This is a genomic window from Chryseobacterium limigenitum (assembly GCF_900114875.1).
Lineage (GTDB): Bacteria > Bacteroidota > Bacteroidia > Flavobacteriales > Weeksellaceae > Chryseobacterium > Chryseobacterium limigenitum.
The window spans coordinates 1-98,131 of record NZ_FPKW01000017.1 but is presented as its reverse complement, the minus strand read 5'-3'; the positions used below and the strand labels follow the sequence as shown (position 1 = coordinate 98,131).

At 34.7% G+C, this 98,131-nt stretch carries 87 protein-coding genes and 1 pseudogene; 43 read left to right on the top strand and 45 right to left on the bottom strand.

Annotation, left to right across the window (positions count from 1 at the left end; translation table 11 throughout):
- Nucleotides 1-980: 980 nt before the first annotated feature.
- Complete coding sequence (locus tag BT156_RS17240; RefSeq protein ID WP_072411963.1) at nucleotides 981-1,760, bottom strand: zinc ribbon domain-containing protein; 780 nt, start codon at nucleotides 1,758-1,760, stop codon at nucleotides 981-983.
- Between the two features lie 2 nt (nucleotides 1,761-1,762).
- Nucleotides 1,763-2,860 carry a Nif3-like dinuclear metal center hexameric protein gene (locus BT156_RS17235; protein ID WP_072411961.1) on the bottom strand — a complete coding sequence of 366 codons (1,098 nt, stop codon included), beginning with the start codon at nucleotides 2,858-2,860 and terminating at the stop codon, nucleotides 1,763-1,765.
- A 63-nt stretch (nucleotides 2,861-2,923) separates the two neighbouring features.
- On the opposite strand from BT156_RS17235, the gene BT156_RS17230 reads away from it, so the two are divergent.
- Complete coding sequence (locus tag BT156_RS17230) at nucleotides 2,924-3,751, top strand: ion transporter (RefSeq protein WP_072411959.1); 828 nt, start codon at nucleotides 2,924-2,926, stop codon at nucleotides 3,749-3,751.
- Between the two features lie 44 nt (nucleotides 3,752-3,795).
- Nucleotides 3,796-3,954, top strand: coding sequence for a hypothetical protein (locus BT156_RS22210; RefSeq protein WP_157885932.1), 159 nt, complete (start codon nucleotides 3,796-3,798; stop codon nucleotides 3,952-3,954).
- Between the two features lie 59 nt (nucleotides 3,955-4,013).
- On the opposite strand, the gene BT156_RS17225 is transcribed toward BT156_RS22210, so the two are convergent.
- The 4 genes from BT156_RS17225 to dnaE all read right to left on the bottom strand — a co-directional run bounded on the left by BT156_RS17225 (nucleotide 4,014) and on the right by dnaE (nucleotide 14,915).
- Entirely contained in the window at nucleotides 4,014-4,787 is a 774-nt protein-coding gene (locus tag BT156_RS17225) for a T9SS-dependent choice-of-anchor J family protein (protein ID WP_072411957.1), read from the bottom strand.
- A gap of 274 nt (nucleotides 4,788-5,061) precedes the next feature.
- Nucleotides 5,062-7,026: a T9SS type A sorting domain-containing protein gene (locus tag BT156_RS17220; RefSeq protein WP_083582383.1), complete on the bottom strand. Its 1,965-nt coding sequence runs from the start codon at nucleotides 7,024-7,026 to the stop codon at nucleotides 5,062-5,064.
- 139 nt (nucleotides 7,027-7,165) lie between these two features.
- Nucleotides 7,166-9,904, bottom strand: a complete 2,739-nt coding sequence (locus BT156_RS17215; protein ID WP_072411955.1) for a fibronectin type III domain-containing protein — start codon at nucleotides 9,902-9,904, stop codon at nucleotides 7,166-7,168.
- 343 nt (nucleotides 9,905-10,247) lie between these two features.
- Nucleotides 10,248-14,915, bottom strand: coding sequence for a DNA polymerase III subunit alpha (gene dnaE / locus BT156_RS17210; RefSeq protein WP_072411954.1), 4,668 nt, complete (start codon nucleotides 14,913-14,915; stop codon nucleotides 10,248-10,250).
- A gap of 292 nt (nucleotides 14,916-15,207) precedes the next feature.
- Here dnaE and BT156_RS17205 point away from each other — a divergent pair, with 292 nt between their 5' ends.
- The 3 genes from BT156_RS17205 to BT156_RS17195 all read left to right on the top strand — a co-directional run bounded on the left by BT156_RS17205 (nucleotide 15,208) and on the right by BT156_RS17195 (nucleotide 20,821).
- Nucleotides 15,208-17,322: a S8 family peptidase gene (locus BT156_RS17205; protein WP_072411953.1), complete on the top strand. Its 2,115-nt coding sequence runs from the start codon at nucleotides 15,208-15,210 to the stop codon at nucleotides 17,320-17,322.
- Between the two features lie 75 nt (nucleotides 17,323-17,397).
- Nucleotides 17,398-19,470 (top strand): alpha-ketoacid dehydrogenase subunit alpha/beta, encoded by a 2,073-nt coding sequence (locus BT156_RS17200; protein WP_072411952.1) that lies wholly within the window; start codon nucleotides 17,398-17,400, stop codon nucleotides 19,468-19,470.
- A gap of 319 nt (nucleotides 19,471-19,789) precedes the next feature.
- Entirely contained in the window at nucleotides 19,790-20,821 is a 1,032-nt protein-coding gene (locus tag BT156_RS17195; RefSeq protein ID WP_072411951.1) for a bestrophin family protein, read from the top strand.
- A 3-nt stretch (nucleotides 20,822-20,824) separates the two neighbouring features.
- On the opposite strand, the gene BT156_RS17190 is transcribed toward BT156_RS17195, so the two are convergent.
- Nucleotides 20,825-21,283, bottom strand: coding sequence for an Lrp/AsnC family transcriptional regulator (locus BT156_RS17190; RefSeq protein ID WP_072411950.1), 459 nt, complete (start codon nucleotides 21,281-21,283; stop codon nucleotides 20,825-20,827).
- Between the two features lie 155 nt (nucleotides 21,284-21,438).
- Between BT156_RS17190 and BT156_RS17185 the strand changes: the two genes are divergently transcribed.
- Nucleotides 21,439-22,665: an aminotransferase class I/II-fold pyridoxal phosphate-dependent enzyme gene (locus BT156_RS17185; protein ID WP_072411949.1), complete on the top strand. Its 1,227-nt coding sequence runs from the start codon at nucleotides 21,439-21,441 to the stop codon at nucleotides 22,663-22,665.
- A 61-nt stretch (nucleotides 22,666-22,726) separates the two neighbouring features.
- On the opposite strand, the gene BT156_RS17180 is transcribed toward BT156_RS17185, so the two are convergent.
- The 6 genes from BT156_RS17180 to BT156_RS17155 all read right to left on the bottom strand — a co-directional run bounded on the left by BT156_RS17180 (nucleotide 22,727) and on the right by BT156_RS17155 (nucleotide 27,665).
- Nucleotides 22,727-23,731 carry a glycosyltransferase family 2 protein gene (locus BT156_RS17180; protein ID WP_072411948.1) on the bottom strand — a complete coding sequence of 335 codons (1,005 nt, stop codon included), beginning with the start codon at nucleotides 23,729-23,731 and terminating at the stop codon, nucleotides 22,727-22,729.
- 235 nt (nucleotides 23,732-23,966) lie between these two features.
- A complete protein-coding gene (locus BT156_RS17175) occupies nucleotides 23,967-24,416 on the bottom strand; it encodes a hypothetical protein (RefSeq protein ID WP_072411947.1) in 450 nt (149 codons plus the stop codon).
- 67 nt (nucleotides 24,417-24,483) lie between these two features.
- Nucleotides 24,484-25,083 (bottom strand): DUF6705 family protein, encoded by a 600-nt coding sequence (locus BT156_RS17170; RefSeq protein ID WP_072411982.1) that lies wholly within the window; start codon nucleotides 25,081-25,083, stop codon nucleotides 24,484-24,486.
- A gap of 40 nt (nucleotides 25,084-25,123) precedes the next feature.
- Nucleotides 25,124-25,714: a DUF6705 family protein gene (locus BT156_RS17165; protein WP_072411945.1), complete on the bottom strand. Its 591-nt coding sequence runs from the start codon at nucleotides 25,712-25,714 to the stop codon at nucleotides 25,124-25,126.
- 39 nt (nucleotides 25,715-25,753) lie between these two features.
- Nucleotides 25,754-26,353 carry a DUF6705 family protein gene (locus tag BT156_RS17160; RefSeq protein ID WP_072411980.1) on the bottom strand — a complete coding sequence of 200 codons (600 nt, stop codon included), beginning with the start codon at nucleotides 26,351-26,353 and terminating at the stop codon, nucleotides 25,754-25,756.
- Nucleotides 26,354-26,369: 16 nt separating this feature from the next.
- Nucleotides 26,370-27,665 carry a hypothetical protein gene (locus tag BT156_RS17155; RefSeq protein WP_139255510.1) on the bottom strand — a complete coding sequence of 432 codons (1,296 nt, stop codon included), beginning with the start codon at nucleotides 27,663-27,665 and terminating at the stop codon, nucleotides 26,370-26,372.
- 150 nt (nucleotides 27,666-27,815) lie between these two features.
- Between BT156_RS17155 and BT156_RS17150 the strand changes: the two genes are divergently transcribed.
- Nucleotides 27,816-28,196, top strand: coding sequence for a helix-turn-helix transcriptional regulator (locus tag BT156_RS17150; protein ID WP_083582379.1), 381 nt, complete (start codon nucleotides 27,816-27,818; stop codon nucleotides 28,194-28,196).
- A 158-nt stretch (nucleotides 28,197-28,354) separates the two neighbouring features.
- Complete coding sequence (locus BT156_RS17145) at nucleotides 28,355-28,597, top strand: hypothetical protein (protein ID WP_072411941.1); 243 nt, start codon at nucleotides 28,355-28,357, stop codon at nucleotides 28,595-28,597.
- Nucleotides 28,598-28,771: 174 nt separating this feature from the next.
- Here BT156_RS17145 and BT156_RS17140 read toward each other — a convergent pair whose 3' ends face one another.
- Both BT156_RS17140 and BT156_RS17135 read right to left on the bottom strand, forming a co-directional pair.
- Nucleotides 28,772-29,170 carry a hypothetical protein gene (locus BT156_RS17140; protein ID WP_072411939.1) on the bottom strand — a complete coding sequence of 133 codons (399 nt, stop codon included), beginning with the start codon at nucleotides 29,168-29,170 and terminating at the stop codon, nucleotides 28,772-28,774.
- A gap of 83 nt (nucleotides 29,171-29,253) precedes the next feature.
- The gene (locus BT156_RS17135) at nucleotides 29,254-30,417 is read right to left on the bottom strand and encodes a THUMP domain-containing class I SAM-dependent RNA methyltransferase (RefSeq protein WP_072411937.1); all 1,164 of its coding nucleotides are present in this window, start codon (nucleotides 30,415-30,417) and stop codon (nucleotides 29,254-29,256) included.
- Between the two features lie 136 nt (nucleotides 30,418-30,553).
- Between BT156_RS17135 and BT156_RS17130 the strand changes: the two genes are divergently transcribed.
- Together BT156_RS17130 and BT156_RS17125 are read left to right on the top strand one after the other, a co-directional pair.
- Nucleotides 30,554-31,282, top strand: a complete 729-nt coding sequence (locus BT156_RS17130) for an SAM-dependent methyltransferase (RefSeq protein ID WP_072411935.1) — start codon at nucleotides 30,554-30,556, stop codon at nucleotides 31,280-31,282.
- Nucleotides 31,282-32,007 carry a ZIP family metal transporter gene (locus BT156_RS17125; protein WP_072411976.1) on the top strand — a complete coding sequence of 242 codons (726 nt, stop codon included), beginning with the start codon at nucleotides 31,282-31,284 and terminating at the stop codon, nucleotides 32,005-32,007. Before BT156_RS17130 ends, BT156_RS17125 begins: the two co-directional genes overlap by 1 nt.
- Nucleotides 32,008-32,262: 255 nt before the next feature.
- On the opposite strand, the gene BT156_RS17120 is transcribed toward BT156_RS17125, so the two are convergent.
- Nucleotides 32,263-33,666: an OmpP1/FadL family transporter gene (locus BT156_RS17120; RefSeq protein WP_072411933.1), complete on the bottom strand. Its 1,404-nt coding sequence runs from the start codon at nucleotides 33,664-33,666 to the stop codon at nucleotides 32,263-32,265.
- Nucleotides 33,667-33,698: 32 nt separating this feature from the next.
- Entirely contained in the window at nucleotides 33,699-34,793 is a 1,095-nt protein-coding gene (locus BT156_RS17115; RefSeq protein WP_072411931.1) for a prolyl-tRNA synthetase, read from the bottom strand.
- A 143-nt stretch (nucleotides 34,794-34,936) separates the two neighbouring features.
- Between BT156_RS17115 and proS the strand changes: the two genes are divergently transcribed.
- From proS to dnaJ, 6 genes are all read left to right on the top strand, one after another.
- On the top strand, nucleotides 34,937-36,412 hold the full coding sequence (gene proS, locus BT156_RS17110; RefSeq protein ID WP_072411974.1) for a proline--tRNA ligase: 1,476 nt from the start codon (nucleotides 34,937-34,939) through the stop codon (nucleotides 36,410-36,412).
- 129 nt (nucleotides 36,413-36,541) lie between these two features.
- Entirely contained in the window at nucleotides 36,542-37,840 is a 1,299-nt protein-coding gene (locus BT156_RS17105) for an OmpA family protein (RefSeq protein ID WP_072411929.1), read from the top strand.
- A 109-nt stretch (nucleotides 37,841-37,949) separates the two neighbouring features.
- The gene (locus BT156_RS17100) at nucleotides 37,950-39,284 is read left to right on the top strand and encodes an Nramp family divalent metal transporter (protein WP_072411927.1); all 1,335 of its coding nucleotides are present in this window, start codon (nucleotides 37,950-37,952) and stop codon (nucleotides 39,282-39,284) included.
- A 228-nt stretch (nucleotides 39,285-39,512) separates the two neighbouring features.
- Nucleotides 39,513-39,806: a Bor/Iss family lipoprotein gene (locus BT156_RS17095; RefSeq protein WP_072411925.1), complete on the top strand. Its 294-nt coding sequence runs from the start codon at nucleotides 39,513-39,515 to the stop codon at nucleotides 39,804-39,806.
- Nucleotides 39,807-40,161: 355 nt separating this feature from the next.
- Nucleotides 40,162-40,698, top strand: a complete 537-nt coding sequence (locus tag BT156_RS17090; RefSeq protein WP_072411923.1) for a nucleotide exchange factor GrpE — start codon at nucleotides 40,162-40,164, stop codon at nucleotides 40,696-40,698.
- Nucleotides 40,699-40,795: 97 nt separating this feature from the next.
- Nucleotides 40,796-41,917, top strand: coding sequence for a molecular chaperone DnaJ (dnaJ, locus tag BT156_RS17085; protein WP_072411921.1), 1,122 nt, complete (start codon nucleotides 40,796-40,798; stop codon nucleotides 41,915-41,917).
- Between the two features lie 159 nt (nucleotides 41,918-42,076).
- Here dnaJ and BT156_RS17080 read toward each other — a convergent pair whose 3' ends face one another.
- Together BT156_RS17080 and BT156_RS17075 are read right to left on the bottom strand one after the other, a co-directional pair.
- A complete protein-coding gene (locus BT156_RS17080) occupies nucleotides 42,077-42,994 on the bottom strand; it encodes an acyltransferase family protein (RefSeq protein WP_072411919.1) in 918 nt (305 codons plus the stop codon).
- 3 nt (nucleotides 42,995-42,997) lie between these two features.
- Entirely contained in the window at nucleotides 42,998-43,879 is an 882-nt protein-coding gene (locus tag BT156_RS17075) for a DUF808 family protein (RefSeq protein ID WP_072411917.1), read from the bottom strand.
- Between the two features lie 371 nt (nucleotides 43,880-44,250).
- Between BT156_RS17075 and BT156_RS17070 the strand changes: the two genes are divergently transcribed.
- Nucleotides 44,251-45,120: an alpha/beta hydrolase gene (locus tag BT156_RS17070; RefSeq protein ID WP_072411915.1), complete on the top strand. Its 870-nt coding sequence runs from the start codon at nucleotides 44,251-44,253 to the stop codon at nucleotides 45,118-45,120.
- Nucleotides 45,121-45,164: 44 nt separating this feature from the next.
- Here BT156_RS17070 and BT156_RS17065 read toward each other — a convergent pair whose 3' ends face one another.
- Together BT156_RS17065 and prfB are read right to left on the bottom strand one after the other, a co-directional pair.
- On the bottom strand, nucleotides 45,165-45,866 hold the full coding sequence (locus BT156_RS17065; protein ID WP_072411913.1) for a DedA family protein: 702 nt from the start codon (nucleotides 45,864-45,866) through the stop codon (nucleotides 45,165-45,167).
- A gap of 85 nt (nucleotides 45,867-45,951) precedes the next feature.
- Complete coding sequence (gene prfB / locus BT156_RS17060) at nucleotides 45,952-47,064, bottom strand: peptide chain release factor 2 (RefSeq protein WP_072411911.1); 1,113 nt, start codon at nucleotides 47,062-47,064, stop codon at nucleotides 45,952-45,954.
- A gap of 105 nt (nucleotides 47,065-47,169) precedes the next feature.
- Between prfB and BT156_RS17055 the strand changes: the two genes are divergently transcribed.
- Nucleotides 47,170-47,451: a hypothetical protein gene (locus tag BT156_RS17055; RefSeq protein ID WP_072411908.1), complete on the top strand. Its 282-nt coding sequence runs from the start codon at nucleotides 47,170-47,172 to the stop codon at nucleotides 47,449-47,451.
- A gap of 13 nt (nucleotides 47,452-47,464) precedes the next feature.
- Here the strand turns inward: BT156_RS17055 and BT156_RS17050 are convergent, their stop codons facing one another.
- Together BT156_RS17050 and BT156_RS17045 are read right to left on the bottom strand one after the other, a co-directional pair.
- On the bottom strand, nucleotides 47,465-48,571 hold the full coding sequence (locus BT156_RS17050; protein WP_072411905.1) for an NAD(P)/FAD-dependent oxidoreductase: 1,107 nt from the start codon (nucleotides 48,569-48,571) through the stop codon (nucleotides 47,465-47,467).
- A 133-nt stretch (nucleotides 48,572-48,704) separates the two neighbouring features.
- Nucleotides 48,705-50,060 (bottom strand): AAA family ATPase, encoded by a 1,356-nt coding sequence (locus BT156_RS17045; protein WP_072411903.1) that lies wholly within the window; start codon nucleotides 50,058-50,060, stop codon nucleotides 48,705-48,707.
- A gap of 213 nt (nucleotides 50,061-50,273) precedes the next feature.
- Here BT156_RS17045 and BT156_RS17040 point away from each other — a divergent pair, with 213 nt between their 5' ends.
- From BT156_RS17040 to BT156_RS17025, 4 genes are all read left to right on the top strand, one after another.
- Nucleotides 50,274-51,182 carry an ABC transporter ATP-binding protein gene (locus BT156_RS17040; protein WP_072411901.1) on the top strand — a complete coding sequence of 303 codons (909 nt, stop codon included), beginning with the start codon at nucleotides 50,274-50,276 and terminating at the stop codon, nucleotides 51,180-51,182.
- The gene (locus tag BT156_RS17035) at nucleotides 51,175-52,020 is read left to right on the top strand and encodes an ABC transporter permease (protein ID WP_072411899.1); all 846 of its coding nucleotides are present in this window, start codon (nucleotides 51,175-51,177) and stop codon (nucleotides 52,018-52,020) included. Before BT156_RS17040 ends, BT156_RS17035 begins: the two co-directional genes overlap by 8 nt.
- 91 nt (nucleotides 52,021-52,111) lie before the next feature.
- Nucleotides 52,112-52,783 (top strand): murein L,D-transpeptidase catalytic domain-containing protein, encoded by a 672-nt coding sequence (locus BT156_RS17030; RefSeq protein WP_072411897.1) that lies wholly within the window; start codon nucleotides 52,112-52,114, stop codon nucleotides 52,781-52,783.
- Nucleotides 52,784-52,787: 4 nt separating this feature from the next.
- Nucleotides 52,788-53,426: a hypothetical protein gene (locus BT156_RS17025; protein ID WP_072411895.1), complete on the top strand. Its 639-nt coding sequence runs from the start codon at nucleotides 52,788-52,790 to the stop codon at nucleotides 53,424-53,426.
- 34 nt (nucleotides 53,427-53,460) lie between these two features.
- Here the strand turns inward: BT156_RS17025 and msrB are convergent, their stop codons facing one another.
- The 4 genes from msrB to BT156_RS17005 form a co-directional block, all read right to left on the bottom strand.
- Nucleotides 53,461-54,564 (bottom strand): peptide-methionine (R)-S-oxide reductase MsrB, encoded by a 1,104-nt coding sequence (gene msrB / locus BT156_RS17020; protein ID WP_072411972.1) that lies wholly within the window; start codon nucleotides 54,562-54,564, stop codon nucleotides 53,461-53,463.
- Between the two features lie 20 nt (nucleotides 54,565-54,584).
- Entirely contained in the window at nucleotides 54,585-55,034 is a 450-nt protein-coding gene (locus BT156_RS17015; protein WP_072411893.1) for a DUF417 family protein, read from the bottom strand.
- Between the two features lie 80 nt (nucleotides 55,035-55,114).
- Nucleotides 55,115-55,387, bottom strand: coding sequence for a hypothetical protein (locus tag BT156_RS17010; protein WP_072411891.1), 273 nt, complete (start codon nucleotides 55,385-55,387; stop codon nucleotides 55,115-55,117).
- A gap of 11 nt (nucleotides 55,388-55,398) precedes the next feature.
- Nucleotides 55,399-55,953, bottom strand: coding sequence for a sigma-70 family RNA polymerase sigma factor (locus tag BT156_RS17005; RefSeq protein ID WP_072411889.1), 555 nt, complete (start codon nucleotides 55,951-55,953; stop codon nucleotides 55,399-55,401).
- 377 nt (nucleotides 55,954-56,330) lie between these two features.
- Between BT156_RS17005 and alaS the strand changes: the two genes are divergently transcribed.
- The 4 genes from alaS (at nucleotide 56,331) to BT156_RS16985 (ending at nucleotide 63,267) form a co-directional block, all read left to right on the top strand.
- Nucleotides 56,331-58,934: an alanine--tRNA ligase gene (gene alaS, locus BT156_RS17000; RefSeq protein WP_072411887.1), complete on the top strand. Its 2,604-nt coding sequence runs from the start codon at nucleotides 56,331-56,333 to the stop codon at nucleotides 58,932-58,934.
- 157 nt (nucleotides 58,935-59,091) lie between these two features.
- Nucleotides 59,092-61,506, top strand: a complete 2,415-nt coding sequence (locus BT156_RS16995; RefSeq protein ID WP_072411885.1) for a peptidase associated and DUF5686 domain-containing protein — start codon at nucleotides 59,092-59,094, stop codon at nucleotides 61,504-61,506.
- 39 nt (nucleotides 61,507-61,545) lie between these two features.
- Nucleotides 61,546-61,782, top strand: coding sequence for a hypothetical protein (locus tag BT156_RS16990; protein WP_072411883.1), 237 nt, complete (start codon nucleotides 61,546-61,548; stop codon nucleotides 61,780-61,782).
- Nucleotides 61,783-61,797: 15 nt separating this feature from the next.
- Complete coding sequence (locus BT156_RS16985) at nucleotides 61,798-63,267, top strand: M20/M25/M40 family metallo-hydrolase (protein ID WP_072411881.1); 1,470 nt, start codon at nucleotides 61,798-61,800, stop codon at nucleotides 63,265-63,267.
- A gap of 86 nt (nucleotides 63,268-63,353) precedes the next feature.
- Here BT156_RS16985 and BT156_RS16980 read toward each other — a convergent pair whose 3' ends face one another.
- Together BT156_RS16980 and folP are read right to left on the bottom strand one after the other, a co-directional pair.
- Nucleotides 63,354-63,755, bottom strand: coding sequence for an ACT domain-containing protein (locus BT156_RS16980; protein ID WP_072411879.1), 402 nt, complete (start codon nucleotides 63,753-63,755; stop codon nucleotides 63,354-63,356).
- Nucleotides 63,756-63,767: 12 nt separating this feature from the next.
- A complete protein-coding gene (folP, locus tag BT156_RS16975) occupies nucleotides 63,768-64,622 on the bottom strand; it encodes a dihydropteroate synthase (RefSeq protein ID WP_072411876.1) in 855 nt (284 codons plus the stop codon).
- Nucleotides 64,623-64,864: 242 nt separating this feature from the next.
- Here folP and BT156_RS16970 point away from each other — a divergent pair, with 242 nt between their 5' ends.
- The 4 genes from BT156_RS16970 to tpiA all read left to right on the top strand — a co-directional run bounded on the left by BT156_RS16970 (nucleotide 64,865) and on the right by tpiA (nucleotide 67,857).
- Nucleotides 64,865-65,431: a DUF1599 domain-containing protein gene (locus BT156_RS16970; protein ID WP_072411873.1), complete on the top strand. Its 567-nt coding sequence runs from the start codon at nucleotides 64,865-64,867 to the stop codon at nucleotides 65,429-65,431.
- Nucleotides 65,432-65,433: 2 nt separating this feature from the next.
- Nucleotides 65,434-66,546, top strand: a complete 1,113-nt coding sequence (locus BT156_RS16965; protein WP_072411871.1) for a BT_3928 family protein — start codon at nucleotides 65,434-65,436, stop codon at nucleotides 66,544-66,546.
- Between the two features lie 95 nt (nucleotides 66,547-66,641).
- Nucleotides 66,642-66,989: a TerB family tellurite resistance protein gene (locus BT156_RS16960; protein ID WP_072411869.1), complete on the top strand. Its 348-nt coding sequence runs from the start codon at nucleotides 66,642-66,644 to the stop codon at nucleotides 66,987-66,989.
- A gap of 106 nt (nucleotides 66,990-67,095) precedes the next feature.
- Nucleotides 67,096-67,857, top strand: coding sequence for a triose-phosphate isomerase (tpiA, locus tag BT156_RS16955; RefSeq protein ID WP_072411867.1), 762 nt, complete (start codon nucleotides 67,096-67,098; stop codon nucleotides 67,855-67,857).
- Nucleotides 67,858-68,315: 458 nt separating this feature from the next.
- Here tpiA and BT156_RS16945 read toward each other — a convergent pair whose 3' ends face one another.
- The 3 genes from BT156_RS16945 to dnaG all read right to left on the bottom strand — a co-directional run bounded on the left by BT156_RS16945 (nucleotide 68,316) and on the right by dnaG (nucleotide 72,643).
- On the bottom strand, nucleotides 68,316-69,578 hold the full coding sequence (locus BT156_RS16945) for an esterase-like activity of phytase family protein (protein WP_072411863.1): 1,263 nt from the start codon (nucleotides 69,576-69,578) through the stop codon (nucleotides 68,316-68,318).
- Between the two features lie 343 nt (nucleotides 69,579-69,921).
- Nucleotides 69,922-70,611, bottom strand: a complete 690-nt coding sequence (gene clpP / locus BT156_RS16940) for an ATP-dependent Clp endopeptidase proteolytic subunit ClpP (RefSeq protein WP_072411861.1) — start codon at nucleotides 70,609-70,611, stop codon at nucleotides 69,922-69,924.
- Nucleotides 70,612-70,666: 55 nt separating this feature from the next.
- Nucleotides 70,667-72,643 (bottom strand): DNA primase, encoded by a 1,977-nt coding sequence (gene dnaG, locus BT156_RS16935; protein WP_072411859.1) that lies wholly within the window; start codon nucleotides 72,641-72,643, stop codon nucleotides 70,667-70,669.
- Nucleotides 72,644-72,867: 224 nt separating this feature from the next.
- On the opposite strand from dnaG, the gene tsaE reads away from it, so the two are divergent.
- From tsaE to BT156_RS16895, 8 genes are all read left to right on the top strand, one after another.
- Nucleotides 72,868-73,275 carry a tRNA (adenosine(37)-N6)-threonylcarbamoyltransferase complex ATPase subunit type 1 TsaE gene (gene tsaE, locus BT156_RS16930; RefSeq protein ID WP_066750897.1) on the top strand — a complete coding sequence of 136 codons (408 nt, stop codon included), beginning with the start codon at nucleotides 72,868-72,870 and terminating at the stop codon, nucleotides 73,273-73,275.
- A 70-nt stretch (nucleotides 73,276-73,345) separates the two neighbouring features.
- Complete coding sequence (locus BT156_RS16925; RefSeq protein WP_072411857.1) at nucleotides 73,346-74,539, top strand: alanine dehydrogenase; 1,194 nt, start codon at nucleotides 73,346-73,348, stop codon at nucleotides 74,537-74,539.
- On the top strand, nucleotides 74,539-74,910 hold the full coding sequence (locus BT156_RS16920; RefSeq protein WP_072411855.1) for a hypothetical protein: 372 nt from the start codon (nucleotides 74,539-74,541) through the stop codon (nucleotides 74,908-74,910). The genes BT156_RS16925 and BT156_RS16920 overlap by 1 nt, the downstream gene beginning before the upstream one ends.
- 81 nt (nucleotides 74,911-74,991) lie before the next feature.
- Complete coding sequence (locus tag BT156_RS16915; RefSeq protein ID WP_083582377.1) at nucleotides 74,992-75,762, top strand: histidine kinase; 771 nt, start codon at nucleotides 74,992-74,994, stop codon at nucleotides 75,760-75,762.
- On the top strand, nucleotides 75,740-76,450 hold the full coding sequence (locus BT156_RS16910) for a LytR/AlgR family response regulator transcription factor (protein WP_170857337.1): 711 nt from the start codon (nucleotides 75,740-75,742) through the stop codon (nucleotides 76,448-76,450). Before BT156_RS16915 ends, BT156_RS16910 begins: the two co-directional genes overlap by 23 nt.
- Nucleotides 76,451-76,595: 145 nt before the next feature.
- Nucleotides 76,596-76,853 (top strand): hypothetical protein, encoded by a 258-nt coding sequence (locus tag BT156_RS16905; protein WP_072411852.1) that lies wholly within the window; start codon nucleotides 76,596-76,598, stop codon nucleotides 76,851-76,853.
- A gap of 108 nt (nucleotides 76,854-76,961) precedes the next feature.
- Entirely contained in the window at nucleotides 76,962-79,235 is a 2,274-nt protein-coding gene (locus BT156_RS16900; RefSeq protein ID WP_083582384.1) for a cation:proton antiporter, read from the top strand.
- A gap of 411 nt (nucleotides 79,236-79,646) precedes the next feature.
- Nucleotides 79,647-80,492 carry a prephenate dehydrogenase gene (locus BT156_RS16895; protein WP_072411848.1) on the top strand — a complete coding sequence of 282 codons (846 nt, stop codon included), beginning with the start codon at nucleotides 79,647-79,649 and terminating at the stop codon, nucleotides 80,490-80,492.
- 195 nt (nucleotides 80,493-80,687) lie between these two features.
- Here the strand turns inward: BT156_RS16895 and BT156_RS16890 are convergent, their stop codons facing one another.
- Nucleotides 80,688-82,109: an L-serine ammonia-lyase gene (locus BT156_RS16890; RefSeq protein ID WP_072411846.1), complete on the bottom strand. Its 1,422-nt coding sequence runs from the start codon at nucleotides 82,107-82,109 to the stop codon at nucleotides 80,688-80,690.
- A gap of 313 nt (nucleotides 82,110-82,422) precedes the next feature.
- On the opposite strand from BT156_RS16890, the gene BT156_RS16885 reads away from it, so the two are divergent.
- Nucleotides 82,423-83,976, top strand: coding sequence for a fibrinogen-like YCDxxxxGGGW domain-containing protein (locus BT156_RS16885; protein ID WP_072411844.1), 1,554 nt, complete (start codon nucleotides 82,423-82,425; stop codon nucleotides 83,974-83,976).
- An 82-nt stretch (nucleotides 83,977-84,058) separates the two neighbouring features.
- Here the strand turns inward: BT156_RS16885 and BT156_RS16880 are convergent, their stop codons facing one another.
- The 7 genes from BT156_RS16880 to BT156_RS16850 all read right to left on the bottom strand — a co-directional run bounded on the left by BT156_RS16880 (nucleotide 84,059) and on the right by BT156_RS16850 (nucleotide 90,364).
- Complete coding sequence (locus BT156_RS16880; RefSeq protein WP_072411842.1) at nucleotides 84,059-85,405, bottom strand: ammonium transporter; 1,347 nt, start codon at nucleotides 85,403-85,405, stop codon at nucleotides 84,059-84,061.
- A 107-nt stretch (nucleotides 85,406-85,512) separates the two neighbouring features.
- Nucleotides 85,513-86,157: an alpha/beta hydrolase gene (locus BT156_RS16875; protein ID WP_072411969.1), complete on the bottom strand. Its 645-nt coding sequence runs from the start codon at nucleotides 86,155-86,157 to the stop codon at nucleotides 85,513-85,515.
- A gap of 62 nt (nucleotides 86,158-86,219) precedes the next feature.
- On the bottom strand, nucleotides 86,220-86,993 hold the full coding sequence (locus BT156_RS16870) for a hypothetical protein (RefSeq protein ID WP_072411840.1): 774 nt from the start codon (nucleotides 86,991-86,993) through the stop codon (nucleotides 86,220-86,222).
- A 222-nt stretch (nucleotides 86,994-87,215) separates the two neighbouring features.
- On the bottom strand, nucleotides 87,216-87,842 hold the full coding sequence (locus tag BT156_RS16865; protein WP_072411838.1) for a YceI family protein: 627 nt from the start codon (nucleotides 87,840-87,842) through the stop codon (nucleotides 87,216-87,218).
- A 78-nt stretch (nucleotides 87,843-87,920) separates the two neighbouring features.
- Nucleotides 87,921-88,487, bottom strand: coding sequence for a YceI family protein (locus tag BT156_RS16860; protein WP_072411836.1), 567 nt, complete (start codon nucleotides 88,485-88,487; stop codon nucleotides 87,921-87,923).
- A 147-nt stretch (nucleotides 88,488-88,634) separates the two neighbouring features.
- Nucleotides 88,635-89,684, bottom strand: coding sequence for a glucokinase (locus BT156_RS16855; protein WP_072411834.1), 1,050 nt, complete (start codon nucleotides 89,682-89,684; stop codon nucleotides 88,635-88,637).
- Between the two features lie 116 nt (nucleotides 89,685-89,800).
- Nucleotides 89,801-90,364 (bottom strand): hypothetical protein, encoded by a 564-nt coding sequence (locus tag BT156_RS16850; RefSeq protein ID WP_072411832.1) that lies wholly within the window; start codon nucleotides 90,362-90,364, stop codon nucleotides 89,801-89,803.
- 235 nt (nucleotides 90,365-90,599) lie between these two features.
- On the opposite strand from BT156_RS16850, the gene BT156_RS16845 reads away from it, so the two are divergent.
- Both BT156_RS16845 and BT156_RS16840 read left to right on the top strand, forming a co-directional pair.
- Nucleotides 90,600-91,979, top strand: coding sequence for a DUF1800 domain-containing protein (locus tag BT156_RS16845; RefSeq protein WP_083582376.1), 1,380 nt, complete (start codon nucleotides 90,600-90,602; stop codon nucleotides 91,977-91,979).
- A gap of 96 nt (nucleotides 91,980-92,075) precedes the next feature.
- A complete protein-coding gene (locus BT156_RS16840) occupies nucleotides 92,076-93,260 on the top strand; it encodes a DUF1501 domain-containing protein (protein WP_072411830.1) in 1,185 nt (394 codons plus the stop codon).
- A gap of 48 nt (nucleotides 93,261-93,308) precedes the next feature.
- Here the strand turns inward: BT156_RS16840 and BT156_RS22205 are convergent, their stop codons facing one another.
- The 4 genes from BT156_RS22205 to BT156_RS16825 all read right to left on the bottom strand — a co-directional run bounded on the left by BT156_RS22205 (nucleotide 93,309) and on the right by BT156_RS16825 (nucleotide 95,174).
- Nucleotides 93,309-93,446 (bottom strand): hypothetical protein, encoded by a 138-nt coding sequence (locus BT156_RS22205; protein WP_170857336.1) that lies wholly within the window; start codon nucleotides 93,444-93,446, stop codon nucleotides 93,309-93,311.
- Between the two features lie 67 nt (nucleotides 93,447-93,513).
- Nucleotides 93,514-94,527 carry a helix-turn-helix transcriptional regulator gene (locus BT156_RS16835; protein WP_072411828.1) on the bottom strand — a complete coding sequence of 338 codons (1,014 nt, stop codon included), beginning with the start codon at nucleotides 94,525-94,527 and terminating at the stop codon, nucleotides 93,514-93,516.
- 9 nt (nucleotides 94,528-94,536) lie between these two features.
- Complete coding sequence (locus tag BT156_RS16830) at nucleotides 94,537-94,842, bottom strand: hypothetical protein (RefSeq protein ID WP_139255509.1); 306 nt, start codon at nucleotides 94,840-94,842, stop codon at nucleotides 94,537-94,539.
- Between the two features lie 2 nt (nucleotides 94,843-94,844).
- A complete protein-coding gene (locus BT156_RS16825) occupies nucleotides 94,845-95,174 on the bottom strand; it encodes a HopJ type III effector protein (protein WP_072411824.1) in 330 nt (109 codons plus the stop codon).
- Between the two features lie 237 nt (nucleotides 95,175-95,411).
- On the opposite strand from BT156_RS16825, the gene BT156_RS16820 reads away from it, so the two are divergent.
- Both BT156_RS16820 and BT156_RS16815 read left to right on the top strand, forming a co-directional pair.
- Nucleotides 95,412-96,794, top strand: a complete 1,383-nt coding sequence (locus BT156_RS16820) for an RtcB family protein (protein ID WP_072411822.1) — start codon at nucleotides 95,412-95,414, stop codon at nucleotides 96,792-96,794.
- A 208-nt stretch (nucleotides 96,795-97,002) separates the two neighbouring features.
- Nucleotides 97,003-97,749: pseudogene (locus tag BT156_RS16815) on the top strand (nucleotidyltransferase domain-containing protein).
- A 77-nt stretch (nucleotides 97,750-97,826) separates the two neighbouring features.
- Here the strand turns inward: BT156_RS16815 and BT156_RS16810 are convergent.
- A partial coding sequence (locus tag BT156_RS16810) for an ISAs1 family transposase (RefSeq protein WP_139255508.1) occupies nucleotides 97,827-98,131 on the bottom strand: 305 nt, incomplete at its 5' end.

Sequence of the window (98,131 nt, the reverse complement as noted above, 5' to 3'; positions counted from 1 at the left end):
TACCTAATTTTCTGTCGTTTTCAGTATAGATTTGCGTGTGCAAAAGTAAAAAATTATTTCTAATTGACCAAGACTTTTTTGACTTAATTTAAAGTTTTTTAACTAACCCTAAATCCCATCTTCCATATCTCAATCTTCTACTCCTATGCTCCCGTTTTACCGGACTGCAAAGATACAAATTATTTTAACTTTAACAACTTTTATTTACTAAAAATTTTAAAGTTTATTTTAATCTGTTTCGTAGTATCTATAGTATCATTACCTCCTTCTGCGCTACTGTCAACCTCGCGTTTTCAGTGGGGCAAAAGTACATCAACTTTACCACTACTTCCAAATCAATTTAACATAATGTTCATATAAAACTCATATTGTGGAAAAGTTTTAATTCTAATTTATTGATATAATTTATGTTATGGGGTTATCCACAGTTATCCACAGTATTCGATTATCTTTTTGAGAAGTGTCAGAATAGGTGTTTTCAACGGTGGAAAGGGATTAGAAGACTGATTTTTTATATAATCTGCTATACTATATATAAGGTATAAGAAAGTAAACCTCATAGGTTTTGAAAACCTATGAGGTTTCAATGTGAAGGATGAAGGCTATGCTTGAGGGATACTTTTTTTATTTACCACTGATTGACACTGATTGGCACAGATCTTAGAATATAGAACTTGAGCGTGGGAGGGTTTGAGAGTTGGAGTCTATATCTTTATAGATCAGTTAGGGGTTGGGGAAATGTCTGGAAGGAAAATCGATTGAAATTATGCCCGGGAAATATCTACTACGAGAAGAAGCAATAAGAATACCTGCTACCCTAGCCCGGATTGAAGCGGCATCCTTTTTCGAGGCGGCCGAAGCGAAGCGCAGGACGGCCGGGAAAATAAAAAAAGCCAGAGCAAAATATCTTTGCTCCGGCTTGGTAGTTTAATTTTGTACTTTATCTGAATCGAACTTTCAGAAGTGATTAAAATCTATAATTAGAATTTAATTACAGTTTTCATTCTTTCAGTTTCTTCTATTACCAATTCGTCATCTACAAGAATTTTTCCTGAATGCTCATCAATAATAATTTTCTTTCTCTGAGCGATTTCCATCTGCTTTTGAGGAGGAATAGTGAAGAATGATCCTTTCGGAGCTCCTCTTTCTAATCCTACAACCGCTAAACCGGTAGGAGAACTTGTTCTGATTCTAGTATAAGAAGCCAGTAATCTCTCGTCGATCTTACCTGCATATTCTTTTGACTGCTCGATCAAATAGTCTTCTTCTTTCTGAGTTTCAGAGATAAGACCATCTAATTCTTCTTTTTTGAATTTTAAGTGGTTTTTAAGATTACTGATTTTTGTATTCAGTTCACTTAAAGTTTCGTTTTTGTGAGCAATTTTAGCTCCGAATTCTTTGATTCTTTTTTCAGCAAGCTGAATTTCAAGATCCTGGAATTCCATTTCTTTTCCTAATGCTTCAAACTCTTTATTGTTTCTTACATTGTCCTGCTGAGACTTGTATTTTTCAATTAAAGCTTTTGCATGGTTTATCACTTCATGCTTGGTTTTGATCTGATCGTCCTGATCTTTGATATCAGCGTGAAATTTTTCAGCTCTTTTTTCAAGTCCTTCAATCTCGATTTCAAGATCTTCAACCTCAATTGGCAATTCTCCTCTTGTATTTCGGATTTCATCCAATCTTGAATCTATGATCTGTAAATCGTATAAAGCTCTTAACTTCTCTTCAACTGAAATATCGTTGGTCTTTGTTGCCATATCTAAAGGAAATAATTTACTGGGTTTGTTTTTTCGTTAGATTTCGAAATTGCAAATGTAGTAAATTTTTGTGACAAAATTTCAAATAATTGTTGAGTAACGAATTGTTCTGATTCATAGTGCCCTATATCGCAAATAAGCATTTTGGATTCTGCCAGGAAATAGTCGTGGTATTTGATATCTCCCGTAAGATAGGCGTCGCATTTCTTAGATAGTGCAGATTTTATTCCACTGGCACCGGAACCGCCTAACACTCCTACTCTTTTTATTTTTTTGTTATTAAAATCTGAATGTTTAATGATTTCAAGGTTAAATTTCTCTTTTACAAACTTCAAAAAATCTTTTTCATTCATTTCTTCATCCAATTCTCCGTACATCCCCAAGCCTGAATATTGGTTTTCATTATCTAAATTGTAGATCTGATGCGCCACTTCTTCATATGGATGCGCAGATTTCATTGCTGAAATAATCTGACCTTGCTTGTAACCTTCAAAAATAACCGAAACCATGTTTTCATCTGCATTTTCACGGATATTCTGTTGACCGGAGAATGGATTTGAGCCTTCAATTGGTCTGAAAGTTCCGCCTCCATTCAACGTAAAACTGCATTCATCATAAAAACCAATATTTCCCGCTCCTGCTGAAAAAAGAGCTTCTTTTACCTGTTCAGCATGATCTTTAGGGACAAAAACCGTTAATTGTTTTAAGTTATTTTTCTTTGGCTGAAGAATCTTCAGGTTTTTTAAGCCTAAATGATTGCAAATTCCGGCATTTACTCCAAAAAAGTCGTTATCCCAAGCGGTATGAATGGCATAAATGGCAATTTTATTTTCGATCGCTTTTAAAACTGCTCTTTCAACATAATTTTTTCCTGTTAAAGATTTTAACCCAGAAAAGATAATCGGATGAAAACATACAATTAAGTTACAATTTTTCTTAATGGCTTCATCTACAACGTTTTCCAGAGCGTCGTGGCAAACCAGAATTCCGCTTACGCTGCGGGTAGGAACTCCACACAGCAACCCTACGTTATCAAAATCTTCTGCCTGCTGTAGCGGAATGCGCGTTTCTATTTTAGAAATTACTTCACTTATTGTCATTTTATTCTGTATGTTTGCTACGAAAATAACGATAATTTGTTAATTTAAAAAAAGCATTAAAAAATGGAAAGAGAGCACAACCTTATTCCCGGAGACGCGCTCTGGAAAAGGCATCTTTACCGAATTATTTACCGTTCCGATACCAAACTCGGCAAATTATTCGACATTATTTTATTATTCTTAATTCTTGTAAGTACATTCATCATTATGATGGAAAGTGTACCTCAGCTTGATAAAAAATTCCATTATACCTTTATTATTCTTGAATGGGTTATCTCTATATTTTTTTCGGCGGAATATTTTAGCAGAATTGCTGTTGTAAAAAATAAAAAACAATATGTTTTCAGTTTTTTCGGAATTATTGATTTTTTGGCTCTGGTTCCGTTTTATCTGAGTTTTTTCTTTCCTGTAACTAAATATTTCCTGATTTTCAGAATGCTGAGAATGTTGAGGGTTTTCAGGGTTTTCAATCTTCTTGATTTTATGAATGATGGAACTGTAATCGTGAGAGCATTAAAAAACAGTTCAAGAAAAATATATATTTTCCTTTTATTTTTAATTATTTTTTCAGTAATCGTTGGTTCTCTGATGTTTATGGTGGAAGGCGGAAGACCTGGATTTGAAACTATTCCGCAATCTATTTATTGGGCTGTGGTTACGGTGACAACGGTTGGTTATGGTGATGTTTCTCCGATCACGCCGATGGGTAAATTTTTTGCGGTTATCCTGATGCTGGCAGGTTATTCCATTATTGCAGTTCCTACAGGGATCGTAACTGCGGAAATGAGAAACAAGAGACAGAATCTTGAAAAGACATGCGAGAGATGTGGAAATGAAGATATTGATGATGATGCAAGGTATTGTAAGCAGTGTGGCAAGAAATTAGCTTAATACTTTCTATAAGTTTATTCTATTAACCAAAATACCACAAAATCATGGAACCACAAAAGAAAAACAAGCCAAGCAGTTTAGTAATTATTCTTTTTGCTTTAATTGTATTAATGATCATCATTTATTTTATACTCGTGATGTTTTTCCCAACAGTTTTTGAACATATGAACACAGGTGACATACAACCTGTTCCAGACAAATAATCTAAATATAAAATGAGACGACTTAATTGCCGTCTCGTTTTTGTTTAAAAATTATTTATTTACTTTTTAATTGCTTTGACTGTTTGTTTAGAACCATCTTTCATATCTAATGTAACTACATATAATCCTGACTTTAATTCTCCTAAATGAATCTCTGATGAAGGTTTATCGATTGTTTTAATCAATCTTCCTGAAATATCGGAAACAGAAACAGATTTTACATTGTTTACATCTGAAATATTCAACACATCTGCGAAAGGATTGGGATATACTTTAGTAATTTCCTTAGTTCCTGCAATTTCTGAAGTTCCTAAAGTTGGTATTCCATCTACAACAAATGTATCTGCATATAGTTGAAACTGATCTGTATCTGTTGCATGAATAGAGATGTAAACGGTCTGCCCTACATATGATGACAAATTAAATGTTTTCTTAGTCCATGTAGATGGCGCCTTCTGTGTTGCCTGAAGTACTGTTGTAAAAGCAGCAGCCGTTTGATTGGTGGTAGAAAGCAAAACTTCATAATCTTCCGGAAAAGAATTGAGTCCGGATTTTATATAAAATGAAATTCTATTACTTAATCCAGCTTGTACGTTAATTGCTTTTGTAATTAAATGATCATCATGTGCTACATCGTCATAAGTAATAGTAGCTACATTTGCTCCAGATTGTGCCACTCCTGAATCTGGCAGACCAAATTCCCAGCCATTTGCACCTCCATTATTTATTACAGCCCAGCCAGCAGGTAAAGTAGTTCCTGCATCAAAATTTTCCGTCCATTGTCCAAAGGTTGCAACAGGCAAACCTAAAAGAAGAAATAAAAGTTTTTTCATGTATAAAAATTATATTAAAATTATAGGGCAATGTTAAAAAGATCCTAATTCTTTTCAAAAAATAAACAGGAAAATAATACACTCCAACATGAATAAACTTCAAGTCAACAATTCAAATATTCAAACAAAAAAAATAATTACGTATTAAAATTTAATCTAAATTATCAGCAAACAAACAATAAGTCTCAATTTCACTCAGAATTTATATAAAATATTTTTTCAATAAAAAAAGGTAACCGATTTGGTTACCTTTAAATTATACTATTAAATCTTATTATTTCTTAATAGTTTTTATCGTTTGTTTTGAGCCGTCTTTCATATTTAATGTTACCAAATACAATCCTGACTTTAATTCTCCCAAATGAATCTCTGATGACGGTTTGTCGATTGTTTTAACCAATCTTCCGGAGATATCAGAAACAGAAACAGATTTTACATTGTTTACGTCTGAGATATTCACTACATCTGTGAAAGGATTCGGATACACTTTAATACCGTTTTTAGTTCCGGCAACTTCAGAGGTTCCTAATGTTCCGTTTGTAATGTTAATAGTAAATGTACCTTCAGGATCATCCGTGAAGCCACTGTAATTTCCTACATTCACCAAATAAGTAGTTCCGGCAACTGTTGGTATCGAAATAGTTTCAGTACCTCCCTGTCCGTTATCATCAACGCGGTCTACACAAACCAAACTTCCGCAAGTACCTGTATAAACACCAATTTCAGGATCAAAATCGCTTGCAGCAGGCATTGTTACGGTTATAACATACGCATTACCATTACCTGTAAATGAGAACCATGTGCCGTCGTTCATACTATTAGAACAAGCCGTAATAAATCCTCCGTTATTGGTAGCACCTCCTCCATCAGATTGTGTATAATTATAAGGGAATGTAGTTGCCTGTAATGCTCCAGAGCAATCATCATTTGCTGGTGGCGGTGGAAATGTTCCGATACAGATATCAAAACTTTGGTTACTTCCAGAACCATAATAGCTGTATACTCTTACATAATAAGTTCCTCCTACTGTAAGTCCGGCAACTGTAGATGTAGTATTATCCGAGCATAAAATACTGTTTAATGAGCCACAAGATCCGTCAAATACCTGGAAATAGGTATCTGTATCATTATCAGAGCCTACAGAAACAATATTAGTAAGCGAAACTCTATGAGAGGTAGCCGTAGCGACAAATTTAAACCAAACATCATCATCAGGATTACCATAACAAGGGTCAGGAATTAAACCTGAGTCTGTAGCCCCCAGTGTATATCCCGAAGTTACAACACCACAATTGAGATTAGGATTTACAGTTAATGCAACCGCTGCAGAACATTCATCATTTGCCGGTGCTGGCGGCACTGTTGTAAACATCGTATCAGAACAGCCTGAAGACTCCCCTGCCGCGCCTACTGCAACAACTTTCACATAATAATTAGTCCCTGGGTTAAGAGCCGTTGAAACCGTAAAACTGTTGGTAGCTACTAATTGCTGATTAACAACATTTGTTCCTCCAGGAGTTGTTCCAATAGAAACTTTATATCCTGTAGCACCTGAAGAGTTATTCCAAGTAATGGTAGGTAATATTGGAATAAACATAGAACTATTTGCAGGATATGTTATCAATGGACAAGCGGGAATAGGATTTGGGATTAATCCATTAAACGTAATCACAGATTTATAAGGTTCCAAATTTCCGTCTGATGGAGAAAAAGGATCCGGATTTACGTTATCATCTCTAAAATATAAGGTAGAATTTGGAGCTGAAGGATAAACATACATTGCTTCATCAAAATCATTGGAATCGTACCCTGCAGAGTTTTCCTCGGCTGCAACTACTAAATTGCTTGTATTGTTGTACGGAAAAGGCGTCGCAAAAGTAATTTCCACCACTCCATTTGTATTGGTTACCGTTCCTGAGAATACCTGGGTTAACTGACCGGCAGGAATCCAGTCTGAATCCGAAGCAAATGAAGTTTTTGCAGTCTGACCCAAATAAACTACCCAATCTGAAGAGTTGGCTATAGACATTGCAGGATCAAGATAAAACTTAAGACCCGTAATATTTCCTGCCGCATTCGCATTAATTTCCTGTTTTGTGAAAATTTGCTGAACGTAAGAATAGCCATAATAGGTGCTTATTGGAGCAACTCCAACATCTGTACTTCCTGTACCCAAGTTGATCTGGGCATTAAGCGTCATGCTTATCATTAATAAACATGAAAGTAAAAATTTTGTCATAAAAGAATGTTTTTTGCTGATTTGCCTACTAAATTAATAATAATACATTCATATAACACTCTAAAATCTAATATTTAACTAAAAAAAATAACGGCTAAAAAATTTAGCCGTTATACAATTTAATTATAGGTTATAAAATTTACTTTTTAATTGTTTTAATTGTTTGTTTTGTACCGTCTTTCATTTCTAAAGTCACCAGATACATTCCTGATTTTAATTCTCCTAAATGAAGAGTAGAACCTGGATTGCTGATAGTTTTCACCAATCTTCCTGAAATATCATTTACTAAAACAGACTTCACTTTAGAGATATCTGAAATATTAAGATCATCAGCGAAAGGATTTGGATATACTTTAATACCGTTTTTAGCACCGGAAACTTCTGAAGTTCCTAAGACTGAAGCATCATAAGCTGAAATCTGGAACTGTCCGTTTGTACTTGTACCTCCTGCAGTTCCTGTATATCTCCATACACTAAAGTATAAAGTAGATCCTGGAGTTTGTCCTGTTAATGACAACAATGAATAAACACCTCCCGCAGCGCTATCATCATTACAACCTACTGAAGTTAATGATCCACATGTTCCGCTATGAGCAGAAAGAACTGTATCTAATAATCCTGATCCTGTAACCCCTTTTGTTTCTACTGTAATGCTTCCACTTGCAGGCACAACTACTGAGAACCAAACATTATCTCCTCTACTAGTCTGACATGATGTTGTACCATCTGTTGTAGCTCCTGCATTTGAAGTTGTTAAAAGGCTCGCTGCAAAGTTATTACCTACTGTTAAAGCAATTGCACCTGAACAAGTATCATTTACAGGCGGAGTAGCTGGAGTAGTGAAAGAACCAGTTAACCAAACACTTTGCGTACCTGTACAAATTGATCTTACCCAATAATAATAAGTTGTAGATTGAGCAAGAGGAGAAAGGTTTACTGTAGTTGCTGTAGTTGCCGTTCCTGAAGTTGGAGCAGTATTAGTTGTTGAATAATAATATTCATAACCATTAGCCGGAGCAACAGCTGGAGCCGTCCAAGAAATAGTAGCTGAATTACTAGTAACTAATGAACTACTTAAACCTGTAGGACTGTCACATGCAGGAATCGTCTCTACAACAAAATTATCTACAAAGAAATCATAATCTTGAGTATCATCCACGGTACCATCATTTCCGTATATTGCAAACATAGTATTTGCTCCTATGTAATTACTTAAATCAAAAGTATAAGTATTTAACGTGTTAGTTGGTGTATTACTTGTATTCCAAGTATTCAGAACTGTCCATGTAGTTCCACCGTCAGTAGAAACCACGAACTGTATTACATCATCTGAACCCATTGCACTTGCGGTAGTAACCCCATAACCAGTCAATCCATAATCAAATTTAACTCTGTAACCACCAGCAGATAAATTAAAACTTGGAGATTTTAACCATCCTTGTCTTGCTGTAGAATAAAGATTAATTCTTGCAGCTCCTGTACTTCCTACATTTAAGAAGCCATCTGCAATCCAATAATTGGTAGTACCGGTACCTGGACCTGTTGCCGGTGTCCCTCCACTAGCCTGAGACCAGCAGTTACCAGGGAATGTAGCAAAATCATTAGTATAACTAGGCGTTAAAACACCACAAACTGTAGTAAAATTTCTTACTGTGCATGATGCAGAAGTTGCTCCGCCGTTATAAGAATTTACAGTATAATAATAAGTTGTACTGTTGTTTAATACTGTACCTAATGTATAAGTAGTAACATTTCCTACATCTACATTGTTTAAAATATCAGTTCCTCCAGAAGTTGTACCCATGGATATTCTATATCCCGTTGCTCCAGAAGTTGCAGTCCAAGTAATAGTAGGTGTTGTTGAAACTCCTATAGCTGCAGATGTAGGAGCAGTTACAGAAGGACATGTAATGTTACCTGTTGTAAATGTACGTTCAGTACAACCTGTAGCATTCCCTATAGCATTTTTAGGGATTACAGTAATATAGTATTGCTGATTGAAATTAAGAGGCGTACCTGCAGGCACAGTATATGTTGTAACGTTACCTACGTCAACACCATTCATAACGTCTGTTCCACCTGGAGTTGTTCCCAGATTAATTAAGTAACTTGTTGCTCCGTTTTGTCCAAAAACCCCAGCCCATGTAAACGTTGGTGTTACAGAAACAGCTGTCGCATTGTTAGCTGGTGCCGACATTGTGGTACAAGCAGGCGCAGATACAGCAGGAGGAAATGTTACATCAAATGCAATTACAGGTCTTCTGTAATTTGTACTCGTTAAAGTTGCAGGAAAAGCTGAAGTTGTAGTTATATACTTTGTAGTATTACTATTTGTACTACTAATACAAGTTGTCCCATATTCATAATCCCAAGTAATTGCTGTTGTAGGTGCTGTTGTCTGTACATACTCTACATAAATAGCAAGATTGCTTCCGCCTGTGTATGGAAAATTGGTAGAATGTACATACTGCTTGTAACCAGGAGTACTTCCTGTTGCTGTTGCCGGATCTGAATCATACACCAAAGTTGCTGTAGATACTTCCGTTGCCCAATCTGGAGATCCAGAACCAAAATCCGCAGCAGCAGTATTCTTCAAATAGATTTTGAAAGTAGTTCCTGCAGGAAGAGTTCCTGATGATGCCAGTCTTTTAAAATAAGTCCCTGTAATTATACCTCCACTTATTGCAGTAAGCTGTGAGGAAGGAATAATAAATGCAGTCCTATTTTTACTGTTAGCAGTCGTAACACTGTTCATTGGCCCATAGGTATTGGTACTAAGGCCGGTTGAACAGGTTGTGAGCGTAAAATTCTGTCCCGAATACGATTGATAAGTAAACAAACTTATCAAAAGTAAAAACAGTAGATTTAGTTTTTTCATACGTAGTAAAATAAAAATTAGAGGGTAAATGTAGAAAATTATTTCAATCAATATCAAAAAATATCATAATTTTTTAAAGTAAAAAAAGTAATTTAACTAAATCATTATCAATAATTAAACAAACATTTAACCTAATTAAAATTATCATCACAAAATGAATTAATTATTAACTATTAATTACCAAATAGTTAACTTAAAAAGTGACAATGTTTATAAATCAAACAAAATCAGATAAAATGAAAATTATTAATTATTAAAATTTTACTATTTAATAAAATAAGTTAATATTATAAACCAAAAAAAGTGACTTTCGCCACTTTTTTTAACTCTAATTCGATTCAAATTAATTGAGATAAAACTCGTATTTGTTGAGTAACTGTATTTCTTTTATCAAATCTCCATTAAGGTCTACCGAATGTTTCATAGACTGCAGCTCTAAATGAGAATCATCCTCAATATTTTTAATGAAGAATTTCAGCTTTTGATCCCCTTTGTTTCTGTCGAGTACTGTTCTGAAAAAATCAAGATCTTCTGACCTGAAATCCATCACATCCATCACCAGCGATATACTTTTTGCAAATCTCTCGAAAGCTTCCTGAAGTTCGATCACATCGTTAACATTTACAAAAACACGTCCGTCTTTTACCTGGGCAAATTTTATTTTAAATATAACAAAACGCTGTACCTCAAGTTTTTCTTTCAAACGCATATAATCTCTGTCCCCCAGCCTGAAAGAATATGATCCGGAGTAGTCTTCCAATGTAACAAAAGCTACTTTTTCACCACTTTTGAAGCCATCCTTTACCACATACTCGGTGATCAGACCGGCAACGGTGTATTCTTTTCCGGCACCGCCATTTTCTCTTTCTTTTTGTAGCGTTTTCCAGTCTTTTTTCTTTTCCTCAAACAATTCTTCTCCTTTATTGGCAAAAGCCTGCTCTTTGTAAGCATCAACCTCATCAAGATTTAAGAATGAAAAATTACCTTTTGGTTCGGCCTTCTTCGCTACTTCTTCTATGATTTCCTCTTCGCCGACAGACAACTCATCAGAAACAATTTCTATAAGATCTGCTGCCTCATCAATAGTATCTTTTTCAAGGATCGGAACAACTTCTGTTACGACTTTTTCCTCCTCATCCTTTTCCAAAACCGCTTTTTTAGAAAGCTGCCCCTGCATGAATTGATAGTGATACTTAAATTCATCCAACGGGTGAGCAGAAAGATAGAAACCGATGATTTCTTTTTCTTTATTAAGCTTGTGCATGTTCGGCCATTCCGGGCAAGGTGCTAATTTTGGCTGTTCGATCTGAACTTCATCAGCAAAATCCGCAAAAAGAGAATGTTCCATCTCATTTTTGCCTTCCTGGAAGCTTTGTCCGTATCTTATTAATCTTTCCAAATTAGTTCTTCCGGCCATATCAATATCAAAATACTGACCACGGTGGAAAGAATCCAATTCATCGAAAGCTCCCGCCAATACTAAACTTTCCGCTACTCTTTTATTCATTTGAGAAGGCAAAATTCTTTCAAAGAAATCGTATATGTTTTTAAATCTTCCGTTGGCTTTTTCTCTTGTAATCGCCTCACTCGGACCTTCCCCGATACCTTTTATCGCTCCCAATCCGAAACGGATCTGACCTTTTTCGTTTACAGAGAATTTATATTGAGACTCATTAACATCAGGACCTAAAACATCTACACCAATACTTTTACAATCCTCCATGAACATGGTAATTGATTCCGTATTGTTGATGTTGTTACTCATTACACTCGCCATGTATTCTGCGGGATAATTTGCTTTCAGATAGGCTGTATGATACGCAATTAATGCATAACAGGTAGAGTGAGATTTGTTAAAAGCGTATTCTGCAAAGGCTTTCCAGTCATTCCAGATTTTATTTAACGGATCTTCGGCAAGGTTGTTTTTCTTACCACCTTCGATGAATTTCGGGTACATTTTATTCAGTACGTCGATCTGCTTTTTACCCATCGCTTTTCTCAACGTATCGGCTTCACCTTTTGTAAAGTTGGCCAGCTTTTGAGACAGAAGCATTACCTGCTCCTGATAAACGGTAATTCCGTAGGTTTCTTTTAAATATTCTTCGGTTTCGGGTAAATCGTACACAATTTCTTCAATCCCGTGTTTTCTGTTGATAAAGTTCGGGATATATTTAATAGGACCCGGACGGTAAAGGGCGTTCATGGCAATAAGATCGGCAAAAACCGTTGGCTTAAGCTCCCTCATATACTTTTGCATCCCGGGACTTTCATATTGGAAAATCCCGACTGTTCTTCCTTCCTTAAATAATTGATAAGTTTTTGTATCATCAAGCGGAATTGTATCCGGATCGATATCAACATTATGCCTTTCTTTAATCAACCTTAAAGCATCTCTGATGATCGTCAAAGTACGAAGACCCAGGAAGTCCATTTTCAGAAGTCCGGCACTTTCCGCCACCGAGTTGTCGAACTGAGATACCAAAATATCAGCATCTTTAGCCGCGATCGTCACCGGAACCAGATTACTCACATCTTCAGGTGTAATAATCACCCCACAAGCGTGAATACCTGTATTTCTGATACATCCTTCCATTTTTTTAGCACTCGCAAGTACATCAAAACGTGGGTCTTCAGGACTATCCAGAACATATCTCATCTCATCGACAAGCATCTGATCCTCAGGTTTTAATTTATCATATTTTGATAACGCTTTCGCAATATTCATCCCCGGTGTGGAAGGGATAAGTTTAGCAATATTAATCGTATCAGGAATTGAAAGGTCTAAAACCCTTCCGGCATCTTTAATCGCAGATTTTCCACCTAAAACTGAATAAGTAATAATCTGTGCTACCTGATTTTTACCGTATTTTTCAACAACCCATTTAATGATCTTGTCTCGACCTTCATCATCAAAATCGATATCAATATCGGGCATTGAAATCCTTTCCGGGTTCAAAAATCTCTCAAAAAGGAGATCGTATTTAATCGGGTCAACATTGGTAATTCCTGTACAATATGCAACGGCAGATCCTGCTGCCGAACCACGTCCCGGACCAACCCAAACTCCCATTTTGCGGGCTTCGTTACAGAAATCCTGTACAATTAAAAAGTAACCGGGATAACCTGTATTGGCAACAACTTCAAGCTCAAAATCAAGACGTTCCTTAATTTCGTCTGTGATTCCCGTATCGGCATACCTTTTTCTTGCTCCTTCGTAAGTTAGATGCGTTAAATAGGCCATTTCACCCCGTTTTCCACCATCAACTTCATCTTCAGCATGAATAAATTCTTCAGGAATATCAAATTTTGGAAGTAAAACGTCTCTTTTTAAAGTATAAGGTTTAAATTTTGCCGTAAATTCTTCATAGGCATCAAAAGCATCAGGATAATTTAAGAAGGCTTCTTTTATTTCATGAGAATTTTTAATAAAATACTCTCCGGAAGCAAGACCTCTTCTTTTACCAAAACCTTTACCAACAGGCGTTGTAAGCTTTTCTCCATCTTTGATACAGCTTACAATATCCTGAATATTAGAATCGTCTTTATTGGTGTAATATGTTTCGTTTTGTGCTAAAATTTTAACATTATACTTATCTGCAAAATGCAGTAAAACATCATTTAAATGCTCTTCTTCGGGAAGATTATGGTTTTGAATCTGAACATAAAAATCATCCTCAAAAGTCTCCTTCCACCATTTGAAAAGTTCCTCCCCTTTTTGTTCCCCTGTATTTAAAATAGCATCGGGAATGTCTCCGTTGATTCCTGAAGTTAGGGCAATAAGTCCTTCTTTATACTCAGCAATGAGTTCTCGGCTGATCCTTGGAACTCCAAAATAAAATCCTTTTAAGAATCCTATACTTGAAAGTTTTGCTAAATTTTTATATCCATCAAAGTCCTTTGCCAAAAGAACAACCTGTGTTCTTCTGTCCGGATCATCTTTGGTAAATTGCTTCTGCTCGTAACGGTCTGATATAAAAAATTCACATCCAACAACAGGAATTAGTGGCTCAGAAAGAGGTTCTTCTTCATTAAATTCTGTTCCGTTTTCTTCCGCTTCCTGTTTTTTTGCTAAATATTCTTTATGTTTTTTCGCCCGGTCACTATTCGCTCCTTCAACCGCAGAGACAAATTTGAAAGCACCCATCATATTTCCGATATCTACCATTCCAACCGCAGGAAAATTATCATCAGAAGCTTTTTTAATTAAATCTGAAATACTGGAAGTCGCCATCAGCGTTGAGAAAACACTGTGATTATCAAAATTGAAATATCTTCCAAGATCGATATCATCAATACTTCCAACGTCGCTTTGCTTTTTCTTGTTATTGAAATCTGCAACCTGTCTTCTGATAACAATTCCGAAAGGTTTTATTGGATCAGGATATAACGTTTTAAAATACGCCAATTGATCCTCAGAAGTTTTCAGAACCTCAGCAGGAATGATCCCGATTCTCATCATCTCGAAGAAAACCTGAGCCGTTGCATTTACGTCGGCTGCTGCATTGTGGGCTTCATCGAATTTGTTACCGTAAAGTTTTTCGTAAAGTTCCTCTAATTTCGGAGGTTTGAACCTTCCTCCACGACCTCCACCAAGCTGACAGTAATTTGTCCCCAAAATCATGGTATCCGCTTTTGGTTTTTCCTGAAGATTGTCTTTTATATTTTTTCTGAATAATTCTGCCCCGACAATATTGTAATCAAATTCAACATTGTGTCCGGAAACTACTCTTACCCTATCTAAAACTTTAGAAAATTCTTCTAAGATCTCCTGTAGATCACGACCTTCCTCATTGGCAATTTTGGTTGTAATACCGTGAATTCTCGCGGCATTAAATGGAATATCGTAACCTTCCGGTTTTATTATATAATCCTGGTTTTCAATTAAAACTCCATTATCGTCATGTAATTGCCATGCGATCTGAACCATTCTTGGCCAGTTGTCTGAATCTGAGAGTGGTGCGTTGAAATTCTTTGGTAAACCTGTGGTTTCTGTGTCAAAAACTAAATACATGTAATTTTTCTAGCTTTTATTAAAAAAAGAGAATGTAAAGTTACTTCATTTTTTTGAAAATTTAAATCATTTGGGTTATGACATTTCATTATCAAATTACTATTAAACAAATAAAATTTCAACATTTCCCATTTTGATTATAATTATAAAAGTGACACAATATCACCCTATTTTAAGTATTTTCAAAAATTATTCATATTATTTTCAAATTAATTCATACATAATGAATCCAAACAAATAATTTTCTATACATTTGTTGGATATACCGTTTTTAAAAATTTACTAAAAAGTTATGAAGAAACATTTACTTTTGGTCGGCACTTTGGCAATTACATTATTAAGTGCGCAAAACAATGAAGGATTAAAAAGAGAGTTTGAAAAACAAAACAAAGAGAATACTGCAAAGTTTGATTCTTATGTTGCAAAGCATTACGGAGCAGACAGATCTCCGGAAACTTTAAAGGAAATTGAAGAGCAAAGAAGTAACTTAGCTGGATTTACGCCAAATGGTAAACCTTATTTTTATCAAAATGAAGATCTTAGACAAGTTGCCAATGCCAATGCTGACAATCTTAATACTGCAGGTGGAGTAAGCGGATTAACTAATGCTTATAATGGTGAAGGTATTAACTATACTATTTTTGACGGTGGTAGAGTTTATGCAGCACACACAGCTTTCAATAATATTCCAGGAAGAATTACGAATAAAGAAGCTGCTACTAACATATACAGTGCGCACTCAACTGGTGTGGCTAGTTTTATTGGTGGTAAAAGCATTCCTATAAGTGGAGGCGGTCTTAGTGGTGATATTAAAGGAATTGCTATAAATTCTACAATGGATTCTTATAGATTTGCAACGACGACATTGCCTGGCAATACTGCAACAAGTACTGTATTTCAAAAAATACTTGTAGCTCAGCCTAATCTGTCTAACCACTCTTATGGAAGTAATGTCGGTTGGGATCTAAAAACAGTTAGTGGTGCCAATGCATGGGTATGGAACGGTGCTTTTGACACTCCTTCTACTGCTATGGATTTACAGGGAACCTATTTTACCAACGATCAGAGTTATGATCAGATTGTATATAACAATCCTTCATACATTATTGTAAAATCTTCCGGAAATTATTTTGGTTACGGACCAGATTACCCAGGAACTGCAGCTTTCCCTAAATATTACACAGACGACACTAATACCTTAGTTCAATTTGCAGCAACAGATACCCTTCCTACAACAAACTGTAGCAATGGAGCTGACTGTATAGGACCTGGATCTTTAGCTAAAAACATTATCGTTGTTGGAGCTACAGATGTAATTTCTACGAATAACTTTAAATATACTACAGCTTCTGACGTTGTACATTCTGACTACAGTAGTGCGGGACCAAGAGATGACGGAGGAATTAAACCGGATATTTCTACAACAGGAACTAATGTATTCTCTGCAGCTACAGCAGAAAACACTACAGGAAGTGTAACATATAGCTACGGAAGCGGAACTTCTTATTCTGCACCGGTAGTAACAGGAGTTATCGGGTTGTGGACGCAAATCAACAAAGATCTTTTTACTAACCAAATATTGAATGCTGCAAGTGCAAAAACATTAATGGTTCACTCAGCTTCTGAAGCTGGAAACATTGGTCCGGATGCATTGTTTGGATGGGGTTATATTAATGCTAAAAAAGGTGCTGAAATATTAGTTGGAAAATCTAACAACACTGTTATTTTTAACAATGAAACATTAACAAGCGGTACGCCTAACATGAAAAAAGTTACTGCTTCTGGTACTGAACCATTAAAAGTTACAATTTCATGGATTGATCCTGAATATGTTGTTCCTGCCAACCTAACATGGGCGCAAGCTTACAACAACAGATCTTCAAGATTAGTAAATGACTTAGATCTAAGAATTGTTGATACCGTAACAGGTACAATTTATCAACCTTGGAAATTAAACGCCTTAAACCCAACAGCTCCGGCTACAAAAGGTGATAACACAGTTGATAACGTAGAACAGGTTGTAATTGATGCTCCGGTTCTAGGTAGAGACTACAGAATTGAAATCGGTAATAAAGGAACTTTAGTAAATAATCTAGGCGCAGCTGCTCCTCAAAACTATTCTATCATCGTTACAGGATATTCACAACAAGTTTTGGCAACTAGTGAGACGATCAAAGACAGCGGTATTGCAGTCGCTCCAACCATTACCAAGGATATTGTTAACGTATTGAAAGCTCCTAAAAAATCTACTTTCACTATTTATGACCTATCTGGTAAAAGATTACAGAATGGGGTAATTAACAGCGACAAAGAAGCAATCGATATTTCTTCTTACACTAAAGGAATTTACATCATTGAAGTGAAGACTGATAAAGACGTAATTTCTAAAAAAGTTATCAAAGAATAATCAATACAATAAATAGATTACTACAAAACACTAACACTTGTTAGTGTTTTGTTTTTTTATGTATATTTGCTTCCTATGGAAAATACACTTCACGAAAAAGTTTCTCAGGATATTTTGCTAAAGGCTTACAACCATATGATGCTTGCAAAAGCAATGGCCGACATTTACGAAGAAAACCGAAACATCTGTAAATATGTTCACAGTACGTCGAGAGGTCATGAGGCTATTCAGCTGGCAACGGCTTATCAGTTAAAAAAAGAAGACTGGGTTTCTCCTTATTACAGAGACGAAAGTATCCTTCTTGGGATTGGTTTTGAGCCATATCAATTGATGTTGCAGTTATTGGCAAAAGCTGACGACCCATTTTCTGGAGGTAGATCATATTATTCTCACCCTTCAAGCAGGGATGAAAATATGCCGAAGATCATTCATCAAAGTTCTGCAACGGGAATGCAGACCATTCCGACAACCGGAGTTGCTCAGGGAATCAAATATATTCAGGACTTTGAATTACAGCAATTTGAAAACAATCCTGTTGTAGTTTGTAGCCTTGGAGATAATTCTGTAACCGAAGGTGAAGTAAGTGAAGCTTTACAGTTTGCAGCTTTACATCAGCTTCCTATTATTTTCCTGGTTCAGGATAATGAATGGGGAATTTCTGTAACTAAAGAAGAAGCAAGAACCTGTGATGCATATGATTTCGTAGCAGGATTTACTGGCTTAAGCAGAATGAGAGTTGACGGAACAGATTTCACTGAAAGTTTCGAAGTGATGAAAAAAGCCGTTGATTTTGTAAGAACAGAAAGAAAACCATTAGTTGTTTGTGCAAAAACAGTTTTGATTGGTCATCACACTTCAGGAGTAAGAAGAGAATTCTATAGAGACGAAGAAGATTTAACAAAGCACAGAGCAAAAGATCCGGGAGAGATTCTTAGAAATCAATTGCTAGAATCTGGTGCTGACGAAGAATTATTAAAACAAATTACAAAAAAGGCAAGATTAGAAGCAGAAGAGGCTTTCCAAAGAGCTCAAAATGCTGAAGATCCAAAGCCTGAAACGGTAATGCAACATATTTTCGCACCTACTCCAATTACGGAAGAAGTTGGGACTCGTGAACCTGCAGGTGGTGAAAAAATTGTAATGGTTGATGCTGCCATTCACGCGATCCAAGAGATTATGTGGAAGCATCCAGAAGCTTTATTGTACGGGCAGGATGTTGGTGAAAGAATCGGTGGAGTTTTCCGTGAAACGGTGACTTTAGGTAAGAAATTCGGAAGCAAAAGAGTTTTCAACACAGCAATTCAGGAAGCTTATATTATTGGCTCTACAACAGGAATGAGTGCGGTTGGTTTAAAGCCGATTGTTGAGGTTCAGTTTGCAGATTATATTTATCCGGGAATCAATCAGTTAATTACTGAAATTTCAAAATCAAACTATTTAAGCAACGGAAAATTTCCGGTAAGCAATATTATCAGAGTTCCGATTGGAGCTTACGGCGGTGGCGGACCATACCACAGTGGAAGCGTTGAGAGTATTCTAGCTAATATTAAAGGAATAAAAATCGCTTATCCAAGTAACGCTGCAGATTTTAAAGGATTATTAAAAGCAGCTTATTACGACCCTAATCCGGTTGTAATGCTAGAACATAAAGGATTATATTGGAGCAAAGTTCCGGGAACGGAAGATGCCAAAACAATCGAACCGGCAGAAGATTACATTCTACCTTTCGGAAAAGGAAAAATCATCATCGAAGCTGATAAAAATGAAGTTGAAAAAGGCAGATCTTTATTGGTTGTAACCTACGGAATGGGAGTTTATTGGGCAAAAGAAGCTGCTAAAAACTTCAATGGAAAAGTTGAAGTGATCGACTTAAGAACGTTAATTCCATTAGATGAAGAATTGGTTTTCGAAAGAGTAAAAGCTCACGGAAAATGTATCGTTTTAACGGAAGAACAGTTAAACAATTCGTTTGCAGAAGCCTTTGCACACCGTATTTCTAAGAACTGTTTCAAATATCTGGATGCTCCGGTAGAAACAATGGGATCTCTGGATACGCCAGCCGTTCCGATCAATTTAATATTGGAAAAAGAAATGCTTCCAAATGCGGAAAAATTAACCGCAAAAATCGAAGAAATGTTAAAAAACTAAGCATAACACCAGAACCTCTAAATTTTTAGAGGTTTTTTTATGCCTTATTTTAAAATCTGTAAAATTTAACCACAAAAGATACAAAAGCTATTCTTGAACTATTTAAAGATGAGCCATTTTGAAATAAAAGACCACAAAAGAATTAAAATCAAAGATTTTTTTAAACTTATGTGTTCTTGCTTAAGTTTAAATAATTACTCCCTTAATCTTTTGTAATTTTTGTGGTTAAAATAATAAGTTTAATTAAAAAACTTGTCTTAGATTTAAATTGGTATTTATTTTGTTACCCTTATTTCTTTCACATTAAAAATCAGCACAGATGATTACTACCAAATATGTCAATTACAAACAGGTTTTAAATTTATCCGGTCATCATTTGATCTGGATCTCGGTCTGGTGTACATTGATCGCCGTTCTTTTCTATTTTTTCAACTGGCAATGGATGACTATCCCTTGGGTTCCGGTTGCGTTGATCGGTACTGCAGAGGCATTTTTGGTTGGTTTTAAAAATAATCAGGCCTACGACAGACTTTGGGAAGCCCGAAAAATCTGGGGCGGAATTGTCAACTCGAGCCGATCATTTGCCTCAATGATCTATGCATTTGACACCAAAAATGAAGAAATAGGCAGTTTTGATATGGAAGAAAGAAGAAAAAAAATTGTATATCGCCATATTGCGTGGCTTTACGCTTTCCGTGAGCAACTTTTGGTTCCTACGGAATGGGAACATATTAGCCATGAGGACGAAAGATTCAAAAATATTGATCATAAGCGTAACAGACTCATCAAAGCAGGCTTCCCCGATTATGGAAGAACTCCGATTTTCCTGCATAAATATCTTTCAGAAGAAGAATTTGAACTTCAGTCTGATTATAAGAATTTCGCGACTTTCTTGGTTTCAAAACAGGCAAAAGAGATTAATGATTTAAAAAATGATAAAGTTATTTCTGAATTTAACCAAGTTCAATTACAGAATTCTTTAAACGAGTTTTACAACTTTCAGGGACAGGCTGAAAGAATTAAAAAATTTCCGTCACCAAGACAGTTTGCAAGTACGGCATTCGTTTTTAATATTCTTTTTATCCTTTTGCTGCCGTTGGGTTTGGTGAATGAATTTGCCAAATTGGGGGATTGGGGAATCTGGACATCCATTCCTTTCTGCATCACCATCGGTTGGATCTATATTATCATGGAATTGGTAGGAGATTATTCCGAAAATCCGTTTGCAGGATTGATGTTTGATGTTCCGATGCTTTCTATTTGCAGAACCATTGAAATTGATCTTTTGCAAATGACCGGAGAAACAGATCTTCCTGAACCAATTTCATCTAAAAATGGAGTTTTGGTTTAAAATTTAAAGAACAATTGCCGTCGTATTTTTCACCTCAGAGATCATAAAAGAACTGTGAGTACTCGCAATATGCTGTAAAGTGGTTAATTTAGTCAACATAAAATTACGGTAATCTTCCATGTCCTTAACACCAATTTTAAGGATATAATCATAATCTCCGCTCACATGGAAACATTCCGTGACTTCCTGTAAATTCATCACCTCACGTTCAAACTGAAGGACGTATTCTTTCTTGTGCTGACTTAATTTTACATGACATAAAATAATAAAATTCCTATTGATTTTATGTCGGTCAAGAATCGCAACATATTTTGAAATTACGCCCGCATTTTCAAGCTTTTTGATTCGCTCATAAACGGCTGTTACCGACAAACCAAGCTTGTAGGAAAGCTCTTTGGTGGTTTGCTTAGCATCTTCCTGTAAGAAAAAAAGCAGTTTTTTATCAATTTCATCAAACGTCATAGATATATTTTTGGTAAAAGTTTATACTAATCAAATATAATAAACATTTTTTCGGTTTAAATTAAATTTAACAGTTTTATATTCTAATATTTCAAAATTCAGTTGTAATAATTCTGGAATTAATTCATTTTTAGTCCAACAAAATCGAAAACATCATGAAAGACTTTAACGCAGCAAATGAAATACAGGATTTACAATATTTTGGCGAATTTGGTGGAGTAAATCCATCAATTTCAGATAGTTCAACGTATACTTTTCTTTCTGCAAAGACCATGTTCGATACTTTTGAAGGAAATGCAGAAGGCTGTTATTTGTATTCAAGGCATTCATCACCAATGAATCTTTATTTGGCTCAAGCCTTAGCAAAACTTGAAAATACCGAAGCAGCTAACGTTACAGCTTCCGGAATGGGAGCCATTACTTCTGTTTTGATGCAGGTGTGTAAAAGTGGAGATCATATTATTTCGAGCAGAACAATTTACGGTGGAACGTACGCTTTCCTGAAAAATTTTCTACCTCCTTTTCACATTGAAACTACATTTTTAGATATTAATAATTTCGAAGCCATTGAAGCTTCCATTCAACCCAATACAAAAGTTATTTATTGTGAAAGTGTGAGCAATCCGCTTCTTGAAGTTGCTGATCTTAAAAGACTTTCCGAGATCTGTAAAAAACACAATTTAAAACTGATTGTTGATAATACCTTCTCCCCTCTTTCAATTTCACCAACATTGCTTGGTGCTGACATCGTTATTCACAGTTTGACAAAATTCATCAACGGAAGCAGTGATACTGTCGGCGGCGTTTATTGCGGAACTCAGGAGTTTATTAATGATACAAAAAATGTAAATAACGGAGCCTGTATGTTGCTGGGACCAACAATGGACAGCTTCAGATCTGCAAGTATTTTAAAGAATTTAAGAACGTTACATATCAGAATAAAACAGCACAGCTACAACGCAATGTATCTGGCTGAAAGATTTGAAAAAGACGGATTAAGAGTTGTTTATCCCGGTCTGAAATCTCACAGAAATCATGAATTAATGAAAAGCATGATGCATGAGGAGTACGGATTCGGCGGATTACTGACTTTAGATGCAGGAACTACAGACAAAGCCAACGAGCTGATGGAATTAATGCAGCAGGAGAACTTAGGTTATCTGGCAGTAAGTTTAGGCTTCTATAAAACTTTATTCTCATGCTCAGGAAGCTCAACTTCTTCCGAAATTCCGGAAGAGGAACGCGCTGAAATGGGAATATCCGACGGACTGATAAGATTCTCAATAGGATTGGATCACGACATCGAACGAACATACGAAAAGATGAGGGAATGCATGCATAAAGTAGGTATTCTCAACCATGAAAACATCTCTATATTCTAATTATTGTTGTAAAAGCTGTTGAAATTTTCGACAGCTTTTATTTTTTTAATTCGTTCAAAGATTATTTTTTATGAAAATGTTTCGGGAAAGCATCTTCAGGTTTCATTCTCATAACATTTAATAAAAACCATGACTTTAAAAACCCGTATCCGTAAGAAAACATCTGAATATAGGTTGAAATAACCGCCATTCCGGCAATACTTATATTTTTAGTCACAATCAAGGCATGAAAAAACACCAAAAAAGTGTAAAATCCATAAAAAGTAAGAACAACTCTTTCTTTTAAAAGAAAATATTCTATAAAACCGAAGATATAGCCTAATAAAAATAAGGTCGGAAAAGCAAAAGAAATCTTCACATAATTTGGATGCCTTTGATTAAGAATCGGCCTTGCACAGCCAAATTGATACACTTGTTTTGAGAATTTCCCAAAATCTACCCTACGCTTATGATACACTCCTATATTATCGAAAAAAGCCGTGGTAAAGCCTTTTTCCCAAAGCGTCATCGATAAATCAGGATCTTCACCGATTCGCATTTCAGAAAAACCGCCGACTTTTTCGAAAACTTCTTTTTTTACGCCCATGTTGAAACTTCGGGGTTGAAATTTTGAAACAGCCTTCTTATTTCCTCTAATTCCACCCGTTGTAAAAACAGAAGTCATAGAATACGAAATCGCCTTTTGCATCAGATTAAACCCTTTGTGAGCCTTATCAGCACCGCCAAAAGCATCACATGGAATTTCCACGATATCTTTTTTGATATTTTCAATATAATCTTTCTCTACGATCACGTCGCTGTCAACAAAAACAAGCCATTCGTTTTCAGCTCTTTTTGCGCCATAATTTCTCGATAAACCAGGCCCCGAATTATCTTTTCTGAAATATTTGATATCTAAAATTTCTTCAAAATTTTTGATTGTCGGTTTAAGGTCAATCAACGAACCATCATCAACGATAATGATCTCAAAATCTTTATCTGTTTGTTGGGTAAGAGAATTTAATAACTCAAAAAGTTCATCTTTCCGGTTAAAAATAGCAACGACGATGGAAATGGTAGGTTTCAAATTGAAAATTTTTCAAAATTAATTATTCATGAAGGAACTCGCAAACGGTTTTTAATAAATTATAGAACGGAAAATGAAGGAATATATTAAATAGAAAACCAGAATATCTCTATTCTGGTTCAGATTAATTTTGTAGTATTATTTAATTAACATCTTTCATTTCAAGTTTTGCAGACTTTAAAATAAGTTCTGTTGCTTCATAAAATTTTCCATGATATTCTTTTGAAATTTAAACTCATCGGTAAACCTTTATATCTTTTATAATTTTGCTCCCATAGAAATGTCTTTCTTCATTTGTAAAAATAAAATGATTTTTCTGTTCATAATATTCAACATCCGAATAAGGTATTGGCTCATTCCAAGTTATAATAAGAGAAACTATATGCTTATATATGAACGGTGACTTTTTATTAAAACTAAAAACACTTTCGCTAACCAGCTTTCTTATCCCGTGTTTTGGAATCTTCCAAATTGTTTTAGGTTCTATTTGGGTCATATTATTTAGCAAATAAGATAAAGATTTTCCGACGTACAATGTCTTATCTGTTTCAATTTTTTTCAAATAATTTAATGTATCAATAGGCTTTTTAATACATAATGTGATTCCCTTAAATAAATCATCTGTTTCCTGAGCTTTCGCAAAAAAGCTAAAAGCCAATAACAGCACCAATAACCATCTATTCATTTATCGATATACTTGTATTTTTTTCATAATTTGTATTTAGAAAAGCCCCTAAAAAAGAGGCTTTATCTTACTGTTTTACCAAAGTCATTTTCTGTGTTGGCAACAATGAGCCATAAGTAGAAAAATTAGGACATTTAGCAGGATCTAGCCAGCCATCTTTATCCTGATTATAAAACAAGGTCATTTCATTAGGATTAGCTACTTTTGTTTCTATAAAAACATCTCCCGATTCTAAACAATCATAATTGCCTACAAAGTGCATGTCATAGGTTCTACCTTGAAAATTGTATCCCCAAAAATGAGTTTCACTATCTGTTTTATTCATAGAATTATAGATAATATTACTATTACTATCCTTTACCAACATTCGGCCAATTATTTGATCCCAACTCATTTCATCCGTGGGTTTTTCTTTATAATTAACCTTCTTTTCCAATTTTATCTCATATTGTTTTCCTCCATAAGCTCCTTTCCAAGTTCCTACAAATTGGTTTAACCTGTTATTGGTATCTTTTACATAAGTAATATTCTGTAAATCAGGACAACCTTCTTGGTCTCGATTTGGTCGTTTTCGACATTCTTCAAATTGTTCAAGAGTTCCTATCACTTGTGCTTTGCAGGATAGTATTGTAAATAGTATTGATGTGATTAAAAGTATTTTTTTCATAATTTGCATTTAGAAAAGCCTCTAAAAAAGAGGCTTAATCTTACTGTTTTACCAAAGTCATTTTCTGTGTTGGCAGCAATGAGCCATAAGTAGAAAAATTAGGACATTTAGCAGGATCTAGCCAGCCATCTTTATCCTGATTATAAAACAAGGTCATTTCATTAGGGTTAGCAATTTTTGTTTCTATAAAAACATCTCCCGATTCTAAACAATCATAGTTGCCTACAAAGTGCATATCATAGGTTCTACCTTGAAAATTGTTTCCCCAAAAGCTAATATTATTATCGGATTCAGATGAATTATTATATAATGTATTGCCATTATTATCTTTTATGAGAATTCTTCCGATAAGTTTATCCCATTTAACATTATAATTTCCAAACTGTAACTTTTTCTCAAGTTTAATTTCATAATTTTTTCCATTATAAGAACCTTTCCAAGTTCCTACAAATTGATTTAATCTGTTATTAGTATCTTTTACATACGTAATATTTTGTAAATCTGGACATCCAAGTTCATCTCGATTTGGTCTTCTTGAACATTCTTCAAATTGTTCAAGAGTTCCTATGACCTGTGCTTTGCAGGACAATATGGCAAATAGTATTGATGTGATTAAAAGTATTTTTTTCATAATTTGTATTTAGAAAAGCCCCTAAAAAGAGGCTTTATCTTACTGTTTTACCAAAGTCATTTTCTCTGTTGGAAGCAATGAACCATAAGTAGCAAAGTTAGGGCATTTAGCAGGATCTAGCCAGCCATCTTTATCCTGATTATAAAACAAGGTCATTTCATTAGGGTTAGCAACTTTTGTTTCTATAAAAACATCTCCTGATTCTAAACAATCATAGTTGCCAACAAAGTGCATATCATAGGTTCTACCTTGAAAATTATATCCTGAAAAAAAAGTTTGATTATCAGGCTTATTCATAGAATTATAAATAACATTTCCTGAAGCATCTTTTACAAGTATTCTCCCAATAATTCTATCAAATGATCTCTCATCATCTGGATATTTTTTATAATTAATCTTCTTATCTAATTTAATTTCATATTGTTTTCCATTATAATTTCCTTTCCAAGTTCCAACAAACTGGTTGAGCCTGTTATTAGTATCTTTCACGTAAGTTATATTTTCCAAGTCAGGACAACCTTCTTGGTCTTTATTTGGTCGTTTTGAACATTCTTCAAACTGTTCTAAAGTTCCTACCACCTGTCCTTTGCATGAAATAATCGTTAATAAAAACGTAAATATAAATAATCTGTTTCTCATTTTGTTAAGTTTTAAATTATTGTGGACAATCATTGGATTGTACTTTATTATTTGAATTTAATGTTTTTTTCTGCACAGTACCATTACTTTTTATTTTGTACAACTCTACACCCTGTACATTCATTTTATCTTTTAAAAAGGTAAGGAATAATCTTTCAACAGTCCAATCATCATGTAATTTCCTATAATCTAAATAATCAGTTCTCCATTGTTCAGTACCAAATCCTGTTTGAATACCTGATGCTGTTCCTGTAAATTTAATGGTATAAATTCCGGAGCTAGAAACCATTGTGCCATACAGTTCACTATAATTGCCGTCAGTTTGCAATTGTGCCATTAGCATTAAAGTATTCACATCAGCAGGGGAGAGCATTCGTATTGGCTGTTTCATAATAGGGCTTCCGTTTGGATCATAATCTCCAGTTTCATAATCATTCTGATGAGAGTGGATGTATCCTTTGGTATCAGCATCGTATGTTACACTTAGTGCATTATGATCTGGTCCTGCATTTGGCGATACCGGCAATGTTGTAAAAGTACCATCCTTTTTTTCTGTAAATCCTGTTTCATTCTTAGCTGTAAAAACAGAGTTCTTATTCAATGCTTCTATTTTAGCTTTAAAATTAGGATTTGCATTCTGAGTCTTCAATTTCGCACAAGGATTTTGATTTTGCTGGGGATTGGTATTGCCACCGGATCCGCCACCATAAGGAAGCCCGTCGTCTCCACTATTATCTCCTCCCATATCATTATCTTCAAAACTGTCTTCACTGATGCATTTTACTACCATTTGAGGATAACAGTCCTGCGTGCCATCATTATTCGGAAAGCAAAACAGGTAGGTTCTTGAGGTGCAGACGATCTTGGCATTCTCTGCGATATCTTTTACGGGGGTCAGTTTTTTGTTTTCCGAAGAAATAAGATGAGAGAAGAAAGATTTTGCCTTTTCATCCTTAGAAAATTTGAAGTAAACCATGTCTTCTATTCTCTTCACTGTAACTACTCCTGTTACTGTATTTTCTCCAAAGACAGGAACCATAAGGTAAGATTCATCAAAGTCTCCGAATGTCATGGCATATTCCCATTGGGGCAAACCTCCGTGATTGGTTTTGAAGTTTTCAAGGCTTGCATTTTTCAGAAATATTTCTTTTACATTGGTAATAAAGATCATATCCTCTTTCCAGAGAGATTTAGATTGAATTTCCTGCTTTTCCTTTTCTGAGGAAGAATAGAGGTCTTCATTCATACAGGAGTACAGAAAAATACTGGTGACTGCTAACAGGAGCAACCTGATAATAGATTTGTTTTTCATTCAGTTGAGTTTTAATTGTTAAATATAATTATTTTTATCACATCAAAGTGACGTGAGACAAATCTAAAATAATAAACTAAGGAATTGTAAACAAAATTATTCGAATAAATTCGAATAATTTTTATTCTATATTTGTAAAAAAAATTCATCATGATAAAAGAAAAACTGATAAGAGCCAGAAAAGACAAGAAATTTTCTCAGCTGGATATTGCAGAACACCTTAATATAAGCCAGACACAATACCTCCGTAAAGAAAAAGGTGAAATAGAAATTAAAGATGACGAATGGGAACGTATTGCAAAGTTATTAGATATTGAAGTTGATGAGATTAAAGAAGAAGATTCCTCAAGAATTAATCAATTTTTTGATGTATCAGGTGAATATAAAAATAGTTATATAGGTAGTAATAATAACTATTGTAATATACCCGAATTTCTCTTAGAAAGCCAAAGAGAATATATGGAAATATTGAAACAAGAAATACAGCAATTAAAAGAAAAAGTTTCTCAATTAGAGAATCAAAATAAATAATCAGAAGCCATTGCAATGATAAAAACAGCATCTTTCTAAAGAAAGATGCTGTTTTTATGTAGACAGATCGTTTTGCTAATAGTACAGATGACTTTCTTACATGTACAGATAACTTTGCATATCGTACACATCATTTTGCTAGACGTACACATGACATTGTGACAGCTACACATCATTTTCCGATAAGTGCAGACGCTTTTGCGGTATGTACAGATCATTTTATTTTATGTACAGATAGTATTCCGAGACATACAGATGATTTTGCGACATATACACATGACATTGTGACAGGTACAGATCGCTTTGTCATACATACAGACGACTTTCCGAAGCAGACAGATCATTTTCTGATACAGCCAGATGGTTTTCCTAATCATACAGACGATTTTGCGAAGCTGTAAGATCATTTTACTCTAAAAAATGACCAATAAAAAAAAATAGAAACCCGAAATGGATTTCTATTTTTTTTAAAGCCGTATGAAGATTTAAATAAATTTAATTTCAAATTTATGATCATTATGTTCTTAGGATATATCATCATATTTTTACTCAGCAGAATCGAGGACTGGAAATAATTACAAAAACAATCCTGATCTTAGATAAAGGAATAAAACAGAAACCGTCCATAATAAAATCAACGAAGTACAGAAAAACAACATGGAAAAGAAGCTTTTAAAGTAGAAAAATTCTAAAAGATATAAAGCAAAACAGCAACTAAATGTAAAAACAATACCAATCAAAATGGCAATACATACCGTTTGAAATGGACTCTGAACCAATAAAGGATCTTTAAAAACGATAAATAATAAAACACAACTTATCAAAGTAAAAATGGCACTGAACCATTCCATTAAATATTTGGATTTTTTGCGTTTTGCTGTTTTTTTCGTCTCCCAACTCGGTGCTGATGAGCTACCCAAAAGATCTAAAGCATCAAGCACAATACCTACAATATCAAAAATATTCCTAGACATAGATTTGTTTTACATTTTAAACAAAAATAGAATTTTCAAAAATGAAAAACCCTCCAAATTGGAAGGTTTTAATGTAAATATCTTTACTGATTTTCAAGTTTATGAACTTTTTTCGTTCCCTCGTACATTTCGTACTGTAAAAATCTTGTTTCCAGTTTTCCGTTGAAAAGTTTGATTTTTCTTGAAGGTCGAAGTCCAACTTTCTTCACTGCTTCTAAGTCAGAAGAAATCAGCCAAGCCAATGTATTCGGATAATGCGTTTTGAAAGTATCTCCTATTTTCTTGTAAAAATCATCATCATTAATAGAAATTCTCTCGTCATAAGGTGGATTAAATACCATTAATAAAGGGAAAAGTTCTTTTTTAGTCTCAAAAAAATCCTGTCTTTTCACTTCAATAATATCTTCCATTTCAGCAGCTTCAATATTCGTTATTGCAGCGCTAAGCATTCTTCCATCAATATCGTAACCTACAATTTTACCTGTAAATTCTTTGATTCTACCTATTCTCACTTCTTTAATTCTTGCAAACAACTCAGAGTCATAATTTTGCCAGTTCTGGAAGGCAAATCTTTTTCTGAAAATCTGCGCAGGAAGATCTAATGCGATCATTGCCGCCTCAATCAAAAGCGTTCCCGAACCGCACATTGGGTCCAGGAAGTTACCTTTTCCGTCCCAACCAGCTAATTGAAGCATTCCGCTTGCCAAAACTTCATTGATAGGCGCTTCACCCTGCTCTTTTCTGTATCCTCTTTTAAACAAAGCATCACCCGAAGAATCCAAAGAAATCGTTACCAATTCTCTGTCGATATGAAGGTGAAACTTTATCTGTGGACTTTTAGAATCCACATTCGGACGTTTTTTAACTTTTTCCTGAAAATAATCAACAATTGCGTCTTTCATTTTCAATGTTACAAATTGTGAATGTTTAAAAGTGTCGGAATTCACTGTTGAATCAATCGCAAAAGACTGATCTACATCCATGAACTGCTCCCAATCCACTTTAAACAATTTATCGTAAAACTGATGCTGATTAAAAGCTTTAAATTCCAAAATAGGAACTAAAATTTTTAAAGCCGTTCTCGAAGAATAATTAATTTTATAAAGGAAACCCAAATCTCCTTCACAATTTACCGCACGATTTTTAATTTCGACATTACGCCCACCTAATTTTTTGATCTCTTCCGCCAAGATCGGCTCCAGACCGAAGAATGTCTTGATCTGAATCTTTAGATTTTCTATATCCATAATTTTATCATTAAAAGATTTAATGATTTAAAAACTAAAAGATTAAGCCTTCAATTTTACTGTTTATTGAAATTTTCAATCTCTCAATATTTAAATACATTTCTTTTAAGACCACAAATTTAGTTATTTTTGCATTATGGAATGGTTTGAATCTTGGTTTGATACACCTTATTATCATTTGCTTTACAGTAACAGAGATTATACTGAGGCAGAAAACTTCATAACAAAGCTTACTGAGGAGCTACAGTTACCGCCTTCTTCTAAGATCATAGATCTGGCTTGCGGTAAGGGAAGACACTCGGTTTTTCTTAATAAATTAGGCTATGATGTGTTGGGATTAGACCTTTCCAGACAGAGTATAGAATTTGATAAACAATTTGAAAATCAGACCTTACTTTTTGATGTTCACGATATGAGAAATCCTATCGATGCGGATCCGATGGACGCAGTTTTCAATTTATTTACAAGTTTTGGATACTTTGACAACGAAAAAGATGATAAAAATGTATTCCAATCGGTTTATAATGTTCTAAAACCCGGGGGATATTTTGTTTTGGATTATCTGAATGAAGAATATGTAAGAAAAAACATCGTTCCGGAATCTATCATTACTCGAGGAGATATTGATTTTAAAATTTGCAAAAAAATTGAAGGAAGACATATCGTTAAAGATATTCAGTTTGAAGCAGACGGGAAACCTTTTCATTTCTTTGAAAAAGTAAAACTTCACACATTGGACGCCATTAATTCTTACGCAACAGAATGCGGATTTGAAAGAGTGAAAATCTGGGGAGATTATCAATTGAATGATTTTAATAAAGACGTTTCCACTCGTTGTATCAATTTATTTAAGAAAAAAGCATGATAACCGTTTTTTTACTGATTTTAAGTGTAATTGCAGGGGTATTTCTTGGAAAACACTTCGGAAAAAAAGAAAAACTGGCGAAAAATCTATTGATTTTAAGTGCAGGTTTCCTGATTACGATTTGTTTAAATGAAGTTTTCCCTCAAGTTTATGCTGTTGAAGGAAGCAGCAATTTGGGAATATTCGTCATTGCCGGTGTACTTTTGCAAATGATTTTGGAAGCTTTAACTAAAGGTTTCGAACACGGACACGTTCATCATCACAGTGATCATAATATTCTTCCGGTGGCTTTAATGGTGGGGCTTTTCGTTCATGCTTTTATTGAAGGAATTCCTTTGGCTAATGAAGAACATGAGCTTTCACCCTATCTTTTAGGAATATTATTTCACAATCTTCCTATTTCATTTATTTTGGGAGCATTTTTATTCAACAGAAAAGAGGCCCCAAAAGGATCTTCTTATCCATCGATGCTGATCGTGGCATTATTTGCTTTAGCTTCCCCTTTGGGAATGTTGCTTGGAAATTATTTCAATCCTGATCTGCAGCCTTACTTCCTTGCTATTGTAGGAGGAATATTCTTACATATTTCATCTGTAATTATTTTTGAAAGCAATAAAAACCATAATATTGACTGGATGAAAATCGGACTGGTAATTTTAGGAGTTTCGTTAGCTCTACTCATGCACCTTTTCCACAATCATGACCATGTGGCGCATCATCATTAAAATTTTTATCTTTTTTATTAAAAAAAACAATATATTTTATAAAAAACAGCCATTTGTAGAAAATGGCTGTTTTTTATGGATTTTAGTTTCATTTATAACACATTCAATATTTAAAAGAATTTAATAAATAAAAGCAACCAAACTTGATTCAAAATCCGGACTAAAAATCATTAGCAAGAACAAATTGAAATAAAAAGCTCCGAATCTTTGATTCGGAGCCTCAATTTAATCACTCATTACATATACCGGAGGAAATTAAAATTTCCATCCGAATGTAAGAAAGAAGTTATTTCTGATATTTTTCACATCCGAAACAATGAACGAATCACTTGTTATCGTATTAGTAGGTGAATAATATGCAGAATTATTGTTGCTATCCAATACACCAAACATAAAAGGGTTTGTATATTTAGACGTTATATTTTGATAAGCAGCATCGATATAGAATGATTTGAAATCATATCCAATACCGAATGACAATGCATTTCTATTGTTAAGAATAAGGTTATCATAAGATTTTTCCTCCTGAGTACCCGCATCAGTAAATCTACCGATCGTCAACGCATCAAACGGAGTCGAAGCATAAGAATATCCACCTCTTAATCTCACTTGTTTTATTCTGTACTCTGCACCAACTCTTAATTCAGATAAGTTTTTATAATTATCCTTGAAGAAATTATTGATGTCGGTTTCAGTTTGAGTATATACTTTATACTTAGGTTTTGTAAGACCTAATGTATAATCTACGTCCAAAGAGAAGTTTTTACTGGCTACAAACGCTGCACTCACTGTCGCTTTAAGAGGCGAAGTGAATTTATTGCTTTCAAGGCCAATATCATCTCCGTAAACAGGATCATTGTAGAAATTATAAGTTTTATCAATAGTCCAGAAAGTTGGCGTCTCAATAGAAGCTCCTAGTCTAAAGTTTGGACTCAATTTTCCAATTACCCCAAGAGAAGCTGAAAAACCATTAGATCTTTCATAATAAGGCGTTCCGTTCTTGCTGAAAAATTCCGTAGAATTACTAGTCGTAGAGTTGAAAGAAGCCGTATCTGACTGATCAACAGACGCATTGAAGAAATTCAATCCCGCACCAATATAAAGATTGTGATTGTAATTTGCACCTACCCCAAAACTTGTTCTGGATAAATTCCCATATCTGTTGTACGCATGTCTATCATATGTTGACGAATTAGTCGTACTAGGAAAATCGTATACAATATTACTGTTTCCAGGAGTTTCAACGTAATTATCAAGCGACTGATTAGAGAAATTAACACCAACATTAATAAACTTCCAAGCGCTCTCCGTCATCAGTTGGAAAGTCATAACACCACCAACATTTCCAAGATCTCCTTTCGTATTGTTATAACTTGTTGAGGCACCTGCCAATGTTGAGGTATTTTTGTTACCCATAATTGACAGTGTCCCGGAAACCTCGCCAGAGATAGCAACTCCCAAACCTGCCGGGTTGGTTAATAAAGAACTTGCATCTCCACCCAAAGCTCCGTTAGCTCCTCCCATCGCATTAAACTTGGAAGACCCGATCATTGGAGAATTAGAGTAAACATCAACAGAATTCCTTAAAATAGAAATATCCTGAGCCTGCGCAAAAAATGCCGCAGAAATACTCATTATTACTAAAGATTTTTTTAACATTATTTTTTTGAATAGTTATTAAATTTTAAATATTATCTGCCACCTCTGAAGCCTCCGCCGCCACCGGAAGATCTGAAACCTCCGCCGCCGCCAGAAGAACCTCCTGATCTAAAGCCGCCGCCTCCGGAATTGTAACCTCCGCCAGATCTGAAACCTCCGCCGTCATTAGATCTGAAACCACCGTCATTTCTTCTAGGTTGTGACTGTTGATTATAATTGTAGTTGGGTCTTGGTTGAGAGTTTCCATTACGGAATCCGCCTGATTGACCATTATTTCTAAATCCTCCAGCTTGTCCGCTGTCTCTGAAACCACCATTACTTCCCTGCTGTCTGAAACCTCCGTTAGTTCCATTTCTGAAACCTCCATTGGTACCATTGCTACTTCTGAAGCCACCGTTATTATTTCTAAAGCCACCGGCATTTCTATTACTAGTGTTGAAACCGTTGCTCATTCTGTTAAAGCTGTTTCCGTTTGTACCGCTTCTTCTGTAGATACCTCTGTTGTAATAGCCATTACCCCAGTATCCACCGCCATACCATCCGCCATAGCCATAACCGTAGGGATTTCCGTAGTATCCACCACTCCAGAAAGGATCATAGAAGCCTCCGTATCCATAACCCCATGGGCTATATCCCCAAGAACCTCCCCATCCCCATCCGAAGGAGCTACCCCATCCGAAGGACATTCCCATGCCCCAACCTCTGTTCCAACCCCAATAAGGGCTGTAACCACCATACCATCCCCAAGGAGAACCCCAGGAATTATCGTAATAGTTAGTCTGAGAGCCTGCAAAATTACCCCAGTCAGAATCTGTGGCATTTGAGTTCCACTTATTGTTACTCCAAGAGTCGTATCTGTTATTTTGATCCTGAGAATTCTCCTGTGCATTTTGCACAATATTAGAATCCTGGTAGTAATCATAATATTCTCCTACTCTGTTACCATTATCATTAATAATAACGCCTTCAGGTAGTGTGTCTTTATTAGGGTCATAGTAAACCCCATCCGTCTCCGTGTATCCGCCCATCTGAGCACCACAAGACATAAGCAGTAATCCGCCTGACACCGCTAAGATCCCTTTAGATTTTAGCATACCAAGCAAATTTTTATGTATATTTCTTTTCATGATAACGTAAAGATTTTTAATTTAAATTATATTTGCAATCGGTACCAAAAATGTACCAAACACTGATAAAAAAATCTATCAAAAATAGATTTTATTTTTTAGATAACAATAATAGGGAAAAGTTAAAAAAAATTTTAAGAATAATGGCAAAATTAACCTCAAGAAGCGAAGATTACAGCAAATGGTACAACGAATTGGTTGTAAAAGCAGATTTAGCTGAAAACTCAGGGGTGCGAGGATGCATGGTTATAAAACCATACGGATATGCGATCTGGGAAAAAATGCGTGATGAAATGGATAAAAAATTCAAAGAAACAGGTCACGTTAATGCTTATTTCCCGCTTTTTGTGCCCAAAAGTTTGTTTGAAGCTGAAGAAAAAAATGCTGCAGGTTTTGCAAAAGAATGCGCTGTTGTTACCCATTACAGATTAAAAACAGACCCCAATAATCCTGCAAAATTGATCGTAGATCCGGATGCTAAATTGGAAGAAGAACTGATCGTTCGTCCAACATCAGAAGCAATTATCTGGAGTACATATAAAAACTGGATTCAATCTTACAGAGATCTACCTATATTAATTAACCAATGGGCAAACGTTGTGCGTTGGGAAATGAGAACCCGTTTATTTTTAAGAACTGCAGAATTCCTATGGCAGGAAGGTCACACCGCTCATGCTACAAAAGATGAGGCGGTTGAAGAAGCTGAAAAAATGAATAAAGTATATGCAGATTTTGCAGAAAACTTTATGGCAATGCCTGTAATTCAGGGGGTAAAAACACCATCTGAAAGATTTGCGGGAGCTGATGAAACCTATTGTATCGAAGCATTAATGCAGGACGGAAAAGCTTTACAGGCAGGAACTTCTCACTTTTTAGGCCAGAATTTCGCGAAAGCTTTTGATGTAAAATTCACCAACAAAGAAGGTAAGATAGAACACGCCTGGGCAACGTCTTGGGGAACTTCAACCCGTTTGATGGGAGCTTTGATTATGACACACTCTGATGATTTAGGATTGGTATTGCCTCCGACGTTGGCGCCAATTCAGGTGGTGATTGTTCCTATCTTTAAAGGAGAAGATCAATTAGAGCAAATAAGTGAAGTTGCTTTAGATATTCAGGCTAAACTGAAAGCTAAAGGCATTTCTGTGAAATTTGACAATGACACCCACAACAAACCGGGCTGGAAATTCGCAGAATACGAATTAAAAGGTGTTCCTGTAAGAATCGCAATGGGACCAAGGGATTTAGAAAACAAATCTGTTGAGATCGCAAGAAGAGATAATCTTACAAAAGAAACTCAGCCTATTGAAGGTTTAGATTCTTATATTGAAGAATTATTAAAAACAATTCAAAAAGATATTTATACTAAAGCATTAAACTACAGAGAAGATCACATTACTAAAGTTGATACTTACGAAGAATTTAAAAAAGTTTTAGAAGAAAAAGGCGGTTTCATCTCTGCACATTGGGATGGTACGGCAGAGGAAGAAGAGCAGATTAAGGATGAAACAAAGGCTACAATCAGATGTATTCCTTTGGATGATGACATTGAAGAAGGTGTTTCTCTTGTTTCAGGAAAACCATCTAAACGTCGAGTTTTATTCGCAAAAGCTTATTAATATTTAACATAAAAAATTAACAAATCTTTAAAAATTTTCGCGATTTTTAAAGATTTTTTCATTTAAATCAATATTTGGACAGATTTTTGTTTAATTTTATATCAACATTAATCTAAAAATAAATTTATTATGTCTTTAAATGTCATTGATTTAATTAAAGGACAATTAGGTCCTGCTTTGGTCTCTCAGGCTGCATCTCAGTTGGGAGAAAGTGAATCTGGTATTTCAAAAGCAATTGGAGGCTTATTACCTGCGATCGTGGGCGGATTAGCCAATAATTCGGATAATCCCGCAGTTTTGGATGCCATTTCGAATGCGTCTTCCAGTGGAATTCTGGGGAACCTATTAGGAGGGTCGGCAAATAACAGTTCGTGGATAAGCACTTTACTATCTGCTATCTTTGGAGACAAAGTAAGCGGAATAGTAAATACCATCGCAACATATGCCGGAATTAGTAATAATTCTTCTAGTTCACTATTGAATTTGGTAACTGGAGCTACGCTTGGCTCGGTTGGAAAATACGCGGCAGATAACAATTTAGACAAATCAGGGATTTCAGGTTTACTGGGTGACCAAAAAGGTATTGTTTCAACATTATTGCCTGCGGGACTTTCTTTAGCTTCATTAAATATTGGAGACTGGGCGAAAGGCTATAAGTTTGACAATGATGCTGATACAATAAAACAAACGGTACGCGAAGAGCCTAAAATAGAGGTTACAAGAAGTACGACTCCTGTAGGAACAGACCCGGACAGAAACAATTCTGACGGAGGCGGATCTATCTGGAAATGGCTTCTACCACTATTGTTACTTCTTGCAGCCGGTTATTTCCTATGGAAGCAGTGTGAGAAAAAAGAAACCACTACGACAACAGTAGCAACAGATTCAACTGCGGCGCCTGTGGATACAGCGGCAACGGTTACTTCAGCAGATACCGGAGCTGCAACAGCTAAAGTTGATGAAAATATCGACCTTAACGGTACAGCTCTTAAAGGCTATAAAGGCGGAATGGAAGATCAAATGATCACTTTCCTAAAATCTGACAGCTACAAAAATGCTGCAGACGACAGTGCTTTGAAAGATAAGTGGTATGATTTTGACCATGTAAACTTCAAATTAGGAAGCTCAACAGAATTAGAGGCTGGTTCTCAAGGACAATTAGAGAATTTGGCTGCTATTTTAAAAGCTTTCCCGGATGCTAAAATTAAAATCGGTGGTTATACTGACAAAACAGGTAACGAAGCGAGTAACGTAAAACTTTCAACTGCGAGAGCAGCTTACATTAAAGATTGGTTGGCAAAACAAAATCTTGGTGGACAGGTTTTAGGAGCTGAAGGATACGGAAGCCAATTTGCTAAAGTAGATGCTAAAGCTTCTGATGCTGAAAGAGCAGCTGACAGAAAAATGTCTGTAAGATTTGCAAAATAGTCTTCATCAATAAATATCAAGATCCCGAAAATTATTTTCGGGATTTTTTTTGTGATATATATTGTATTTTCATTTATTTATTTAAATTTGTTAGTCATTTCTAACATTTATGAATCTGAATTTAAAAAACGCTTGGCGTAAAGATAAAACATCCAACTCTTTATCAGAAGTTTATGCTTCAATAAAAGTCCCTAAAAATGGAAGTTTTTGGAGGAAATATCTGGCGTTTGCAGGCCCCGGATTGATGATTGCTGTCGGATATATGGACCCCGGAAACTGGGCTACAGATATTGCCGGTGGCGCACAGTTTGGCTATACTCTCCTATCCGTAATTCTTATTTCTAATATTTTCGCGATGGTTTTACAGCATTTGTCTGTGAAATTGGGCGTCGTTGCAGAAAGAGATCTTGCTCAGGCTTGTAGAGATCATTTCAGTCCTACAACGAATTTTATTCTTTGGATATTTTGTGAAATAGCCATTGCCGCCTGTGATCTCGCCGAGGTAATCGGTTCAGCCATTGCACTGAACTTACTTTTCCATATTCCGTTGACCTGGGGAATTGTGATTACGACAGTAGATGTTTTGATTATTCTTTTACTTCAGGCAAAAGGTTTCAGATGGATCGAAAGTATTGTGGGCGGACTTATTTTCATCATTCTAGCCTGTTTTATTTATGAGATCGTAATTTCTCAACCTGCTTTCAATGAAATTTTAGGTGGATTGGTTCCTCAAAAAGAAATTCTTCAAAATCCCGCGATGCTCTATATTGCCATCGGAATACTGGGAGCCACCGTTATGCCTCATAACCTCTATTTACACAGCAGTATTGTTCAGACCAGAGATTACACTCGTGATACAGAAGGAAAAAAAGAAGCGATAAAATTTGCAACAATAGATAGTACAGTTTCTTTAATGCTTGCTTTTTTCATTAATGCTGCCATTCTTATTCTGGCGGCAGCTACTTTCCATACCACAGGAAATCATGATGTTGCAGACATCCATGATGCTTATAAAATGTTGACCCCGATCTTGGGAGCTTCAATGGCAAGTATTGCTTTTGCGGTTGCCTTATTAGCTTCTGGGCAAAACTCGACATTAACAGGAACTCTTGCCGGACAAATCGTAATGGAAGGCTTTTTAAATATAAAATTAAAACCTTGGTTAAGAAGATTGATCACAAGATTAATTGCTGTAATTCCAGCCTTGATCGTAGCAATATTATATGGAGAAAAGGGAACTACGGAATTATTGGTTTTAAGCCAGGTTATCCTTTCTATGCAGCTGAGTTTCGCAGTTGTTCCACTTGTAATGTTTACCAACGATAAAGCAAAAATGGGCGAATTTGTGAATAAACCTTTAATGAAAGTCTGCATCTGGATCATCTCATTTGTTATTATCATTTTAAATCTCTATTTGCTGTATCAAACATTTTTTGGAAAATAATTTAATTTAGAATAAAAATCTACAATTGAATAATAAAAAAGAATAAAATTAAACCAAACTATAATTAACCAAATAAACAATTAATTATTTATAATACAACATAAAAATAAATTAATTATTAAATATTCAACGAAAATTCAATTGGCATATAATTTGAATAAAAGATTTCATTATCTCAAAAAAATTAAATTTTAACACTTAATATATTTAATTTAAATTTTTTAAACAATGAAAAAAACAATCAAAATGATGACAATTGCAATTGTAGCTTCAATTGCATTAACCTCTTGCTATTCTTACACAAGCGTAATCGGCAAAGGAGCTACAGGCACAAGCAAGGTTACAAAATGGAACCATTATCTGATCGAGGGCTTAGTTCCGGTTTCTGTATCAGACTCCAGAAAACTAGCTGACGGAGCAGAAAATTATACCATTCAGACCAAACAAACCTTTTTGAACGGACTGATCTCAGCCGTAACCTTTGGAATTTACACTCCTACGACTACAATCATAACAAAATAAACTGATTGGCGGTGATATTCTAAATCACCGCCATTTTTATCATGAAAAAGACGATATTTTTAACATCAGTTATAATAATTTTATATTTGCTTTATATTATCGCAGATATAATAATTTTCCAATGGGATACTTTAAATAATTACGGTAATGGATTTTTAATTGGAAAAATAACATTGCTGGCCATCTTTGGAATAGTCGTTTATAAGACCTATCCTTATAAGAATAAAACGGTGTAGTTCCCTAGCTTCTTTAGTCACTACCTCATTTTTCATATGTTAAAACAATCTGCCTAAATGTCATATTTTTCTATTTGGCAGTATCTTTGCCAAACAATTATTTAAAATAGTTATTGAAAATGGAAAATCAGGATATCAACGAAGAAAACATCAATACACAACAAGATACGAATACTCAGAACGAAACAGTTGCTGAAGAAAATGTGACAAATACTCCTACTCCGGAAGAACTTTTGGCAGAAGAGAAAAACCGTTACATCCGTCTTTACGCTGAATTCGAAAATTATAAAAAAAGAACTTCTAAAGAGAAAATGGAATTTTTCCAGTATGCAAATCAAGACATGATGGTATCTATGCTTGGTGTATTGGATGATTTTGAAAGAGCTTTAAAAGAAATCGCCAAAAACGGAAACGAATCAGACCTTCAAGGCGTTGAGCTTATTTATCTTAAACTTAAAAATAAACTTACTGAAAAAGGGTTAAAAGTGATGGAAGTAAGAGCCGGAGATACTTTTAATGTAGATCTTCACGAAGCTATTACTCAAATTCCTGCACCTTCAGATGATTTGAAAGGTAAAATTGTAGACGTTATCGAAACAGGATACATGTTAGGCGAAAAAGTAATTCGTTTTGCAAAAGTAGTAACAGGAAACTAAATTCATCAATGATAAATGATGAGAGATAATTGATAGGCTATAAGCCGAAAGCAATAGGCATCAATTATCATTTATCGATAATCAATTATAAAAAGACATGTCAAAAAGAGATTATTACGAGGTTCTTGAACTTAGCAAATCTGCATCAGCCGAAGAAATAAAGAAAGCATACCGTAAAATGGCTATCAAATTTCACCCAGATAAAAATCCGGGAGATAAAGAGGCCGAAGAAAAATTCAAAGAAGCTGCAGAAGCTTATGAAATATTAAGCGACGACAATAAACGCGCAAGATATGACCAATACGGTCATGCAGGAGTTAGCGGAAACGGTGGCTTTGGCGGAGGAGGCGGTTTCGGCGGAGGAATGAATATGGAAGATATTTTCAGTCAGTTTGGAGATATTTTTGGTGGTCATTTCGGCGGTGGCGGCGGTTTTGGCGGAGGACAGCAGCAAGTGAAAGGTTCTAATTTAAGAATAAGAATCAAGCTGAACCTTGAAGAGATGGTAAACGGAACCCAAAAAACTCTTAAAGTAAAAAAAATGAAGACAGCACCTGGTGCTACTTCAAAAACGTGTCCTACATGTAACGGTTCTGGTGTTCAGCTGAAAGTAATGAACACGATGTTCGGACAAATGCAGACGCAGACTACCTGTGGAACTTGTCAGGGAATCGGTAAAGTTGCCGATAAAATTCCTGCAGGAGCCAATGCACAAGGTTTAATAAAAGATGAAGAGGAAATCGCGATCAACATTCCAGCGGGGGCTAGAGACGGAATTCAGCTTAATGTAAGAGGAAAAGGTAATGACGCTCCATTTGGAGGTATTCCCGGTGACCTATTGGTGATCGTAGAGGAAGAAATTGATACTGTAATTAAAAGAGAAGGCGATAATCTTCACCAGGAATTATATATTTCATTTGCTGAAGCTTCGTTGGGAACCAAAAGAGAAATCCCTACCGTTGGCGGAAAAGTTAAGATCACGATCGAACCGGGCACACAGTCTGGAAAGATCCTAAGACTGGCAGGAAAAGGCTTACCAAGCATCGACAGCTACGGAAAAGGAGATATGTTCATCCACATCAATGTATGGACCCCTCAAAAACTGACGAAAGAGCAGAAAGACTTCTTCGAAAAGCAGATGTCTAGCGGAGAAATGGTTGCAGAACCTTCCGGAAAAGAAAAAACTTTCTTTGATAAAGTGAAAGATTTATTCAACTAAAAATATAAAAGGATTCTTACGGGAATCCTTTTTTTATTGGTAATTGTCTAGTTTAATTTTGAACTAAATAAATTAAACCATGAAGAAAATTTCATTTATCTTTTTACTTTTACTGTCATTGATTTCTTGTCAATTTCTGTTGTAAATATTAACAAAGGATTAAAGTAAATATTTCACTTTTCTATTCACCAAAACCAAGATTAGACTTACAATTAATAGCACTGTAATAAAAATGACAAATTCAAACGATGGAAGATATAAGTTAAAAATCCAGTTCATGATTAATGGATGCACCAGATAAATTGCAGTCGATAAGCTTGCCAAGATTTTTGAATCCGTTTTAAAAGGTAAATTTTTACAATATAAAAATATCAACGGACAAGCTATTAATAAGGAAATTAACATGTCAATACTCTCTTTTTGGCTTAAATGAATGACTTTATAATTTAGAAAAGATTCAAAAATAACAAGAGCAATTGATCCTAAAACAAGTAATAATGATGGCTTTTGTTTAACATCAATATTCAATTTCTTTATTAAAAAACCTATTCCCAAAAAGGGAAAACAGACAAATAAAAAGTTTCTGTACAGTGGAAATAGATTGAATACAACATCGAGTTTACCTTTAAAATAATGAAGATTTCCCAAAAGCTGGATACAATATCCTATGCTGAATAAAAGAAGAATAACTGCAACCAATACGGAAGTTGATTTTTTCCTTATAGTAAACAAAAGAATTCCGGCAAGTAGAGTTCCGATCAGATACCATAAATGGTGGTAACCAAATATAATATTAGCAAAAAACGTCCCCTCTTTCCAAAGCGGAATATAAATTGCCGACCATATTGCATAGAGTAAAAATGTTCTTACTGACCATTTTTTCAACTTATCAAAAGTATCAACAAAATAAAAATAATAACCCGTAATAATTAGAAAAACAGGTACTCCAATTCTAAAGAGTCCGTTGACGAGAACATAACTTAATGATGGATACTCATCTCTCAAAAGATTCATATGCAAAAAAACAACAAAAAAAGCCAGAATTATTTTTAATACATCAATTGATAAACTTCTCATATATTATTTCCTAACAACTGAAACTGCTTTTTTGCCTAAAGTGAAAAGTGCTACAGCGCCCAATCCGCCAACAATTCCAAAGGCAAGCTCTTTCAGGACATCAGGCCAGCTTGGAAGTAATCCATGAAGAAATTCTACTCTATGTACAAAAATACCGCCAGCTACCATTATCAAAGCAATCGTACCCACTACAGCTAAAATTTTAATAACAATAGGTAAAGCTTTCACCAAAAAATGCCCCAATGTTCCAAAGAAGCCTTTATCATTACTTTTTTTGATCAATTTAAATCCTGCATCATCCATTCTTACGATCAAAGCTACAATTCCGTAAACTCCTACAGTCGCAATAAATGCAACCAAACTCGTTACTAAAATCTGCGTAATGAAAGGATGATTTTCTTCCAAGACAGTTCCCAAAGCAATAATTACAATCTCGATTGATAAAATAAAGTCCGTCGTAATAGCCGATTTTACCTTAGCTTTTTCTATTTCTTCAGAGTTTTTTTCGTCTTCTTCAATCTCTTCTACCACTTCATGTCCTTCTTTATCGCGGTGAAAAAGAAATTCTATCACTTTTTCAACCCCTTCGAAAGCTAAATATAATCCTCCAAGAATCAACACATAATTAATAGCCGGAGAATACAACCAGTTGAGTAAAAATACGATAGGCAGAATGATCAGTTTGTTGATAAAAGATCCTTTTGTAATCGCCCACAAAACAGGAATTTCACGTGAAGAAAGGAAACCTGTGGCCTTTTCTGCATTTACAGCTAGGTCATCTCCTAAGATTCCCGCTGTTTTTTGAGTCGCTATTTTACTTGTAACCGCCACATCATCCATTAAAGCTGCGATATCATCCAAAATTGCAAAAAAACCAGACGCCATATTTTAATGTTTTTTTAATAATTGTTAAAGAGCAAAAATAATTATTTAATTCGACTTATTCATGATTATTAGAGGTTTTAAGATACAACTTATTTAAACTTTTATTTGAAGCTTTTTCCCGCTTTTCATTACAATCTTTTTTTTTAAAAAGATTTTCATTTCAATCGGGGCTAGGGTTGCAGCCGTCTATTTAAACATTAGTCGAAACAAACTTTATAGGAATAAATTTAGATGAAAAAAAATAACGACAACTTCGAAAATTAAAACAACATGTAAGATTGCTGAAATAAAATAATATTCAATACAAAAAACTTAATAAAGATCATATTTTAGTTTTATTGATTTAAAAACTTTTTATGTAATTTTAATCTATGAAAAAGCTCATTCTCAGATATCATTTTTTTGCTTTAGGGTGTATCGGCTTTTTATTAAATTCTTGTAACACAAAATTCAGGGTCTGGGTGGGAACTAACAATCAACAGAAAATCTATAACCTAAAATACGGAGAACATAAAAGACAGAAAATGGATATTTTTCTCCCAACAGAGTATGCTGTTGACTCTCCTGTTGTGCTGATTGTACATGGTGGAGCATGGACATTAGGTAAGAAAGAACATATGATCCAGGTTCAGAAAATGCTGTTTGAAAATAATATTCCGAGCATTAATATGAATTACAGACTGGTTTCAAAATCTAAAAAAATCACTTACAGAGAGCAGTTGGAGGATATAGGCTTAGCAATTAATACATTTAATTCCTTAGCAGATAAAGCAGAATTACAACCCAACAATTATATTCTTCTTGGAGAAAGTGCGGGTGCTCATTTAGCATTGCTTTACGGGTATCACCATCCAAATGAAATCAAAAAAATCATTTCACTAAGCGCGCCTACGGATTTTTATTCCAAAGGTTATCTGAATTCATTTTATTCAAAATATACCTCATCGACTTTTCAAAAGGTTGTGGGAGTAAAATTTGACCGAAAAAATCTGTCTGAGGAATTTCAAAAAGCAAGTCCGATTGCTAATGTTACCAACGTTCCGACACTTTTATTTCAGGGAAATACTGATTTCTTGGTGAATCAGCATCAGGGATTATTACTGGATTCTGTTCTTACTGAGAAAAATATTCCTCATAAATTGATTTTTATGAAAAAAACAGGTCACGTTCCAAGATTCTTCAATAAAAAGAAAAGAGACAGCATCATCTATCCCAACATTCTGGATTGGATAAAAAAATAACCCACTTCAAAAGCGGGTTATTGATATTTTATGATGTCATTTATTTATTCAGAATCCTGATCTTGATTTTCATATTTAGAATGATCTTCTTTCTTACCAAATAAGAATTTAACAATTACAGGAAGTGTTGTTACCAAAACGATAATAATGATAATGTATTCCAGTTTTTCCTTTAAATTAATTCCAAACTGATCCATGAATAATTTATCAAGATAATGTCCTGCAAAAATCAGTAGGAACGACCAAAGAACAGCTCCGATCACATTATCTCTTAAAAACTCTTTTTTATCCATTTTCACGATCCCGGCAACCATCGGCGTAAAAGTTCTTACAACAGGTAAAAATCTTGCCATAATGATAGCCAAAGCACCATGTTTTTCAAAGAAATCATGAGCCTGATACAGATATTTTTTCTTAAACAACATCGTGTCTTGCTTCTTATATAAAGCAGGACCCGCTTTTACTCCAAAGTAGTACCCCACTTCGTTACCAATAATTGCAGCAAGAGCAACCGCCGAAGCCAAAATGGTAGTATCTAAGAAATCGCTCCCTGTGGAGCCGAAAGTCTCTTTGATGATATCAACAGCGTAAATTCCTGAAACGAACAGTAAAGAATCCCCAGGTAGAAAAAATCCTACAAAAAGACCGGTTTCAGCAAAAACAATAAATAAAATAAGCCAAAACCCTCCCATTTTTATATAAAACTCAGGGTTTAATAAATCTCGCCAGCTATTGAAATCTTCCATATATATTGATAAGTAACAAAAATAAGTCTAATAAACTTCAAAAGGAAATTAATTATAAGAATTTAACTAAAAGATGACATGATATTTATAAGTCCATGTCATCGGCCGAGCCTCCTGTTCCGTCCGCCATCAGATATGCTTTCAGGAAAGGAGTAAGATTTCCGTTCATCACAGAATCCACATCTGAGGTTTCATGAGCTGAGCGTACATCTTTTATCAATTTATAAGGATGCATGACGTAGTTTCGGATCTGGCTTCCCCACTCGATCTTCATTTTGTTGGCCTCAATTTCGTTACGGGCTTTCAAACGTTCTTCCAATTCTTTTTCATATAATCTTGAACGAAGCAACTGCATCGCTTTTTCTTTATTTTGAAGCTGTGAACGGGATTCTGAGTTTTCAATGATAATTCCTGTTGGTGCGTGACGAAGACGAACAGCGGTTTCAACCTTGTTAACGTTCTGTCCACCCGCTCCTGAAGATCTCATTGTTTCAAATGAAATATCGGCAGGATTAATATTAATTTCAATGGTATCGTCCACCAAAGGATAAACGTACACAGAAACGAAACTCGTATGACGTTTTGCGTTACTGTCGAAAGGCGAAATTCTTACCAATCTGTGAACTCCATTTTCACCTTTCAGATATCCGAAAGCGTATTCGCCTTCAATTTCTAAAGTAACGGTTTTTACTCCCGCAACATCACCTTCCTGGTAATTCAGTTCTTTGATTTTGTAACCTTGCTTTTCTGCCCACATCGTGTACATTCTCATCAGCATGGCAGCCCAGTCACAACTTTCTGTACCTCCGGCTCCGGCTGTAATCTGTAAAACAGCGGAAAGTTCATCACCTTCATTAGAAAGCATGTTTTTAAACTCAAGATCTTCGATTTTTTCTACCAGTTTAGGAAAGGTTTCGTCTAATTCTTTTTCAGAATCGGGATCTTCTTTGGCAAACTCAGCCAAAACCTGTAAATCTTCAAACTGGGTGCTGATTTCGTCATAACCTTCCACCCATTTCTTCTTGGAACGAAGCTGTTTCAGGAAAGTTTCAGCTGTTTTAGGATTATCCCAAAATTCAGGTGCAGCCGTTTTTTCATCGTCATTAGAAATTTCTATCTTCTTTTTTTCTATGTGAAGATATTTATATAGGTCTTCAATTCTGGATTGAACTTCTTTTATCTGGTCGTTGTTGATCACGAAATTATTCTTTTTTGCAAAAATACGGATAAAATTATGAGTAATGAATAATGTGAAATAAGTAATATTTTTCGAGTATATTTACTTTAATAAAAATTTGATTGAATGGATATTAATGAGATAAATATTTTACTGAATATAAGGAATGGGAATTTTGCAGAATTAAAAAAATTAATAGTATCAATGAATTTAATTCCATCTCTCCCTAAAAATCAATTTGATTTGTTAACTGAAAGAATATTAAAACAATTAGAAAAAGGCTCTGATTACGATCAAATAAAACAAATCATTGAGAATGAATTAATTGTAACGTATGGTCTTTATCGTCAAGAATTTAACTCAGAAAAAATAACCGATGACATCTTTGATTGGTGGGAGAAGAATTAATATCTTTTCTACTTTAGATCATTTCAGCAACAATCTCCCCAATCTTCGGAGCCAAAGCCACTCCCATTCCGGAAAGCCGTACAGCGCAAAACTGTCTGTCCGAAAGTTGTTTCACAATCGGAGTTTTTTCTGAGCCCATTGCCATAATCCCCGACCATCGAAGGGAAATTTTAAAATGATGGTTCGGAAGAATAACTTCTCTGAGGAAATTTTCTAAATGATTTTGCAGAAATTCTGTAGTTTCAAAATTTGCTGTTTCTTCGGTTTTAAAATCCTGATTTCTGCCGCCACCCAATAAAACTCTGTTTCCAAGATTTCTGAAATAATAAAATCCTTCATCATAATGGAAAGTTCCTTTTAATTTAAGATTTTCAATAGGTTCAGTTAATAAAATCTGTCCGCGAGCCGGAATAATATTTTCTTTTTCTAAAAATTTTGAAGCAAAAGCATTCGTACAATGAATAATTTGATATGATTTAATCGATAAGCCTTCAGAAAGCTGGACTTCAATTTCATCGGGCTTTTCAACAATATTTTCAACCTCAGTTCCAAAAAGGAATTCAACTTTTAATTCCTGACATTTCTCTAAAAGTTTCTGCAATAATTTCCCTGAATGCAAACTTCCTTCACATGGATTTTCAATTAAAAATTTAGATTTTCCCAATCCGAATTCTTTGATTTTTTGCTGTTGTAAAGAATATGTTTTTTCGATTCCGGTTATTGGTTTTAGCTTTTCATTAACCTCATCGATTTTCTGTAAAGGTTGATCATTGTTAAGAATTTCATAGCCTCCGCTTAATTCAAAATCAATTTCAGAATTTTTAAAATAGTGTTGATTTTTTTGAAGTCCGTCAAACCTCATCTTTACCAATTCCAACGTTTTTCCCCAACCCATTTTTTCAGAATCAGCTATGATTTCGGTTAAACTTCCAAAACAGGCAAAACCTGCATTTCTTGTTGAAGCACCCAATGGAACGGAATTTCTTTCAATAATTAAAACCGATTTTTCAGGATATTTTTCTTTAATGGAAATAGCAGTCCAAAGTCCTGTAAAACCACTTCCGATAATGATAACATCCCGTTTTCTGTAAAATGTTTCAAGCTCCCAAACGCTGTTCATGAGTAATTGGTCTATTTTGTGAATGGTCAGTTTAGTGAATGGTGAATTGTTAATTTGCTTCGCTCGTGAATTTTTTAAGGCTAAAATATTTCAAAATTGACTTGCAAAGCAAAATTCACAATTGATCTTTTCATCAGCCTTTACTTTTCTCGTCTTCGTTATGCTGAAAGCCAATAATTCTTTGTGGTTCTTCAACAATTCTGTAAGATTCCAGTTCAACTTTTAAGGACTGAATTCTATATTGAAAATCATCGGAATTATTGATAATTACATCACTCAAAAATCTTGCAATCTGTTCAAGATATTCTTCTGTAAGTTTTCCGGTAGCATCTCTTAAAGCACCAGTCAGAAGCGTTTCATCGATCTTTAGATTTTCATTTCTTGATCTCTGATAAAGGTTTTTGATTCGTTTTTTTAAGCTTTGCGTAAAATCGATCAACATGGTATTGCTGAAGACCTTCATTTTGGACGAAATATCCTGCCAGAAAGGTATTTTATCAGCTTTATTATTCTGAAGAATTTTATAGAGTAAAGAATCTTGTTCAAGGCCTCTTGTCATCGCATACAGAATGATTTCCGAACGTTCCGAAGCATTGGGCGGAAAAACGGGAATCATCACATCAAACCTACCGGGAGCCAGAATTTCTTCATCAATTTCTGAGACTGTATTGGCAGAACCTACCATCAAAATGTCTTCTTTTTCGAACTTTCCGATATGATGAAGAATGATTTCCTGAGTTTCAAGGTTGCAGGAAGCAATGTCTGTTTCTGCTTTACGTTCCATCATAATTTCATCAAAATCTTCAAGGAAAAGTAAAACTTTATCTTCTTTCATCATTTCTAAAAGAAAATCGTTGAAATTGGTCTTGTTTCCATCTACAAAAGAGGTTCCTAAGTAGTATTTTTTTACTTCTTTGAATTGATAATTAATGATTTCGGCAATTTTATTGGCCCAGAAAATTTTTCCACTTCCCGGAGGTCCATATAAAATCATTCCGGCAGGCTTATTAATCCCCCAGTCTTTAATCTGTTGTGGATTTAGAAACGGTTCCAAAACATTTGAAATATAAAAGAACAAATCTCTGTATCCAATAAAATCCCGGTGTTGAAGACTTGTTTTATGCCCAAAATAATTATATACAAACTGATAGTTTCCGCCTAATTTATTATCAATTCCATAGCTTGAAATAGAGGATTTAAAGAAACCGTTATCAAAAATATTGGGGTTGGATTCTTTTATGGCCTGCTCTACCTTTTGCTTTGATTTATTAATGGTTTCCGCAATTTGCTCGGGCGTTTTCTTTTCGTCAAGATCTTTTTCATATTCTTTTAAAAAATCTGAATTTTCACGGGCAAATTTCTCAAAATCCTTCTTCACTTCAAAATTGGTGCTGATGCACACTCCAAGTTCAAGATCAAAATCCTGGATAAATCGTTTTATAGCTTCTGCAGAAACATGGAGCTCCTTTGCCAAATCAATTAACTTCATAATTACCGATTAATTCTATCAAATTTAGTATTTAAAATGTGAATGAGCAATACCTTATCGGCAGCAAGCTATAAGCTTTAGGCAGTAAACAGAAAAATTCACAATTCACAATTCATAATTCATAATTAATAATTAATAATTAATAACTTATAATTTAAAAATTTTGTAACAATTTCTAATTTATATAGACTACTACTATGTAAAACAAATTACATGGAAAAAATCTTATCAGTAAAGAATCTCACCAAAAAATTCAAAAGAGTTGTGGTAAACAATATATCTTTTGATGTTGAGAAAGGCAATGTTTATGGTCTTTTAGGGCCTAACGGAAGCGGAAAATCAACTACTTTCGGGATGTTGCTATCAACCATAAATCCTACAAGCGGCGACTGGTTCTGGTTTGGAAAAAAGGGAACCGATTCTGATACTCTGAAAAAAATCGGGGCAATTATCGAGCAGCCTAATTTCTATCCTTATCTAAGCGCGGAAACCAATCTGAAAATTGTTGCCGAGATCAAAGGAACGCCTTACGAAAGAATTGATGAAGCCTTAAAAACCGTTAATCTTTTTGACAGAAAAAAAGACACTTTCAAAACGTTTTCATTGGGTATGAAACAGCGTCTGGCAATAGCTTCAGCGATTTTGAATAACCCTGAAGTTCTTATTTTAGACGAGCCTACCAACGGGCTTGACCCTGAGGGAATTATCCAGATCAGAGATATCATCAACAGTATTGCTAAACAGGGAATTACGATTATTATTGCAAGTCACCTTTTGGATGAGATTGAAAAAATATGCAGTCATGTAATTGTTCTAAAAGAAGGAAACGCAATCTATTCCGGCAGAGTGGATGAAATGACTACTAATACAGGATATTTTGAACTTAAAGCAGATAATAATACTCAACTTTTAGGTGTGTTGGAGGAACTTCAATGGTTTTCTTCGGTGAAAATAGACGGAGAAATTATTAAAGCTCAAATTCGTGATGATGCTTCGATTTCCGCTTCAGCTTTAAATCAAAAACTGGCAGAAAAAGGGATTTTCTTATCACATCTGAATAAGAAAAAACTGTCTCTTGAAACTCAATTCCTTGAACTTGTAAAAAACACGAATCATGCTTAAACTATTAAAACTCGAATATTACAAAAACCTGAATTATAGACCATTCAAGGTTTTCACCGTCCTTTATTTTGCTATTTTGGTAGCGCTTCTTTTTATTGGACTCGTAGATTTGGATATTTTTGGAGCTACCATTAATTTAAAACAGCAAGGAATTTATAATTTCCCGGAAATCTGGAACTTTACCACTTGGATCGTTGCTTTATTAAAGATTTTTCTCGGATTAATTATTGTTTTTTCAATCTCGCAGGAATTCAGCAACAGGATGTTTAAGCAAAATACCATTGATGGGCTGAGCAGAAAAGAATTTATTGCATCAAAACTATTGACGATTGCTGTTTTTACGATTGTTTCTACTCTTCTGGTGTTTATTATTACCTTATTTTTGGGTCATACCTATTCTAAGAACACAGATTCTGAAATCGTTTTCAAGGAAATATTCTTTATTGGAAACTATTTTGTAAAGCTTTTTACATTTTTCTGCTTCCTAATGTTTCTTTCTGTTTTACTGAGAAAATCGATGTTTGTCTTCCTTGGATTCTTTGTTTATTGGATCTTTGAAGTAATATTAACGGCTGTAGAAGTATTTCAAAAAGTTCGTGGCACTCAGGAATTAGAAAGAATGAAAATCATGAAAGATGATTTTTTCCTTACACACCTTCTCCCATTAGAAAGTATGTCAAGCCTTATTCCCAATCCGATGATGAGACTAGATATGGCGAAAATGATGGGATTAAAATACGAATTCACTTATCCTACAGAAAGCTTAATTGCCTGTATCGTTTGGTGTGTGATTTTCATATTCGGTTCTTATTGGATCTTGAAAAAGAGAGATTGGTAAGCCAGCTATAACTCTTACATTATAAAAAATTAAAGTGGTTCATATTTTGAATCACTTTTTTGTTTAATTTTAATTTTCTTTGAATTTAAAGATGAAAAACTTATCCTTATTTTTTATAGCAACATTTTTAATATTATCATTAATTGTAATTACCTCATGTAATCAAAAAGTTGAAAATTTTGTTGAAAAAACGGCTTCTGTTATACAACCAAAACCCGTTGCAAAACCGGCTATCGATCTTAGTAAAACCGATAAAAAAGCAGAAAAAGCTCTTGAATTTTGTAAGAAAAATAAGTTTAATACAGAGTTTTGTATTTTGATTGATATGAGTTTACATTCAGGAATAAATCGGTTTTTTATTTATGATTTTAAACAAAAGAAAATTACACAGAAATATTTGGTAGGTCATGGGTGCGGCAACAATATCTGGAGCTGGGATCAATCAAAAGACAAGCCTGATTTCAGTAATGAAGACGGAAGCCATCTTTCAGCTTTAGGAAAGTATAAAATCGGAGAAAGAGGCAGAAGCGAATGGGGAATTAATGTAAAATATTTAATGCACGGCTTGGAAAAAACAAATAATAATGCGTTGAAAAGAACGATTGTTTTTCATTCTTGGGATAAAATGAGCAATGATGAAGTTTTTCCAAAAGGCTCACCTGAAGGTTGGGGCTGCCCGACGGTTTCTAATGATGCGTTGAAAAAGATCGATCCTGTATTGCAGAATTCTGCCAAGCCTGTTTTGATGTGGATTTATAATTAAAAATATGAGAAAAAGTAATAAAATATATTATTTTCCGGGATTGATAAGTGCTTTGTTGATTCCAATCTTATTTTGGTATTATGCGAGTCAAAGAGTTCATAAACCTTATACCGTACTTGATCTAGGAATTCCTGCAAAACATAAATATAATGACAGCATTGATAATACTTTTGAGTCCGTACGAAACTGGAAATATCGAAAGATCATTGTAAAACCTAATGAAGTACTACAAAACCAACATTATTATATTTCTGAACTTAAAAAGCTTCAACAAAGAAATCAAAAAGAAACAGGGATTGAATTTATAATTGATGATAAAAATAATTATCAGGATCTGATTACTTTAATCAATACCATGCAATTAGCAAAACAAGAAACTTACGCGGTTGATGTTGGAAATACTGGTCATTTTTTTGCGGTTCATTTTTATAAAGATCCAAATAAAATTGATAGAGCTAATGGTTGTTCAACCGGAGATCATTGGCAATATTTCAGATATAAAGAAAGCTACACAGGTTTTGAGAGAATTAAATATTTGCTTGATCTTCCTAAACCAGCTTATTATATCATCTTCGGATTTTTACTGTTTATGAACATCTCCATGTTAAGTATTAAAGAAAGATTTCAATTAAATTTAAAATAAAAAAAGGTTGCCTTTCGACAACCTTCCTTTCACATTACTTTTTATCTAATAGGGAAAGATAATCTCCGTACCCTTTTTTCTCCATTTCTGCCTTTGGAACAAACTTCAGAGAAGCACTGTTGATACAGTAACGAAGTCCGCCTTTATCTGCTGGCCCGTCATTGAAAACGTGTCCCAAATGGGCATCTCCGGTTTTGCTTCGAACTTCTGTTCTATCCATTCCGGCTGATGTGTCTAATTTTTCGTTAATCAATTTCTTAGTAATTGGTTTTGAAAAACTTGGCCATCCACAACCTGATTCAAATTTGTCGGTTGAAATAAATAACGGTTCTCCAGTGGTGATATCTACATAAATACCTTCACGGGTTTCATCCCAATATTCATTTTTGAAAGGCATCTCTGTACCATTTTCCTGAGTAACTTTATATTGTTCAGCTGTTAATTTTTCTTTTAAAACCTTTTTATCCTCTTTTTGATATTTTGATTTTGCATCTTTCTTTGGAAGTGGGTTTGCATTTTTCGCCATTTCAAAAAGTCCCGGCTCAATGTGGCAATATCCTCCCGGATTTTTATCCAAATAATCCTGGTGATAATCTTCTGCTTTATAGAAATTTTTCAAGGGAATCGTTTCTACAACCAGAGGTTTGCTGTAATTTTTAGCTAATTTCTGAACTTCTTCTTTCACAATAGCCTCAGTATCTTTATCTGTTGAATAAATCCCTGTTCTGTACTGATCTCCTCTGTCATTTCCTTGTTTGTTAAGACTTGTAGGATCAATCGTTTTGAAATAAAGATCAATTAATAATTTAAGATCAACTTGTTCAGGATCATATTTCACTTTTACAGTTTCCGCAAAACCTGTTGTATGACTTACCACCTCTTCATAAGTAGGATTCTGAGTTTTTCCGTTAGCATAGCCAACTTCCGTCCCTACAACTCCGCGAACCTGTTGAAAAAAATGTTCTGTTCCCCAAAAACATCCGCCTGCAAAATAAACTTCTTTTAGATTTTTATCGTTCATAACTGTCTCATTATCTTTTTTAGTTTCTATCGGTTTCTTTTTTAAAGAATCTCCGCAACTTGTCGCAAATACTGCGATGCCCAGCACCATCCCGAGCAATACTAATATGTTTCTCATTTTTATTTTTTTATTATTATTCATTTTTTGTCATTTTGAAGTATCATTAATCCAAATCCTAAAAAAATCAAATCTTTTAGGATAAAAAAGTCCGTTACAGGAACTCCGTCCACTACTTTCCAAATTCCGGGAGTTGTAAATAAGTAACTCAAAGTGGTAAGGAAAGTCACGATCATTCCTATCGCTGCATACCTTCGTAAGTATGCAAATTTCGCACTAAATATGAGTAGTAAGGCAATGATAATTTCTATCGCTCCGATAGCATTTGACACTGCCTGAACGCTCATGATATCATATACGTAAAAAGTAAGGAAATGGTTTTCTACAAGGCTTTTTATTCCGGCAGCTTCGGTGGGCGTAAATTTAAAAATTCCGATCCAAAACAAAATAAGAGCTGTTCCGAAAAGCGAAATATAATAACCCGTTTTATAGGTTGGTAATTCTTTGTTGATTGATGTTGTTCCGTCCATGTTTTTAAGATTTTGAGTTAATACTTTGTTATTTTCAAAAGTATAGTCGGAACAATTTCAAAATCCTGACAAAATTTTTTCTAAATATCTAAATTTTTAAATATTTTATCTTTAAACGATTGAATTTCAGAATCATTAATTTCAATTTTTTCTTCACGAGAAAGTTTTCTTTTTAAGATATCATCTAAAATCTCCAACTTTTCTTTATAAGCCCGGCACCATTTGCAAATCTTTAAGTGCATAGAAAGTTTCCAATCCTCTTTTGGAGAAATGGAATTGGCATTTCTTTTTTCCATGAGCAAAGTAGCTTCACTGCATGGTAAAAATAAAATATGAATAAATTTTTTCAACATATTTTTACTCGTTATGATTGTGCAAACCAGTTAAAATCCAGACATTCTCTAAGCTGCATTCTGCTCCTTTGCAAGATCTTCCAAAGATTAGTCGTAGAAATGTTCAATTCCTGACTTACTTCGGGTGCTTTTTTTTCTTGAAGATAATACATTTTCATGGGAATCTTCCATCTGGAAGGCAAATCTTCGAGACAATCCTCCAGTGTTTTATTAAAATCATCATTATCCAGAAGTTCAGTTTCTTTATTCGAAGTATCCCAATCATTCAGTACATCGTTATTTTTCCAAGATCCTGTTTCATCAAAAAAATGGTCAAGCCTAATTTCCGGTTCCGTTTTATATTTTTTTCTGTAAAAATCAGCAACTTTATTATTGAGAATTGTATTCAGCCAAGTTAAAGGCTTACTTTTCCCTTCAAAAGAATCATACGACGAAAAAGCAGCAATAAAAACCTCCTGAACAATATCTTCCGCCTCTGTTTTATCTGAAAGCACATAGACCGCTCTTTTCAGCAAAGATTCGGAATATTGTTCTATCCAACTTTTCAGTGTTTCGTTTTTCGTCATATTAAAATTTTATCTTTTCAGATAGTAACGAAGATAATAAGTTAAAAGGGAAAGTACAAAGTTTTGTTTAGCATAATCTATCAAACACTCTGTTTGTCATTCTATGTTTGTAAAATATTAATTTAGGAAACATAGGATGACAAAGTGAGCGGTTATGTCATGCCGTTGAAAAAACGACTACAACCCTAGCCCCGATTGAAGAGAAAATCCTTTTTTGAAAAAAAAGATTGTAACGGAAAGCGGGAAAAGCTTCTAAAAATGTTTCAAACTATTGAAACAATCTTTCCAAAAGTATTAAATATTTAAAACTAAATCACCTAAAAATAGTAAATTTGCATCTTATCGAAAATTTGTAAAAAGCAAAGCAATATATCATTATGACATCACAAGAGATACGTCAAAAATTTTTAGATTATTTTAAAAGTAAAGGCCACCTTATCGTTCCTTCGGCTCCAATTGTGCTGAAAGACGACCCTACCTTAATGTTTTCCAACTCAGGAATGACGCAGTTTAAGGACTTTTTCTTAGGCTATAAAACGCCTACCGCCCCAAGAATTGCCGATACACAGAAGTGTTTGAGAGTTTCCGGGAAGCATAACGATTTGGATGATGTAGGTAGAGATACTTATCACCACACCATGTTTGAGATGTTGGGAAACTGGTCTTTTGGTGATTATTTTAAAAAAGATGCTATTGCTTTTGCCTGGGAATTGCTGACAGAAGTTTACGGAATTCCAAAAGAAAACCTCTATGTAACCATTTTTGAAGGGGACGCTTCTGAAAACCTTGAAAGAGATCAGGATGCCTATGATTTCTGGAAATCTCACATTTCTGAAGACAGAATTATCAACGGAAATAAGAAAGATAATTTCTGGGAAATGGGTGAAAGCGGGCCGTGCGGACCATGTTCTGAGATCCACGTTGACTTGAGAACTCCAGAGGAAAAAGCTAAAGTTTCAGGATTGGAATTGGTGAATAATGATCATCCTCAGGTTGTAGAAGTCTGGAATTTGGTTTTCATGGAATTTAACAGAAAAGCTGACAAATCATTGGAAAAACTTCCTCAACAACACGTTGATACAGGAATGGGTTTCGAACGTCTTTGTATGGCGCTTCAAGGAAAATCTTCCAACTATGACACAGACGTTTTCACTCCTTTGATTGCTAAAGTTGAAGAGCTTTCAGGTAAAAAATATACAGGAATTTTAGAAGACGAAAAAGATATTGCGATCCGTGTTGTGGTAGATCACATCAGAGCAGTTTCATTTGCAATCGCTGACGGACAATTGCCTTCAAACGGAGGTGCCGGATATGTGATCAGAAGAATTTTAAGAAGAGGAATTTCTTATTCTTACAGATTCTTAGATATGAAAGAGCCTTTCCTTTTTGAATTGGTTGCTGTTCTTAAAGATCAGATGGGATCAGTATTCCCTGAATTGGAAAAACAAGGAAAATTAGTTACTGAAGTTATCAAAAGTGAAGAAGAATCTTTCTTAAAAACAATTGAAAACGGATTGATCAGAGTTGAAAAATTAATTCAGCAAACGATTGAAAGCAATTCTAAAGTTTTACCAAGCGAAGAAGTTTTCGAATTATATGATACTTACGGTTTCCCCGATGATTTAACAAGAATTATTGCAGAAGAAAAAGGGTTGACAATCGATGAAGCAGGTTTTAAAGCTGAAATGGAGAAGCAAAAACTTCGTTCAAAAGCTGATTCTGCTCAGAAAGTGTACGACTGGGTAACTTTAGAAGAAAGAGAAGAAAACTTCGTTGGTTACGACCAAATCGAAGCTGAAACATACATTACAAGATACAGAAAAGTAGAAAATAAAGACGGCGAATTTTATCAGGTTGTGTTGAGCAACTCCCCTTTTTATCCAGAAGGCGGTGGACAGGTTGGTGATAAAGGCGTTCTTGAAAATGCTACTGAAAGTTTCGAAGTATTAGAAACAAAAAAGGAAAACGGATTAATTATTTCATTAATCAACGGCCTTCCGAAAGATGCAGGAGCTATTTTCTATGCTAAAGTAGATGCAACCGACAGAAAAAACTCTCAGGCAAACCACTCGGTAACTCACCTTTTACACGAAGCTTTAAGAGAGGTTTTGGGAACTCACGTTGAGCAAAAAGGTTCTTATGTTGGCCCTGAATATCTTCGTTTTGACTTCTCTCACTTCAATAAAATGACGGAGGAAGAACTGGCTTTGGTTGAAGAAAAAGTGAATGCAAAAATCAAAGAAAGTATTGCTTTACAGGAATTCAGAAATATTCCGATTCAGGAAGCAATTGATAAAGGAGCAATGGCTTTATTTGGTGAAAAATATGGTGACAGCGTAAGAATGATCCAGTTTGGAAGCTCAAAAGAACTTTGCGGAGGAACTCACGTTAAAAATACAAGCGAAATCGGTCATTTCAAATTGACTTCAGAAAGTTCTGCAGCAGCAGGAATCAGAAGAATTGAAGCGATTTCAGGTGATAAATCTGAGGAATATTTTAAAAATTTAGAAAAACAGGTTCTTGAGCTTTCTCAATTATTGAAATCTAAAGATGTTGTACGATCTATCGAAAAATTAATCGAAGAAAATACTTCACTGAAATCTGAAGTAGAAGCTTTCAAAAAAGAAAAAGCAAAAGGCGAAATCGGCGACTGGAAAAATGCTTACGAACAAAAAGGCGACAAGCAACTTTTAGTGAAGAAAACTTCTCTGGATGCCGGTTCTGTAAAAGATATCGTATTTCAATTGAAGAAAGAAATTCCTAATTCAGTAACGATCGTTCTTTCCAACGCTGATGATAAACCGATGATCACGGTTGGTGTTTCTGATGATTTAGCTTCAAGTTATCAGGCTGGAGCTATTGTTAAAGATTTAGCTAAAGAAATCCAAGGCGGCGGCGGTGGAAACCCTGGTTTCGCAACTGCTGGAGGTAAAAACCTTGATGGTTTAGAGAATGCTTATCAGAAAGCTTTGAATATTTAATTAAATTCATTTAAATATAAAATAAAGAACGTCCGAAATTTTCGGGCGTTTTTCTTTTTCATCCAAGATTTTCTCTATCAAAAATCATTTGAATATCAATGAACAAAACTTTTCCAACACAATAAATATTACTACTTTTGATCTAGTTTTTTTTTACATGAAAAGGGTTTTACTGTTTATTTTTTTTTTAATCTCTATTTTTGGTTATTCACAATCAAAAATCAAGGTAGTAGATGATGCTAGTAAAGTTCCTGTTCCCAATGCAAAAGTGTTTTGTAATGACAAATTATTGGGTGAAACAGATGCTCAGGGTATTTTAGAGTTTAAGTCAAAATGCAAAAGTATCACCGTTCAAGCATCTCAATATCAAAAAGAAACATCAGTTGTAGAAAGTAACATGACCGTTTCCCTGATCAAAAAATCTTCAAAAACGACAGCCATTGAAGAAATCATTATTGAAGATAAAAGTGATCCGAGAGCGTTGGAAATACTTAAAAAAGTTAATCAGTTATTTACCAAAAATTCGCCAAAAAGTTTAGAATCCTACACTTACAAGTCCTACGAAAAAATTTCTTTGGATATTGATGAAGACAGCATTTCTCAGTTTAATCAGTTCTTTGAGGAAAATAACTTATTCAAGAAAAAAAGAGAAAAAGATTCGTTAAATAATATTTCGGCAAGACAGATATTTTCAAAAAGTAAATTATTTCTTTGGGAAAGGGCTCAGGAATTTTTATTCTCAAAAAAATATGGTGAAAAGATCAATATTCTGGACAACAGGATTTCGGGTCTTAAACAACCTATTTATGAAATGATCGCTCTGCAGCAAAGCAACAGAGACAAAATCCCCAATCAGCTGAAACAGGAAAACAGAGGGCTGTACAGATTCTTTTTAACCGATACGCTTGTGATGGATGGCAGAAAAAATTTCGTCATCCGTTTTCGTGAAGTAAATTACAAGAAACCGGATAAAAAAAGGAAATACAACGGTGCAATTTACATTGATACTGAAACTTACGGTATCAAAAAAATAGAAAATTTCAGCAAAAATAAAAACGACGGAATTATTACCAGCACATGGATTTTCTATAACAATAAATGGTTTTTGGCTCACGAAACCGTAAGACTGAGAATGAACAAAATGGCGATGCAGGAAGACAAAAAAAAGCATTCTGAAGACGAGCCGGAGAAAATTGACAAAAGAAGTTTCGGGACTTATGCCTTTCTGTCTTCAAAGTATTTTGATTTCAAATCGCCTATTGAAGAGGATTCCAAAGATTTTAAAGGCTATACTTTTTCCGTGAAAAGTGCAGACGGAAAATCGTTGGATCAATACAGAACAGAGCCTCTGACAGAAAGAGAAAAAAATACATATACAACGATCGACAGCCTCGGAAAAAAATATAATATTGACAGTAAAGCAAGGGTATTAACCGGATTAATCAACGGGCAAATCAGATCCGGAGTATTAGATTTTGCAGTTGATGAAATTGTTAACTTTAACTCGTACGAAGGCTTTAGATTAGGTTTAAAAGCTAAAGTGAATGAAAATTTTAACCCATATTTCTCCCCCGATTATTATTTTGCATATGGTCTGAAAGATGATAAACTGAAATACGGAATCGGTCTCGATATAAAAACCAATCTTGATAAAAATTCTTTTTTCAGGATCGATTATTACAATGACGTTACCGCTTCCGGAGAATTTTACAGAAGGCTATGGAATTTCAAAATGAGGATGATGAACTATGGAAATAATATTAATAACGATAAATATTTCCATTACAGAGGCGCCTCCGTTTCTTATCTGAATGATGTTACCAACGGATTGACGCTGGTTTTCGCAGCAAAAAGAAATTATGAAGAAGCATTGTTTGATTATCAGTTCAGAAACAGTGGACCTGCCTTTGAAAATTTCAACACATTATTTACCTTAAAATACTCTCCGAATTCAACCAATATTATGACTCCGCAGGGAAAATCTATTGTTGATCAGAAATATCCGGAGCTGTATTTCAATTATGAACAGAGTTTTAAAATATTAGGCGGAGACTTCAATTACACCCGTTTTGATGCTCTTTTCGTTCATAATTTTAAGACAATGCTTGGAACAACAGGCGTAAGATTTTATGGCGGAATGGTTTTCGGTGAAGCTCCCATTTGGAAAAATTTTACAATGAATGGCCTGGCCTCGCCAAGAAGAGATTTTAATTTCAACTTAACATCTTTCTTAGGTTTTGCCACGTTGGAGGGCGGAAAATACTATAACGATAAATTTGTAGCCTATTATTTCACTCACAAACTTCCCTGGTATTTTAAAAGTTTCGGGCAGAATGTTTCGAGTTTTGATTTTGTGCTAAGAGGAACCATTGGCGATATGAAACATCCTGAATATCATCAGTTCAACTTCAGAAAGCTAGATCATTTGTATCAGGAAGTTGGCCTGGAGTGGACGAATTTCCTTTCCAGCTATTTCAATTTAGGGTTATTTTACAGAGTCGGTTACTATACGACACCAAATTTTAAACAGAACTTTGCCATACAGTTTAAGCTTAAATTATTAGAGTTTTAAATATGGGTAATTAGTAATGAGCAATCAATAAAAAATCAAATGAAAACAGTACAAATAAAAGCAGAGCAGTTTTTTGAATTATTAAGATTAAAAGACACGCCAATGTGGGAGATTTTTGCCCAAATGATTGATGGAGAAGAAAAAGAGATCGTTTTTTTAGATAACGAAGACAAAATACTTTTCAATTATATTTTACCTTCAAATAAAGAAAAATTAGAAGAAGACAGAAAAGAATTCTCAAAGCAGTTTTCTGAAAAATTGGCTAACTTTAATTAAAATTAAAAAAGCACAATGAGAAAAGAGTATTTTTTATCAATTTTAAGTTTAATCTTTTTCGGTTTTGGAAATGCTCAAAACTACAAAAAGCCTTTGGTTTCAGCCATTAAAGAAACAGATCTCAGAAAAGATATGTACGAATTGGCTGCCGATCAATTCTGGGGACGTGAAGCCGGAACTTTAGATGAACTCAAAGTTTCGATGTGGTTGGCCGACAAAGCCAAAGAAGCAGGAATGAAACCCGCCGGAGACAACGGAACTTTCTTCCAGTTTTTCGATATGTACAGACATCAGGTCATCCCGCAAAGCAGCTTGAAAATTGGTGATAATCAACTAAAATTATGGAAAGACTTCCTTGTAGCAGAACCAGTAAATGCCAATATCGATGCTGAAATTGTCTACGCAGGAACAACCGAGCCTGAAGATCTTTCAAAATTAAATATTAAAGGAAAAATTCTCGCCATCAATGCTTCCGATAAAAATATCGACAAAGAAATGACTCTTTTCGTAAGAAGATATCCCGGATTTGTAAGAACTAAATATTACAACAAAGCCTTAGAATTAGGCGCAAAAGCGATCATTTTCATCACCGATGATACTTCAGAAAAAAGTTGGGTTGAAGTTCTTCCTCAAATGACAAGAGGCGCTTACGGAGTTGAAGGATTAAGAGAAAAAGTAACGAATAATATTCCTGTTCTCTGGATTAAAAGAGAAAATGCAAATTGGGTAAAGAATAATCCTAAAATTTCTTTAAATCTTATTACAGAAACATATAAATACCCATCTGTAAACATCATCGGGAAAATAGACGGAACTGATCCGAAATTAAAAGATGAATTCGTCTTACTCAGCGGTCACCAAGATCACGACGGAATAAGACATCCCGTAAAAAACGATACGATCTACAACGGAGCCGATGACAATGCAAGTACTTGTGTTGCAATGTTAGCCATGGCAAGAGCTTATAAAAAACAACCCGGAAAGAGAAGTATTTTATTTGTTTTTCATGGTGCTGAAGAAAGAGGATTATTGGGTTCAAGATGGCATGCCGCTCATCCTGTTGTTCCCAAAGAAAAGATTGTTGCCGTCCTAAATGGTGATATGATCGGAAGAAACGACAATAATGAAGCCGCTTTATTAGGCGGAAATGCACCTCATAAAAACTCCGAAGAATTGGTTAAAATGGCTGAGGATGCCAATAATGAAAGCACGAAATTCAAATATCTGAAAGATTGGGATTCTCCTAGTCATGCTGAATATTTTTATTTCAGAAGCGATCATCTTCCTTATGCGAAAGCGGGAATTCCCGCGATATTTTTCACGAGCGTTTTGCACGATCAATATCACACACCTCAAGATGAATCTGAGAATATCAACTATAAAAAACTCTATAAAATGACGGAATGGATGTACAGAACTTCATGGAAAGCAGCCAATGAAACAGAGCGTCCGAAAGTAATTTCTAATTTTACGTTGGAGAGATAAATTGAAATTTTCATTCAAAAAGATTTAGAAGCTGAGTATTTTACTCGGCTTTTTTGTTTTACCCATTTTTATAATTCAAGAGAAATCTAAATTCCTTCTTTCGACAATCTTTTTAATTCTTTCATCGCATTATCCGCGTCATCCACAGAAACAAAAATATGGTCATGAAAATACCCTGCAATCACATTACAGCTAATCTTTTTAGACGTAAGTGCTTCGGAAAATGCAGCCGTTAAGCCCACCGCTTCAAGTGAAGAATGAATTTCTAAAGTAATCCAAGAAGCAACAAATTCATATTTAAGATTTAGTAGATCGGCCAGCTCTTTTTTAATAATCAAAGTAATACCCTCTTGTTCTTTAAAAAAGCAAATGATTTCATTCAGATCAATAGTGGGAAATTTTTCTACAGTACAGAAAACATATTCACCTTCATTTAAATGAGGTTTCATGGATTGCAATAATGTCTTGAGGTCTTTTTCTCCTGTCATAATATGCTTTTATTAATTGTTTATCAAAAAGTTGCGAATTGTTTGTGAAGCTTCAGAAACATCATGAACTCTTAAAATCTTAGCACCTTGCTCTAAAACTTTTAGATGTAATTTTTGAGTTTCTTCATTAATATCCAAAGCAGATTTACCCAGAGGCTTGTAAATAAATGATTTTCTGGAAATTCCGATTAATAAAGGAAATTTTTCAAAACCGAAATACTTAACTTCATCAATCATTTTCATCTGATCTTCAACTGTTTTTCCAAAACCAAAACCGGGATCGAGAATAATGTCATTGACTCCTTTTTCTAAAAGCTCATTTGTTTTTTCAGAAAAATACCTATTGATTTCTAACGTAATATCTTCAAACTTAATTTTATCATGCATTGTTTCATAAGACGGATTGACGTGCATTAAAATGTAAGGAAGCTTAGTTTCGGCTGCTGTATCAAACATTTTCTCATCATATTGTCCGCCCGAAATATCATTAATAATATCAATTCCTTCATTGAATCCAAATTTCACGGTTTCGGCATAAAAAGTATCTAATGAAATGAATGCTTCGGGAAATTTTTTTTTAATTTGAGAGATTAAAGTTCCGATTCTCTTTATTTCCTCATCACTGCTCAAAAATTCAGCGTTTGGACGTGTAGATTGCGGACCGATATCAATAATTTCGGCTCCGTCTTTCAATAATTTTTCTGCATGAAATAAGGCAGATTTTCCATTATTAAATTTTCCTCCATCAGAAAAAGAGTCCGGAGTAAGATTTAAAATTCCCATGATTTTAGGAGAGGCTAGATCAACAAGTCTTCCATTGCAGTTTATGGAGTATGAGGGTTTGAGTGTTGGAGAGTTTGAGAGCATGAGTGTTGGAGAGTTTGAGTTGTAATTTTAAATTTAATTTATTAAAATACTTACAATAATAAGTCCTTAAGCTTTACAAAGATAAAACTATAAATTATCCAATCAGTAATATAAAAACAAGTTCTTATTAAACCCTTCGACACACCAACTCTCCAACACTCAAACCCTAAAACTCAAAAAAACAAGCCTTGATTCCTGTTACCTAAAACCTAATTCGTATATTTGGACTATTAAGAGAATTTATGCTAAAAACTTCAATACAGTTCGAGAAAGTTATCAATGAATGCCGCGAATTATTCAGCAAAAAATTACAGGATTACGGTGCAGCTTGGAGGGTTTTAAGACCAAGCTCGATTACGGATCAGATTTACATTAAAGTCAACAGAATCCGTACGTTACAGATGACTGATGTAAAAATGGTGGACGAAAATGAAGAAAGTGAATTTATCGCTATCGTAAACTATTCCATCATCGGATTGATACAGCTTGAAAAAGGCCTTTCTAATGATTTTAACGAAAATAAAGAAGAGATTTTAAGTCTTTACGATAAATATTCCAACGAAGCCAAAGCTTTAATGGAAAGAAAAAACCACGATTATGGTGAAGCCTGGAGAGATATGAGAATTTCTTCAATCACAGATCTTATTTACCAAAAAGTTTTAAGAACAAAGCAAATTGAAGATAATCAAGGCGTTACCATCGTTTCTGAAGGTTTAGATGCCAATTATTTTGATATGCTGAACTATGCCGTTTTCTGTCTAATAAAATTCTCTGAAAAACAAGACAACTTTCAACCTAAAACAAGTTAATTATGATCAAAGGTTTATTACGTTTCGTTATTGCTGTTATTTTTATCCTTTCAGGTTTTGTAAAAGCGGTAGATTTGGTAGGTTTTTCCTTTAAAATGGAAGAATACTTCTCTCCTACTGTTTTCAACATGCCGTTTTTGGAAAAATTTGCTTTATTATTTTCGATCATTGTCGTTGTTTTAGAGCTTTTGCTTGGATTTATGCTTTTATTAAAATTAAAACTTAAATTCACTCTTTCAGCTTTGATTGCGCTTTGTATATTCTTTGGTTTCCTTACTTTTTACTCAGCTTATTTCAATGTAGTAACGGATTGCGGATGTTTCGGAGATGCAATAAAATTCACACCTTGGCAGAGTTTCATTAAAGATGTCGTGCTTTTGGTTGGGTTAATCATCGTATTTATCCTTTATAGAAAAGAATTTAAGAAAAAAGACAGTTATACTTTCAGCTCCAGAAAAGAGCCGTCCAATACATTTAAATATATTCTCTTAGGAATATTTTCTTTGGGAATGATCTACATTATGGCTCAGGGAATTATGCATGAACCATTAATTGATTTCCGTGATTATAAAGTGGGGACCAATATTAAAAGTGAAAAAGAAAAAATTAATAAGAATCCGTCTGAATACAAAACTTTTTACTCTCTTAAAAATCAAAAGACAGGAGAAATTTTAAAGGTAAATCAGGATGATTATATCAAAGAAACAAAATATTGGGCAGAAGGTTCTCCTTGGAAAATCGAGGAAGGAAAAAATGAATCTGTTTTGATAAAAGAAGGTTATAAATCTGAGATCGTTAAGTTTAAAATTGAAGATCCTACAGGTCTTGAAGTCACTGATGAAGTAATCAATGCACCGAAAGCTATTTTGGTTTTCTCTTATCATCCAAAAGAAGTTTCAGCAGATCTATTCAAAAAAGTTGAAGCCAAAGTTAATGCTCAAAAAGGAGCTGTTATTTATGGAGTTTCAACCGATCCGAACACTTTTAAAACCATTAAAAATGCAATGATGGACGGCACTGCCATTAAAACCATTGCAAGAAGCAATCCTTTTGTATTAATTTTACAAAACGGAAAAATTGTAGACAAACAGCCTGCAAAAGACTATGTTGATTAGTCAATTGTGAATGGTTAATTGTGAATTTTGAGAACTCAAAATAGAAACTTCTCAATAAAATTTAGACACTAAACTTTAAACTATACATTTATATAATGCAAAAATCAAATAAATCTATCGCCGGTTACCATTTGCTGATGATTCTTTCATCCGTAGACGGAGAATTTGCTCCCGAAGAAGGAATGCTTGTTCAACAGTATTTAGCGGATGAATTTCCTTTTAAAATGGATCTGGATAATGAGTTGGAAGTAATTGCTTTGCTACAGCCGGAGGAATGGAAAAGCCACTTCGAATTTCATGCTCAGTGTTTCTTGGATGATTCTACGGAAGAAGAGCGTTTAAGCTTTGTACAATTTGCTAAAACATTGATTAAAGCTGACAATAAAGTAACTGACGAAGAGCATACTTTCTACACACTTTTGAAAAATATCTGGAAAATTTAATTAATTGAGAAACTAAATGTTAGAAGCTAGAAATTAGTTTAGAATTATACGTTAATTTTGAGTTCTAACATCTAATCTCTAACTTCTATATAAAAAATAAAAAACTATGAGAAGAAAAATAGTTGCAGGAAACTGGAAAATGAATAAAAATATAATTGACGCCCAGCAATTGATGGTTCAATTATTAAGTTATAAAAACAACAATACAACCAACTGCGAAGTTTGGATCGCACCTCCATCTTTATACTTAATGATGGCGAAAGATATTTTCGAAAAGGATGAAATCGGTGTATTTTCTCAGGACATGAGCGAGCATGAAAGTGGTGCTTACACAGGCGAAATTTCTGCAGATATGCTGGAATCGATCGATGCAACAGGAACTTTGATCGGACACTCTGAAAGAAGACAATATCACGGTGAAACAGATTCTCACTGTAACAGAAAAGTGAAATTAGCTCTTGACAAAGGTTTAATTCCTGTTTACTGTAACGGTGAAACTCTTGAGCAAAGAAAAGCAGGCCAGCATTTTGAAGTGGTAAAAAACCAGACTGAAGTTGCTCTTTTCACACTTTCTGCGGAAGAAATTAAAAAAGTAGTGATCGCTTACGAACCCGTTTGGGCAATCGGAACTGGTGAAACTGCAAGTCCTGAGCAGGCTCAGGAAATCCACGCACACATCAGAAGCATCATCGCAGCAAAATACGGGCAGGACGTTGCTGACGAAGTTTCTATCCTTTACGGTGGGTCTGTAAAGCCTGACAATGCCAAAGAGATTTTCTCTCAGCCTGATATTGACGGTGGTCTGATCGGTGGGGCCGCTTTGAAATTGGAAGATTTTTCTAAGATTATTGAAGGATTTAATTCTTAATAACAGAAATAAAAAATATAGAAAACCACCAAATTTGGTGGTTTTTTTATATTATCAGAATATTTTAAAGTTAAAAATAAAATAATGGACTTGGTAATTAACAGCTTTTCCGGATAGAAAATAAACGTCAAGCTTTTTTTTGAAAATTCCAAAAAAATATTTGAAAAGTGTATAAGTAATCTTTTCTTCTTGAGTATGATCGGGAACTCTAATTCCATAAAATTGTTCAATCTCAGTCGCAATAAAATCTAAGAAATTATTTTTGGATAGTGACATAACCAGTCTATTATTTGAGTGCTAAAAAATTATATACGAAGAATTTTCATTTTCGGATCTTAAAAACTGTAAATTTTATTTAAAAAATTTATCAATTAATTATTTTACACTAACAAATAACGTTTATTTAAAATAAAAATCTCACAAAACTGAAAGATTTTTTCGTTTAATTAAATTAAAAATTACTGAATATCAACTACGTACATTGTTCCTTTATCTACTTTTCCGGTTTTAGGAAGGATCTTAGCTTTTGGATTTCCGTTTCCGTTATCAACAACTCCAAAATCGTCGTCATTAAAAATGGCCAGTTTATTTCCGCCTAGATAAACAATTCCTTCAAACTTATCGTGTTCATAGCCTATTTTTTTAACAAGATCAACCGCTAAAGTTTTAGAAACAGGTTTTAATCCTGCTGCGTTTATCTCATCCCAAGTAGATTGCTCAAGGGTTTTATTATTGATTTTTAAGCCGTCAACAGCAGTAAGATCAGTTCCTGTCACATCAGAAGCGCCTGATAGATTTATTCTGTAGACTTTCTTCGTTCCGCCCTGTGAACCAAAGTTTCCATCTCTTTCGATGACTAAAAATTCAGAATTACTGATCGCTGTAATATCACAAACAGAATCGGAAGCGCCACCATCTTGTTTGTACAAATATTGTTTTGTCTGTCCTGTGGCCAGATCAAAAGTCACAATTCTTGTCAATGTTGTATTGGTTGCCAAAACTTTTGTAGGAACATACATCGTAGACTGCATTGTGCCAACCAGCATTTTTCCGTCCGGCGTCATGCACATTCCCTCCATTCCTCTGTTTGGTCTTCTTTTAGCTAAAACTGCCGGTAATTTTCTTGGTCCGGTATTTACACCGATTGGGCTTATTCTTTCAAGTTCTACTCCTTCTGCGCTGTAATGAACAATGTGAGGTCCGTATTCATCCGAAACCCAGAATGTACCATCTGCCGCGGCAACAATACTTTCACTGTCTAAACCGTAATTATCAGTTGGTAAAACAGTTCCATCAATTCCGTAGGCAATTTCACCTGTGCTTCCCATTCCGACAGGATTTGGAAGTCCTGTGATGGGTTGTCCCGAAGGATTTTTAAGTTTAATATATTTAATTACTTCAATATTTCCATCTGCATTGATCTTAAAATGCATAATTGTAGGTGTGAAGTTTGGAACTAAGAATTTTATTCCGTTTGAATAGGCTGTATTGGGACCTCGGTCGGTAATAACATAAAACTCTCCTTTTCTTGTTGGATGTGCCGTAGCTCCCGAACCGAAACCTCCGTTGATAACATCTACTCCATTAACTGTTGCTAAAGTTGTAAACGAAAATTCCTGTGGAAGCTTAGAATAATTGATATCCTGATTATTTACATTATCATCATTGTTACAGGCCGTTAAAGCCATGAAGGCAAGAACAGGTAATAATTTTTTTTTCATAATTACTTTTATGGCTTCGAAAGTAAGTATTGAATATAAACTGATCTTGAATAGAATGATAAATCTGTTTTAAATTTTGTTTATAGCTTTTTTTAGGAGCTGTTTCCCGCTTTCCGTTGCAATCTTTTTTTTCAAAAAAGGATTTTCACTCAATCGGGGCTAGGGTTTTGTCGGTATTTCAACAGCATGACATAACCACCCAATTTGTCATCCATAAGAATCTGAACTCCAATTTTAGCAAAACTATTTTGAGATTCCTTCGTCGCTTCGCTCCTCGCAATGACCTAAAACAAAAAAACGCGCCAAAATTGACGCGTTTCATTTAATTATCTTTTAAAGAAAATTATTTCTTTTCTTTGTTGGCTCTCTGTAAAACCTCATCTACCATTCCGAATTCTTTTGCTTCAGTAGAAGTCATCCAGTAATCTCTGTCAGACGCTTTTTCTACCCATTCGTAAGTTTGACCAGAATGTTCAGAAATAATGTCATACAATTCTTTTTTCAGCTTCAACATTTCTCTTAAGTTGATCTCCATATCAGAAGCAACACCCTGCGCACCTCCTGAAGGCTGGTGAATCATTACTCTTGAATGCTTCAACGCAGAACGCTTACCTTTTTCACCTGCAACCAATAATACAGCTCCCATTGAAGCAGCAATACCAGTACAGATCGTTGCTACATCAGGCTTAATGATCTGCATTGTGTCATAAATTCCTAACCCGGCATATACACTTCCTCCAGGAGAGTTGATGTAAATCTGGATGTCTTTTGAAGGATCTGAACTCTCCAAGAACAAAAGCTGAGCAGTAACAATATTAGCAACCTGATCATCAATTCCCGTTCCCAGGAAGATGATTCTGTCCATCATCAAACGGGAGAAAACGTCCATCTGAGCAACGTTCATTCTTCTTTCTTCCATGATGTATGGCGTAAGATTGTTTGGCCCATACATTCCCATATACTGATCGGTAACAAGACCGCTGTTTCCTAAATGCTTTACAGAGAAATCTCTGAATTCTTTTTTAATGTCCATATTTCTATTGGTATTATTTTAAATTTATTTGAGATGTAAATTACAACTTTTGTTCCTAAAATTTTATAGGACTTTTTGTCACAGGCGACCAGCCTAATTTATCAATAATCTGCTTAGAGAAGTCATTAAGCATCATAATTTTCTTGATAGAATCGAAATATTTTTCCTGATCTGTGTCACGATAATTTTCAAGATCGGCAGTTGTCTGCTTGATGATGACGTGAATGTAGTAATATTTGTGAATTAAAATGTTATTTTCCACCTCTTCCGCGATATGATCTCCCATATTTGGCGGGAAAATATTTCTGGTCGTCCAATCACTCAATTCATTAGGGTGCATCAATGCGTCTGCTACTTTTAAGGTAATATCAGCATCCATAAATGTAATGAAAAAACTTCCCGATCTCAATTCATCATTCTCGATCCCCTCTTTGATACTACTGATGATCTTCTGATTGGTTTCGATCTGAAATTCATACTGTTCTTCCTCAAAATGATTAAGAATTTCCTCAATTACCGTTACTTCATATTCTTCATTTTTGTCATTTTCCCGGTGAAGAACTACGTCACCGAACATCAACATTGTATCGATCAGCTTATTTTCCTGATGAAGAATATTGAACTGAACAGAATCTATTTCTTTTTCGGGTTTTGGTACAATTTCTAATTTTGCAGGCTTCTGTTCCTTCTGTTGCTGAACATGCTGCGTCTGATTTTGCGTAACCTGTCTCTGAACATCTAATTCATTAAATAAACTCTGCTCGGATAAACCGAATTTATTGGAAACTTCCTTAAGATAAACTTCTCTTTTAAGGGCATTCTGAACAAAAGAAACCGATTTTACGATATTTCTGATCGCATCAGCTTTCTTAATCGGATCACTTCCTGCATCTTTTAAAAGGATTTCAGCTTTAAAATCAATAAAATCCATCGCTTCATTTTCGATGAATTTTTCAACATAATCCTGCGGATGCTTTCTCGCAAAAGAATCGGGGTCATCGCCTTCCGGAAACAAAAGAACACGAATGTTCATGCCTTCTGTCAGTAACATATCGATGCTTCGGAAACTGGCCTTAATTCCGGCATTATCTCCGTCAAAAAGAATGGTTACGTTTTCCGTTAATCTTTTGATAAGCTTGATTTGCTCGGTCGTTAAAGAAGTTCCGGAACTTGCTACAACATTTTCAATTCCGGACATATGAAGTGAAATTACATCCATATATCCTTCTACCAAAAGACAGATGTTTTTTCTTGAAATCGCCTGTTTTCCCTGATTTAAACCATAAAGAACATTTGATTTATGATAAATTTCCGTTTCAGGCGAGTTAAGATATTTTGCTGTTTTAACATTATTTCTAAGAATTCTGGCTCCAAAACCAAGAACTCTTCCCGAGAAACTATGAATCGGGAAAATTACCCTTTCTCGGAAACGGTCAATCCCTGCAGGAGAATTTTCAGGGAAAATGGAAAGTCCGGATTTTTCTAAAATTTCTTTTGAATATCCTTTTTCTAAAGCAAAAGCAGTGAAAGCATTTTTCTTTTCAGGAGAATATCCCAACTGGAATTTTTTGATGATATCATCTTTAAGTTCGCGCTCTTTGAAATAAGCTAAACCAATTGAGCGCCCCTCATCAACTTCCCAAAGAAAATTTTGGTAATAATCATTGGCAATTTCGTGGATTTTATAGAGTAAATCTCTTTCAGACTGGGCATTTTTTGCTTCTTCTGAATATTCTCGCTGATCTTCTTCAATTTCAATCCCGTACTTTTTTGCGGCGTGGCGAAGTGCTTCCGGATAGGTGAAATTTTCGATTTCCATTAAAAAAGAGATCGCTGTTCCTCCCTGCCCGCTGGAAAAATCTTTCCAAATCTGTTTACTTGCCGAAACTACAAAACTGGGTGTCTTTTCTTCATGAAACGGGCTCAGCCCTTTATAATTAGACCCTGCCCTCTTCAACTGCACATATTCACCCACGATCTCTTCTACTCTGATCGTGGAAAATATTTTATCTATGGTCTGTTTAGAAATCATGGTGTAAAAATAAGGAATAAGTTTTTTATTCTTAGTAAAAAATCAGCAGACAGTTGATCTGTAATTTTAAATCTTTATTGTCAAAACATCCTTATTCATTAGGAACAGATCACGAATTTTTAACACAAATCGCAATACTGGCAATATTGCCTTTTTTACAATGTCTTTTCAAGTTTTATTTTACTTATTTTTGAACATTAATTATAGTAAATCATTCATTAAAAATGGAAGTTATTATCAATAAATTAGAAGACTGGCAGGGAGTTGTGGATCAAATAATCCCTCAATTGCAACATAACATCTTCTTATTAAAAGGAAATTTGGGAGCCGGAAAAACTACTTTCACGCAGTTTTTACTTAAAAATTTAGGAAGTCAGGATGAAGTCAACTCTCCCACTTATTCTATTGTCAATGAATACAATACACCAAAAGGAAAAATTTTTCATTTTGACCTTTATCGCTTAAAAAACATTGAAGAAGTGTACGACATTGGTATAGAAGAATACCTGGACAATGCTTTTTTATGTATCATAGAATGGCCCGAAGTATACGAAGACGAACTTTACGGTCTTAAGTACCACACAATGAGCATTAATAACACAGGCGAACATCGAGAAGTTACATTCGACTAAATATTATGTATCTTTGCTTCATCAATCAACCGCAAAATAATTATCTGTAAGACATAATTGAGTTTAAAGAATGAGTACTACAAATATTTTTACTCCGTTTACTGAGGAAGAATTAATGCCGAAAGAGGAAAAATTGGAGGTTATTAAAAAAGGAAAACAATTCAGTATTGGAATTCCTAAAGAAACCTGTCTTCACGAAAGAAGAACATGCATCACACCCGATGCAGTACAGGTGTTGGTAGAGCACGGCCACGAAATCATTATTGAAGCCGGAGCCGGAGAAGGTTCATTTTTTACAGACCTACAATATTCTGAATCCGGAGCAAAAATCACGAATGACCCCAAAGAAGCTTTTTCGCAGGATCTTATTCTGAAAATCAACCCTCCTACAGAAGAAGAGATTGATTATATGAAGCCAAACACTTATTTGGTTTCAGCACTTCAAATTAATTTAAGAGAGAAAGATTATTTCTTAAAATTAGCAGACAAAAAAATCAATGCCATTGCCTTTGAATTTATCGTTGATGAATACAAGCAGCTGGCATTAGTACGATTAATAGGTGAAATTGCAGGAACCGTTTCCATTTTATACGCTTCCGAATTATTAGCACTATCAAATGGATTAATGTTAGGCGGAATCACTGGGGTTCGACCTTCCGAAGTTCTTATTCTGGGAGCAGGAATCGTTGGCGAATTTGCAACCAAAGCAGCCATCGGCCTTGGCGCAAGTGTAAGAGTTTTTGATAATTCTTTATCTAAATTAAGAAGACTTCACAGCATAGTTGACAGCCGGGTTCCCACTTCGATCATCGATCCAAAGGAATTAAGCAAAGCATTAAGACGTGCAGACGTCGTTATCGGCGCTCTTCCAAGATTAAACATGCAGCCGATCGTTACCGAAGATATGATAATGAAGATGAAAAAAGGCAGTGTCATCATCGATATTACCATCGATAACGGGAAGGTAATTGAAACATCTGAGCTTACAACAATGGAAAATCCTTATATCATCAAACATGGCGTAATCCATTGCGGGCTTCCGAACCTGACATCAAAAATGCCGAGAACGACTACAAAAGCAATCTCAAACTTTTTCCTTTCATATATTTTAAATTACGACGAAGAAGGTGGTTTCGAAAATATGCTGACCCGCAAAAACGAAATGAAGCAGAGTTTATATATGTACAAAGGAAGACATACTAAAAAAGTAATCTGCGACCGTTTCGGGCTTACTTACCACGATATCAATCTTTTAATTTTCTAATGAAAAAGCTTAAGTTTTATATGATTGGTCTTGTTCCAGGACTGATTATTGTATTTTTTATATTAAACAAAAAAGGAGCAAGCTGCAGCGGTTATTTACCTAACAGCCGTGTAATTGCAGAAACTCTTTCTAAAGATTTTAAGTATTCCGACAGTTTTAAAAACGAAATGAATACCTACAAGATCAACGAAAAATTTTTAAAAGACGAAATCATTACTAACGGAAAGGTAGATTTTGACAGAAGTCATGCTCAGAAAAAACCATGTCCTGATTATCTGCTGGTTTATCCAAAAGACAATCCTACGTACGAAGTTACATTTGAAAAATGTGAGGAAATTGTAACGTTGAATTCTTTAAAGAAACTAAAATAGCTTTAAATATTTAATAAAAGTATTGAGATGCTTCGACAAGCTCAGCATGACATCTCTAATACTAAACGTTGAAAAAGTATTATGGAAGGCAATTACTACATGATTCATGATTATCTGATATTCATTGGAGTTTTTGCTATTTTCTTTTTTTTGACGGTTGGGATTTATCTATTTAGTCAGAATGAAGGGCTTAAGAAAAGAAATTCTAAGCTTACGGAAACCAATAAACTGATCGAGCAACGATTAAACGAGGTTCAGCTTGAGCATATCGGTACAAAACTGAACCCGCATTTGTTTAAAAATATCCTTAATTCTGTTCAGTCTCATGCGTATCAGACCTATATGTCACTGGATAAACTGGCGAACGTTCTGGATTATATTTTATACGAAAGCAACAACAAATTTGTAAGTCCGAAAGAGGAATTAACCTTCGCCTTAAGCTTAATTGAGATCAATAAAATAAAAATAAATCCACTTTTTGATTTTAGAATTAAATCTAAAATTGATAAATCGGATGAAATCTTTGAAGAGAAAGTTTTTGCTCCGTTGATTTCTGTTGATCTTATTGAAAATGCTTTTAAACATACCGATTTCTTAGCGCAGGATTCATTTATCTCCATTCAATTAGAATTGGGAGACAGAATTTTCACGATGAAAGTAAGCAATAAAGCTTCCTTAAAAAACGTGTTGGAAAAAGAGAAAAGCGGATTTGGAAGTCAGTCTTTAGATCAAAGATTAAAAATGATCTACAACAACTATTATCAGCTTACTAAAAGTTCAAAAAACGGTATCTTCACAGCCGAATTAGTAATTAATTTAGGTGAATTCTATGATAAAATGCGTTATTCTTGACGATGAACTACTGGCAATCAGTTATTTAAAACTTCTATGCGAACAAATTGAAAATGTAGAAGTTGTAAAAGCATTCAATGATCCTAAAATTTTTCTTAATGAAATTGAACATCTCGACTGCAATCTCTGCGTACTAGACATCGAAATGCCCGGAATGACTGGTCTTCAGGTAGCTGAGCTTATTTCAGATTCAAAAAAAATCATCTTTACAACTGCTTATAAAGAATATGCTGCAGAAGCTTTTGATTTAAATGTCGTGGATTATGTAAGAAAACCGATCAAAAAAGAAAGGCTGATCCAGGCATTTGAAAAGGCAAAAGAACTTATTTCAGTTCCACAAAAAAAGGATTTCATCGAATGGAATACCAACATCGGGAAAACCATTATCTTCACAGAACAGATTGCTTACATCAAAACATCAGAAATCGACAGCCGTGACAAAGATATTATTCTAAATGACGGAACAACGATTGTTCTTAAAAATCTTAGTTTTAAATCACTTTTAGAAATGCTTCCAACAAAAGATTTCGCTCAGGTGAATAAAAAAGAGATCATTGCATTATCTTCCATTAAAATATTTTCTACCAACGAAATTATTACATCAATATCTTTAGACGGAGAGAATTTTATCAAACTTCAAATTGGAGATACTTATAAAAGTTCATTATTAGAGATGTTTGGAAAGTAGATTTTTCATACGTTTTTCTATTTCATTACAGATTTAATCCGTTTCATGGCATCACTTCTGTTTAAAATATCTGGTTAAATTATTTTTGAGCTTGATTAAAAACTGCTTCTTTTTGACGGAGTCGCAGTGCCCGGATATGTAGATCATGGTCATCATCTTTACAGACCCGAATATCAGTTCAATTCACAAAAACAATAAATTCATTCTGGGAATGCTTCCTTCATTAAGAATTAAAAACGATAAATCTCCGGGAACCAAAAACAGCGCAATTACACCAAATCTTGGAGCCGGTCTTACGGTTATTTATAGAAAAATGCACTACAGCTTCCGGTTTATTATAACTCTAACACCGCGACAGAAAACGGCGCCGGAAAATAGGAATAGGTCTTGGTTATTCTTTTAAATAACTTTTCATTACATTATTGAGGACATTTATTACATTTTAAAAAGAATAGTATTTAAGATAACTTTATTCTTATCAACTTTGCATTTAAATATTGGAATTATGAATTTGGGGAAGTATAGAAATCTAATTTTTTACATTACTACAATTGCCGTTTTCTCTTGTTTGATGTACTACTTCATTGTAGAAGGACAAACATTGGAAGCGGGAGAAAATATTGTTGTAAAAACAAGCACGGGCTCTACTTGGGAAAACTTTATAGAGTCTTTTAAAACCAATCTGCATCATCCATTGGCTTTATTATTGGCACAGATCGTCACCATAATTCTTGTCGCGAGATTATTCGGATGGATCTGTATGAAAATAAAACAACCTACGGTAATTGGCGAAATGATCGCAGGTATCGTTTTAGGGCCATCACTTTTAGGAATGTATTTTCCTGAATTTTCGACATTTCTTTTTCCTAAAGAATCGTTGGGTAACTTACAGTTTTTGAGTCAGATAGGATTAATCCTTTTCATGTATATTGTTGGAATGGAGCTGGATTTGAGCGTTTTAAGAAAAAAAGCCCATGATGCTGTAGTAATCAGCCACGCAAGTATTATCATTCCATTTGCCTTAGGAATCGGACTTTCTTATTTCATCTATAAAGAATTTGCTCCGGACGGAATTCAGTTCACTTCCTTTGCTTTATTCATCGCTATTGCCATGAGTATCACCGCATTTCCGGTATTGGCGAGGATCGTTCAGGAGAGAAATCTTCAAAAAACAAAACTGGGAACCATCGTCATCACCTGTGCTGCAGCCGATGATATTACAGCTTGGTGTATTCTGGCAGCCGTAATCGCTATTGTAAAAGCCGGATCTTTTGCAAGCTCTATCTACGTGATTATCATGGCCATTGGTTATGTATTTTTAATGATTAAAATTGTACGGCCATTCCTAAAAAGAATCGGAGATTTGCAGGCAGGAAAAAATACCATCAACAAACCGATGGTCGCTATTTTCTTTCTTACGTTAATCCTTTCTGCATATGCAACAGAAGTTATCGGTATTCATGCTTTATTCGGAGCTTTTATGGCGGGAGCAATTATGCCTGAAAATGCAAAATTCCGCACCATGTTCATTGATAAGGTAGAAGATGTAGCATTGGTCCTTTTACTGCCATTATTCTTTGTATTTACGGGACTTCGTACACAAATAGGATTACTAAATGACGGCCATTTATGGATTATTACAGGATTTATTATTCTAACAGCCGTTTTAGGAAAGTTCGCAGGAAGTGCATTAGCCGCAAAATTCCTCGGAATTAATTGGAAAGAAAGCTTAACTATCGGAGCCTTAATGAATACCAGAGGTTTGATGGAATTAATTGTGCTGAACATTGGATATGATCTGGGAGTTTTAAGTCCAGAAATCTTTGCAATGATGGTTATTATGGCATTATTCACCACTTTTATGACCGGGCCGGCTTTAGATTTCATTAATTATGCATTTAAATCCAAAAAAGACGAGGAAGAAAAGCATGATGAAAATGATCCTAAATACCGCGTTCTCCTTTCATTTGACAATCCGGAATCCGGAAGTACATTATTGAAATTGGCACACGATTTCACCAATAAAATGAACAGAAACAAGAGCATTACCGCAATGAACATTGCTCCCGTAGATGAAATGCACGCTTACGAAATCAATGAATATGAAAATGAACAGTTTAAAAACGTTATCGAAACCTCTCATGATCTTCAATTAGAGGTAACTACTCTTTTCAAAGCTTCTACAGATATTGAAAATGACCTTACCCATATTGCGAACAAAGGAAATTATGATCTCCTTTTGATTATGCTTGGAAAATCAATGTATGAAGGAAGTTTACTAGGAAGATTATTAGGTTTTACAACTAAAATTATTAATCCTGAAAAGCTTTTAAATACCGTAAAAGGCAAAGGTTACATCTTCAACAACTCTCCTTTTGACGATTTTACTTTACAGATTTTAGATAAGACAAATATTCCGGTTGGAGTTTTGGTTGAAAAAGATTTTACAACTGCAGACAAAGTTTTTGTTCCTATCTTTAATTTAAGTGATTTTTATTTGCTTGAATATGCGAAAAGATTGATCAATAATAACAATTCCCAGATCATCATTCTTGATGCCGGAGGACAGATAAGAAGTAATATCGAGGTTAAAGAACTAATTAGAAGCATTGAACAGGTTGCGCCCAATCATATCACACTATATAACGAGAAGAAGATCGAAAAAGAATTTCTGGATTCCCAAGATTTAATGTTAATAAGCAGCAAAAGCTGGAAAAGCCTGATTGATACGAAAAGTCTTTGGTTATCGGATATTCCATCGACGCTTATTATATCCAATCCATAATTTGATTTATATTTTAAACAAAAAGCCAGCTTTATAAGTTGGCTTTTTTTAATGTGTACTATTTTAGTTTTTTGACATTTGTAAATATATCATTAAATAAAATTAATCTTTGGCACGATTATTTAATATAGACAAGCAACTCATGTTTAATTTGAGTTTTCATGGTTATTAGTTTTTATCCCTGGTTAACCCCAGGGATTTTTATTTTAGTCCATATTTTTTAACAAATCTGTAATTATTAATTAAAATCATATTTACATTTTAAGAAATATTTTATACCTTCGCTCTGTGATTATAAACAAAAGAACATATTATTATAGAATTTTAAGCTCAAATTTGGGATAGGGATTCTTGTAAACATAACATAAACCTCGTCCTCGGACGGGGTTTTTTATTTTAAAATTTAAAAAGATGAAAATAAGTATTATAGGTGTGGGGCTTATTGGAGGGTCGATTGCTCTAAAATTAAGACAAAAAGGAATTGCAGATTTCATTTACGGAATTGACAATAATAATGAGCATCTTAACCAAGCATTAGATCTAAAAATAATTGACGCTAAAGTTGATCTTGAATATGGAATAAAAAATTCTGATCTTATCATCGTTGCTATTCCTGTAGATTCTGCAAGGAAAATTTTGCCTACCATTTTAGATCTGATTTCAGACGACCAAACTGTAATGGATGCAGGTTCTACCAAAGCAGGAATTGTTGCTGCCGTAAAAAACCACCCGAAACGCTCAAGATTTGTGGCTTTTCACCCGATGTGGGGAACAGAAAACAATGGCCCAAAATCGGCTGTTTCAGAAAGTTTTTCAGGGAAAGCGGGTGTAATTTGCAATAAAGAAGAATCCACTGAAGACGCTTTACATTTAGTTGAAAAAATTGTTGAAAGCCTTGATATGCATTTGATCTACATGAATGCAGAAGCTCACGATGTTCATACCGCTTATATTTCGCACATTTCACACATCACGTCTTACGCTCTGGCAAATACCGTTTTAGAAAAGGAACGGGAGGAAGAAACTATTTTTCAGTTGGCGAGTTCCGGTTTTTCGAGTACGGTTCGTTTGGCAAAATCTCATCCTGAAATGTGGGTTCCGATCTTTAAACAAAACAAGGAAAATGTTTTAGATGTTTTGAATGAACATATTTCTCAGCTAAGAAAATTTAAAGTTGCCTTGGAAAAAGAGAATTACGAGTATTTAGGAGAACTGATTTCCAATGCTAATAAAATAAGAGGAATACTTGATAAGTAGGCTATTTTTCCTTTGTCTTAAAACAAAAATTCAAGACTGGAAGCTTCGGCTAAAAATCAAAGCTTAATACTAAAATCCCCAAAACTTGTGCAAATTAAAAATAGATTGATTATCAATTCTATCTCGCGCTCAAACATCATTTTAACGGATTAAGTTTCAATTTTCTTAACGCCGAAGCTTCCTAAGTCGTTTTCATTAGCACTCAGGAACGTTGACAGCAATTGCCAAACCTCCTTCCGAAGTTTCTTTAAATCTGTCATTCATTGATAATGCAGTTTCCCACATTGTCTGAACAACCTGATCTAAACTTACTTTTGCTTTTTCCGGATCACTTTCAAGAGCGATATTTGCTGCTGTGATCGCTTTTATAGCGCCCATCGTATTTCTTTCGATACAAGGAATCTGTACCAAGCCTTTAATGGGATCACAGGTTAAACCTAAATGATGTTCCATTGCAATTTCGGCAGCCATTAGAACCTGACCAACACTTCCGCCAAGAATTTCCGTCAATCCTGCTGCAGCCATCGCCGAAGAAACTCCGACCTCAGCCTGACAACCTCCCATTGCTGCGGAAATTGTTGCATTCTTTTTGAACAATGTTCCGATTTCTCCCGCAACGAGTAAAAATCTTGCAATATCGTCTTCACTGTTGAAAGGTGTAAAAGCCTGAGAATACATTAATACAGCAGGAATCACCCCACTCGCACCGTTGGTTGGAGCAGTGATTATTCTTCCAAAAGCTGCATTTTCTTCATTTACAGCCAATGCAAAACACGCAATCCATTTATTGATATTGGTAAAATTTTCTTCAGCATCTATAACCATCTGAAACCATTCATCCTTATTTTTATAGATCTTATCTTCACCTAATAATTTTCTGTTGATTCCGGCAGCTCTTCTGGTAACATTCAGTCCGCCGGGAAGGATTCCTTCTTTGTTTACGCCTTTATAGATACATTCTTTGATCTGTTTCCAGATGTAAAGTGCTTCGGCTCTTGTTTCTTCCTGAGTTCTCCAGCTTTCTTCATTAATTAAAATTAAATCTGAAATCTTTTTAAACCCTAATTTATCACAGTATTTTACAATATCCGCAGCTTTATGACAAGGATACAATGTACGTACACACTGCTTTTCTATTGAGTTTTTTTCCTGACTTGCGATAAAACCTCCTCCAACGGAATAAAAATCCTGCACAAGCTCGGTTCCGTCTTCAAAAACAGCTTTGAAGATCATTCCGTTTGGATGAAAATCAAGGGATTTCTGCATATTTAAAACTAAATGATGACCGTAAATGAATGGAATTTTCTTTTCACCACCCAGATTTAAGATCTGAGTATTTTTTATTTCCTCTATTTTCTCATCAATTTTTGATGTATTGATTGTCTTAAAATCTTCACCGTTCAAACCAAGCATTCCGGCAATATCGGTGCCGTGACCGATTCCCGTTTTAGCTAATGAACCGAAAAATTCAAGAAAAACTTCTTTAACCTCAGCAATTGATCTTTCCCTCTTAATAATCCTGATAAATGCGGACGCTGCATTCCAAGGCCCCATCGTATGCGAACTTGACGGGCCTATTCCTACTTTAATAATCTCAAAAACCGATATTGATTCCATATAAATGATTCATCATTTTTTCCTACTTACAAAGATACATGATAAATCTAATAAATTTATTTGATTTTAAGGATTGAGAAGTAATTTTCATCTACCTAAGAGAAGGTATTCTCTAAAATATTACTAATCAAAAAATAGTTTAAAAGGAAATTATTAAAAGTATTACAGAAGCTTCATTTAGTCAATTGAAACAAATAATTAATTTAATTTTAAAATATCTATATATTAATGAATTTTATTAATTACAATAGCTTAATTAATTAATATTTTAATACTTTCGCGCCAAACAAATAACCTTTATAAAACAATTTCCATGAAAACAATCAATTGTCTGAAGAATCTGACAATACTTTTAGCGTTCAATGTATTTCATTTCTTTAACGCTCAAGTGGGTATAGGAACACCTACTCCAAGAGGAAGCTTAGACATCAACACTCCTACAACCAACAATTACGGTTTAGTTTTGCCTACTAATATTTCACCTGCAAATATGCTAAATCCGCAAGGAGGAAATCCGGTGCCGGGAACTATAATGTATGACAGCACGCAGGATTGCGTAAAACTTTACAAACAAAGCCTCAACGGCGGACCTTCCGGATGGTCAGACTGTCTGCAATCATCAGTATCGAGTTCTGTATCAGCAGATTGTAATGCCGTAAGCAACGGCTTTGGCGGAACTTATAAAAAAGGAACTGCTATGACTGCAACAAATACCTTTAAAGTTACCCTTACCAACAATTCCTTTTCGCAAGCAACTATAGCTCTGGCTGTGTCTGATCTTACGCTTTCAGGAATCACCGGAGTAACGATTGCATCAGTAGCACCAGCTTCAGCAACAATAAATGCAGGCGGAACACAGGTAGTAACCTACACACTATCAGGAAACCCTACAACCTGCGGAACACTAACCGGAAACTGGCAGAAAATTACATTAAACTGTACTAAAACAACAACAGTATCTCCAAACCCTACATTTACTTGCGCCAGTGGAGCATGGTCTTCAGCTCTATCACCTTCTGAAAAGCTTAATGGCTTAATAAACGGACAAGCCTATTCAGGAAACTACGCGATCCCGTATACAGGTGGAGAATGCGGACTTCCTGCTGAAACGCTTACATCTAATGGATTAACTTTCAGTTATGCAGGAGGAGCACTTTCAACTTCAGGAACTATACAGTATACCTTATCCGGAACTTATACAGGAGCAAGCAACGGAGCTGTAACATTTACCACAGCAACAGGATGTTCAGTTTATATTGGGCCATGTTCAAGCTGTAAAGAGATCTTAGAACAAGTAGGCGGAACACCATCCGGACTTTATTATGTCAATCTAAATAAAGCTGGCACCGCTGATACACAAAGAGTATATTGTGATATGACAACCGATGGCGGAGGATGGACACTTCTTGCCGTTAACGGAACAAGCTTCCCATCACAAACACAAAAGACTGTAATTGCCGATCTTAACGACAATGGATATCTACCACGTGCAACCGTTATCAAAATAGCAAATATTGGTACACAAGTTCAGCTAAGAGCAGGGAACTCTTCTACAAGCTTTGCCAACAAAATAACTTCTCAAAGTGGTGGAGCTGCTATTCTGGCGCTTAGAAACTCAGACGCCACCAATATGGGATTGGGAACATGGCATAGAGCGAATGCTGTTACCGATTTTTCAAACAATACTACTCCACCCGTAACTGGAACATGGGGATGGACCTTCAGCTCATGTACACCAACCACCACAACCGGATGGCCAATGATGTATCATTCTTGTGGTACTGCAACCAATGTACACTGGTTCATGTCAGGTGCAAGTAACCGAACATCTGTAGGAGAGCCATGGGCATCAACTTGGGTGAGATAATTTCTGATTAAATAATTATCATTAAAAAAAGGCGAAGAATCTAATGTTCTTCGCCTTTTGTTTATATTTTAAATTTAAAAAATTACCATTTCAAACTTTCTTCGTGTTGAGAAAGGTCAAGTCCCATATCTTCAGCTTCTTCTGAAACTCTTAATGTAATGATGCTATCTGTAATTTTATATAATAGTAACGATCCAAAAAATGCAAATATCGAGACTAAAACCAACGCCATCATGTGATGTGCAAAAACTCTAAAACCGCCATGAAGAAGACTTGCATTCTCGCCATGTGCAAATATTGCCGTTAAAATCATCCCCATAATTCCCCCTACTCCATGACAAGCGAAAACATCTAAAGTATCATCGATTTTCTTTAGTGCTTTCCAATTCATCATCAGATTAGAAACAATAGCAGAAATAAAACCTATGAAAAGACTTTCTGCAATAGAAACAAAGCCACATCCGGGAGTAATGGCGACAAGTCCAACGACCGCGCCTATACAAGCCCCCAAAGCGGAAACACTTCGACCATTGATTCTGTCAAAAAATATCCACGTCATCATTGCTGATGCAGAGGCAATTGTTGTTGTTCCAAAAGCGGTTGCAGCCGTTGCATTGGCAGCCAACGCAGAACCTGCATTAAAGCCGAACCATCCGAACCAAAGCATTCCCGTTCCCAGAAGAACGAAAGGAATATTTGAAGGCTCATGATGCGGATTTTTTCTGTTTCCTAAAACGATAGCGCCAGCCAACGCTGCAAATCCGGCACTCATATGAACAACCGTTCCGCCTGCGAAATCTTTAACTCCAAAATATTTATTTAAAAGTCCTTCCGGATGCCAAACCATATGACAAAGCGGTGCATAGATGAAAATACTGAAAAGCACCATGAATAGTAAATAGGAAATAAAACGTACTCTTTCTGCAAATGATCCGGTAATTAACGCAGGAGTAATCACCGCAAACTTCATCTGAAACAATGCAAAAAGCACAAAAGGTATGGTAGAAGCCATCATTTTATGAGGCAAAACTCCTACACGGCTAAAAAAAGGATAGCTTAACGGATTTCCGATGATGCCATAATGAACACCATTAATTTCAAAACCTAAAGAATCTCCAAAAGATAAAGAAAAGCCAACCACAACCCAAAGAATGGAAATTACACCCAACGCGATAAAACTTTGAAGCATTGTGGAAATTACATTTTTCTTCCCGACCATTCCGCCGTAGAAAAATGATAACCCCGGAGTCATTAGCAAAACAAGACCTGCAGCAGCCAAAATCCAGGCTACGTCTGCTCCAACGATTTTATCTTCACCCAAAAACTCTCCGTTATTTGGAAAATCAACGATCGGACTCCAAAATAAACCTCCTACTGCAATAAGAGCAATTGTGGTAAATGAGACAATCCATTTCAACCCTACTTTCATGAAAATTTAATTTAACCCCTTCAAAAGTAAGAATTAATTTCATAAAAACACAAATTAAAACAAACAACCCATATGAATTTCATATAAAACTTAAATAAACTTAAGTTTTAAAGCAAAAAAACTTCATTCAACACTTTTGAAACCTCTTTATATTTAGTGGCAGGAAACAAATGTGTTCCGCCCTTAATAATATAATTTGGTTTTGAATTTTTAACAGGAAAAACAAGATCCCTGTCTCCCAATATCTGAATAACGCTTGGGTTTTCTTCAAATTTCCATTCAGAAACTTTTTCAACCGACCATTTTAAATAATAAGGGTCGCGGACTTTGAAATATTGTAAGATTTTTGGATTTTTAGGATCAAATAATTTTCTAACCACAGAATATACGTTCGCAGCCCTGTCATTAAAAAGACTCAACGGAAGAACTCGCGGAATCTTCGTAACCTCACCCGTTCTTATAAATTTTGATTTTTCTTTATCAGACTTTATACTTCCTAAAATAACTACTTTTTCTGCCGGCTTTATTTTATTAATCTCCTGAACAATAATTCCACCAAATGAATACCCCAAAAGATAGAAAGGCTCCGAAGCATCAATCTTTTCAGCCATTCTTTCTACATAAATAGAAAGAGGTTCGTTTTTTTCAGGAATCAGCCAATCAATAAAAACGATTTCGCAATGCTCGGGAAACTGCAGTCTTTCAAGCACTTTAAAATCTGCACCAAGACCACTTACTACATAAATTTTCATGTTACTAAAATAAAAAAAAAGCATCAAAAAAGATGCTTTTGTAATTATCATTTAGATTCTACCTAACTTTTATAAAAAGAAATCCTCGTAATACTGTCTATTGTCAATGTGGAAATATCATCTGAAGCAACCCATTCTAGAATATAACCACTTCCGGTTCCAAGTGGAGGAGGTAAACTCACTCCATCCGCAATTGTAGTAAAATAATACACTAAGATTCCGCTTGTTTTACTTGATGGAATAACTCCACTTATTTCCAATCTAAAACCAGATGAAGGATTCCTTAGTATAAATTTCACATCCTGGCTTAAAATATTAGATTCTTTAGTATAATTTACAATCACACGCCATTGATGCACCTGTCCCATTACGGCATTCTCAATAAATTTACCTCCACTATAAATTTTTGAGTCTGTGGCTGTAGAATTTTCCGGCCAATTTGTGGAGGGTGAAGGCGCATACAGGCAGGGTAAAGAGTAGGTCACCTGTTTTGTAGTGTCAGCCGGGACATCAGTCCAACTAGGCTTCGTTCCTCCTCCACTTCCTCCTGCATTTATTTTCACAGTACCTTCATTAGATTTTGTCTGCTTACTGTACATAAGAGTACTCCAATTTGTCCCGTCATAATAACGTATGGTTTTATTGGTAGAATCATAAGCCAGCATCCCTGCAGCGGGAGCAGCAATAGTTGCCGGATTCGGCATTCTAGGTATAATGACACCTGATGTTGTTGAAACAATATCTAATGCACCTTTTGGACTAGAGGTATTAATTCCCACCTGACCGCTTATCCTTACAAAAGATGCAAGAACAAGCATAACAATTTTTTTTTGCATAACGTGTATTTGTTTTTAATTATTTTAAAACATTATACACCTTCACAGCAGTAAGTAATTACAAATATGTAAAAAATATTTCAATTACAATACATTTTCACTCGCCTATAGCCAACTATTAACGAATAAAATGCAAAAATTTTGAAAATAAAATACACTGGCAAACAAAAAAAATGAGTGATTAAAAAATCACTCATTTATATATCTATAAAACAGTATGTCTTATTTCTTCTTTACAGGCACTCTGTTTTCATTATCCAATTTTTCTGTAGAAACCTTGAACTGAATATCCATTTCGTCCTTAATAAAGTAATCTTTCAATGAAGACTGATAGAATACTTTGAAATCTCTTCTGTTTAAAGAGAACTTAGCAGATTCTACTACTACAGTAAACTGAGTTACATATACGTTCGCAGGGAAAGTGATTGTTTTTCTAACTCCTTTTATCGTCACATCACCATAAACCGTTGAGTTGTACTGACTGTTTGCCAGAGGAATGATTTTAGTTAAATGAAATTTCGCGATCGGGAATTTTTTAACTTCAAAGAAATTCGTGCTTTTAAGATCATTCGTCAACTTGATCATGTCTTCATCTGAAACATCACCAGCCATCAAGCTTCTCATATCTATCACAAATTCTCCGTCTACCAAGACCGTTTTATCAAAGTTGAATTTTCCACTTTTTAATTTTACCGTTCCGGAATGCGATGAAGCCTCAGTTTTTACAACTTTATACCCCCACCATCTGATCTCAGATGAAGTAACTTTTGATACTTTATCAAATTTTCTTTGAGCAGAAACAAATGATATGCTCGCACACACCATCGCAAACAATAGTAATCTTTTCATTCTTTTTTATTTACAATTCAACAAAAATAAAAAAAAGTGTAGAACTTCTACACTTTTAACAATCTTTTTTTGATTAAATTATTTAGCAGTCACTTTTACAAGCATATCTATTTCATCTTTCACAAAAACATCCTGCATTGTAGACTTGTAAGCAACATCAAATTTCTGTCTGTCGAAAGAGAATTTGTTTGATACTAAACTTACTACTCCTTTGCTGTAAGAAATTTTTGCAGGGAAAGAAACTTCGTTAGTTTTTCCTTTAACTGTAAGGCTTCCTGTAACCAAAGAACTGTAAATTTTATCATTGTTTTTCTTTACAGAAGTGATCTTGAAAGTAGCTGTAGGGAATTTTTCAACTTCGAAGAAATCTCCGTTTTTAAGGTGACCGTTTAATTTCCCTTGGTATTCTCCCGTTAAATCAGTTGAATTGATAGAAGTCATGTCTAAAGTGAACGAACCTCCTACTAACTGGTTTCCTTTCATGATCATGTCCCCAGATTTTACTTTTACAGTACCATCATGAGAGCTTGCCTCAGATTTAGCAACTTTATACCCCCACCAGTGAACATCAGATGCTACTACTTTTTTTGACTGCCCGAAAGCTAAACCACCAGCTAAAACTGCTAATAAAAATATTTTTTTCATTTTGAATAAGTTATTTACCTTGTTTGTTAATGATGCAAATGTAGCCAACTTATATGATAGATTTCATTGATGTATATCAAGAAAAACAATAATTTTCATGAATAATATCAGTCATAAAAAAACTCCGAATTTCTTCGGAGCTTGTTTTTATTCTTGGTAATAAGCAGTATAGAGCGCTACCCCATTTAATCCTGTCTGATTTTGCTTGATCAGATAGATTGGAATATTTTTAAGCATGTCTTCCATTTTATCGCTTATTCTAAATTTCTCGTAGAATTTATCTTTATCCATATAATTACTGATCATCTGTGGAATATCTCCTGAGATCAATAATCCTCCCGTAGCTTTTAACTTCAGCGTCAGGTTGTTTGCTTCTCTTGCCAAAAACTCAAGGAAGGTATCTAAAGCTATCTTACAGATTAACACATCGTCTTCAACAGCCGCTTTGTAGATTACTTCAACAAAGTTTCCGTTGGCAAGACGTTCTGATAACCATTCCGGTTCAGGATGTCTTTTTACATCTCTTAAGAATCTATAGATATTAAATAATCCTGTCTTAGAAAGTACAGTTTCCCAACTTACAATTCCGTAAATGTTATTTAAGAATTGATAGAACTCAACTTCAACATTGGTTCTTGGAGAAAATTCTGAGTGACCTCCTTCTGTTGCAAATGGTCTTAAATATTTCCCGTCAAAGAAATATCCGGCTTCACCTAATCCGTTTCCGGGAGCAAGGATCGCTACGTTACCATTTTCAAGATGACCACTTGTGTAGATATCATCCATATCAGAATCTTCAAGAAGCCCCATTCCGTAGGCAGAAGCCTCCAAGTCATTAAGCATATCCACTTTCTCGAATCCGAAATCTCTTGTGATCTCTTCCTGATCTAAGTTCCAGCCTAATCTTGCAGGACTGCTTTTCCCATTAAGAACGGGTCCCGGGACAGCCATTCCTAAACGTTTTACATTTCCCAACTCGTTATCCTTAATAAACTTCCTCAGGATATCCGAAAAAGAAGCATATTCTTTCGTTGGGTAATCGCTTTGGATTTTCACCTCAAGACCTCCGTTACCGGAAACAAAATACCCCAAGGTTGTAGTGTCTTCACGAAGGTTTGCCCCAATGATAGAAACATTATCATTATTACTGTTCTTTACGCCTGGTAAATAAAGTGGAAATTTTGGGTTCAAAATCATAATCAGCAAATTTTATCAAATATAATAATTGTTTTGGTAAATACTATAGGGAAAGAAAAAACCTTTTCAAAAAAACGAAAAGGTTTTGGTTAATAATTGTTTATATTTAAATCTAACTACTTTCCTAATGGAATATTGTAAGAAAATCCTACTCCAATGTTCCCCACATTGTAGTCCTGATTTGGCAAATCGCCTTTATCTCCTACAAATACTTTCTGATACTGTACAAAGAAATTCCAGTCTTTGTTGTGGTATCCGATCTCAGGTTTGATGTAGAAACCTCCGTCCGGTCTGTCAACCGTACTGTTGGAAGCCACTTTTTCATCACCCACCAAGAAACCGTAACCTAAATCTGTCCCGAAATAGAATCCGGTCTGTTTTGGATAAATTCTGATCAAAGCACCTACAGGAATTACTCCCACATCATTATTGCTGATCCCGTTGTTATCCTTACCAAAATAATGCGTATAACCTGTTGCGATACCTAATCCAAATCCGGGAGTAATCAAGTTTTGATAAGCTACGTCTACACCGGCAGAAGCAGAAACATTATCTGCGGGAACAGCTAAACCAGCATTCGCTCCTACCTTAATCATATTATTCATTTGTGAGCTTTGAGCACTTACTACACCAACCGTCAAAATTCCAGCTAGCAAGATGGCCTGTTTAAACATTTTCATAACTCTGATTTTTTAAATTTTACTAATCTGAAGGATGTAAAAATCGTGCCAAGGAAGCCTGTTTTTCTCATTTTAACATTAATAAAAATCGCAAAATAATGAATATCAATTAATTAAATTAACTAAAAATTAAATACACGTTTAACTTAAGATTAAAAATAACAATATTAATAATTCTTAACCGTTATAATTTTAACCTTTTCCATTTTCCAACATCAAAAATACAAATTGTCTTATGATGCTCTCATCCTTATTACATAACAAACATCTTCTTTGGCGCGCCGGTTTTGGGGCAGGAATCAACCAGTTCGAAGATCTGAAAAATAAAGACATCAAAGCTTTACTTAAAGATTTATTTAAAGAAGAAAATTTTGTCGAAGTTACATACGATACACCTGATGTAGAAACTATTGACTACATGACCGACAAATCTCCCGCAGAAAAGAAAAAGGAAATCCAGAGGATCAACAGAGAGCAAAACAGCGAACTGAACCTTAATTTTTTCAACAAAATAATCAACAGTAACGAACAGATGAGAGAAAAAATGGCTTTCTTCTGGCACGGACATTTTGCATCGAGAGTTCAAAACCCGAAATTCAACAGACAATTATTAAATATCATCAGGAAAAATGCTTTGGGAAATTTCAAAGATCTTTTGTTTGAAGTAAGCCAGGCTCCGGCAATGCTGAATTTTCTTAATAATCAACAAAACAAAAAAGATCATCCCAACGAAAATTTCGCCCGTGAAGTCATGGAATTATTCACCATGGGACGCGGAAATTATACCGAAAAAGACATACGGGAAGGCGCAAGAGCTTTTACAGGCTGGGGTTATGATAAAGATGGAAATTTTGCAGAAAGAAAAAAACTTCACGACGAAGCTACAAAAACTTTCCTCGGAAAAACAGGAAATTTCACCGGAACAGATGCATTAAATATTATTTTGGAACAGCAAGCAACCGCAAAATTTATTACTACTAAAATCTATAAATTCTTTGTTAATGAAAATGTGGATGAAAGTATTGTTAATAAGCTAAGCGAAAGTTTTTACACTTCCAATTATGACATCAAAAAATTGATGAACGACATTTTTTCAAGCGCATGGTTTTATGACAAAAAAAATATTGGAAACAGAATAAAATCTCCTATAGAGTTAATGGTTGGAATGATGAGAACGCTACCAATGCATATTCAAAATCCTGAAAACCTCATCGTTTATCAAAAATTATTAGGTCAAATGTTGCTTTATCCCCCAAACGTTTCAGGATGGCCAAACGGAAAATCATGGATCGATAGTTCTACTTTAATGCTGAGATTGCAGATTCCTCAAATCTGGTCTGGTTTACGGCCTTTAGAATACAGTCCGCGTCAAGATGATGATATTGATATGGGCATGAAATCGCGCGAAACAGCTTTAAACAAGAGCTTTAAAAATCCGAATATCACTATCGACTGGACTCGGGTTGAAAAAGCTTTTAGCAATAAAAACTGCGAAGATTATTTAATTCAAAACTCAAACACATTGAGTATGGATTCTGTGAAAAGTTTCTCCGACAACACTGTGAAAATGAATGTAATCAATCTGATGTCAACACCGGAATATCAGTTAATGTAAATAAAATACAAGGAATTAGGATTTAGGGCTTAGCAATTAGGCTCAAACAACCTCTAAAAACTAAGCCCTAAATCCTAATCCCTAAAACCTAACTTTATGCTAATTAAAAGAAGAGAATTTCTAAAAATAAGTTCATTAGCAACGGCTTCATTAATGGTTCCTAATTTCCTGAAATCAATGACGTTGGATAATGCTTTGGAGCGCAATCAGAAGATCTTGATCGTTCTTCAGTTCACAGGTGGAAATGATGGTTTGAACACGATTATTCCTACAAAAAATGATATCTATTTTAAAGAAAGAAGCAAAATAGCGATACAAAATTCTTTACAGCTTAATGATGAAGCAGGAATCAACCCTTCTCTGTCTTATTTTAAAGAATTATTCGATAATGGAGAGCTTTCTATTATGAATAATGTTGGCTACCCAAATCCTGATAAATCACACTTCCGAAGTATGGATATTTGGCAGTCAGCAAGCAAAAGTGATGAATTCTTGGAAACAGGCTGGCTTGGACGTTTTCTGGATGAAGAATGTTACAAATGCGACCATCCGACACAGGCTTTGGAAGTTGATGATATGCTAAGTTTAGCCTTAAAAGGAGAAAATAATAAAGCTTTCGCATTCAAAGATCCCAAAAGGTTGTATCAAACGAGTCAGGAGAAATATTTTAAGTCATTGTATGATCATCACCATGAAGATGAAACGGTATCTTATTTATATCAAACTTTGGGTTCGACTATCAATAATGCCGGCTATATTTTTGATAAAAGCAAAGCAAAAAAAACAGATCAAACCTATCCTAATTCACAGTTAGGAAAAGATTTCAAAACCGTTGCTTCTTTAATAAAATCTGATATTAATACGCAGGTTTACTACCTCTCTGTGGGAAGTTTTGATACGCACGTTAATCAAAATGAAAGACAGCAAAAACTTTTTAGTGACATCAATGAAGCCGTAAAATCTTTTGTTGCAGACATGAAAAATAATGGTTTATTCAATGATATTTTATTGATGACATTCTCAGAATTTGGTCGCCGTGTTGCTCAAAATGCCAGCAACGGAACCGATCACGGAACAGCCAATCAAATGTTTTTCATCGGCGGAGGATTGAAAAAGAAAGGAATTTTGAATACTCTTCCTGATCTTCAGAATTTGAATGAAGGCGATTTAATTTATACCGAAGACTTCAGAAAAGTATATGCCACCATTCTTAAAAACTGGTTAAAAGCAGATTCTTCGAAAGTACTGGGCTGGAAAAATGGAGTTTATGACTTTATATAAAAAGAGACCGTCTTTACAAACAGTCTCTTTCTATAATTTTGCTTACTTTTAATTTGAAGCAGGAAGCTGTTTTGGCTCAGTTCCCTGTGGTTTTTTATCCAGTTTTTCTGATATTTTCTTGACAATAAATTCAATTACCAAAGGTGCTACAATAGCAAGTACAGTTTTTAATATTCTTGATTTCATACTATTTATTTTAGAATTTGATTAATACAATTTCCAAGCCACAACATATCCATTGAAAATTTAAACTTTAATCAGGAACAATCAAATTCTCATAATTCTGACTTCCAGATTTAAATTTTTCTTCCATTCTTAAACGTAATTTTCTGGGTTTATGCACAATCAGACAATTCCCGAATCCCAGTAAAAGCCTTTCTAATTCGTTGTTTATCTGCACACAGATTTTAAAAACAGTGCCTTCCTCATTTTCACTTATAATCTCCTGACTTTTATGCAAAGGTTTTGTTTTCACATACGGAGCATTAGAAGAATCAACAAAAAAGACAACATTTCGTGGTTCCATTGTTGGTGAAACGGTTACTCCTACGATATCTTTAAAATATTCATCGCCATCCAGATCTTGGTCAATATATTTAATTTTCTCGTCAGCTTCGATGCTTTCCATTCTATCCAACGCCAGATTATACATTTTTCCTTTGTGAAGACAGATCAAAAACCATCGGTTATTAAATTCCTTTAATAATTGAGGATGCACAACAAAATTACTCGATTCTCTTGCGTTGAAACTTTTGTATAAAATATTTAAAACCTTTTTATTTAAAATACCTTCATACAAAACATCAATATGCTCCAACCCTTTCAGCTGCTCATTTTTATCTAAATGAATAATCGATTTTTGATTGGTCGAATGAATAGAATCCTCCAATTTTTGAATCACTCCATTCATCTCTTTAAACATTGAAAAATCTTTGAATTGCTTTAAGATCTGCACTGCATTGTTCATCGCTTTTAGATCACTTTCGTTCACCGAAATATTATGAATGCTGTAATCCGGATCGCTGTAACGGTAATATTTTCTTTCGTAAACCTCGATTGGAGCTTCATAACCAAACTTTTCGCTGCGCATATTCTGCAGATCAAGTTGCACAGTTCGTTTGCTGACAAAAGATTCTTTGCCTTCAAACTCAAACAAAGCTTCAGAACATTCATCAATTAAATCTTCTAAAGTGTATTGCTTGTATTTGTTTTTAAGACATTTATCAAGCGTTTTGTAGCGGATAAGAGCGTTTTTGTTGGATGACATCTGAATTTGTTATTTAAAATTTGTAAAGATGAAAACTATAATTACAAATAGAATATGAGAAATTAAAATCAAATATTTGTACTTGTTATTTTTGAATATATCTAATAAATACCCATAAATAGGAAATTGGAATAATCCTAAAACGACAAATGGAACTGTAATTGATTTTTGAAAAACTGTTCCGATCATTCCAAAAGGAAATAAAATAATTGTTGGAATATAAGTTCCGTGACCACCACCCATCATAAAAACTACTAATAAAAGTAATATAGGCGTGACAAAACTAAAAACTATAGTCCACTGGAATTTTCCCATTTTTATTTCTTTTTCAAAGCTTCACCCTCAAAAGAAATTCCGTCCCAACCGAATTCTATAAAATTTCTGATGTTTTGATGATCTGTTCCTTCTGGATTTTTCAATACATCTTCTCTATAGAATTCTCCGAAAAGGTTTAAAACTTCTTCTTTTGACAAATCATTTAATTTTGCAAAACTGAAAACCTTGCAAGAACCATTATTCTGATCTGCTTCATTGACTGTATTTCCGTTGGTGAATTTTGTTGGCGCGAAATCGTAATTTTCATCAATGTGAGCAATTACTTCTTTAAATTGAATCGTTTCGGGGGAATTTTTTAATTGTTCTAACATATTTTTTTATTTTTTTTAACCACAAAAGAAACAAAAGATAGTATTGCACTTTTAAAGTTTAATTACATTGAAAACAAAATCTTAATGAACTTAAGATAGCTAATTTGTTAATCTTTTGTCCCTTTTGTGGTTAAAGTTTAGTCAATAATTTCATCAAAAATAATTAAAATATTTTTATCTACGCAAAAACATTGCACACTTGTGTTATTACTTTGCATCAACAAAATGAGAGAACATATGGAATTTAACGGAAACAATTTAATAGAATTAGGATATAGATCAGCGAAATGGTTCAAAGAAGCGATTGCGCATATCAACGAAAATAATTTAGATGAAAATCAAATCACAGCATATTTGGAACAATTCAAACAACCGGACTTGATTCCGCTTCATGAAACGGCAAAAGATTTCATCATCAACATCAGAGCAGAACACGAAAGTGAAAATGATAACGTTGAAAAAGTAATCAATACGATGAAAGTTTTGATGAAAACTCCAACTTTAATTAACGGTGCCATCATGCCGGATGCCTGTCCGACAGGCCCTGAAGGTCAGATTCCAGTTGGTGGAGTTGTCGTGGCGAAAAATGCGATTCACCCGGGATTTCATAGCGCAGATATCTGTTGTTCTGTAATGTTGACAGATTTTGGAAAAGCTGATCCTAAAGAAGTTTTGGATGCAGCTCATTCAATCACGCACTTTGGATACGGAGGAAGAGCAAGAGGAGAACAAATGGAAATGTCTCAGGAATTAATGGATGCTTTTAGAGAAAATTACTTTTTGAATGATGAAAAATTAATCAGTATTTCCCGTTCTCATATGGGAACGCAAGGTGATGGAAACCATTTCTTGTTCGTTGGAATTTCAAAAAATACAGGAAATACCATGTTGGTGACTCACCACGGATCGAGAGCTCCGGGAGCTGCTTTATATGATAAAGGAATGAAGGTCGCGAACAGATTCAGACTGGAAATTTCTCCTGAAACCTTGAAAGAAAATGCATGGATTCCTTATGAAACTGAAGAAGGAAAATCCTATTGGGAAGCCTTGCAATTGATAAGAACATGGACGAAAGAAAACCATACTTCTATTCACGATGCAACTTTAACTAAATTAGGAATCGAAAAACAGGATAGATATTGGAACGAACATAATTTTGTCTTCAAGGATGGAGATTTGTTTTACCATGCAAAAGGTGCGACTCCGCTTGACGATAAATTTATGCCGGATATTACGGGACCAAAATTGATTCCGTTGAATATGTCAGAACCCGTTTTGATCGTTCAGGGAAAAACAAATGAGAGAAATTTAGGTTTTGCCCCACACGGAGCGGGAAGAAATTTCAGCAGAACGCAACATAAAAAATCATTGGCTCATAAAACCATTGAAGAAGTTTTTGAAGAAGAAACAAAAGGATTAGATATCCGTTTTTTCTCCAATGAAATTGATATTTCCGAACTTCCAACGGCTTATAAAAGCGCCAAAAACGTGAGAGCTCAGATCGAAGAATACGGACTTTGTGAAGTCCTGGATGAAGTGATGCCTTACGGATGTATTATGGCTGGGGATGTTCAGAAGAATGCACCTTGGAAGAAAAAGAAAAAATTTAGAAAAGCATAGTTGTTGGTCAAATCGCAAAGGCGCAATTTCTTTTAACAACTATACTTTTTAAGGCGCAAGGATTTTATCTGCGATAAAATATATAACTGCAAAATTTGCTGAAAATCTTTTGTCACACTGAGCGAAGTCGAAGTGTCTTGCGCCTTAAAAACACAATGAATTTAAAAAGCTTTGCGCCTTTGCGTTTAACCAAATAAAAAAATAAACAATGACACCAAAAATACTAGAAAAATTAAAAGAAATAGAGGCAGAAAGAAACATAAAAATACTTCTTGCCGTAGAATCGGGAAGCCGGGCGTGGGGCTTTGCGTCTCCTGACAGTGATTACGATATACGTTTCATATATCGACACGAAAAAGACTGGTATCTGTCACCGTGGGATAAAGATGAAACGATAGAATTTATGACCGAAGATGCTCTGGACGGTTCCTGATGGGACTTGCGAAAGACTTTTCATCTTTTGCATAAATCAAACGCCGCTTTGTTGAGTTGGTTTTACTCACCTATCGTTTATATGAAAAACGAAAAGTTTTATGACTTATTTAAACCTCTGGCTGATGAATGCTTTTCTCCGATAGCGGTTTCTTACCATTATCTGAGCATGAGCAAAAAATATCTCGAAGCCTGCAGAACCGATGAAGTAAAACTGAAAAGTTATTTCTACTGCCTTCGAACTGCTTTGACAGGAAAATGGATACTAGAAAAAGGAACGGTTCCGCCCGTTTTGTTCAGTGAATTGTTGGTATTGGTCGATGATTTTATGAGAACCAAAATAGAAAATCTTGTTGCCTTAAAAGCCACCAAAGGAGAAGCTTATTTTCATGCAAATGATTGGGAATTGTTTGGATTTTTGGAGGAGATGGTAAAGGATAATGAGGAAAGAGCAAAGAATTTGGGTGGAGGAAAGCCTGATAAAGGTGAAATGGAAAGAGTTTTTAGGGAGATATTAATGTAGATTAAAAGGTTACGGGAAGCCGTAATCTTTTTTTATGGATTGGAAATATATTTGTTTGTTGGGACAGACCAAACGCATTAAAAATTTAGCATTTCAATGAGATAATCTAAATTCCAAGCTGCCATTTTTCTCATTCTTTTGATGCTTATTTTCTTGTTTTTAAGTTGTTTTTCTTGCAATAATTTTAACACTAATTTTAGTATAATTGAGAAGTTTTCGGCTATATTATTGTTCCGTTTACGGCTTTCATCTTCTTTTAAAATCACATCTAAACTCCAATGTAATTTATTTTCAATTAGCCAATGATTTCTGGTATGTTTTAAAAATATTTCAGGCGTATTCAATTGACTACTAATGTAATATCGTTTATCTTTTGTTTCTT

Excerpts from the sequence above, each read along its gene's own strand:
- BT156_RS16970 (WP_072411873.1), top strand. The coding sequence starts at position 64,865 with ATGCTAAAAACTTCAATACAGTTCGAGAAAGTTATCAATGAATGCCGC.
- BT156_RS16820 (WP_072411822.1), top strand. The coding sequence starts at position 95,412 with ATGGAATTTAACGGAAACAATTTAATAGAATTAGGATATAGATCAGCG.
- BT156_RS16945 (WP_072411863.1), bottom strand. The coding sequence starts at position 69,578 with ATGAAAAAAAAATTATTACCTGTTCTTGCCTTCATGGCTTTAACGGCC.
- BT156_RS17105 (WP_072411929.1), top strand. The coding sequence starts at position 36,542 with ATGTCTTTAAATGTCATTGATTTAATTAAAGGACAATTAGGTCCTGCT.
- BT156_RS16865 (WP_072411838.1), bottom strand. The coding sequence starts at position 87,842 with ATGAAAAGATTACTATTGTTTGCGATGGTGTGTGCGAGCATATCATTT.
- BT156_RS17045 (WP_072411903.1), bottom strand. The coding sequence starts at position 50,060 with ATGAAGTTAATTGATTTGGCAAAGGAGCTCCATGTTTCTGCAGAAGCT.
- BT156_RS17220 (WP_083582383.1), bottom strand. The coding sequence starts at position 7,026 with ATGACAAAATTTTTACTTTCATGTTTATTAATGATAAGCATGACGCTT.
- BT156_RS16885 (WP_072411844.1), top strand. The coding sequence starts at position 82,423 with ATGAAAACAATCAATTGTCTGAAGAATCTGACAATACTTTTAGCGTTC.
- dnaE (WP_072411954.1), bottom strand. The coding sequence starts at position 14,915 with ATGTATTTAGTTTTTGACACAGAAACCACAGGTTTACCAAAGAATTTC.
- folP (WP_072411876.1), bottom strand. The coding sequence starts at position 64,622 with ATGCTCTCAAACTCTCCAACACTCAAACCCTCATACTCCATAAACTGC.
- BT156_RS17215 (WP_072411955.1), bottom strand. The coding sequence starts at position 9,904 with ATGAAAAAACTAAATCTACTGTTTTTACTTTTGATAAGTTTGTTTACT.
- BT156_RS17235 (WP_072411961.1), bottom strand. The coding sequence starts at position 2,860 with ATGACAATAAGTGAAGTAATTTCTAAAATAGAAACGCGCATTCCGCTA.
- BT156_RS16990 (WP_072411883.1), top strand. The coding sequence starts at position 61,546 with ATGAAAACAGTACAAATAAAAGCAGAGCAGTTTTTTGAATTATTAAGA.
- BT156_RS16825 (WP_072411824.1), bottom strand. The coding sequence starts at position 95,174 with ATGTTAGAACAATTAAAAAATTCCCCCGAAACGATTCAATTTAAAGAA.
- BT156_RS16855 (WP_072411834.1), bottom strand. The coding sequence starts at position 89,684 with ATGATTTTGAACCCAAAATTTCCACTTTATTTACCAGGCGTAAAGAAC.
- BT156_RS17225 (WP_072411957.1), bottom strand. The coding sequence starts at position 4,787 with ATGAAAAAACTTTTATTTCTTCTTTTAGGTTTGCCTGTTGCAACCTTT.
- BT156_RS17185 (WP_072411949.1), top strand. The coding sequence starts at position 21,439 with ATGAAAGACTTTAACGCAGCAAATGAAATACAGGATTTACAATATTTT.
- BT156_RS16830 (WP_139255509.1), bottom strand. The coding sequence starts at position 94,842 with ATGGGAAAATTCCAGTGGACTATAGTTTTTAGTTTTGTCACGCCTATA.
- BT156_RS17165 (WP_072411945.1), bottom strand. The coding sequence starts at position 25,714 with ATGAAAAAAATACTTTTAATCACATCAATACTATTTGCCATATTGTCC.
- BT156_RS16960 (WP_072411869.1), top strand. The coding sequence starts at position 66,642 with ATGCAAAAATCAAATAAATCTATCGCCGGTTACCATTTGCTGATGATT.
- BT156_RS17065 (WP_072411913.1), bottom strand. The coding sequence starts at position 45,866 with ATGGAAGATTTCAATAGCTGGCGAGATTTATTAAACCCTGAGTTTTAT.
- BT156_RS17115 (WP_072411931.1), bottom strand. The coding sequence starts at position 34,793 with ATGAAAAGAAATATACATAAAAATTTGCTTGGTATGCTAAAATCTAAA.
- BT156_RS17035 (WP_072411899.1), top strand. The coding sequence starts at position 51,175 with ATGCTTAAACTATTAAAACTCGAATATTACAAAAACCTGAATTATAGA.
- BT156_RS17135 (WP_072411937.1), bottom strand. The coding sequence starts at position 30,417 with ATGGATATAGAAAATCTAAAGATTCAGATCAAGACATTCTTCGGTCTG.
- BT156_RS16890 (WP_072411846.1), bottom strand. The coding sequence starts at position 82,109 with ATGGAATCAATATCGGTTTTTGAGATTATTAAAGTAGGAATAGGCCCG.
- msrB (WP_072411972.1), bottom strand. The coding sequence starts at position 54,564 with ATGAGAAACATATTAGTATTGCTCGGGATGGTGCTGGGCATCGCAGTA.
- BT156_RS17015 (WP_072411893.1), bottom strand. The coding sequence starts at position 55,034 with ATGGACGGAACAACATCAATCAACAAAGAATTACCAACCTATAAAACG.
- BT156_RS17195 (WP_072411951.1), top strand. The coding sequence starts at position 19,790 with ATGATTACTACCAAATATGTCAATTACAAACAGGTTTTAAATTTATCC.
- clpP (WP_072411861.1), bottom strand. The coding sequence starts at position 70,611 with ATGGACATTAAAAAAGAATTCAGAGATTTCTCTGTAAAGCATTTAGGA.
- BT156_RS17130 (WP_072411935.1), top strand. The coding sequence starts at position 30,554 with ATGGAATGGTTTGAATCTTGGTTTGATACACCTTATTATCATTTGCTT.
- BT156_RS17120 (WP_072411933.1), bottom strand. The coding sequence starts at position 33,666 with ATGTTAAAAAAATCTTTAGTAATAATGAGTATTTCTGCGGCATTTTTT.
- BT156_RS16905 (WP_072411852.1), top strand. The coding sequence starts at position 76,596 with ATGGTCATCATCTTTACAGACCCGAATATCAGTTCAATTCACAAAAAC.
- BT156_RS17190 (WP_072411950.1), bottom strand. The coding sequence starts at position 21,283 with ATGACGTTTGATGAAATTGATAAAAAACTGCTTTTTTTCTTACAGGAA.
- BT156_RS17075 (WP_072411917.1), bottom strand. The coding sequence starts at position 43,879 with ATGGCGTCTGGTTTTTTTGCAATTTTGGATGATATCGCAGCTTTAATG.
- BT156_RS16845 (WP_083582376.1), top strand. The coding sequence starts at position 90,600 with ATGATGCTCTCATCCTTATTACATAACAAACATCTTCTTTGGCGCGCC.
- BT156_RS17160 (WP_072411980.1), bottom strand. The coding sequence starts at position 26,353 with ATGAGAAACAGATTATTTATATTTACGTTTTTATTAACGATTATTTCA.
- dnaG (WP_072411859.1), bottom strand. The coding sequence starts at position 72,643 with ATGATTTCTAAACAGACCATAGATAAAATATTTTCCACGATCAGAGTA.
- BT156_RS16875 (WP_072411969.1), bottom strand. The coding sequence starts at position 86,157 with ATGAAAATTTATGTAGTAAGTGGTCTTGGTGCAGATTTTAAAGTGCTT.
- BT156_RS17040 (WP_072411901.1), top strand. The coding sequence starts at position 50,274 with ATGGAAAAAATCTTATCAGTAAAGAATCTCACCAAAAAATTCAAAAGA.
- BT156_RS17205 (WP_072411953.1), top strand. The coding sequence starts at position 15,208 with ATGAAGAAACATTTACTTTTGGTCGGCACTTTGGCAATTACATTATTA.
- BT156_RS16870 (WP_072411840.1), bottom strand. The coding sequence starts at position 86,993 with ATGCAAAAAAAAATTGTTATGCTTGTTCTTGCATCTTTTGTAAGGATA.
- BT156_RS17100 (WP_072411927.1), top strand. The coding sequence starts at position 37,950 with ATGAATCTGAATTTAAAAAACGCTTGGCGTAAAGATAAAACATCCAAC.
- BT156_RS16895 (WP_072411848.1), top strand. The coding sequence starts at position 79,647 with ATGAAAATAAGTATTATAGGTGTGGGGCTTATTGGAGGGTCGATTGCT.
- BT156_RS17050 (WP_072411905.1), bottom strand. The coding sequence starts at position 48,571 with ATGAACAGCGTTTGGGAGCTTGAAACATTTTACAGAAAACGGGATGTT.
- BT156_RS17140 (WP_072411939.1), bottom strand. The coding sequence starts at position 29,170 with ATGTCTAGGAATATTTTTGATATTGTAGGTATTGTGCTTGATGCTTTA.
- BT156_RS16980 (WP_072411879.1), bottom strand. The coding sequence starts at position 63,755 with ATGACAGGAGAAAAAGACCTCAAGACATTATTGCAATCCATGAAACCT.
- tpiA (WP_072411867.1), top strand. The coding sequence starts at position 67,096 with ATGAGAAGAAAAATAGTTGCAGGAAACTGGAAAATGAATAAAAATATA.
- BT156_RS17240 (WP_072411963.1), bottom strand. The coding sequence starts at position 1,760 with ATGGCAACAAAGACCAACGATATTTCAGTTGAAGAGAAGTTAAGAGCT.
- dnaJ (WP_072411921.1), top strand. The coding sequence starts at position 40,796 with ATGTCAAAAAGAGATTATTACGAGGTTCTTGAACTTAGCAAATCTGCA.
- BT156_RS17070 (WP_072411915.1), top strand. The coding sequence starts at position 44,251 with ATGAAAAAGCTCATTCTCAGATATCATTTTTTTGCTTTAGGGTGTATC.
- BT156_RS17030 (WP_072411897.1), top strand. The coding sequence starts at position 52,112 with ATGAAAAACTTATCCTTATTTTTTATAGCAACATTTTTAATATTATCA.
- BT156_RS16860 (WP_072411836.1), bottom strand. The coding sequence starts at position 88,487 with ATGAAAAAAATATTTTTATTAGCAGTTTTAGCTGGTGGTTTAGCTTTC.
- BT156_RS16920 (WP_072411855.1), top strand. The coding sequence starts at position 74,539 with ATGAAAAAGCTTAAGTTTTATATGATTGGTCTTGTTCCAGGACTGATT.
- BT156_RS16840 (WP_072411830.1), top strand. The coding sequence starts at position 92,076 with ATGCTAATTAAAAGAAGAGAATTTCTAAAAATAAGTTCATTAGCAACG.
- BT156_RS16835 (WP_072411828.1), bottom strand. The coding sequence starts at position 94,527 with ATGTCATCCAACAAAAACGCTCTTATCCGCTACAAAACGCTTGATAAA.
- BT156_RS17150 (WP_083582379.1), top strand. The coding sequence starts at position 27,816 with ATGATAAAAGAAAAACTGATAAGAGCCAGAAAAGACAAGAAATTTTCT.
- BT156_RS17080 (WP_072411919.1), bottom strand. The coding sequence starts at position 42,994 with ATGAGAAGTTTATCAATTGATGTATTAAAAATAATTCTGGCTTTTTTT.
- proS (WP_072411974.1), top strand. The coding sequence starts at position 34,937 with ATGGCAAAATTAACCTCAAGAAGCGAAGATTACAGCAAATGGTACAAC.
- BT156_RS22210 (WP_157885932.1), top strand. The coding sequence starts at position 3,796 with ATGGAACCACAAAAGAAAAACAAGCCAAGCAGTTTAGTAATTATTCTT.
- BT156_RS17155 (WP_139255510.1), bottom strand. The coding sequence starts at position 27,665 with ATGAAAAACAAATCTATTATCAGGTTGCTCCTGTTAGCAGTCACCAGT.
- BT156_RS17005 (WP_072411889.1), bottom strand. The coding sequence starts at position 55,953 with ATGACGAAAAACGAAACACTGAAAAGTTGGATAGAACAATATTCCGAA.
- BT156_RS16995 (WP_072411885.1), top strand. The coding sequence starts at position 59,092 with ATGAAAAGGGTTTTACTGTTTATTTTTTTTTTAATCTCTATTTTTGGT.
- BT156_RS22205 (WP_170857336.1), bottom strand. The coding sequence starts at position 93,446 with ATGAAATCAAGAATATTAAAAACTGTACTTGCTATTGTAGCACCTTTG.
- BT156_RS17090 (WP_072411923.1), top strand. The coding sequence starts at position 40,162 with ATGGAAAATCAGGATATCAACGAAGAAAACATCAATACACAACAAGAT.
- BT156_RS16965 (WP_072411871.1), top strand. The coding sequence starts at position 65,434 with ATGATCAAAGGTTTATTACGTTTCGTTATTGCTGTTATTTTTATCCTT.
- BT156_RS16915 (WP_083582377.1), top strand. The coding sequence starts at position 74,992 with ATGGAAGGCAATTACTACATGATTCATGATTATCTGATATTCATTGGA.
- BT156_RS16925 (WP_072411857.1), top strand. The coding sequence starts at position 73,346 with ATGAGTACTACAAATATTTTTACTCCGTTTACTGAGGAAGAATTAATG.
- BT156_RS16850 (WP_072411832.1), bottom strand. The coding sequence starts at position 90,364 with ATGAAAATGTTTAAACAGGCCATCTTGCTAGCTGGAATTTTGACGGTT.
- BT156_RS17025 (WP_072411895.1), top strand. The coding sequence starts at position 52,788 with ATGAGAAAAAGTAATAAAATATATTATTTTCCGGGATTGATAAGTGCT.
- BT156_RS17230 (WP_072411959.1), top strand. The coding sequence starts at position 2,924 with ATGGAAAGAGAGCACAACCTTATTCCCGGAGACGCGCTCTGGAAAAGG.
- BT156_RS17170 (WP_072411982.1), bottom strand. The coding sequence starts at position 25,083 with ATGAAAAAAATACTTTTAATCACATCAATACTATTTACAATACTATCC.
- BT156_RS17055 (WP_072411908.1), top strand. The coding sequence starts at position 47,170 with ATGGATATTAATGAGATAAATATTTTACTGAATATAAGGAATGGGAAT.
- BT156_RS16880 (WP_072411842.1), bottom strand. The coding sequence starts at position 85,405 with ATGAAAGTAGGGTTGAAATGGATTGTCTCATTTACCACAATTGCTCTT.
- BT156_RS16910 (WP_170857337.1), top strand. The coding sequence starts at position 75,740 with ATGATAAAATGCGTTATTCTTGACGATGAACTACTGGCAATCAGTTAT.
- tsaE (WP_066750897.1), top strand. The coding sequence starts at position 72,868 with ATGGAAGTTATTATCAATAAATTAGAAGACTGGCAGGGAGTTGTGGAT.
- BT156_RS17200 (WP_072411952.1), top strand. The coding sequence starts at position 17,398 with ATGGAAAATACACTTCACGAAAAAGTTTCTCAGGATATTTTGCTAAAG.
- BT156_RS17095 (WP_072411925.1), top strand. The coding sequence starts at position 39,513 with ATGAAAAAAACAATCAAAATGATGACAATTGCAATTGTAGCTTCAATT.
- BT156_RS16985 (WP_072411881.1), top strand. The coding sequence starts at position 61,798 with ATGAGAAAAGAGTATTTTTTATCAATTTTAAGTTTAATCTTTTTCGGT.
- BT156_RS17175 (WP_072411947.1), bottom strand. The coding sequence starts at position 24,416 with ATGAATAGATGGTTATTGGTGCTGTTATTGGCTTTTAGCTTTTTTGCG.
- BT156_RS17010 (WP_072411891.1), bottom strand. The coding sequence starts at position 55,387 with ATGTTGAAAAAATTTATTCATATTTTATTTTTACCATGCAGTGAAGCT.
- alaS (WP_072411887.1), top strand. The coding sequence starts at position 56,331 with ATGACATCACAAGAGATACGTCAAAAATTTTTAGATTATTTTAAAAGT.